The sequence below is a fragment of the Vibrio paucivorans genome (genome assembly GCF_054053395.1).
Genome location: NZ_CM133231.1, coordinates 806,948 through 921,236, shown reverse-complemented (window position 1 = coordinate 921,236; position 114,289 = coordinate 806,948). Strand labels below are relative to the sequence as shown.

Sequence of the window (114,289 nt, the reverse complement as noted above, 5' to 3'; positions counted from 1 at the left end):
AAAAATGAACGTCTTCCACTGGCACTTCTGGGACGATCAAGGCATTCGCATTCAAACAGACAGCTGGACACGTCTATGGTCAGAAACGTCTGATGGCAACTACTACACCAAAGACCAAGTCCGCTATTTAGTTGAATACGCGCGTAACTTAGGTATTCGAGTGATCCCAGAAGTATCGCTACCGGGTCACTCATCAGCTGTGGCTTACGCGTACCCACACCTGATGTCTGGTGGAGAAGGCCAAAGCTACGAGCAAGAGCGTGGCTGGGGCGTGTTCAAACCGCTTATGGATCCATTAAACCCAGAGTTATACGTCATGCTGGGCGATATCTTTGATGAAATGGTCGAGCTATTCCCTGATGAGTACTTCCATATCGGTGGCGATGAGCCAGACTACGAACAGTGGATAAACAGCGAGAAGCATCAGAAGTTTATCAAAGACAACAATATTGATGGCGAGCGAGGCCTACAGTCTTACCTCAACACAAAAGTAGAACAGATGCTTTCTGAGCGCGGTAAGAAGATGACGGGCTGGGATGAGATTTGGCATAAAGATCTTCCTACTTCTATCGTTATTCAAAGCTGGCGTGGGCATGACAGTATTGGCCGAGCAGCAAAAGAGGGCTACCAAGGGATTCTTTCAACGGGTTACTACCTCGACCAGCCGCAGCCAACCAGTTACCATTACCGTAACGACCCAATGCCAACTGGTATCACTGTTGACGACAAGCTGCATGCAGGCGAGAAGTTCGTTACCTACGATTGGGTGAAACCACGTACTAAAGGTGGCCCGCGTACTGGTACGTTAACCATTATTGAAGCAACAGACGGTACATTCCGTGCGTTTAGCGACTACAACGGTAAATCACGTGAAGAAATCTTCATTCTAGATTACGTACCAGGCAAGAAGTTTGTTGGCCACTTCGACAACTTCATGTCGTACACTGAGTTCAACCTAAAGCTTGATCAAAACGGTTTGGCAGATGGCAGCTACCAGTTGATTGGTAACGTACGCTGGCCTACAACGGGTGAAATCGTTGCCAGCAGCGACATTGAAGGCAGTGTCATTCCTGAGCCAAATGGTGGCTACCCAGCAGAGCTGACCGAGAAAGAAAAAGAGCTAATTTTAGGTGGTGAAATCACCATTTGGCTTGAAATGAAAGACAGCCATACTGTTGAGCAGTACTTGTGGCCTCGCAGTTATGCAATTGCTGAGCGCTTCTGGTCGGATGCTGAGCTTACCGACGAGCGCAGCATGTATAAGCGTATGAAAGTAATGGACACTTGGTCTGAAGTATCGGTCGGCTTACGTCACCATGCAAACGCAGATATGTTGCTGAAGCGCTTAGCGAAAGGGCAAGACATCAACGACCTACGCTTGCTAGCGAAGTACACTGAGCCAGCGCAGTACTATGCGCGTAACTGGGAGAAGTATATTTCTACTGAACCAAAAGGCACGCTATATAGCCAGTACGAACGTCTAAACCGTTTTGTGGATGCACTGACGGTAGAAAGCTACGCAGTGTATGAAATGGAAGATTTGGTACGTGAAATCGGTACTGGTAACAAGCAAGCTCTTGAAAGCTTAGCAGAGCATTACCAGCAAGCTAAGGCCGGAGCAGTTGCGTCCAAGCCAATCTTTGCTAGTCACGTTGCGTCGGTAGACACTGTCGTAGTGGCAGAGAAAACCGAGCAAATCGCAAATCTAGGCTTGTCTCTGATAGCTAAAGCGCAAGCAGGTGAAACTATTCGTAAAGCCGATGTTACTGCGTATCAATCTATCTTAGATGATGCAGCAATTATCTACGACGAAGCGATCATCGCGATTGTTCGTCCTACCGAAATGCTGCTGAAGCATATGAGCCAATAAACGCCCCCAAACGTTGACTCTAAACAAACCGCCTGCTCCTGGCGGTTTTTTATTGGCCACAAAAAGCCGCTTAACTCAGAGCTAAGCGGCAAGCACGGGGGTGTAGATATTATGATTATAAGAGTCCGAAGACTCGGGTGTTGTGGAGTCTAATTTTGTTCTCTACATCAATAACGCTGTAGCGCCATTATGCAGGGTAAGTGGTGTAACGAACGCCCATCATTTGTTCCATACAGTGAACAACCTGACAGCTGTAGCCGAACTCGTTATCGTACCAAATGTACAATACACAGCGGCTGTCTTGAGCAATCGTTGCCGCACCATCAACTACGCCAGCATGGCGAGAGCCAACGAGATCGCTTGATACGATTTCAGTTGAGTCTGTGTAGTCAATTTGCGCAGCCATGTTTGACTTAAGTGCCATTTCACGAAGGTATTCGTTCAGCTCTTCTTTGTCGGTACCTTTCTCAAGGTTTAGGTTCGCTACCGCCATCGATACGTTTGGAGTTGGTACACGAATCGCGTTACCGGTTAGCTTGCCAGCTAGTTCTGGCAGTGCTTTTGCTACCGCTTTTGCTGCGCCAGTTTCAGTCAGAACCATGTTCAGTGATGCACTGCGCCCGCGACGTTCACCAGAGTGGAAGTTATCGATTAGGTTTTGATCGTTAGTGAACGAGTGAACCGTTTCAATGTGACCTGATGTTACGCCGTACTTATCGTTAATCGCTTTCAGTACTGGTGTGATCGCATTCGTTGTACAACTTGCAGCAGAAATGATGGTGTCTTCTGCTTGGATAACGTCTTCGTTAACACCAAATACCACGTTCTTAATGTCGCCCTTACCAGGTGCTGTCAACAGTACTTTCTGAGCGCCATTACATGCAACATGTTGGCTTAGACCTTCAGCGTCACGCCATACCCCAGTGTTGTCCACGACGAGTGCGTCGTTAATGCCGTAAGTGGTGTAGTCGATTTCTTCAGGTTTGTTTGCGTAGATAATTTGAATGTAGTTACCATTTGCAATCAGAGCTTTACGCTCTTCATCGACAATGATGCTGCCGTTGAATTGGCCGTGGACAGAATCGCGACGAAGCAAGCTTGCACGTTTCTCCAAATCACCTTTTTTACCACCACGTACGACAATCGCACGTAAGCGAAGTGGGTAACCAGGGCCGCTTTTCTCAATCATTAAGCGAGTAAGTAGTCGACCGATACGACCGAAACCGTATAAAACAACATCACGAGGCTTTTTAACAGTCTGACCGTTCATTGCACCCATGAGTTTTGTGTGTAAAAAGTCTTTTAAACCGTGCTCGTCATCGCGGTCTTTCCAGAATTTGTGAGCAAGCTGACCAACATCAACGCGACATGGAGACAGTTCCATTTCGGTTAAACATTTGATGATTGGTAGTGTTTGTTCTGGAGATAGTGCGTCACCTGTGTAGCGGCGAGCGATGCGGTGAGTCTTGATGATATCGATAGTTGCAGCGTTAACCAGTGTTTTTCCGAACAGGATAACTTCAACGCCTTTTTGACGATATAGCTGACCAAGAAGAGGGGAGATGGATTCGGCAATCGTTTGGCTAGTTTGCCAGTCTAGGAGATGTTTCTCTGGACTCATTGTTGCTTTGGACCTTTCACGTTTTGGGGGCTGAGCTGATATTTCTCTTGTAGGGGGAAGAAATACAGCAGTGTGTTTTTATTGTGTTTTTTATGTGGCGAGATTGTAATGGCTGAAGTGTTATTCTGCTAGAAAAAATAATGGCGAGATAAAAGCCTGCTATTTTTATATTTACAAGAGTTTATAGGAACTTTTCGTGTTACAAATGAGTATTGACTTTTGAAACGTAGCTAACTTAATTCGCGACGATATGTGTTCTTACGGCAAATAACCGATTATGTTGAATTCTTGTTGCATAAAAAATGAGATCTTTAGCTATTCTTCAACTTAAAAAGTAAACGATAAACCGAATGATACGACCTCAACACTGTTCTCTATTGGTAGTAGAGGATTCTGAGGCTGGGTAAAGTGACCATTGATCACACTTTCGCGTCCATCGATTCTCTGCCATTCCAAATTGAAGTTGAAATTGCTCATCAGATGATATTTTACGCCGAGTAAATAGCTCTCACTTTCGACATTTTTTCGGCTTTGTCCATATTGTAAATAAGGCTGCCAGTCACCTATTAAATAATCCAACCCAGCATACCAATTGGCATTGAATTCTTGTGAAAGAAGCGTTTCTCCTTGAAAGTGCAAATTGTCCCAGTAGTAGCTAAGGCCGATGGAGTACAGTTTGAGCCGGTAGCTAGATTGTGCGCCAACAAATCCAAGTTTTGATATATCTGAATAGAGGTAGGCAAATCTAAGCTCATTATCTTCAAACAAGACTTTACTGGTAAGTCCGATACTGAAATCAGCTTCGATATTAAATGCTTGGCCATAGACGGTTAGGTCGTTTTCGGTGGGCGTTGACACATAAGGGGATAGCACCAATACCGACTCATCCGCCAAATCAATTCGGTAGTCGATAATGGCTCCTTCATAGTGGGTGATACCAAGTAGCTGACTGTAAACATCGACCGGTAAGCGTAGCCAAGGGTACGCCGAGGACACGTAATAGTATTCTGACATAATGAATATCGGTATCCGCAGTCGACCGGTTTGCACTGAGATGTTGTCATTTGAGTATTCAACGAACGCTCGCTCTACTTTTGGGCTGGAGAAGTGGTCTTGCGGTCGTTTCACTAACTGCAATCCTGTGCGCCATTGCGGGGTCATTTCCCAGTCCGCTTGGAGCCCAAAGGTGCTATCACAATCAAAACACCAGTCATCGGTAATATCGCGCGTAGAAATAACTGGAATAGAGCTATTGCTCTTTGCTGCCGAGAACGTGCCAAACCCGCTAATACGAACTGAATCCGTAATATTGATTTGGCTGCTTACCAGTGGCGTATATAAGAGCACCACCAAACTTATCCATTTAGTCATACCTAGCCTTACTGTTTGTTTTATATAGGATATTCATTTCTTTCGTCACCTCCTCGGAAGGAAGGTATGCGATACCATTTTCGTTCTCTCTTAGCCAAATCAGCACGGCCTCGTTACTGCTGGAATCAAGCTCAAAAGGGGCTGCGGCTTTGCCTGAAAAGCTCAGGCGAGCCCAGATAGCATTCATTTGCGATGGAGACTTTCTTAGAATTTGGTAGTAAAACGCTTCGCGATCTGGGGAGTTAGAAGGTAAGTCGGCCAATTTAGGTGGAACCCCCTGAATGGAAGTTAGCCTCCCCCGGTACAACATTTTGATTTCACTAGATTTGAGCTCTGCAAGCGTGGGGTTTAAGGAGACGACAGAAAACTGAGCGGCTTGACATAAGGCGCTCTGGATTAACAGAACAAAGAAGAAAACGGCTCGATTCAAGTCATTCCTTTTCACTGATGCCTATGGCTTATGGATAGCAATAGAACAATTCTCGGCTACTATTAAACATAGGCTAGGAAGCGGTAGTTACAAGGAATGTAAAACAACATGCTACTGACTAAAATATCAATAAAATTCAGATTGATTGTCCTGTGTATTATCCCTATGGCGGTAATATGCGGGTTTGCTGTTCATGCCATTCTTTCCATCCAAGAGCGATTGCACACTTACACTGTAATTACTGAAAAAGTGCACTCGTTGAATACTTTCAATACCATTTCACAAAGTTTCTATGATCTGCTGGTGAAACGCCTAACTCGTGAACAATCTGCGGATCTCTCCCAACAAGTGGAGTTATTGCAGGCAGAATTGAATCGGTTAGCTCAACAAGCCCACACTGAACTTCATACTCACCATGGCGTAGTGGCCACCAACATTGTTCTACTGCAGATTGATGACCTTCGCTATTTAGTTGATGACATCCAAAATGCAGAAAGTAGCGAAATTGTTGACCTTGGAAATTTAGTTTTCGATGTATTGGTCGAGCTATCAGACGAAATACACAAAATTTCCAGCCACACTGTTGAGCCAACGATTCACCAGTTAGATTTGGTGTATTCCGATTTGAGCTGGTTTTTGTTCTGGATGAAGAAAGAAGCGTGGGTCGCACAGAGTGTGGCGCGCAAAAATATCGCCTTTCAGCGCTATGCTCCGGACTATTATCAGGCTACCGAACGCCAACAGTATTACCTCGACAAGTTCATTGTCGGAGCTGATAACGAGCAACTTAAAGCGCTAGTGTCTCTGTTCTCTCAAAAAGAGTTTAGGCAAGGCAGCGTCGTTAAGGAACGTATGCTGGTTAACAAAATCTCACCAGCGGAGATTGGCCAGTATATTGTCAATCTTGAGCAACGTTACGTGATGGTCAGCAATCAAATAGGCTTATTTACCCAGCATATGTCTGACCAACTAGCGACGACCATTTCCCAAAACCGGAAGGATGTATTCTATATATCTGGTGCAGCGATTGCGGTGACTTTGTTCTTGGTGATCTGGGGCGCGAGTACGCTGTATCGAATTAACTCTAAACTGCATAAAATCCTCGCTACCATGGGGCGAATTAGCAGCAACAACGCTAAGAAAATCGATATCGATGGCCGAGATGAGTTCAGTCGATTTGCCCGAGGGCTAAACAGAATCATCTCCGAGCAGAAACGCTATGAGCAAGACCTAATTGATGCCAAAGAGTCCGCCATTGCCGCTAATAAAGCCAAAAGTGCCTTTTTGGCGAATATGTCACACGAGATTCGAACTCCGTTAAACGGAATCATTGGTATGACAGAAATCCTGTCTGAGAGCCATTTAAACTCAAGTCAGAAAGATGTCCTGCAAGATATCGATACCTCTTCACAATCTCTGTTGGTTTTGCTCAATGACATTCTCGATTTGTCCAAAATCGAATCGGGCAATCTCGTGCTTGCTCCGAACGAAATCGACTTAAGAGAAGTTGTTTACGATTCGGTGAATATGGTGAGTGCTAGGGCCTTAACCAAACATATCGAGTTGACGGTCGATATCGATGAGTCGATGCCTGATCGCGTAAAAGCCGATGAATTTAGGGTCAAGCAAGTGCTGATGAACTTGCTGTCTAATGCGGTGAAATTTACAACAAATGGATTCATTACCACCAAGGTAGAGTATAAAGAATCGCCTCTGTCGCCTGCAATAACCTTTAGTGTTATTGACTCCGGGGTAGGGATAGACAGTGACAAATTGGCTACAATCTTTAAACCCTTTACTCAAGAAGATGGCAGTATCACTCGACGCTATGGTGGAACGGGGCTAGGGCTTACGATTTGTCGTCAGCTGATTGATTTAATGGAAGGGGAAATACAGGTTGAGTCGACCAAAGGGCTCGGAAGCTGTTTCTCTTTTACCGTGCCAGTTAAAATACCGTTGGAGCAATCGCCGCAAACAAGCCTCGACTTGTCTGCCTTGATTGTGACTCATGACTCGGTATACAGCGATTCGCTTGCTGCTGAGTGTCGACGTTTTGGCGTAGATGTCGCGCTCGTGTCCAGTGTCGATAAACCGTACGATGGAGCGTTTGATGTGGTGCTTTATTGCCAAGTCCACGATAAAAGCTCGCGCAGGGATATACACACCTTAAGAGGGCGTTATGGTAGCGCTGAAATCATAGCCTGCCAACACCACTTATTTATCTCTCCCGAGGTTGCATCGCTGGTTTCGGCCACCATCATTCTGCCGGTGCTAGGCCAACGGCTACTTAAAACCCTTACTAAGATTACTCGCCGAACAGAGTATGTAGATACCCCAATCGAGGCCAGTACTGAGCTACCAGCGCCACCGTGCAAACGAATATTGATTGTGGAAGACAACTTAATGAATCAAAAGATTGCGAGTTTCTTCCTTGATAAAATTGGTATTGAGTACAGCATTGCGAGTAACGGCCAAGAGGCGTTAGATGCAGTGACCAGTGGTGGAGAATACATTGCAGTGTTGATGGATTGCATGATGCCGATAATGGATGGCTTAACCGCAACCAAGAAGATCCGTGAGTGGGAAGCCTCGAACGGTAAAGAGAAACTGCCGATCATTGCGCTGACCGCCAGTGTATTAGATGAAGAGATAGAAAGCTGCTTCGCTGCCGGAATGGATGCTTACTTACCCAAACCCTATAAATCTCAGCAATTATTTGATGTGTTTAATGAACTCAAGCTGGCTTAAAAAATTGACCGCTTAATTAACGAAGCGGCCAACGATTAAACTTGTTTGATGTCTTCCAAAGGAAGCCAATTCACTTTGACGCCAGCTTGCAGGAACATATCTTGGCTTACTTTGATCTTTTCACCCCAGCGAGAGAGAAAGTCTGCGGTTTGTTCTGGACAGTGCACGGCAGAAATACCAGTTTGGATGATTTTCGCTGCGCAGTTCGGGCATGGGAAATGAGTTACCCAAATTTCACAACCATCGAGGTCTCGTTTGGCGAAAAGAATGGCATTCTCTTCTGCATGAAGTGTTTTCAAATACTTCATATCGCGATCATCTGTATCGGCGCTATCGGAAATACCATGTGGGTAGCCATTGAAGCCGACCGAAACAATTCGATTTTGTTTGGTAATCACCGCACCGACTTGAGTCGAAGGGTCTTTACTCCAAGAGCCAACAAGTTCAGCCATTTGGTAAAAGCGTTGCGCCCATTTTGAAATCATTTGAGGTTCCTCAGTTAATTGCCTAGGGTTTCTGACCCTATTCATAATCATGCTAATTTTTTCGGGCTGAGTCCAGTGAAATTAGGGCTTCGCAGGGTTTTACCAAGGTTATTTAGAGGTCATCATCGAGTGGTATGCGTTGTTAATCACGTTGAAGAGCGTGTAGGTGAGTAGCGGTAATTGCCGATTTGCTATTTGGCTTGTGCGAGATCTCGCACAAAGCCGTAAGACACTAGCAGTTTACTGTTGCGGTAATTGGAGAGGTTTGATTGTAAGGTGTTGAATAGTAAGTGTATGTCTACTTTGTGTTCGCTTGTGGGGCTGAGAAAAAGGGCAATTTCGCTATTGTGACAAGCCCATATTCGCGTAATCTTAATGGTGTCAGCAGGATGCAGACACGGAACAGGAAAGACCCAAGGATAGGTCATCTTCAGGACGAAGATTCGATTGTTAAGGATTAGCAGTCGGCATGGATAGCAAAGGACATTGGCTGGACGCTTGTAACTAGGATGGTTACGCTATGGAAAGTTAATGGACGCTTAAAGGACTAAGGCAAATTCTATCAGGATGATAGATTCAGGACACCGCTTAAGGAATAAGTGATGTGAGTTGGCGAGGATTGCTAACGGGCTGGATTGCCGAGGACACCGCTAGGAAGGCGATGATAAGGAAAGTGCTGAAGGAATCAGCGTACTATCATGGATTAGATGCAGGGAGCACCTATTAGTAGCCGGATTGCTGCGAGTAAGAACTGAAACCCCACTAGGCGAGAGCTTAGTGGGGTTTTCTCTTTTTCGGCTCTGCAGCCGCGAGCCTTCCTAGTCTATCCCACGTATCCGTATCTCTCGTTTCGCATTATTCAAAGCACTGAACTCCGCAGCTTGAAGTCATTTAGGTAAATCAGTTCACACTTTAGAGCAACATCACTGTTGGGCACTACTCAGGTGGTTAGATTTATTCGACAATAAGCGCTGTATTTCGTTGCCTAATGGTAGGCACTCAACAAGCCACAGTTTCACGGGTTAAGCCCGCTACAGGATCACAAATGCAGGATATGGATCTGCTGATCGGATGCTACACCGATAGCACCCAGCAACATGGAATATTTAAACTACGTCTGAACCTCTCTGATGGTCAGCTATCACAGCCAGAACCATTGCTTGCGCGACCAAATATGTCTTATGTCATTCGCACAGACATTGGTGCTTACGCAGTAAGTGAGCAGTCGCAAAGCGAACAGCCTCATGTGGTACGCATGGACCAGCACGGAGAAGTGACCTCTGAAGGGGCTATTAAAGGGGCGCATCCATGCCATCTTGCGATAGACCCACAAAACAAGTTTCTGGCGACGGCTCAGTACTCCTCTGGCAATGTTGAGGTGTTCCGGTTAACCGAGACGGGAGAGATTGAGTCCAAAATAGCAACCTTGGCCCTTTCAGGCAGTGGTCCTAACAAAGATAGGCAAACAGGTCCGCACGCGCACCAAGTCTGTTTTTTGGGAACAACTGAGTTGGCCGTTGTTGACTTAGGATCAGATTCTATCCACTTATTTAATGTCAACGTACAGGGTGAAGAGTGTCATGTGCAGCCTTCTCAGCGTATTGCTCTTCCAGCGGGAAGCGGGCCTAGGCATATGGTGTTGAGCCGAGATCGAAGCCGAATCTATGTGGTATGTGAGCTCTCTGAAACGGTTCACTTACTGAAAGCCAAAGGAAACGAGTGGCAAGTCTGTCAGTCGTTACAGCTATTACCTGAAGAAGAAAAAGGTGAAGCGGCGTCTGCCATTCGATTATCACCCAATGAGGACTTCTTATATGTTTCCTGCCGACACCAATCTAAATTGGCGTGCTTTTCTCTGAATGAAATCAGTGGAGAAATGACTGCAATAAATAGCACAGAGACACAAGGACTGTTCCCAAGAGACTTTGCCATTACACCGGATGGAGAGTGGGTTATCGTTGCTAATCAACATTCCAATAATGTGGTGACTTTTAAGCGTGATGCTATCAGTGGCAAGATAGTGGCAACAGGTTACAGCGTCGCACTGAATGCGCCGGTTTGCGTGAGCATTTAGCCAATATCAGAATGAATCCTTAAAGGGCCTACTAAAAAGGGATGACACTTTCACCGCCAACTGCGGGTGAATGTGTCATCCCTTTTATCTATCTTCTTTTAGGCTCTGTTCTATTGAGCCAAAGATTCAAAGCCATAAATGTATAGAGAACTAATCTTCTTGTTTACGTTTGTGTTTCGGTACGTAGTTAAGAATTGAAATCGGAACTTCTTTACGTGGTTTGAACCCTTCGATTTCTCTGCGCTCGATGAGGTGACCTAAACGGCTTTCGATCATGCACAGGTTCTTGAAGTTATCTTTCGACACAAACGAAATGGCTTCGCCTTGTGCGCCCGCTCGTCCTGTACGGCCAATACGGTGAACATATTCGTCGGCAGGGTAAGGAAGGTCGTAGTTCACCACTCGTGACAGTTCCTGAATGTCGATACCACGTGCCGCGACACCGGTCGCAACCAAATACTTAATATCACCCGATTTAAATCGTTCTAGCAGCTTAGCGCGAATATCTTTGGCTTCGGCCACTATGGAACGCTTCTGCAGCAATTCCACGTTTCTCTAGCTGGCTAACAAGCTTGGCTGCACCGTGTTTAGTTTCGATGAAAATCAGCGCTTGATCCCACTGGTTTTCATTGATCATATGGCTCAGCAGCGCAGACTTTTTGTCTTTGTCGACAGTGACTAGCCATTGCTCGATATTGGATTTCGATGCGCTGTGCTTAGCAATGCTAATCTCGACTGGGTTGTCGATAGCGCTTTTCGCTAGATCTCTTACTGGGTTTGACAGTGTCGCTGAGAACAATAGGTTCTGAATGTCTTGTGGTAAGCGGGCGATGATTTTGTTGATGTCTTCGATAAAGCCCATGTCGAGCATTCTATCGGCTTCATCCAACACCAATACTTCGACTTCTTCGAAATACACAGCACGCTGGCCATATAAGTCGATGAGTCGACCCGGAGTGGCAACAAGAATGTCTACACCTTCGATTAGCTTTTGCTTTTGCGCTTTATCGTCGACGCCACCAAACATCGCCATCGACGTCAGGTTCAGGTGCTCGCTGTAGCGTTCAATATTCTGGTTAACCTGAATGGCTAGCTCTCGAGTAGGAGCCAAGATTAGGGCGCGAATACGCTTCTTACGTTGAGTTTCACTATGGCGTAGTTTTTCCAATATCGGTAATACAAAACTCGCGGTTTTACCTGTACCCGTTTGGGCTGCAGCGATTAGGTTTTTACCAGAAAGTACAATTGGAATAGCTTTTTCTTGGATAGTGGTAGGCTTCTCGTAGCCTTGCTGTGTAACGGCTTTGACGATCGAATCGCTTAATCCAAGTGTAGAAAATGACATGTTTTATCTCGGGTGGAATCATTAGAAAAGCCGACAATCGTCGGCTTCATTTCATTAGCGATATTCTAGCACGCCTTGGTATGAAAGGTGAGAATAATGCGCGGCCTTGTACAAACGGCTAACGCTATGTCGCTGAACTTTGTAAAAGTTTACCAATAGCTGATTTACTGGTTTTACTTATTTTCTGCATTAACGCAAAACTTGGATCAATGATTTGCTGCGCGCGCAGATCGTCGAGCATCACCATCCATAACTTGGCCGTCATTTCTGCATCCGCTAACGCACGGTGGAATACACCATCGTTTGGAATACCTTTGAATCGAACCAAGTCGCCCAATTTGTGGGTCGGTGAATCTTGAATAAGGCGGCGAGCAATCAGCATTGAACAAGCGAATTGTCCGGAATAACGAGCATTAACTTGTTCTAATTCAGCGTCCAAGAATCGCTTATCGAATGAGGCATTATGCGCAACTAGATGGCTGTCACCGATGAAGTGGGCAAAATCGGCCATTACTTCTTCGCAGCTTGGCGCACCACGCAACATATTGTTGGTGATGCCCGTGTAACCTTCGATAAAGCCAGAGACTCGAAAGCCAGGGTTCATGAGTTGCTGATAAGTATCGACGACGACGCCGTCTTCAAGTTTTACAGCACCTATTTCAATTGCACGATCGCCCATGTTTGGAGATAGGCCTGTGGTCTCGAAGTCGAGCACAATAACGGAATGAGCAGGGCTGGTTGGCATAATCTTGTCTTAGGTTGGAAAGCAATTCGGGCTGAAGTATATCAGTGGCTCAAGCGCAACACTATGAATGCAGCATTTTATTACCAAGGTGCTTGATTAAGGTTTCTCGCATCGACTCGAGCTGGAATGGCTTGGGGATGACATCGTGAAACCCAAGCTGCAGGTAATGATTCACATCGCTTTGGAACACATTGGCGGTGAGGGCAATAATTACCGAGCGCTCCGCTAAGCTGCCTTGCTGAATGTGTTTTAGTGCTTCAACGCCATCCATCACTGGCATTTGGATATCCATTAGGATTAAGTCGTAGTGATTAAGCTTTAGTTCATCGAGGCATTCTTGTCCGTTTTCAACAGTTGTTGCCGTCAGTTGCATCTGTTCGAGTGTTTTTTCGGCCACGATTTGATTGAGTTTAATGTCTTCAACCAGAAGAACTTTGAGCTCTCGAATAGTATTCAAATCTGAGTCGGAATGAGTAGATTCAGAAGAGGAATCTACCTGTAAGCCATCTAGTAAAGAGTAGAGGTCGTAAGGTTTAGGCAGTGTTGCAACATCGGGGATCAACGCTTGTTGTTTAATGTTGCAAAGCGCGATAAATGCATCACCATATTTGTGTTTCAGCTGTTCGGTTTTACGTTCAATATCACTGCTGTAGTCGTGGTAGTAGATGGCTGAAAAGGCCTCTTGGTCGTAGAGGTCGAGACGGACTAAATCATCGATAATTGCTTGGCGCATCGAGGCATTATCCGAAATGACATTAACCGGTTTAATCGTGTGGTTAGTTGCAATCAGAGGGTGTCTGTCGAGAATACGAATCGGGACTGTTATTGAGATTTGTGTGCCAACACCATGCTCGCTCGAGATAGAGATTTCACCCGAAAGCAAGTCGACTAAAGATTGCGTAATCGATAAACCTAACCCTGTACCGCCAAATTTACGCGTGGTGGAGTTATCGGCTTGGGTAAATTCGTTGAACACGATCTCTAGTTGTTCTTTGGTCATGCCAATTCCGGTATCTGCGACCGTAATCGTTAATGACTCGTTTGGTGTTTCTTGGATCTCGATGGTGACTTCGACTTTACCGTGAGAAGTAAACTTGAAGGCGTTATAGCCAATGTTGTTGATGATTTGGCTAAGCTTAGTGAGGTCCGACTCGATTGTGAAATAGTGAGTTTTAGGCACCGTAATTAGGATATCGACATTTTCTTTTTCATCAATATTTAGAAATACACTTCGCGTCGATTCGACCAACTGCTTCAACTCAAATTCGTGGTTATCGATTTGCAAAGCGTTACGCTCGATTTTGCTCAGATCCAGTACGTTGTTGATCAGGTTCAACAGATGATTGCCGGCGTCATGAATCATCGAAATATAGTTTTTAGTTTGCTGGTTAGCTCCGTCATGTAGATTGGTGTGGCTAAGGCCAATGATGGCATTGAGTGGTGTTCTCATTTCATGAGAAATATTAGCTAAGAACTGGGATTTTGCTTTGGCACTTTCGTTCGCTTTGTTCCGCGATTCTTCGATTTGGACTTTTTGCATCTCTAGGTTTCGAGTCAGCTTTATCTGAGTTAAATAGAGATACGACACAACCAAGGTTATCGCGAACGTAATCGCAATGATGATGCCTAAATAGAGGTACTGAGTGGTGTAAAACTCGTCTTTTTGATTCGAATAGACCATCTGTTGTTGCTGTACTCGAGAGATGAACAGCGATAAGTAGTTGTTCATCTCTCGATAGGATTTATCGAGTTGCTTGATGGCGGCTTGAATTTGCTGATGATCGGGTTCATTAGGTTTGATCGATTTAATGCCATCGTAAGCGATCGACAATTGATTAATGAGGCCATCAAGCTGCTTTAAATCGCCAAATTGCTCATGAACGGTTTTAGTACGTGGGCTACGTAAGTCCTGTAATATACTCGATTTCTGTACCCTAGCTTTAAACTTGAGTTTGGTTAATGCCTTGGGGGTTGGAGCGGTAAGGTAGGTTTGGAGCTCATTGAGCGTAAGTAGAATTTTTGTTTTCGCGCCAATATTGTTATTCACAATTGCTACATAGGGTTGCGGTGGTATATCGCGAAACACGGTAAGCGTATAGAACACGTACGCGACCATACAAATCAGGCTGAGACACAGCGCCGACACCAGCCATCGAAAATATTTGCTGCCAGAGTTTGCCTTAATCATCACGTGAACTTACTCGACTACAATTTCCATCACCTGCCAGACTGACCAATTGTAATAAAGGTCGTTTTGAAGTTCGGGGTAGTCAGTAAATGGGAAGACCACAAACAGAGGGCCTTTGCCGTCTATAGTCATGCGTTTGTCGTTTTCATGGGTTGCCAGCAATACACCGTATTTGTCGATATCCGCAATCGGTATGGTAACGACATAGTCATCCCAAGCGATCACTTTAATGTGTTCACCTTTAGCGCCTACTGCCTCCAAAATCGAAGAAATTTTTGGCCCGCGATAGCTAGTCACTTCTTCGACGACGTGGTTGTTGGTTTTGACTTCGTTTTGCTCGAGGTCATCAATCATCGCCAGATCAAATTCGGCACTGCTGTCTATGTTGGTGACGCCAATATTGCCATTCACCCACAACACAGTGTCGCCTTCAGGAGCAGGCAGAGCGAGCGCAAGGGTAGAGAAAACCAGTGTTGCTAGGGCGAAGAATCGAGTCGGCATAGGAGCCCCCATGTAAGTAATGAAACAGACAACAGAACGTATTGATAAGAATAGTATAGTCACAAGTTTCAGAACTTTACGTGTCATTGTGGAAGCTTTGGAGGCATCTTATTGGTGTCAGGTTTTTAGAAGATGCAATGCGCTACTTGTGCGGCGAACACAGCGAGAAACACCTTGTTACACCCATAATTAAAACTGTCATAGAAGTGCAACTGAGCCGTCATGTGCCAGATCGTATATTGCCGTTCTGACTTTAACTCACGATATCACTTAAGTTCTAAGCAAATAACGTTATGAAAAAACTCCTCTTATTATCTCTATCGATTGCAGCGTCGATGCCGTTGCACGCGCAGGACAGCGCTATCACCGTCGGTGATGTTCTCAAGGTTCCGCTGGCGGATTTAAAACCAACTCAGCCTTCGATTGGCTATGACCAAGTATTCTACAAACTGGGTCGTTACCAATTCGATGTCGAAAAACAGTTTGATGAAATCTGTGAAGCTCAAGGCCAAAAAGGTGTTAAACATTTTTCCGAGCATTCTGTACCGAGCTTGGCCGCTTCTTTCAGCTGTGAAGAACCTGTCGCTTCACGCACCAAAGACCTAAAAACGGTAGTGATTGGGCCTGATGATGCGTTGTACCTAACCGATGGGCACCATACTTTTAACACCTTCTATCATATGAACGGTGGTGGCGCTGGATTCAATGTTCAGGTTCGCGTAGATGGTGATTATCGCCAACTAGAGTCTATGGACGAATTTTGGCAAGCGATGGCAAAAGATGGCAATACCTGGTTGTACGACCATAACAATGTCGCGATTCGCTACACCGATTTACCTAGCCATTTAGGCATGTACAACTTCAATAACGATGTATACCGTTCACTCATGTACTTTTCGAGAGATATTGCATGGAACAAGCCGAAACAGCCGGTACCGTTTTTGGAGTTCTATTGGTCTAAGGAATTACGCCAGCTCACAGATGCTCAACAATACGATTTGAACTCGATGCAGGGATACAAACAAGCCCTAGAGGATGTAAGTAAACATCTGCTATCTATCGATTCAGATAACGTGGGCGGTTCAAAGCTCAGCGCCGAGCAAATGGGCATTTATGCGTCATTCAAACAAAAAGGCTTAGACAAAGTCAGCCGCGAGAATGGCAAGCTAGATTATATGCTGCGTTACAAAACCTCTTCGACAGGCAACGGCATTGCTTACGATTCTGCGGTGATCTCGCCAACATATCTAAAGAAAGTGGATGATTTCACTCTCGAGATGAAACGCAGTTTTACCGATTTCCCACCTTCAACCGATGGCAATACCGTTAACGCGATTGTTGAAATACCTACTGGCACATCTGCGAAATGGGAACTGAGCAAAGAGAACGACAATCAGCTGATTTGGGAGTACAAAAACGGTGCGCCTAGGGTTGTTGAATACTTAGGTTACCCGGGTAACTATGGCACCATTCCACAAACCGCATTACCTAAAGAGCTTGGTGGAGACGGCGACCCATTGGATGTTCTTGTTCTAGGGCAAGCAGTCCCAAGAGGAGAGGTCGTCTCTGCTCGTTTAATCGGTGTGCTTAAGATGCTCGATGGTGGCGAACAAGACGATAAATTGATTGCAGTGCTCACTAATGATTCTCCTTTCTCTGGGGTTGAATCATTGACTGAACTGGATGAGCGCTTTATCGGTGTGAAAGATATTGTGAAAATCTGGTTCGAGAGCTACAAAGGTAAAGACGGCGGCATGGAAGTGATTGGCTGGGGCGATGAAAAAGAAGCGCGCGCTATCTTGAATCAGTCAGAATCGGCTTACCTCACGAGCAATCCATCATAGGGCTCGACCTCAAGGTTCGATATGCAGTCAAACAAAATGGACAGCCAATGGCTGTCCTTTTTTGTATTCACACTTACTTGGCTCCGCGCGTAAAAAACGTATTTTAATTTGAGCAAAACCATCAAATAGTATTTGACCTGTCTACGGCTTTATAGTTTAAATTTCTTCACCATCAGAGCACACAGGTTACTCATCATGTATCGAATATCTGAACTCGCGGCGAAAGTCGGGTTGTCACGAACCGCACTGCTCTATTATGAGAAACAAGGGCTTATCTCTGGCAAGCGGTTAGATAACGGCTATCGGGTTTACAATGATGATGACGTGCAACATGTGTATCTGATCCAGCAGCTTTTGGCTGGGGGGCTGACACTGAAAGAGTGTAAACAGTGCCTAGAAGCCAAAATCGATAAGCAGATTCTACAGAATCGTTTAACTGCGCTGGATGAAGAGATTGAGCAGAAACAAAAGTCGCGTCACGTGCTAGCCGCTTTACTCGGTCAGGGCGATCTCACCGCTTGGCATGAAGGGTTAGACAAAGTCGCGCCAGGGGCTCATCTCGATTGGTTAATGAAGCAAGGCTTTAGCGAGAAAGAAGCTTTGCGAGTGAAATGGTTATCAAAAGACATGAACGAACACGAACTATACATGGCCGACTTTATGAAAGTCTTCGAAACCTTAGAACGCTGGGGGCCAGGCAGCGAAACTGACACACTCAATGCACTAGAAGCATTGGGTATCAAATCCGATTTACACCTGTTAGAAATTGGCTGCGGTAAAGGCTTAGCCACTCAAGTATTAGCCGACAACCTATTGGTACCAAATAAGGGAGCCAAAATCACCGCTATTGATAACGAGCAGTCGGCATTGGATCGTCTAACTGAACGTTTTGAACAACAGGGGATCCAAGCACAACTTAGCACCGAGTGTGCAAGCATGACGGATCTACCGTTTGCTAAATCTAGCTTTAATGTCATCTGGGCTGAGGGTAGTGCGTACATTATGGGCGTGCAGAAAGCATTGCAGCAATGGAAGCCACTACTTAAGGAACAAGGCTATATCGTGCTTAGTGATATGGTATGGAAAGTCGACTCGCCAAGTGCTGACTCAGTTGAATTCTGGAACAAAGAGTACCCAGATATTCAAACGGTACCTGCGAGATTGAAGCAGATGGAAAAAGCGGGTTATCGAGTGGTAGAGCACTTTGCTCAAAGCGAACAAGCGTGGCTGAACTACTATGCACCGCTTAAGCAGCGCATTACCGAGCTTGAGCAAGAAATGTCGGGCTCAGTGGCGTTCAAAGATATTAAGCATGAAGTGGAACTGTGTACTCAGCACGCTAACGAGTTTGGCTACCACATGTTTGTACTCGAAAAAGTATCAGCGAGTTAACTTGCTATTGGCAAACAAACTTAACATTTAAGTCTTCGACCAAAAAACAAAGCCCAATTGTAGCGCCATCTGGCAATCGCAATTGGGCTTTTAAATGTCTTCTATCCGCCATTAATGTCACTGGTGACAGGCGTTTCGAGCTTGGGTTGGCGAGCTACCTGTCCAACTGTTGTAAGCGCGAATAAAGGAATTAGATTCTTGAAATCCCAGCAAGAAAGAGACTTCCAGAATAGGTAGTTGGGTTTGCTTTAGGTAGTGCTCGGCCAAGTTATAACGTACTTGCTGCAACACGGTTTGAAAACTTTGTTCCTCTGCGGCGAGCTTGCGCTGCAGCGTTCGTTTGCTAACCGCCATTTGCGCCGCTACGCCTTCAATGCTGCTTTCGCCTTGTGGCAGTGAGCTGGTTAGGATTCGCGATACTCGATTGGTCACAGAGTCATCTTGTTGTAGTGCTTCCAACTTTTGATTCAGCTCTTTATCGAACAGTGCCAGCATTGCTTGATTGTCGGTTAGAAATGGCGCGTTGGCATCTGAAGTGCGAAATTCTATCGTCGCTAGGTCGCCTTGCGTGATTTTGCATCCCAAATATTCTTCATAACCTTTGAGGTTATTTGGTGGTTCGGGAAGCGTAACGCGAAGTGGCTCAATGCGTTGACGAGTCGCGATTCTAGCCAGTTGAGTAAAGAACACAATTTCAACTAAGCTCAGAATTTTCGGTAGCTTACCGTTGTAGCCATAGCACCCCAAAGTAAGATGCGTGGTCGATTGGTTCGCATCTATATCCAGTATCATAGGGCCAATTAAGGGTTTGTACTCTCTTAGTCGCTCCAAAGCTGCGTTTAAATTTGGGCTGCAAACCGCAGCGTAAATAGGCACGTCGCACGATTCCAAACTAAAAGCATCGGCGAACTTAAGCGGCATTTGATCACCATAGGCGGATTCAATGCCAAGCCAAAACTGAAAGTACTGCTCTGTTGTGAGCTGCACCTTGTCGTTATCGAATAGTCCGCTAGGCAGCCCCGCATGAGCGAGAACCTGGAGAATCTCGATACCGAGGTCGTTGAAAAAGACCTTCCAGTTTGGGGGAATCGTAAATCGGCTTGCTCTTCTCATAATTCGTACGTGACTCCGTGTTCTCTCGACTACTTTTCCATAAATCGACGAGAAATTTTAAGAACTGTTTTACGTGGCAATACTGGAATGATCCAATTTAATAAGAATTTTAGTGGAGCTTCGTTAAATGCGACCAGTTGTCCGTTCTGCATAGCTTGATAACCGCATTCGGCAACCGAGCGCGCAGACTTGGCGTTCTTCCATACGTCTACCCCTTCTAAATTGCCAGCGGCAACAAACCCCGTATCGACAGCACCAGGGCAAAGAGCAGTTACAGTGACGTTGTGCCGCTGGACTTCTTCGGCCACCGCCTGACTAAACGAAGTCACGTATGCTTTGGTTGCGTAATACACTGCTTGCAGTGGGCCTGGCATAAAGGAAGCCGTTGATGAAACATTAAGGATCTGTCCCTCTCTCCGCTCAATCATGCCTTTAACATACAAGTGGGTAAGATCGGTGAGCGCCGTAATGTTCACTTGAATCATCGCTTGCTCATCGTGCAGTTCGCGTTTGGCGAATTCGCCGTGGCCACCAAAGCCAGCATTGTTAATCAGCGTGTGTACCTTTATGCCCATCGCTTCTGTTTGCTCAAAAATGGCTTTTGCGGCATTAGGTTTTGCCAAGTCTGCGGCAATGACTTCTACGCTCACCGAGTGTTTTGCTTCTAGCTCTTTTTTAAGTGCAACCAACTTGTCTTCAGAGCGAGCAACAATCACAAGGTCTTTACCTTGCTCTGCATGGATTTTTGCGAGTTCCAATCCAATACCGTTAGAAGCGCCAGTCACTAATGCTACGTTTTTCATCTTGTTTTCCTTTTGGTTTGCTGCGGTCTCAGTTGTATATTACGAAGTCAGCAGCAATTCGTGACATCCAAACACGACAGCATGTCATCCGATTGTGCCAATTGTTATTTTTGTTGTCAGCTATACCTCGTGAAGGATGTGAATTAACCAAACAGAGATGCTATCTCAATGTCGAATTGTTTGGTTCAGATTACATTCAGGTTCTGAATTTATAATGAACTCAGTTCGATTTGTTAGATGGTTAACCATGATAAAAAAATTCGCCCTGCTTCTGCCGTTACTGCTTACTGCGTGTGCCTCAAGTGATACTCACCCTTTGTATACTCCCTCTTCTGTCAAGGTGCTCACTGACTACGACTCTTTTGAACAATATGTGCAGGAGACTGAGCAACAGCTAAAAGAAAACCGCTATTTCCTTACCAGTGATCATGCTGCGGAACTTGCGGCCAATATGCCGTCAGAAATCAAGCCTAAAAGCAATACTGAACCGACCAAAGGAGTGTTATTGATTCATGGGCTAGGGGACTCGCCATACTCGTTTGTCGATATTGCTCAATCACTCAGTGCACAAGGTTTGTTGGTGCGTACGATATTGCTACCCGGTCACGGCACCCGCCCAGCAGACATGTTAGATGTGGATTATGAACAGTGGAATGCTCTCGTAGAGAAGCAAGTAGAATTGCTTAAACAAGATGTGGATGAGGTTTACCTTGGTGGTTTCTCTACTGGTGGTAACCTCGCTTATTCCTATGCGGCGCAAGATGAGGCCATCGATGGCTTAATGCTGTTTTCGCCGGGGTTTATTTCTAATGAGCCACTTGCCTTCATGACGCCATGGATTTCAGGTATCAAGCCTTGGTTAAGAGATATGAATCCTGACAATTTCACCAATTACACTCGCTATCTCATGGTGCCAACCAACGGTTTTGCTCAATACTACAACTCAAGTAAACAGGCGACGAACTTGTTGCACGACCAAACTTTCGACCGACCAGTGTTTATGGTGCTGACTGAGCACGATAGTGTGCTCGATACCGTGGCGATTAAACAAGTATTTGATACTCAGTTTACCAACCCAAACAATAAGTTAGTTTGGTTTGGTTCTAAGCCAAGCGAAGTGGACGGGGACACCCGCTACATCTACAGCCGCAACGAAGAGCTGCGGATCAGTAATATGTCTCATATGGGCATACTCTATTCACCGAGCAACCCTTATTACGGTGTGAATGGGAGTGAACGTATTTGCCGAAATGGCTCCGACATGACGGCAGATGAAATTAGCCGTTGTAATGCGGGGGAAGAAGTTTGGTATAGCGCTTGGGACGGCCGAACTAATGAACATATTCACGCAAGGCTTACGTTCAATCCATGGTACGACACCATGGTGTCTGATCTTACTCAAGCATTGGATTTGTAAAACACAAAGCAGCGAGATCTGAACATTATATTCTTGCTCTGAAATCTAAGCCCTTCGATGTTTTCGAAGGGCTTTAAATTTAGTCTCGATTTAACAAATGGTTAGCTCAGTTTCTATCATCGTAAGCTTTGCGAGCCCGCTCAATATCTTCCTTATGATCGCCCGCCCAAGACACCAACTGATACAACGGCTTAACCAGATCTCGCCCCATTTCTGTTAAACAGTACTCCACACGAACGGGAACTTCAGGATAGACAGTTCGATTGACGTAACCTTCTCGCTCTAAATCCCTCAGTGTTTGGGTCAGCATTCGCTGTGAAATCCCTTCTACTCTTGATTTTAGTGAGTTAAAACGGTCGGTTCCATCGACCAGTGCGAACAGTATGAGTAGTGACCATTTATTGCCGATTTGTGCAACGACATTACGAACAGGGCATTCTTCGTTGTTGTAGAAAACCCTTCTTTCTGGCTGAGATTGTGCTGCCATTCGCGGCTCCTTTTTAAACTCAATAGGCTTCATAGGTTACCAAAATGTGACTAGCGAACGTTTCGGTGCCTTCTTGTTATGTAGGTTACTATTAAATACTATAGTGATCAATGTATACCTAAGGAAGAGTAGAACACTAGGAGCCAATTATGTTTAAAGCGATCATTTCATTCATTTTATTACTAATGACTACAACCGTTTATGCGCAAGCTGCAGATAAGCTCGTCGTTGATTTAGATGGACTGAAAAAGCCAAGTTGGTCTGAGCAAGAATTAAAAAATGCAGAGCTCATTACTGACTTTGTTCAACATTTGATGAACGACCACGATTTTGACTATGTACTGAAACACTACAACGACAGTGCTTATGTTCAACACAACCGAAACTTACCCGACAAGGTGACTGGGCTAGTGGGCTTTTTGCAAGAGTTTGTAGAGGAATACCCAGACTACACCTACGATGTGAAGCACATCTTCGTTGATGGTGATTACGTTATTTTCCATTCTCACGCGACGCTGAATAAAGAAGATAGAGGTAATGATCAGAAAGGCATGAACATTATTGATACTTGGCGAATTGAAGGCGGACGAATTGTTGAGCATTGGGACTCAATTCAAGCGCTGGACTTCTCCATGCGTGGCTCCTCTTTTTTTGTATAAGGCTCTGGCAAAAACGCTTCGGTTAACCGTTGGCTTAACCTGAAAACGCAGCATGGAAAGTGATGTCACCCTCTGGCGCCGCTTCATTTTCTTCAAGAAGTAGTGCAAGCACATATTCCGCTGGGACTCCCGGTAGGGTTAGGTTAGTGCGCTGTTTGAAACCAAAGCGGCCGTAATATTCTGGCTCACCAAGTAGAACGATGCCTTTCGCGCCTTGTGATTTCAGTTGTGCTACACCTTCGCGCACAAGCAAACTACCGATCCCTTTGCCTTGTTGGTTAGGTGCCACAGACAACGGCGCTAGGCCGTACCAACCTGATGTTTCCTCACCAATTTGTACTGGCGAAAATGCAACGTTCCCTAGAATCTGTTCGTTCTCTTCTGCAACGAGCGATAAGGACAATGCGTTGCCTTGGCGTAACCTATTGATGATTAGGTGTTCTGTCGGTTTTGCTCCCACTTCATGATGAGGGTGATTTTCGAATGCAGCATAAGTGAGGCTTTCGATGGTTTTAATGTCGGATTCGATTTCAGTTCTGATTTTCATAAATTGTCTTCTTAAGTTTCTAACCTAAGTGATGAACTCTAAACTATAAAGTTGTAGACAGGTCAACAGATAAATTGACCTTTTAGAGTAGGGAATGACGGATGTGTCGACGATAGTGTTGGGCGCTAAGAGGCGGGATAAATATTACGGGATTTGTCAGTTTGAGACGCACATAAAACCGTTAATTTTCAACTTGGGTATACTCAGGTTGATAGCCACTAAGGAGGATGCCGAAATATGTCTAAAACCGCGAAACTCAATAACGAAGACAAACTAGTAAAAAAGGCGTTAGAAATTGGCGGTAAGATGGCCAAAATGCAGGGCTTCGACTTACCTCAGTCACCTCAGCCAGTTAGAGTTAAAGCGGTGTATCTGTTTTTAGTTGATGCAAAGCAAATCTCCCCGTTACCGGAAAGTAAGCTCGATGGCGCGAACATCAAACACCGATTGGCGCTGTGGATTCATAAAGCATTACCAGATGATGATCCTCTAAAATAGAACAAAAAAGCGAACCGATCGGTTCGCTTTTTTTGTTTTATTAGATGCCAGATTTCACTAGATACGACGCCATTTCTTCTTCTGGCACCATGCCTCCGCCTGTCGCCCAAACTAAGTGGGTAGCATTGTTCATCTTGCCTGGGCTGAACTGCATACGCTCCATGTAGTCACTCTCGCTTGCCAGTATTACAGGGCCAATCATACCTGCTAACGCCGAGGGTTCTAATTGAATGCCCTCCGATTGATTGAGTTGCCCTAACAAGCGATACATTCTCTGGTCGGAAATGGTTAAGTAGCCATCCAATAACCTCTCCATAGCGCGGCCTACAAAACCAGAAGCGCGGCCCACAGCTAGGCCATCTGCGGCAGTTATGTTATCAATACCGATATCTTGAACGCTGATTTCATCGTGAAGCTGAGTGTGCACGCCAAGAAGCATGCATGGTGAGTGGGTTGGTTCGGCGAAGATACAATGCACATGATCGCCAAACGCTAATTTGAGCCCGAATGCCACCCCACCAGGGCCACCGCCAACACCACAGGGTAGATAAACGAATAATGGATGTTCGGCGTCGACTTGGACTCCACTGTCTTCAAACTGTTTCTTAAGCCGTTCGCCCGCGACGGAGTAGCCCAAAAACAGCGAGCGAGAGTTTTCGTCATCAATGAAAAAACAGTTGGGATCTTTCCCGGCTTCTTTTCGCCCTTGTGCGACTGCGACGCCATAGTCTTGCTCGTACTCGACAACGTTAACACCATTGGTGCGAAGTTTGTTTTTCTTCCATTCCTTGGCGTCGGCAGACATATGAACACTGACTGAAAAGCCCAACTTTGCACTGATGATGCCAATCGACATACCAAGGTTGCCAGTAGAGCCTACTGCAACACTGTATTGTGAGAAGAAATCACGAAATGCATCGCTGTCCAATTTACTGTAGTCGTCACTCTTACTCAGTAACCCAGCCTCGATCGCAAGTGTTTCTGCTAGCACCAAAATTTCATAGATCCCACCACGCGCTTTGATCGAGCCGGAAATCGGCAGGTGGCTGTCTTTTTTCAGCAGCAAACGCCCGCAGATTGGCTTTTGGTATTCTTGCTCCAGCAAGCGTTTCATCGCAGAGATTTCAACGACTTCAGACTCGATAATGCCGTTGGTTTTAGCGGTTTCTGGAAACACTTGTTCGAGATAAGGCGCGAATCGCTTTAGTCGATCACTGGCGTCATTAACATCATTGGCATCGAGTCCCACGTAGGGCAAACCTTGTTCTAGGCTCGTGATAGATGGATTAAACCAAGCAGTTTCCTCAAGCGCGATAAGCTGATTTAACAAAGGGTATTGCTTGTTCAGTGTGTGGACATCAATCGTCATCGTAAATCCCTGTTGGTGAGCTCAGTGAATTGCTAAAGCCGCCCATAAATCGCTGGCGGCTTAGTCCTATTAGACCTATGCGAGTAAACGATGACAACTGATGATTTTTCACTTTAGTGTGAATTATATTGAATCAAAATATACCGATAATTCTTCTTGTGTGAATTTGTGTCCAGTATAACGCCTTTGAGCCGTTCATTGATTTACAATCACACGCTACTTATTGATCAAAGCTGAATCCAAATCATGTACAACAAAGAGAACCTATTTTCTGGGCAAAGCCGTGTTAACAGCTTTCAACTTTCCAAACTTCATACCTTTGAAGTGGCGGCGAGACACGGCTCGTTTTCGTTGGCGGCACAAGAGTTATCGCTTACACCCAGTGCGATTTCGCATCGAATCAATAAGTTGGAAGAAGAGATAGGCATTCAACTGTTTAAACGCACTCACAGGAAGATAACCCTGACAGAAGAGGGCGTTCGCATTTATCAATCGCTGCAAAAAGCGCTCAATGAACTGAACCAAGAAATCTTTGATGTTAAGAGTGGCGATGTATCTGGCCCACTAACGGTTTATTCACGCCCGTCCTTTGCTCAGTGTTGGTTAGTACCGCGGATACACGACTTTAACCAACGTTACCCAGATATAGAGCTCAGGCTATTAACCGGGAACGAGAACGTTGATTTTCAAGGTTATGGCATCGATGTGGCGATTTACTTCGACGACCACAGACCAAAGAAACTGCATTGCGAAACACTATTTCAGGAAACGATAATTCCAGTTTGTTCCAGTGAGTATGCGGCAAGGTTTGATTTGCATGGCTCAATTCAGAACCTAGCGAACACCACGTTATTGCACGACAATCAGGCGTGGGATTACGACTCGAACGACGATGAATGGCAAGGGTGGGCAAAGGCTAACGGGGTTAAAAGCTTGTTGAGCCAATCGAGTATTGGTTTCGACCGTTCAGACTTAGCCGTGGTGGCTGCGACTAACCATGCTGGTATTGCCATGGGGCGTTACAGCTTGGTGCAAAACCAGCTTTTGTCGGGTGAACTCATTACGCCATTTACCGGTACGGAAGTACCATGTAAACAAAGCTATTATGCTGCAACGCTACCGACAAGGCGCTGTGAAAAAGTGACGCTGTTTATTGAATGGCTGAAGTCTCAAACGCAGCAATAAAAAAGCGCGTTGAAAGGGTGACCTTACAGCGATATTCGCCATCGTACGATCTCGATCTCGATCTCAACCATTCAGTTAACTACTTTTTCTTGTGCTAAGTATTTTTTTGTATTGCTTTCAATGACCTGATCACGTACTTCACCGATGGTTTGCCATATCTGCTCGACCAATTCTGGGTTCTGCTGCGTAAATCGATGACTAAAGATCAAGTAATAATCTTTGGTTGAGATCGGCGGTTCTATGCGTTCGATGTCAGTGAGCTGATTCTCTTCAATAAAGCTGGCGGCAATATTACTTTGGATCGCGACGGCGGCGATTCGGTGTTTTCTTAACATCTCAAATAGCTTTGCAGTCGTCTCTATTTCAAGCGTATCGATCTTGTTCGCTTGAAGTATCTTCACAATAGAGAAACCTCGATGTGCGCCAACTAATAACTGGTTGACCGTTTGCAGCCTGGTCCCATCCCAATCTGCTGGCTGCTGTTTAAGTTTATAGAGGAAGTAATCTAGGGTTGCGATGCGTAACGAGCTATCGGCTTGCTGATCCTTTAACGGATAGTCTGCGTATTGTGCTCGTTCTTGGTTATAAGAAAAAATGAATCCGCCATCAACATCATTGGCTCGGATATGATGAAGGACGCGTTTACCCGGAAGCCGGACGTATTCGATCTTGATATTGAGCTGACTAGCTGCTTGCTCGATAACATCAATAGAAAGGCCCGGAGGTGTGGCGACCGACGTGCCGTTACCCATTTGAAAAGGAAACGATTCAATGTCTGAGTAGGCAAGTTTAATGGTCTTAATGGGTGATGAGAGCGAGCTGTTTGAAAAGAGCAATATCATCAATAACAAGAGTATATTGCGCATTCGACCTTTCCCAGTTTCGACTCACCCATGTACGACAGTATAGAGTCTTTTTGCCCCATAACTGCAACATGATAGCGTTAAAAATTACATCAAACGGTGGGCTAGACGACTTCTTGAGCACAGGCTTAACGCAAAGCTAAGCCTATGCCAAGATGCAAAAACACGAAGCAGGATTAATCGGTGACCAAGATATCTTCAGTGAGCACTTCACTATCGGTACTCAGGTCGTGAATACGTCGAACTCGATCACTTTAAACAAGTCAGAGATGAGCTGCTCATAGTGAGCTATATTTCGGGTTTGGCTGTTGAAGTATTATTTTGCTTTTTCTCGTTTCGAGCTAACCAGATAAGCGGCACCACGATCATTGCTGTGCCAATCACCATGGCTAAATCGGGCATTTCACCAAACCAGATCAAACCTACGCCAACTGCTCCAAGCAAACCGCTGTATTCGGCACTGGCGATTTTATTGCTTTCTGCCGAGCGGTACGTCACCACGCATATTGCCGCGTAAATAAGAATAAAACTGCTTGAACCCGCGGCGGTGATCAGCGGTGACCAATCCCATTCACGGCCCTCCCAAATAGCAAGCCCAAGTGAGGCCGGAATTCCTGCTAAATTGGTGAGCAATAATGTTTGCGCCACGGTTTGGTGCTTAGGCAGTTTACGGATCAATAAGTTATTGCTGGCAATGGTTAACGCCACGATAAGCGCTGCAATGGCAGCCCAATCGAACTCGGTTGGACGAATGATGACAAGAACGCCCAGAAAGCCAAATATACCCGCCGCGATGGAGTAACGGTTAAGCTGTTCTTTGAAAAATACCAATGCTAACGGCAGCATCATCAAAGGTGCCGCATAGAAAATGGCGTTGGCCGTCGCCAATGGCATTGCATTGATGGCAAACACCATAAAGATCGCGCCCAGTAACCATATGTGGGCGCGCAGAGCGTGCCATTTCAGTCCATCAGTGAAACTCTTTTTACTCACGCCATAACAAAAAGGCAGCAGAATCAGCACAGCCGTTAACTGCCTGAAAAAGACAAATTGAAACACAGCGGTGTCTTCGCCCAAGGTTTTAATTAAGGCATCAGAGAAAACCGCAATAAGGTTACCGACAATGAGTAAACCCATTGCCATTCCAACAGACATTGAAGGCATGACGAAGCTCCTATCATTGACTGACGCGTGTTCAGTGTGAGTGAAAAAGAAAGTAAAAAACTGTGATGGCGTAAGCTTAATGCATAAAATCGCTTCATATATAATGATAAAAATTCACTTAGTATGAGTTCAACTAATAATGAAATTACCTCCTCTGAGAGCAATACAATGTTTTGAATCGGTTGCTCGTTTAAACAGTTTTTCTCAGGCCGCGATAGCGCTTCATGTAACCCAAAGTGCGGTGAGTCATCAGGTTCGTTTGTTGGAAGAATACCTAGGTGAAACCTTGTTTGTTCGTCAAGGAAGAAACCTGTCGCTAACCCCAATAGGCGAGCGTTACTACGAAGAGGTATCCCATTCTTTGCAGAACATCGCGCAAGCGAGCCACCAGATTCGCGAAGGGGAGAGCGGAAAAATTCGTTTGGCTATGTACAGCTCTTTGGCGGTGAAATGGTTGGTACCAAGGTTGGAAAACTTGCGCCAGCAGCATCCAGAAATCGACTTAACTCTCACCATGGTGGCTGATGAACCTGAGTTTTCGGATCAAGTGGCCGACTGCTTTATCACAGCCTATCCGCCAAAGAAAAACTATGTGAGTGATTTTCTCTATAAAGAGCAGCTGTACCCGTTCTGTAGCCAAAAGGTGTGGCAGAGAATTGAAGATAAACCCTTGCCAGAGGCGTTGTGGGATCAGCCGCTACTTTCAGTAAGCTCGATATTCAAGGAAAGAGGTGAAGCGAAAGACTGGCTTCAATGGTGTGAACGAGGCGGTTTCAGCCTGCCAAGAGACGTGAAAATCAGCCAGTTCAGCCATATGGTGTTGGCCGCCGAAGCAGTCAAATATCACCAAGGCATTGCGTTTTTGAACGACTACTTCCTTAACGATCAAGATCTCCAACAAAACCTAGTTCGCATCCCAATGCACGATTTACCAACCGGCGACAATATGTACTTTGTTTACAAGAAATCGAGAGCCAAACAGTTCGAAATTAAAACGTTAGGTCACTGGCTAAAGCAACAATGTTTTGATTATGAGTAAACAGTAATATTGACGAAAATCGACTTTCGTAACCTTCCCTCAAGTAGAAACGAGTGTTAGGTAGAGAATTTCTACATTTGGCATTTTGGGGCAGTGCGAATAAACCTAAGTTGCTGTTAATATTAGGGTGGTACGAAGTATGGTTTAAGTGATACGGCAGAAAACAGAGTAATTCGGTGATCCAATACAGTATTTTGTTGTCTGACAACTGCTAGTTAAATATAAAAATAATGAGGTAAGTATGGGTTGGAAAGGTACCGTTAGGTCAATTAATGCTGCTGCAAAACGCGCAGATCGAAACGCCAAAAAACGTCAGCATGAAATTGAAAAAAAGCAAAAGAAATATGAAAAAATGCAGGCGCTAGAGCAGGCTGCGTATGAAGTTGAGATTTTTGAAAACTATATAGAAGTTGTGCAATCAATGCACAAGGATTGCGGTGATGAAATTGACTGGCATCAAGTTGCTTTATCTGATGAACCTACAAAGCCAGAGTTTTCCAATATGTTGGAGAATGAAGCCTCGAAACTGAAAGATGCATACAAACCTAGCTTGATTGACAAACTGTTTAAGCGAGTCGATACAAAACTATCAGCTCTGAATCTTGCTATAGAAGCAGCTAAGCAAACAGATAATGATAACCATGATGCTTCATTGCAAGTTTGGAATCAGGAATGCGAGGACTGGAAGGATAGTGTCGAACAGGCGAAAAAAGTTCTAGAGGGCTCTCCTGAAGCTAAAATCGAAGTGATCAAAGAATTAAGCCCTTTCAGTGAGCTCGATGCTCTGGGCTCAAGCCTACTCTTTTCCATATCTGATACGTCGCTAATAACCGTGAATATAAAAATTCATGGCGAAGAGATAATTCCAAGCGAACAAAAGAGCCTTCTAAAGAGCGGTAAATTATCAGTTAAAAAGATGCCTGTAGGTAGGTTTAATGAAATTTATCAGGATTATGTTTGTAGCTCAGTTCTGCGCGTTGCACGAGAGATATTTGCTATTTTACCCGATGAATTTGTACTCGTTAATGCGACCGATAAATTGCTTAACAAAGCAACTGGGCACCTAGAAGAATCGAATGTCCTTTCGGTGTATATCTCTAGAGAAACTCTAGAAGGGATTAACATGGATGCAATAGACCCTTCTGACTGTATGCAAAACTTTGTTCATAATATGTATTTCAAAAAGACGAAAGGTTTTGAGGCGGTCGAAACCGTGAACGTTGACGCTTTAGCGTAACTTTTTTAACCTAGGCGCTGTCTAAGTATGACTCGCAACGTGTGGCATTTTTACTATGCGTAGCGTTTATCTTATGCGGAAGTATCGATATTGCGTTGCTCACCTTAATAGGGTGTTATGCGTATTGTTGAGTGTTGGGCTAAGATCTTAAGGCTCACAATTCTCAAACTGAGGTAATTTAGAGTGACTCTCAATGAACTTGGTGAAACTTTATCCGGCATGTATCACAATGCTCCCAATGGTGACTCAGTTGCAATGATTCACTTATTCGGAATCAAATATGCAGCTCAAATTAAAGATCTTGGTGCGTCTAGTAAATCTATTGCCAAAGCTGCCCACATAAATGAGTCATATGGAACAGAAATTAGCAAGGGTATAAAACTCTCTAAGTATGTGTCTCCTAAAGCATACACATAACAAACGACTACAGTAACCAGCCACTTTCGAGCAATAAATAAAAAGGCGAACCACTTGGTTCGCCTTTTTGCTGTTTCCCACTCTGCTGTATGTTGATGTTATTACTCGCTCAGTAATGCCAATAGTTCATCAACAGAGGGTAATGCTGTCATGGCACCTTTTTGAGTGGTAGCGAGCGCGCCGCAACCATTGCCCCAACATATCGCAGCTTCAATATCATCCCACGAGCGCCATTGCTGAGTTTGAGATAGCTTTGCCAGTAAGCCACCGACAAATGCATCGCCGGCACCAGTAGTATCAATCACCTTGTCGATTTTCGAACCTGAAATCAGCCTACGTTCGCCACCAAACAAGGCTAATGCACCTTCAGGGCCTAAAGTGATCAGCACTAATTTGTTGGTTTGCTTTTCAAACATGGCTAATGCCTGTTCAAGCTCGTTGGTATCTGTAAGAAACAAGAGCTCTTCTTCAGAGAATTTCACCACGTCGGCAAGCTCTACGGCTTTCATTACTGTTGGCTTAATTTCAGCTTGGTTAGGCCATACTTCGTCACGTAAGTTCGGGTCGAAGCTGACGTAACCGCCCGCCGCCTTGATACGTTTCATGGCTTCAAAGGTTGAACCGCGAGAAGGCTCGTTAGCCAATGCAATGGAGCAGCTGTGCATCCATTGATTTTCGGAAAACTCAGGGATATCTTGCTCGGCAAAGAACTGGTCGGCACTGGGTTTAACCATAAAGGTAAAACTACGCTCGCCAGTGTCGTCCAAATCCACGATGACTGTCGAGGTGCGTTGTTCGCCGTCGAGTTGCATCTTGTCTGTGCAGACTCCCTCGGTTTGCAGGGTTTCTTTCATGAAGCGTCCAAGCGGATCTTGTCCAACACGGCCGAAGAAGGCTGCATCACCTTTTAAGCGAGCGATCGCGACAGCGACATTGGCTGGCGCGCCGCCAGGGCACTTTAAGTAGCTGCTGTCGTCTAATGGGATAAGATCGACGACTGCATCGCCCGTAACCCAAACCTTGTTCATTTTCATAGTGTGACCCTTAACCTTGAGTGTCTTGAAGTTAGAATGCTTATCGATGAGCGAGGTGAAGACTTAGAATTCGTAGAATAGGCGAATTCGAGCACCAAAGTCATCTTCTTCAGCGAAGTTGTCTACACTGCTTGTTGCGTGAGTTTATTGTCGACCATAGTGTAGTAAGTGCCCAATAAGATTGAGAAATCTTGAATCTCTAGCACGTCATTGAACGCATACGACGCATACCAAGTAGAAACGTTCACATCACCTTCAGCCCAACCTGCGAACTCTTTGTTTTCGTATTCGTTCATTGAGTGAATGTAGCCAAGGCCAATATTGTTCCAAAGAGCATTCGCGCCGATCGACAGGTTATTCTCGTCTACCGCATCTAAGTAAGCCACGTTCGCGTTAACTACCCAGTCACCGCTGGTCCAGTTACCCGTTAGGCCATAACCTGTACGGTCTGAAATATCCACGCCATTGGCAACAATAGCGTCTGACACTAGGTTAGTTTCAACAGATGCTGCAATACGGAAATCGTTCATCTGGTATGCAACCACTGGGCGGACTAGGAATGAATCTTTCGCTGAATCGATGGTTTGGCCGTGGTAAGAGCCGCCAACACCGCCATCGAAAAGGTTAGAACGGTCGCCCAGCATAGCACCCACTTCTACATACAAGTTACCGAAATCTTGGTAGTACATGATTTGGCCATCAGAGCCGCGGCCACGTGCTTCTTTCGCTTGATAAGTATATGCAGACCCATCGCTGTACAAGTCGTTTGCAGTGTCGCCAGAGTACTCTAGGAATACATCCAAGCCGACAGGGAACATGTCGTAAGCTTCAAAGCGACCTGCTTTGATTGCCCAAGACTCTTTCTTACCAAATTCAAAGTACGCGTCATCGAGTGCGATATTGCCTGTACTTTCAAATAGCGGCTGGGCTTTAACCCCAACGAAGTGACCGTTGCTCGAGTACTTCTCTCCGGCAAATTCAATCAGTACACGGCCGTCTTGGTTAAATTCACTGTTGTCTGCGGCGTTTGATTCGCGGTCTTGGTAGTTGAAGTTTAGCTCTACGTTACCGCCGACTGAAAAATTCCCTTCTTCGTTATCTACGATGCTGATCCCTGCATTTGCCGTCATAGCGGTTGAAACGAAAATAGCTGCTGCTGAAAGCTTAAAGGTGTTTTTCATGAGGATACCTATGTTTAATCGTTGGCCCTTATTCAGGGCCTTGGTTTGGCTGTTGAAGTGGTTCTAATGCCACTTATTGTTGTGGTATTCGGCTAAGCGACCGAATTAGAAGCATTGAATTGGAGACAAGTAGTGCAAGGTTGCGCTGGAGTCTTCAATTTCTAGCGTGTTTAAATCGTCAATAAAGATGCGAGAGGTGAACACGGTTTTGCCGCAGTCTGCGAAGATCTCAATCGCAGAGTTATCTACGAAGATACGAATGCGTTGCGCCTGTTCTACGCGCTGGGCGTAACGAACGGTGCCATAAGCTTCTGCGTGAACGTGAGAGACATGGGTTCTGTCTAAAGTAAACTCTTCACTGTTACCGCTAAACACCATGCGCTCGCCCGCTGCGTTAGCAAACGCGACAGAGAATGTTTCGTTAACATCCAGCTCCAGTTCAAATGCGCGTGAGGTTAGCTCTACAGATTCGTTTACCGTTTCCGTGCCGCTGCGCAGAGCTTCTAGCTCTTTTAGCGGAGCTTGGATCAGGTAGTCGCCTTCGATGGTCAGCTCACGAGGTAGGGTGAACATGTGCGCCCAGTTGTTTTTGTCGGTTGGGTAGTCACTCTTAGAGTTACCTAGCCAGCCAATTAGGATTCTGCGCTGTTGGTTGTCTAGATAGGTTTGCGGCGCGTAGAAGTCGAAGCCTTTATCTAGCTCGCGATAACCTTGGTTGTTGAACTCTTGAGTATCGAAGTTGATGCGATCGCCCACCATGTACACCACAGAGAAAACGTTCTTGAGATCGTATTTGTTATCTGAGCTCACGCCTTGTGGTGAGAAGATGTAAACGCCTTTGTCATCTTGCTCGTAGTAGTTCGGACACTCCCACATGAAGCCAAAGTCATTCAAACCTACATCAATGTTGCCTACGTATTCGTAGTCATCAATCGCGTTGCCACGGTAGTAAGCCAATTTGCCTTTTTCGTCATGGCCTTGAGCGCCAATCAGCATGTGATATTCGCCATCGCGGTCAACCAAGATAGGGTCGCGGAACTCAGACGTGTAAGACTCGAAATTCACATCAACCACAATGCCGTTTTTGTCTATCTTGCCGTCTTTGTCCATCACCGCCATCACTTGTGTTGGGAAGCGGTTCTGCTCATCGTCCAGTAGATTCGCGGTGTAGAACAAGTAAAGCTCGTCACCTTGTGGCACCCCAACACCTGTGTAGCAGCCATGGTGGTCGTATGTTTTATCTGGATACATTGCGATGCCGCGATCGGTAAAGTTCACAAAGTCTTTAGTGGATACGTGGTACCAGTGTTTTAAACCATGTACTGGGCCCAAGGGGAACCATTGATAAAACAGGTGGTGTTCACCGTTGAAATAGCTCAGGCCATTTGGGTCGTTCAACAAACCGTGTTTAGGGGCAACGTGGTATGTTGGATAAAATGGGTCGGTTTGTGTCGTGCGTTCGATTTCCGCTAGGTACTCAGAACTGACTTCATCGATTCGTACAAAACGATTCTGACGGTTAGAAAAATCCATAGAGACTCCTAGGAGAGCAGGGCTCTCCCATCAAAAAACAGTATAAAAAGGAATGAGTTAGGTTCTGATTACTTGCTAGCTAGCGTTTCTGGTTCTTTGTAGAACAGCTTGGTAAGAGCAAACGCGGTAATTGCGCCAATCAGCATGACAACAATGTACATACCTAAGCCACCACCAAGATAAAGTAGGATGCCCGGCAGCATAGTTGCGCCTGTACCTGCTGAGCCAATGCCCGCAATAGCGCCGATACAGCCACCAATCGCACCGCCCACGCAGCCGTATAGGAATGGTTTAACGCGTGGTAGCGTCACCGCAAACATGGCTGGCTCTGTGATACCAAATAGCGCGGGAAGCGTGGCTCCAAACATGCCTGAACGTTTGACTTTATTGGTTTGCATAGTCACTACAGCCATCGCTGCACCAAACTGACCAGCGATTGCTGCCGTGCCTAGTGGGTTGATGAAGTCGAAACCTGTGTCTGTCACCATCGCTATAGTTATTGGCACGATGGTGTGGTGCATACCGGTTACGGCCATAAACTGGATTGCGCCGCCGTAGATTAGACCGCCAATGCCGTATGGAATTTGTAGGAAGTACAGCACCGCTTCTGTGATGAGTTTCTCTGCGCCAAGTAGGATAGGACCGACAAAGACTAAGCCCGCAATCAGCGACACAAGTAGCGTGATGAAAGGCGTAATAATCAGGTCTAACACTTCCGGGATATACCTACGAGAGGTGCGCTCTACCATTGCGGCAAACCAACCCATGAAGACAGCTGGAAGAATCGAGCTTTGTAGGCCTGTTACTGCAATATCAAAGCCCATCACTGGGATCATCAAGGCTTCAGCATTACCGAATGCTACGTCCCATTTGTTGGCAAGTTGAGGGGCCACAAGCATCAGGCCAAGCACAATACCGAGTACGGGATTACCACCAAACACTCGCATAGCAGACCATGTTACAAGTACTGGAATGAAGATGAATGCGGTATCGGTGAGAACTTGTGAGAGTGTATTGAGTTGTGGTGACAGCTCGACACCAAACCCATTAACTAGCAGACCACGTAAGCCCATTAGCAAACCAGTTGCGACTAACGCAGGGATGATCGCGACGAAAATATCAGAGAATGTGCGAGTGACTGCTTGGAACGTGCTGACTTTGTCTTTTTTCTCTTCAGGCTGAGCCGTTTCTTCGGTTGGGTTATTGCCTTTCATGATAGCGAACACTTTGCCGACGAAGCCTGTGCCCAAGATCACTTGGTGCTGGCCGTTTTGAAAGAAGTAACCGTGCACTCCTTCTGTTGCACTGAGTCCTTCAGCGTCTACTTTCGTATCGTCCTTGGCGACAACACGCAGCCGTGTTGCACAATGATTAAGCTGAGCGATGTTCGCCTCTCCACCGAGTAAGGCCATAACGGTATTCGCTACAACGTTCGCATCTCGCGCCATAAATTTCGTCTCCTAAGAGTGCAAAGAAATATCAACCTGTATTTAACTTGTATTTACGATAATACAAGTTTGATACAGGTTGTATTTTTCCTTTCCATTTTTTGTCATTCGTCACACTTGTTATTGTTCAAAAATGCATAAGGTTGCTTACTTTTTTGGAAAGAGCTGGTTGTTCCGTTGCGTCATTCACCCCGAACACCCATCACTATGCTATGAATCCTGCTTTTTGAAATCGCTGGATATATCACTGCCGATAAATAAAAAAATAGCCCACATTTGTGGGCTATTAAGTGTTCAATTAGATTCGAGCGGTGATTTCAAAGTCATACAAGCTCGATTTGTAATACACGATGGAGTATTCGTAGACCTGCCGTTCTTCACAGAAGTTTTGCGATTGGTTTATCAATATGGGCTCTAGCTTATCGGCCGCTAACAGGCGTTGAGCATCGGTATCGGGCAGGGAAGGAATGAGCTTTTGTTGGGTTTTAACCATTTCAATTCCATGGCGGTTTAAGTACTCAAATTTAGAGCCTTCTAGGTCTTCTTTAGTCAGATTCGGTAGTAGAACACGCGGAATGTAAAATTCTTCATAGGACACCACCTGATCTTCGATTAAGCGCAATCGGCGCGCGAAATTCACAGGTTCACCTTGTTGAATGTTCAGCTTTTCCGCCACAAGATCCGACGCTGGCATAACCTGAAAGTCATCCACAATGTTTTGCGCCTCTAAGCCAGACCCTGCCGCTTCTTTGGCAAAGCCAGACATAGATAGAAAGTCGTGCCTCAGTTTGTTGGGTTTTACAAAGCTGCCTTTGCCTTTTTCGGAGAAGATGTAGCCAAGTTCAGTCAGTTGCTGCAGCGCTTTGCGCACCGTGACACGGCTAACTTCAAGCACTTCCACCAATTGATTTTCAGAAGGCAGCTTACTCCCTGCAGGGTAGGTGCCTTTGTCTATCTCTTGCTTAATTTTTTCGGCAACTTGTACATACAAGGGCTGGAGATTTTTTTGGTCGAATAGCTCAGTCATAATGGTGTGTAAGCAATCGCTCCCTAGCGAAAAGTGCTCTACAAACAGAGCGCTGAAGATCTTATTGTAATGAAATCAAGTGCGATAAGCCACGGGAGATATATCGGTATGGAGGCTAGTTGGCGCAATTACAAACGGCCCGTATCCCGAGCTATATGGATGGCTACACCAAAGAGAAGACATAAAACAAAAGGCGAACCCCATGGTTCGCCTTTTCCAATAACGCAGTACTAATCTCTTAGATGTTTAAACTGAAGCTCAACCAAGCGTTGGTAGAGTTCACAGCTATTGATTAGCGATTGGTGGTCGCCGACGTCGACCAATTGGCCTTGGTCGAGCACGGCGATTTGGTCGGCGTGCTTGATGGTTGATAATCGGTGGGCAATGATTATCGTCGTTCTGCCGCGCATGAGTTCTTCCAGTGCTTGCTGCACGTGGTGTTCGCTTTCACTGTCTAACGCGCTGGTGGCTTCGTCTAAGAGCAGGATGTTAGGGTCTTTTAATATTGCGCGTGCAATGGCGATGCGTTGGCGCTGGCCACCAGAAAGTCTTACGCCGCGTTCACCAAGAAAACTGTTATACCCATCTGGTAGGTTCTGAATGAACTCATGAGCGTGCGCCTTTTTTGCGGCCTCGATAACTTGTTCATCCGTTGCATCTGGGTTCCCGTAGCGGATGTTATGAAACACATCGTTACTGAACAGCGCTGGTTGCTGGGGCACTAGGGCCATCTGTTTTCTTAGTTCATTCGGATCGAACTGATTAAGCTCGACACCACCTAACGTTACTTTCCCTTCTTGTGGGTCATAGAAACGTTGCAGCAGTTCGAATAGGGTGGTTTTACCTGCGCCAGAAGGGCCGACTAGCGCGAGTACCTTTCCTTCATGTGCGGTGAGTGTCAGGTTGCGCGTTGCTGGTTGATCTGGTCGCGATGGGTAGCAGAAAGTCACTTCATTGAACGCGACTTCTGGTGTTAGGTTTTCTAAAGACGTTGGGTTTTCTACTGGGGCAATGATATGGCTTTCCACTTGGAGGATTTCGACCAAGCGCTCGGTTGCGCCTGCTGCACGTTGTAGCTCGCCCATGACTTCAGAAATCGTACCGAGTGAGGAAGCAACCATAATCGCGTAGAAAACAAACGCCCCCAAGTCACCAGCAGACATAGTGCCGTTGATCACATCGCTGCCACCCACCCAGAGCATGCCAGCAATGGCACTGAATACGATGATAATTACTCCAGAGATAAGAATCGCACGTTGTTTTACTCGCTGGCGGCCAATTTCATACGCCTTTTCTACTTCAAGGGCGAATGATGCTTTTTCTTGGGGTTCTCGGCTATAACTTTGTACCGTTTTGATGTGCTCAATGGCTTCGCCAGCATAAGAACCGACGTCCGACATGGAATCTTGGCTTTGGCGAGATAATGCTCTTACGCGGCGTCCAAACACCAAGATTGGAATTAAGATGAACGGCACGGAGGCGAGCACAATTAAAGTGAGCTTAATGTTGGTCGCAAACAGCATAATGATCGCACCCGCACACATGAGTGCGCTGCGCATCGCCATAGAAAATGATGAACCAATAATACTTTGAAGCAAGGTGGTATCGGTGGTGATGCGAGACATGATGTCGCCACTGCCATTGGTTTCAAAGTAGCTTGGGTGCAGCGTGACGATGTGATTGAACACCGATAAGCGAATATCGGCGCTGACGCGTTCGCCAACAGAAGAAACCAAGTAGAAGCGAAAGAAAGTACCTATTGAAATCAGCACTGTGACCAGCATGATAAATTGAATCGCGCTGCCTAGATCTGATAGGGATTGCTGGCTAAAGCCTTCGTCGATAAGCAGGCGGATACCATGGCCAACCGACAAGGTTAGGCTGGCGGTAAAGACCAAAGCAAACAGAGCAGCCACTACGCGGCCTTTATATGGCTTAATGAATTTGAAAAGCTCTAACAGAATGCCGAGGCTTTTTTTCTCGGGCTTGGCGTTTGGGTCGCCGGAACCTTGCTGTTGAGCGCTGAGCGTAGAAGAGACATCGTTTTGCATATGACGGCCTTAGATTGCTTGTCACCTTATAATTGAAGTTATTAAAGCATTTATTGCCCACTAGTGCAGCATAGGAAACAGAGTTTCCAATATTTCCTTATGCTAAAGCGCGTTAGGGACACGACAAATGAAGATGAACAGAAGTCAGTCGTTTTGAAATCAATCACTATGACAAGGAAGTGAGTAGTAGCCGCTGGATGGAATGTAGTATAAAATCGAACGGTGTTTTATATTTTCTGGTTTCTAATGATGTACAGATATTCTTTTGCTTTATTTGGTCTAGCGGCTTCTTTAATTGGTTGTTCTTCAACGAGCGCAGTGTCTGAGCCCGAAGAAGTGATTAGCCAAGCACCGCAAACGCTTGAAGAAGAAGTTGTTGAAGAAAAAGTGACTGAGCAAGAAATGACAGAGCAAGACGCGGCTCAACAAGAAGTCGTTGAGCAGAAGCTGGTTGAGCAAGAACCAAAACCAAAAAGTATCGATGGCCGTGTACTTCTAGAAAACGAGCCGACTAGGCAAGTCTTGGGAGCGATAGAAAGCGTGACCGACACACTCAATGTACTCAGTTTCGGTATTTTTGCGGGTTCGAGAACATAGCTCTTACTCTTCGCACCAAGGTCACCAATTAGCGGTAATATCACGGTTTACGCATCTTTTCTAACACGCTACATTGTGGAGACTTTGAATCTAAGGACGGAATTATGAGCGCTCATCTAAAACAGCTATGTCACACACATCTACCTGGCAACAAAGAAGATTCTCCAGCGGAGCACTTCAAAAAAATGGCGCAGTGGTGTGAAGACAATGACGTTAGTCATGATGTTTATGGTGAGGGCGAAACCATCCAAGCTTTCGAACAAAAAGTGGCCGACTTACTGGGATATGAAGCCGGCCTTTTTGTTGTCTCCGGTACGATGACGCAACCTACGGTGCTGGAGTTAGTGACTAAACAAAAGCGTAATCCCGTTGTTGCCATGCACCCATCGAGCCACATTTATGTTCACGAAAGACAAGGCTACCAACTTCAAAACCGCTTCAATATTTTGCCAATAGGGAACGCATTTCAAACATGGAAACTCAATGATCTAAAAGCCTGGCCTGATGAAATCGCAGCCGTTCTGTACGAGTTGCCGATGCGTGAAATCGGCGGGCAGCTGCCTTCATGGGATGAACTGGAACAAATAAAGAATTACTGCTCTGAAAAGGGTATCCATCTTCACATGGATGGCGCACGTTTATGGGAAGCTGCAGCTTATTATCAGAAAGAATACAGCCAAATCGCAAAGGGTTTTGATACCACTTACGTTTCGCTTTATAAGGGGATTAATGGCCTGGGTGGTTCCATGCTGTTGGGTTCGAAAGCGTTTATTGAGCTCGCCTCGGTTTGGATGAAACGCCAAGGCGGAAACCTTTATCATCGTACGCCTTACATTGTATCTGCTGCGATGCAGTTTGATGAAAAGCTCGCGAGGCTGCCTAAGCTCTTTGAGCGCACAAATCAGATTTACGACTTAATTAGCGAGTTTCCAGAACTGGCGGTTAATCCAACCAAGCCCCAATCCAATATGTTGCACCTGATTCTTCCGTTTAGCCATGAAGAAGCGTTGGAACTGCAGCGCACCTTTGCGACGGAAAAAGGTATTTGGCTGGGCAACCCACAAGTAACTGCGCATCCGAATCAATCAGTGATTGAGTGGTATGTGGGAGACAATTTGTTGGACATTGAGGACGATGAGCTAAGGTCGTTTTTCACTGAGCTGCTTCACGGTTTTAAGTAGGGGTGGAAGCGCTTCGCAATACTCCCCCTTAGCTTGTGTTTCTCAATAATTCGTTAGGGTGTAACCGTGCATCTATTTGATCGGTTTAAAGTCTATCTATACCACCGTAACCGCATTAAAACGTGGTCTGGTAACTTAACTAAGATTCAAGGCTGGTCTAGTGAACACGCCCAGCAGGTACGATTTGATGTCATTCGAGGTGCCGCTGATTTTAATGGCAAGCATGTTGTTGATCTCGGGTGCGGCTACGGTGAGCTTTTCGATTTCCTATCCGAGCGGGATCAGTTAGCCAAATATACCGGTGTGGAGCAGCAAAGGCAGTTCTTAAAATCAGCAAAACAAAGGTTAAGCGACAAGCTGGATATTTGTCGTTTTGTTTGCGCCGATCTTAGTAAGTTTTCTCATGACAACGTGGATGTTGTGGTTGCCTGTGGATCATTAAACTACAAAAGCCGCGACTCTGAATACCTCACAAGCATGGTAGCCCACATGTATAACATGGCAGGTGAGGCTGTTATCTTCAATCTACTTGATTCCGCCACTTTCCCTAAACAAAACCTTGTCACTGGCTACAATAAGCAGGGTGTCTATTTGTACTGTAAAACACTGTGTGAAAGCGTGGAATTGATTGATGGCTACGCCGACGACGATTTTACGATTGTAATGAGAAAGTGAGCTAAAAGAAAAGAAGAGATAAGTAAGATACAAAGGACACGCAATACTCTTGCTGTGCCCTTTGTGTTAAAAACGTAGACATTGTACAGGATAGTGTGAAGCGTGATTACTTCGTGTACTTTATTTCGTGTACTTAGGCTCTTCGCCAACTTCGATTGTAAGAGTATCGGGATTCACGGCAAATGAGCCATCAAATACGCCTTTCTTTTCCATGTCCAATACAATTGTGTTAGCAATGTATTCTGCCAGACTCATCGTATATGTTCTGTGCTCTTGTTTATCAAAAAATGAGAACTTACCCATATAGGTCATTTCATCTTTACTCCCCACTTTTACATTAATGTGGGCAGTCGAGCTATTGTCCGTTACGTCATAGCATGAAACACCACCCATGCCATCGCCATAGCAATCTGTTCCTAGGTTTTTACTTTCATTGGCAGCGCCCGCAACAATGAGGATCAAATTGTCGTTACGGCTTTTAATGTTTGCAACCAACTCTTTATCAAACCCTGTGAGGTAGGCTTTATCGGTAAAGCTATTGACACTAAACGGAAGCAAAGCGGAAACTTCATTTTCTAGTTTTCTGGCGGCTTCGATACCATTTGGGCTCACGACTAAGATGGCATTTTGTTTCCCAGAAATATTGGCTTGTGGGGCAAGAAGTGCGCTATTGGTGCTGGTTAGGCTAACGGACTGATCTGGTGTTAACGTACAACCCGAAAGCATACTGAAAACAAAGGAAAGAAGGATAAGTTTGCGTTTGAGCATGAAAACCTCGAAGTGAAAAGTTAAGTGCAAACAACGTCCTTGTATAAGAGTGTGTACTCTAGCCGTTTAATACGAAAGTGAGAAATTGAATATTGGCATGTCTACTATGCAAGTGGGTAATATCTGTTATGTGCAGAGGACGGGTTGTCCCGTGAGTTGGAGGTGGTTTGAGCAAGTTTTCTCCTCGCCTACATCCATTACTACCTCTATGACGTGTTGCTCTCTTTGTGCACAAGCGTGAGCGCTAGCGAATAACAAGGGTAATGAGAAAATAATGAATAAGCGCGGCTTAGCCTGCGTTAACTCCGAGAATATTGAAAGCAATAATCAAGGCCTGACCTTACTATTTGTTCATACTTTTAAGCAGGGAAATGAGTGGTACAAGTGGAAAAATAGCTAAAAGATCCTAACCTGATGGAGGTGAGTTTAAAGGTTCCATCCGATTGGGTGATGTTTGATGCGTTGGTTATATTGACCCGTTTTAGAACAGTGTGCTTCGAACTCTAATGATGAATGAGATAGAGTAAAATTATGTATAAAGTTGCTTTCGCTTCTTGCTGCCGTTTAGAAGCGTTTCCTGATGTGCCATTAGCAGATAAACAACCCGAGTGGAAAGAGATACATGCTCAGGACCCCGATTATTTATTGTTGTTAGGTGACAATATATACATGGATTACGGTCTTTTGGGTGATGAGCCGGTCGGATCGCCAGAACACCTTTCTTGTAGTGAGTTTGAGCAGAAAATGGAGAGTAAATATCACGCCCAGTTTTCAGTTCCGCACTTTAAGAATTTGATTGATGAAATGAAAGCAAAAGGCGGTATGTTGGCGACTTGGGACGACCATGATTTTGCGTGGAATGACGCTAAAGGGAGTGAAGTTCCAGATGATAAAAAAAATGCATCGACAAGACTTTTTAAAAAATGGGTGCTAGACGAACCAGATGACGGTACCCCGATATATCGTTATGTTGATTTGCCACATGAGGCACCAGTTGCAAGATTTATCATCCTTGATGTACGTAGTTATTCTCAAAGAATCTCTCCTCAATATCATGGGCCAAATACAGTGCACAGCCCTTCACATGGAAAATCACTGCTAGGCGAGGAACAGAAGCAGTTCTTGTTTGATGTTCTTGAACATGACCTTCCTCATACTTTTATCTGTGCTGGTCTAACAATGACGGCTGGATCAGAAAATTTTTCAGAATATGAAGAAGAGTTCGAAGAGTTTTTCGATGCAGTAGAAAGCTGTAGTAGCAACGTATTTTGGGTTGCAGGAGATATACACAAAAATCGCTATTACCCCCCTAAAAAAAGAAAGCGCCCGTGTCATGAGCTTATTTCATCGGGTATTTCTATCAATTATCTTGGATTGCCTTGGGCATTAGACGATCGCCATAACTGGGGGGTTATAAAGTTTGATGAAAGTAACGTTGAGTTGGTTCTGTGCAAAGCGAAATACAGTAATGATGAACTCGTTGGGACGAAAACTAAAAGCTTTAAGTTGGTTTAAGCACCTAGTAAGAAGCGAACACATTCAGGGGCTTTGAGTATGGAATATTTTGATAGGTTTGAAAATGTTACAAGCACGACAGAGTATGACGAAGGAAACTCACTTTCTTTGGCTCTCGTTTGTCATTTAGCCTACGAAAAAGAAGAAAAAATTTCGCAAGTAGTGAGGAGTTGGAATTATAGGTTGGATGGCTATATAAATCTCGTCAAAAAGCCAGATATAGATACACAGTGCTTTGTCATGTCGGACGATGATAATGTAATCATAGTGTTTAGAGGCAGTGAGTCACTGGAAGATTGGTTCACCAACTTTCAGGCAGTTTATGATGCAGGCCCAATGGATGATACAAAAGTTCATGAGGGCTTTCAGGACGCTTTATTTCCAGCTGTTATTGGCTTAACAAAGTTGATAGATAAGCCCGAATTGTCACATAAAAAGATATGGATAACAGGGCATAGCTTAGGAGGCGCACTGTGTTCTTTATTTGCAGGTATGCTGATTGAAAACGATTATAGCGTGTATGGTATATATACCTATGCAAGCCCGAGACCGGGCAACGGCGCTTTTGCTGACAAGTTAAACTCAAGAGTGGCTGGACCGCACTACCGAGTGGTTAATGTTGGTGATGTTGTACTCCATGTCCCCCCAGAACCATTTTATAGCCATTCGGGGCAAAGGATTATTTTGTCAGAAATGGCGAAAGAAACGTCATCTGAGTCTTGGTTTACCCAACGCATTGAAGCACTGAAAGTCTTTATAGCTAACACCTCGAATAGACTTGATGTGGCTGATAACCATAGATTGAATGCCGATTCAGAGAGTTACATCCCTCGCCTAATCAAAGACCTGTCTAGCGTAAGAGGTTAGAGATGGAAGCTAAATTTGACGATAGTGATAGGTTGAAAATCTTAATCGCTGCACTTGAACGGTATCAAGCCAATTACAACACGAGTGCATACTCGACGATGGGGTTTTGGTTAGTTGGAGTAGGGTGGTTGCTGACATCGGAGTCGGCGAGAGAGTTCATTTTCCTTCATGAAAATATAAAATTTGCGTCTATCGCGTTTATTTGGATAAATTGGATTTTGTTCACGTACGCCAGCTACCGAGTTTATAAGGTATCTGATCAACTCTACACAAGGTTAGAGAATTGGACGTTTGCGCGAGGTACGTTTGAACATGCCAAAATGCCTATAGCGGCTATTGCAATCTACTCGACAATTATTTGCTCGGTTGTAGTGCTGATAACTGTAATTTTAATGAACTAACTCGTTAAACTTGATTAGAGAATCGCACACCGAAAAAAGGCGAACCTGATGGTTCGCCTTGTTATTGGAGCATACTATGTACTAAAGCATTCAAAAACTAGACAAACTTGACATCTAGCCCAAGTTTTAATAGAAAAACTTGAGCTTAAAACGCATTTAAATTTACTACAAAATAGTATGGCAGGCATTGATACCTCTTATCCTGAGGTAGATATGGTTGTCGATCTCTAGCGCCATTCTCGATTATTCTATCACTTGGAGCCTATAAGCCCTGTTTCGATACTTAGATTGTGGGTCCCAATTTTTTTGTTTCCAGTTTTTGTTTAGATCACCTTGTATAGATTATCGGGTGATCTGCTTGCATGAAAATGCGCATCAATCGTCTTCTTTGAAGAGATCCTCAATGTCATCCCAATCCGGTAAGGAATGAGTCTTGGGTGTTACTGAAAACTGTAGATCAACTGAATCGAGTAGTCGCTCAAAAATGTCGAATGATCCTGTAAATCGACCATTTTCAATCTCTGAAATGGTGGTTTTGTTAATGCGCGTAATTTTTGCAAGTTGAAGTTGGGTTAATCTCTTGGCTTTTCTGCTCTGTTTTACTTGCTTGCCAATCTCGTAACGTGTACTCATATTCCACTCCAACTGTTAGCTATATAGCTAACTTATCTTCTTTAACGTAAATGTTAGCCATATAAGGTAAAAGATACTTGATTAACTAATGATTATGGTTGTATCGCTGCTTTCTTGGTATCTCAGAAGGTAGGGTTTCGTATAGCCAATCTTGTTCATGACGATAAAGCCACATGTACGCGCCATTAAGAGCGAGTTTAATTTCATTTCGTGTAGTGTTCGGATGATGAGCTAAGTAATCGAGTATCTCTGTACAACGTAAATTTCTTGTTTCGGCAAACCAGATCTTCTTGCGAATATCTTTTAACTCTGGATGCTTGGAAAGCACTTTTTCTATTGCTCCCACTGAAAGGCCAAAATCCGCCGCGATGCTTTGCGTTTTATTGCCCTTGCGGAGCCGATCAAGTATTTGTTCTTCTGCATCCTTAAAGAGCTTCGATGGCCTGGTGTCCACTTTGATATTTTGCTGCGCAGCTTTTATTTTCAATGTGCTTACAGTTGTTCCAAATGACGCAGCTACTGCTCGCATACTCGAGCCGGACTTAAGTTCTGCAAGCGCCAACTTCCAATTAATCGTCGCTGGAACGCGCGGGTCTGGAATCTCAATGTTTTTAGGGGGAAGCACTTCATTATTTGCTTCAAGACAGTCTAAGAAGTTTGACCAGCTGTCGAAAAGAGCATAAATGAGCAATAAGTGTTTGAGCGGTTGATGAACCCCATCAATGTTGTAGAACAAGCACTCAGGGTACTGATGCTTTTCAATTTGTGATTTAAAGTAAGCTTCTATCTTTTCGTTTATGTGAATAGCTTTCAAGTTGTTGATAAGTAGACAGCGTAACAATCTTTGTTTTATGCGGCTGTGCGCCGTTAATAGACCATGGGCGTCGAGTTGCTTTTGGTAGCAGTTATGAATTGTAGATAAGTCGATATTTGTTGGGCAGTAATTGAGCTCATTCTGAATTAGTTTGCTAAATCCGATTTCGTCGGTGCTATTTACTAATTCGACCGGCTTGTGAATGGCAGGCAGCACAATTCGCTTAGAGCTATGCGGCTGTTTGTGAAGATAGCATTTATGAATTGGGCACACACTTAGACCGGCAAGCTGATGAGTTACATGCCAGTATGGAGTGCCGTATTTTTCGGTGTCGTACGCAACACAAAGCGGGCAGCTGATGAGCGGTTGTTTAGAAGGTAATCGGCTTGCAACTTTACCAATCCGCGATTGCAATGAAGCGGTGTGTCCAGTGATGAGAGAGTTTAGCAATACGCATCTGGCGTTTTCAGAGCAAAATGGTTTGTAATATTGAAATGTCGTCATTTGATTCACGATGACGAGCTCTGGTAGCCCAATTAATCGAGACAAGCCTGGAACGTACGATGGGAACTCATTTGCTGGACGTGACGCATTCACATTAACTAATGACATTGTATCTTTTGTGAAGCTGTTATGAGCGGCTCTCAGATGAAGTCGACACAAGAAACTATAAGCAGTTTCATCGGGTAAACGATTAGGTATTAGGTTGGCTTCCATACGTTAACTATTTATATATCTAGCTCTGCTCGCATCCAATACGCTACTGAGAGCCAGTACACAGGATTCCTCTGACCGCTTGGTGGATTTGGGTTCGAGAACATTGAACGCAGAATATTAGTGTTTCCTCGCTTGGTTGGTCGTGTGTAATCTCTGTACAAGTGACGCAGTAGTACTGGACCGAGGTCTGATTCAAACTCAGGATTTAGATTGTTGCAAATCACCGCTTTTGCAGCGCGATTCTCGATACCCAATCCAAGTAATGTAGTAATTCTCAATTTGAGTGAGGATACAAAGTCCGGTTGGTCTATGCTCATCGCGTGTACTTTTTGAAAAAATTGCTGCCATTGCTCAATATCATGCTCTACTTTGGTCACTAAGCTCTTCCAGGTGCCTACATCGTGAGGGAGTGTACCGTTATATAAGTTCTTGACCGGGTCTTCTGCTCGTTGAAGCAACGAATCGTGCTTGTAACAGCGCACTATGCTTGGCAATTGATGAGGTGCATGCCAGTATGTGGTGCCATGAGCTTCTAGATCTTCTGTTCTGCAAATTGGACAGCTGTGCCAACTAGTGTCAAACCCGAATAGTAGTTGTTCGTTCATGTGCGCCAGTTTGCTCCATTCTCGAAATAGGTCATCAAATCGTTCTCCCACAGAAAGTTGCCAAATGTTCGCATTTGTGTGTTTGTGGAAATCTGTAACGCCGGTAACAGCGAGCAACTGAGTCAATGGTTGCATGCTTGCACGAAAGACAGTGTTCGCATGTAAAAAACGTTCATCAATACCGAGATTGTATTGATAGTACTTGAGGCTGCTGCAACCAGAGCGTTGATACATACGCAAATGCCAACTGTAGATATGCTCGGTTTCTAGAGGCTTGGTGAGCAGGCTCATCATTGTGGCACCACCTCATAACCGTGCTCGTCTATGCCAAACTCGCTCGGAGCAATCTCAGATTCTTTTTCTAAACGCTTTACAGTGCGCTCTTCTTTTTGCGTTAGCTTATAATCTGGTAGATATTGCTCAATTTGATCTAGTACTGCTTTAGCTGCTGATCCTTTTAGCTTTTGTTGATCAGCTATTTTGAGAACATTTTTGACGAGCTTCTGAATATCTTTAGCAAGAGTGAAGCCTCCGACAAACAGATCGTCAAATGCATCTAACTTTCCATGACGCAGCGCAACAAGAGCCGGCTTCATAATAGAGAACTTACTATCAAACACACGGGTTAACACTTGTTGGGAAAAGCAAGGGATGCCTTGGCGAAGGCAGTATTTATTTGCTTGTTCAATCAAGAAAAACAGACAGTGTGGAATGCCTTGGGTTAGTTGGTATATCTGTTTTTCTAGAACTGGGGTGAGTTCACAAAATTCTGGAGTTAACTGATAACTCCATGCATATTGCAATAGCATCTTCCAGTCTTTATCGGTCGCTTTGAAGTTATTCCAATCGTGCGGGATCCCCAGTCGACGCCCGTTAGTAAATTCCTTTTCGGCTAGACGATTCGCTTTGCTTGTCCCAATTTTAACTGTCGGTACACGGGCATCTTGAGTCAACCCGTCAAAAAGTGTGAAAATTAATTTTCGCTCATTGGGAGCTGAAAAACAGATGTTATGTATTTCATCGAAGATGATGACGCCAATCAGAAGAGTTGTGCAAAGCGTAATAATCTTCTGAATAGTATCTTTTCGATTCAGCGGTTTATACTGATCTTCGTAGTTGGTACTTAAAACCTTGTCGATGTTTCTCGCGATAAGCGAACAGATGGTTTTTGCATCTGCTTCACCGGGAATATTGATCTTTATGTAAACGATTTGAAGTGTTTTTTGATCCATTGGACCGGTTTCAAGGTGAACGAGTACTGGAGGAATAGTCGTCAGGATTGATTCAAGTGCGGTTGTCTTACCAACGCCGCTATAGCCAGTGAGTTTTATTGACGGCGCAGTAGTTCTTGTTCTTATAAAAGTTTCGGTAGCAACTTGGTTTTGCCACTTGATGGTATCAGGATCTAACGGGTTTCTTTCTTTGTATCCTTCCTTCAAGATATTTAAAAAGTCGCAATAAAGATCATAATATAGAGAGGTCGGCATGACAGAGCTCATGATATTCGCAGCTTTGTTCTCCAATGTTTCCACGTCGAGATTTTTGAAATTGTCTGGTACAACAGCCGGTAGAACAAGTGAATCCCAAAAATCGTTGATGTTCATTCTAGCAGGTAAACACTCAATAAAAGGATTACCCTCAAAATCTGAATTTAATGAAGTAGTGTACACAGCAATTTTAAACTCACTCACTATTGATTCCTTCTGTTTAGTTGTGAAGCCATTTTTTCTGCAAAAATATCTGAAATATCCGGTTCATTACTTTCCTGTGATGAACACTCTTTCTTTGATGAAGGTGTATCACTAACCTTCGGCTCGAATACCTCTTCCGTCGACGGTGATATTTCTTTCGTCATGTTTTCAAATAGAGCTTTGGAAACAGCAATTTCTGCGTTTAATCCAGCTTCTTTGTTTAAGCTAAGGTCTTGAGTGTTAGCTTCGTTGATTGTTATCTCAGTTTGCTGATGTTTCGCTGTAGAGACTGCATTCTTTGCACTAACGCGAGTCGCGCTTTGTTTTTCTGCATATTGCTCCGCCAGGGCTTGCATCTCTATAGCTTCCTCTTTTTTTGCACTAGATATCTGTTCGTCGCTCATATGTTCGTAGAGTCTGTCGCTCTCGTCTAAATAAGCTGGCTGAAGCCCATCAGAAGTTTCGATGTATATTTTGCTCATTGAGTAGCGCATAAAGCGACAAGAAAGGCGGGGTCTCTTACCAATATTTTTTTCTTGCAGCCCATTATTTAAAGTCCAACCGCAGGTATATCGTAGTCCACGACCCGAGCTGCCGCTGTCGCTCTTTTTAATGTACTTACCTGGCAAAAAGACATGACTCGGATGAACTGTTACTTCTCCAACTTCTAATAGTTCTAGAAAGAGTTGTCGCTCATCAACTTCTCTTAGGAACCCCCCGCGATTACGAAGCCCCCAATCAAATTTTTCCATAGGGATTTTTCGTACACCATCACGTCTCATTTCTTTGCTAATCGGCAGAGTTTCTAATGGATAGTGATTGTTATATCGAGTGATAAAATCAATCAATATCTGATACAACTCGCGTATATTTAATAGTGCATCTTTTCGAACTTTTCTTTTCAAGTGTTCTGCAATTTTCGTTTTTGAAACGCCGGGAACCACCCCAAACAGAAAGTCTTCGAGTGTCTTGTGTTTGCGCTCTACAAGTCCTTTTTGTTGTGAGTTACCTTCTGTGTTATATATCTGCTCAATATGAGCATCTTTGCTAAATGAGCGCTCCAGCTCTGCTCTAAATTCTGCATTGTCGACCATGATCATTCGGCATTTTCCTTCGATATCCCACGGTTCATTAAGCTTTACGCCAATTTCTTCACAAAACTTTTGCTTATTTCGGAATGCAGTAAAAAGTACCTCTCGGGCAGTGTGTGCTGAAGCCTTCTGAAAGGTTATCAATAAGCCCACCCAAGCTCTGGAAAATGTGTCAACGACAGTGTAACAAGTTGGGCGTCCTACACGACGTTGTCGCAGAGGATCAAACTCATCGACCAATTCGATTGATAGCGGCGTTTCATCAATTTGGTAAACGTGGCCAGGACCTTGAGCATAAAAATTGTCGAAAGTACCTTTTAACCCTTTTTTGTCTTTGTTAAAGCTGTCGGTTTTGCCTTGTTTTGCAATCACCGTTTCGCGATTTTCGCGAAGAAAATCGGCGAGATAAGCTTTAAATTGAAATTCAGAAAGTCGAAGCTCGGGGGAATAGTGCTTATAACTAACAATCTCCCCAGTCTCATGGTCAACAACCGGATCGCTTGCATACTTGTCTTTGTATTCACTATATGCTTCTTCATACGTTTTTGGGTTTGCACACATAATGTGTGTGCGAGCAATAGCTTGAATATGTTTTTCATCACGTTCTGTTCGCATTCGACCCACTGACCCATCGTTTCGACGTGGCCCTGTCTTTTTTGTATAGACCTTATTTTGTGATTGTCCTGAGCCGGGCTTTCTCAGAAAAGCGTTAGGAATTGAGCCTACGCTTAAATAGGTGTACACCCATTTGTATAGTTGCGTTCGGTGCAATTTAATTCCGGCTTCTTGCGCCGCCTCAAAGCACTTTTGAATCAATCGCTTCCCATAACTTCTTGAAACTAAGAACGTTTCTAACTGTTGAATGATCGGACGGATCACAGCAAGTTTTTGATCTCGCTTGATGCGTTGATTTTCTGGAATGTATTGATCGGGCAAGAGCATGTAATCAGGGAGCTTTAACTCCCCGCAAGCAATACGTTGGTCCTTCAATGCTTCGGTGATTTCAGAGAATGAAAACCAGTCTGGCTTGTTCTTTGTTTTTAGGTTCATTGCAAACAATCGGTTAGTTGTTGCATCAATAAACACAACGATGTGAGCCGCAGAAATAGGCGAATTCTCACCGTGTACTGGTGTGATGATATCGTTAAGCTGAATAAAATCCCTAGTCATGCAAAGCGACCTTGATTTTTAAGTCTTCAACAGATTTTTCGTATTGGATCAGTTGGTTACTTAGGTCCATTAGGATTTTTCGATGCCAAACACAGTGCTGAAAAATTTGAATTGAATCACAAAAAGTCACACCAATGCGCTCAGCAACGCGCTCTAGGAATTCATGGAGTCGATCGGTTTGTTGCTGTTCGAGCTCCTTTGCAAAGTGTTTTAACCAGATTGGGATAAGGCATTGGTAATGAGCCTCTAGTGTGTACGCAGAAAACAACTGCTCGAGGTTTTGCGTAAAGATATTTTTGAGTTCACTACTTCTGATCAAATGCCATGAGACACCTTGTGATTCCCAAAACGCTTTTTCAATTTTTAGTTTGTTGTCTTCGTTTTGGCGTTGTGTTTCTGTTTTTGCTAAGTAGGCATCCTCATCTTTGATGGCATACACGATTTTTCTTCCATCGATTGCGACGTGTGGCGCGCGAGATAAAATAAAAGAAAATTAATCAAAAATAAAAAACAAGCCTGCGGTAGGCTTGTTTTTTATTTGATGTTGCGTTTATGAGGGTCTTTGTGGTCGCTCGGTACGCGCTACTGTAATATCATTATCATTGCTCGTTGTATACGCTCGTAATTCATTTCTATAGTTTCGCCAGTTAGCTTCTGTAGAGGTCGTGGATGAACAACCATCTAGATGTTTATTTATTTCAATATCAGCCACAGCAAGTTCCGTCTTTACCCAGCTAGCTTCCTCTAAAGCAATTTCCGTTTGTATGTCTTTGGGAGGGAGAAACTCATCGTTAAGATATCGCCATTCTTTTGAGACACCTTCTGGGCAGGCTTTCCAGTTAGCTGGGAAATCTGTTTCTGCGCTGAATTTTGCAGTATTTATGACTGCACCATCTCGAATTAATGCTGCTTTGATCATTTTAAATACTCCTTAATGATAACAATTCCGTCATGGCCATCTCCGCCAGACCGAGAGGTTGTAGATAACGATGAAGCTCCAGAGCCTCCAGCTCCAGGACCTTGTCCACTGTGACCATTTTCATTTCTTGCTACTGGAGCCCCGCCGGATAGGTAAGAGCTTCCTCCAGCGCCTGACGCTCTATCGCTTCCATGGGTAGCGCCTTGACCTGGGATATTAATATCACCGTTTCCTGAGCCGCCATTAATAGCACCATTTGCTGAAGCTGAACTTGGTGGCCCGCCGCGTCCACCAGTTGCAGTTACATCACCAAATGAGGTATCACCAGCAGTTCCTCCCCAGCTAGTTGAACCTCCTGCGCCTCCTGCGCCAATAATGATAGAAGTAGGCTTTAAATCACTTTCTGATAGATAAACGATGGCACAGCCGCCGCCAGCTCCACCGCCGTCGTTAGAATTACCTGAGGAGCCAGCTCCTCCGCCACCTCCACCAACAATGATAACTTCGGCAGCTAACACATTAGGTGACGGAGTGTAAGTTGCGGAAGCTGTAAAAGTTACAATGTTAAAACTCAAGTCAAATGAGACTGATTCAAGTAGCTTCTCAAAATGATCGAATTGACCAGAGACAAATTTGATTCCTTTTGCTGAAAGGGCATTTTGAAATTCTTTAATACAAGCATTGAACCAATCGGCTCCAGGAATACTTGGTTGACCTGTCTCTGCAAAGTAACCAGGATCACCTTCTGTTGGTTTAAGCTCTGGTGGTACTTCAACTTGAGTACCATTTTGCAAGGGATGCATAATTATTCCTCTTCAAAAACGTAAATGACCTGCCAACCACCGATGATGTATTTATCCAGCAAGCAAGTAACAGCAAGCTCATCAAACTGCAATAAGGGGGTTGTACAATCATCGAGTACAGTCATGGGAATGGCTGACGATGATTTGACTCGTGCGAGAATATCGAATTGACTGTCGTAAGGATTAATCGGGTGTGTACAAGGACGCAGACAGTGATGCCGACGTACAGGAAGTATCTCGACATCAAACCCATAAGAAGCGCACAAAGCCTCAAGCGCCCAAGGAGACAAACCACCTTGATGTGTATCTTTGGCGTACACCGCTTGTCTGCGTCTATCAAAAGTTTGCTCTTGCAGGTCCTGACACTCAGGCAAACCAAACGCATGCTCATAATCAGGCAACAGTGCATAGCAGGTTTCTGGAAAGATTTCCTGCTCTAGCTGGCCATTGGAAGCGTCAACGCGCTCGTACGCTTTGGTGAGAGCAAGCGATAGATCAAATAAAGCGCCGCTGTCTTTTGACCAGGCTGCGCCCTCGGGTAAAAGCATCAAATAGCTGCGGTGATAGTCATCGTGCGTCATACCCACGTAATGTCTCCAAATGTTAATAGTTCATCTTTTGTGCTGGTTTGGTCACTATTGAGTGAGCACGTATAATCGCGAACGCCAGCCGCTGTTTTGATGGCTTGGCGAATATCACTAATTAACAGCTTACCGCCTGGCGAGGCACTACGTACTTCCAGTGTTTTTAATGAGGTCGTCACCGCAGAGCGCGTATCGGCTGAGTCTGGCACAAGATGAATATTAGGCGTCAAAGGTTTAAGGGTTAACGTGTACATCACAAGCTCAGGGCCCGCTGGAGCCCCAACGCGATCGCCTGTGGCTGGGTCTTCATGCTCAATACAGTAAGCCTCAACCGCATCCAGTTGAGGCTGTGAAGGGATGATGTCGTCTTCGTTGTCATTGACGAAGGTGAGACCAACCGTTCCTCGACCTTGCCAGCCATTTTCAGCCCAGGCACGTGTCACGCCAGGCACTTCTAATGCCCATGATTCATAATCAAAGGTTGCCCCACCTTGAGGCGGGTTGCGCATCTTAAGTTGTAATCGATAGAGCAAATCTAAGATAGGCTCGATATCTGCGCCGCCTCGAAGCCCTTCGTCTTCCACTACAGCATTTCCAGTGGCACCAATAATGGTGGAGGCAGGGGTAAGCTCTACTTTCGCTTCCGTATTAGTTACCTGTCCGGTACTGTCGGCTTTGACTTCAAACGATATACTGTCGCTTTCTGCGGTGTGTTCTTCTTTGGTCTTAAAGATAACACCATCGCCACGCTGAAACCTTTGCCCAGCCTTAATCGTCGTACCACTACTGACCGCCATCGTGACCAAACCAAATGCCGCGCTCGCAGGCTTACGTATCACACCTCGGCGCTGTGCATGCTTGACAATATACTCATCATCCGACTCTTGATTTGGAACAATCTGACGTGCAATCCATTCTTGATGGTCATAGAGATCTTTGACTTGAGCAGAATTAGCAAAGTTGAGCCCACGCTCAACTGAAAACGGCAGTCTTGGCTCACTGTCATCAAGGTAGAACGCGATATCGCCTTCACCCTGCGCAATGAGCTGCTTAAGCCTTGGCGTACTATAAGGCATGGGCTTGGGCGTCCCAGCGTTTACTTATGGAATAACTCATCATACTGTCATCCGGTTTTACTATTTGAATATCAAAGCGCATCCAATTGGTGTTCCATACGCTGACTTCAACCGATACGTCTTTGGCGTAGCCTTCTTGAATTAATGGATCCAGTGCTTCTAGCGCATAATCCTTTGCGTCATATAACACGCGAGGGACGATTTTTTCACGGCTCAAAAGCCATAGGCGGCTACCTATTGGATAGGGAAAGTAGGTGTCACCAGGCCATCCTCGACGATTGGTGCGGTCTGGTAGTGTGTCGTCATCCAACGCTCGTCTATCGGTGAACAGCATAATGATCACCAAAGTCATTAAGCTGTCATCGATTTGAATACCAGCACTGCTCAGTTCGATATTGGCTTGGTTAATGTGCCAGATTAGTGCTGCGCTCATGGCTGTCCTCTAAGGGGAGGAAGGCGGGTCTGTCGGTCTATCTTCTGCATCGAGGTGAATGTGCCCACCGACATCCAAATCATCAACAGTAAGAGATTGCGTCGCACTCATTTGACCAGCTTTCATGGTATCTGCCTCAGCATCACCGTTTACCTTCACATTCCCGTTAAATACGGTGTCATCCGCGTTAATGGTTAACTTAGGAGTAGTTATAACGACTTCGGTATCGAGGGTGAGATTAAAGCGTTTTCCTAACTGGTTGAATGTGCCTTCTTTAGTCAAGATAAACAGGTGACCTTCTAGATGATAAAGGCCTGAATCGCCTTGTTCGCCTCCAGTAGGTCGGCTGTCTTTGTCATCTACGCTAAGCGCCACCATGGCATTACGGTTGCCACCTGGGCTTGCGACAAGTGCTTCTGAGCCATCGGGCGGGTAAGAAATCAGCCCGTAATCGATAAAACGTTCCACGTCATTGACGTTTTCGTCTTGCAATGCCGTCAGTTGAAGGTTTTGTCTTTTCAGTGAGTTATTGACCGTTGTCACAATCGCTCGGTCAAACACAAGCTGGATGCGGCGCTTAATGGGAGCCAGTATTTTTTGTAGGGCTTGCAGCGTCACCATAGCATTGTACTCGCAGGGGGCTCAATACTGAGCGCATCAGCTGGCATTATCGTGAGCTGAGTTAATCGGCCACCATCACCTTCAATGAAATTCACGGCCACAATCAACCAGGTGACATCGAGCCCTTGATAGTCGTCTTGGATTTTCACCAGTTTATTGACAGGCCATAAATGGCGTTCATCGTAATGCCAACCAGTGACGGTAATTTGTGTCTGTGTTGAGCTGCCGACATCGCGCGTCTTTTGCCATTGCCCCCGCTGCGTCGCACCTTCAGCAGTGAACGCATCTTCAGATAGGACGATTTTAGGGCGGTGACGTTTCACTTGTGGATCGCGTATCAACATCGCTCTACCCACGTTCTTATCCGTGCTGATATTGTCTAAGTCTCCTCCAGAGTATCCCGCCCCTTTGATTAAGTAGACATTATGACGGTTACGCCATGAAAAGCGGCCAGCTGCAGCTTTGATGTTGTCGCCCAGTTTCAATGTCACGGGTAAGACGTGACTGGACGGCGCAGTGATGAGTAAATCACCGGAAGACGTGGAAGTGATCAACGCGCTGTTTTGTCTCGCCGCGCGGCGAAGGTTATCTTCGACCGTTTCCCCTTGCTCTATTCGCCAGGAGGTAAAAATGATGCGTTCTTCCTCAGCCGCTTTGCGAGTGTAAGGAAAAATGGATTGCTGCGTCACATTGTCGACTACATTGATACCAAACGGCTCACACAGGTCTTTTGCAATGCGGGTAAGGTTGACCTTTTGCCACTGACTGCCCTGAAATACCGCCGCGCAGTCCACCAAGTCACCGGTTTTATCGCGTCCCATGACCTGCAGACGAATGTTGTTTTCATCATAGCTAGGGATGAAGTCATCGATGTAACCGGAGATGACCACTTCATTGCCTATCATCACCTGACACGGCATGCCTGGCTCAATGGGGATAGGCGCTGCTTCAGCCCAGGAGCGTGTCAAACTCAAATCAAACTCACCTGCAAGGTTGATAAGAGAGCGGCTGACGCTCACCTCAGTCCAGCCTACGTATCGAGCACCATCAATCAGCAATAAGACGTCAGACATCGCTTAGCTCCGCAATTTCAATTCGTTGATTTGGGATAATAAATGAAGGGTGACGAAGCTTATTACGCTTGACGATGTTATCGCGACTTTCGGTTGACCCTGTTTCTTGGTACGCCAGCAGCGCCACAGGAATCGTGGTCGTGGGCGTTACATCACGAACTTGAGGAAGAAGAAGTACTCGCTCATCCACATCGCGCTTAAGTTTTACGCGTGTATCACGAAGGGCTCGCCAGCTTTGAGTCATATCAACGTCAAGCGCCTGTATCGCTGCATCATCAATGCGAGTCTGAACCATTGAAGCCTGTTCGCTTGCGCCTTTTGAATCGGACCAGGAAGCGCTGTAATCTTGCTGCGTCACCATCGCTGACAGAGAATCACTGAGCGCAATAGATTGCTCTATCACCAGTTCATTGGTATAGAGCTGGTTAATCAAACGGTTGTTACGCTGGGTTTGTTCATCAATTGGGTTTTGCCCTGATTCATCAAATTCGTAATACGCCTGCATGCCATCAATACGGCTTTGGACGGTGGTGTACACATCCAAAGCATCAGGTGGTGTGGTGACCAAATCGTGCACATCATACATTAAATCGGTCACCTGGCGAGCCAGCTCTCCAGGGTCAGCGATTAACGAGCCTAAGTTTTGCTTAAATGCATCCAATGCGTCTACCCAATCACTCAGAGCATCAGGGAGGTCGGGGAGTTGCATGACGGCCTGCAGCAAGGCATCGTTATAACTGTTTAAGGTATCGAGTAAACTGTCTTGCGCGTAGCTGGGTAAGCCTTCACTGTCGAACTGCTCATCAAACTCTTCAATGTTACTGTCTCGGCTTTGAGTCGCGCTGGTTTTGAGTTCATCAGACGTATTCACCAAAGCGCTAGGAAACAGCTTTTGTCCTGCTTCAAACACATCAAAGCTGATGGTGGCATAACCGCCATATTGTGTGCTCAGCTGATGGGAAACCTCTCCCACCTGAATGCGTTGACGCCCCCAAAAAGGGTGCACCAATTCACACGGCCCTGGTTGATTGAGTGCATCAAGCACATCCGCTAACTGAGACAGGTAATTATCCCCTAAGCAAAAGCCTTCGACCTTTTGCTTACCGAGCACGGCGCCATTGTCTTCTGTCCATCCAGTCTCACGCTTTGGATAAGCATGAGGCACGGCGCGCCGCCCACTGGTGCCTCCAATCTCTTTGACATAAAACATCACACCGCGAATGGAGGCGTCTCGATATTGGGTAGTATCTTGAGTTGTCAGTGTCGTCATTGTTATCCACCATAGTAACCAAGATCAGGGCCCGCAGAGGCGCTAAAGATGACGCCTGCTTGATTGGTTTTTACTTCTTTTGTGCGAGTACGGTTATCTTCAATGGACACTTTGACTTCACCTTGCAATTCGTTTCGAGCCGGTGCACTTTCAAATAGCCCTCCCGCTGCATTACCTGCGTAACCACCCGCGACCGAGCCCACCAAACCGCCGAGCGCAGTACCTATCGCCGTACCTAAACCTGGTAATATAGCTGTACCAATGGCAGCGCCTAGACTCGCACCGCCCCAACCGCCAAGTCCGGTGCCTGCCGCCTCACCCACATCAGAGGCATCTCCACCATTGATGGCGATGTCCGCCAACATAAGGCCAGAACTAGCCACTCCGAGTAAGCGGCTTCCGCCTGTACCAGCAAAGCGACGACCCATGCGTCCGAAGCGGCTATTGCGAATTTTTGACCAACGACTGGATTTATTGGAAGGCTCAAAGTCAGCATCAATTGCACCTGGTCCGCCAAGAGCAAGAGGCCCACCTGGCCCCCCTAATCGTGGTGTGCCTCGACCACCTCGACCATTCATACCGCCGAGTCCTGCGCCAGGCATGTTCACTACATAAACAGGCTGGACGGCCATACCACCCATCCCTTGCGCGCCAGCTAATCCGCTGTTTTTCCCTCGTCCTCGATACGCTTTCCAAAGCCAAGATGCCGCTTTAAATCCCCCAAGCTTTCTAAGCAGCAGCGTTGCACCACCGATTGCAGCCACCCATTTCCCTATGTGGTATATACTCTGCACCGTTTCGGCGCTGACGTTATGCATGACATCCGCCAGTTCGGTGAGAGGCTCACTGAGCTGGTTGTTGATGAAGTGATTCCATGAAGTAGATAGGCGCTGCAGTCCACCTGTCGCATCTGAAGCGATCCGCTTTGAATCTTCGGCAATTTGACTGAAGTTGACATCGAGGTTTTTGAACTTATCAAAGCTCTCGACTTTTTCGTTTCGGATCAATTCAGCGGTGATATTGTTAAAGCCACGTCTCGCTTCGTCGCCAAATATCATGCCGATACGCGCCATGTTGCCATCAAGTTTGGTGACGATATCTGTCATGATGGAAGGGAGATCGCGCATGACGGTGCGGCCTTTATCATCGGTTTCGTTAAGCTCAATGCCCATCATCGCCAGCTTGCGCATTTTGTCTGGGCTTTGTAAGTCTCGAAGCAGCGCTTCTAACGTGGTGGCCGCAACATCCGGTGAGCCAGTAGCCATCTGTAGCACCTGCATCGATGCGCCAAGCTCAGCAAGTGCACTTTCACCGGTTCGTTTGGTCGAACCTGCGTAAGCCGACAAAATACGCGGACCGAGTTTCGCCAAATCTTTGGCCTCGACGGCACCGGCTTTGCCTTGCGCCACAAGAATGTTCATGCCACGGGAGACATCATCGACTTCAAGTTTTTGCAGCTCAGCCACCAAACCACCAATATCTGCGCCCATCGCCCCTGTGGCTTGGATGGTTTGACCCAGCGCCTCGATGTTTTTACGCGCGTACTCCAAATCACCGGTGCGCGTGACGATCTCCTCAATAGCACTGATAAGCTCTGAAGGGTCAATGGCAATGTTGTTATCCATTGCGGTCTCAAAGATTTCATCCTGGAGCTTTTTGACTTGCTCGGCACTGATTTCAGCCTGAACACCAATACGATTCATGCGGCGCTCTAGTGAGATGGCGTTTTTGAAACTGACGCCACCTGCTAAAGAAGCAGCAAATAGGCCATATCGAGAGGTCATGCTATCTAAGCCAGCATTAATGCCTGTCATGGCTTGCTTGGAAGCTTGATTCATGATTTGAAAGGACAGGCGCGTTTGGCGCGCCATACCTTTCATTTCTCGCTGGTAGGCTCTGGATTTTTCGGTGAGGTTACCCGTCAGGTTCAGACGAATACTGGCGTTAAGTTCGCTGCTCATGAAGCTTTTTTAACCTCTCGCATTCTTTTAAAAATCGCCCGATGGGTTTATCGAGGAAGTGTTGGATGTTGCCGTGGTAAAACCGCGCCAGTATCAGCGCGGCCTCATTAATGAGCGAGGCATGCTCTATGAGCTCTTTCCCCGCGCCGCGACCGACTGACCGACATCCTGAGTGCTGACCTGAGCCGCCGCTTTATCCATGGCATCCGCGTGTTTTTGGATGATGAACAAGTCTTCTGGGTGCAGCTTTTTGAGCTCGTACTCAGAGATAGGGCCCTGGATGTCACCAATGCGCGCAATTTGTCTGCGTAAAATCGCCATGCTTGCTTTTATGTCACTGCGCACAAGTACATATTGAGGCTGGGTCTTTGAGCCTGCATTGACCAGCTTTTCGGCCTCTTCTTCCGCTTCAATAATGTCACCAGCCGTGAGCTCACGCAGCTCTACCTCAAAGTGCGTGGCTTTATCGGTCTTGATACCATGGTCGAGTTTAAATTGAGTTTTAGACATTACACTTGCTCCGCTGTGAAGGCCGAAATATTGAGAGAAAATGAGCCATCGCTTTCCGTGACATTAATGGTTTCGGTTCGAAAAGCGCGGTTAAGCAAAAAACGCAGACCTGGGCCACCATCGAAATCGACGGTAGCATCTTTCAGGTTTTGTAACTCATTCCAGTCTGTATCTGCGTGCGCCGCAATTTTCAATGAGAGTGTCGGCTCGGTGTACACCTCACGAAAACCATGAACGCGACCACTGCCTTTCACGACTTCTCGGGTCATGCCGCCTAAACTGAGCTCCGCCCCGCCCATACTGCGAAGCTCTTTGCCGTTCGTGCGAATTTTCGCTTCTCCTAAAATGGACATAATCGCTCCTTACAAAATAAATTGGTTGGTCATCGCAAAGACTCGGAACTGATTCACTAAGTCTGGAGAGGCGAAGACATTGACGCGGTTCTTATCGTTTTTATCACGCTCGCAATACAAGGCTTCTTTGTAGTTGTCGACGTTTTCAACGATGGCTTGCTCTAGCATCTCCTGATAAAGCGAAACCAGTTCTATATTCAGGATACTAGGAGTGACCACTGGCTGAGTTGGATCGAATGACTGCCCATCATCAGCCAGTTTATGACGAGGGAACTTCTGAGTGATTCGATTCACAGTGGCATAACGAATGTATCCGAGCGTATGCGGCGTGGTTAAATCCAAGTAACTTGGGTCAGGTCGACCAAAGTCATTCAATCGGTACATCGTGATTTCACGTTCAATCTGAACATTGCCGCCTGCATCGACTTTGTGTGTGGCCACGCCATCATACAAATGCAAGTTACGCTCATTTTGGTCCCAACGCTTGCTGACCTCCACAGGCAGTAAGCGAGGCATGACCAACGTTTGCAATGGTCGGGCGGGGTCAATCGCCAGCTCATACGACGCCTGCGCGGCATAATCGGTTGCCCACAAGTAAGCCGGTGTCGGTGAGTCATTCGCGCCCATACAGCTGTATAGGAAATCATTGCGACTTTCCCCAAAGGTACTCGTCTCGGCATGCGTCCCCGAAAACGCAAGATAGGCAGTGCCTTCTTCCATTTTCATTGGGCCCCAACGCTCAAGAAGCTCATCACGCAGCGCATCGAGATTTGTCTTATCTTTGTAAGGCATCACAATGTGGTTAAACCATTCATCGGCCATCGCACTGATGGCGAAAGTGACATCAGGGTTGCCTGCACCACCGGAAAGCTGAATGTTTTGGGTAGTAACGCCCAAAGGAAAGGACTGCCCAGCGTAGTAATTACACACGACCTTGATTTCGTTACCCGTTTCGCCTGTATTTTTAGCCGTGTAGGTAATAACCGCACTGGCAGCTGTAGCGGTGACGGGTAAGTCATCATTACCATTGATGACGTCTACAATGGCCGAGGCAATTGCTGCCGCATCATCCCCTTTAGAGACCAATACGGATACATCAACACCTGCAACAATCAGGTTCATTAATGCATCTTCTTGAGCTGTGCCGATAATGGTTTGAGGACCTGACGCCGCGACACCTGCAGGCACGGACTCTTTTCCGCCAATGGTCATAGCGGTGTCTGCCACAAGATCAGAAATGGCTAAGTCCCCATCTCCAACAATCACCATGAAGCCGGTATCGACATCAAAGCTCACCAAATTACTGGTTTTGCCGCCAGCCGTTACGGTCCAACCCTCAATGGCTGCCGTATTTTCATCGACATTGAAATCAAGGTCGGCATCTTTGTATTCCACAGTGATGGTCGGTGACGTATCGACCGCATCAGTCTTAACCGCCGCGTTGTAATCTTTGTCCACCTGGTTAAATGCTTCAGGCAGCGCCACCCCCATGACTTCGGTATGTGCATTCGACTCTTTAAACCACGCAGCAATCGCATGCATGAGAGAGCCGCGCCCCCAAAGTGCGCCCGCCTCATCACCCGAATTAAACGGGTAGAGCTTGGCGGTCTCTGCCGTGCCAGAGCTCAGCATTTGCCCCATCAGTAGCACTTTATGGGTCATGGCGGTCGTGCCCGTCACCGCTTTTGAGTTGTCAAACTCAATAAAGCACAGGGGCGTTCGGATATCGTTTGGAATGCTCATCGGCGTGTTCCTTTTGATTTCGTCTTATCGTTTTTTTGATTTGAATCTGCTTTTGCCTTATCAGCGTCAGATTGGGTTGTCTGGTCTCGTACGACGACCACATCCCCATCACGCAGTCTTCGCTGCCAGTAGGCACTCATCTCAACGCGAGTGCCTTCTTTATTCAGAGGCTTCAACGTTTTGGGGTGACGCACTGTCAATCCCGCTTTCGGTTTCAGTATCACTGTCGCCATCAGAGGCTCCTTCTAATTCAACATGAGCATCGAGCGTGGGCGCGCCTTCTGCAATGTGGTTCGTTTGAGTAAAGAGTTTGAAGTCATCGAGCTCGGCAAAGGCTTCTTCTTCCATACTCATGTTTTGCGTCCAGCTGACTGCCCAAATGCTGACGCCGAGGCCATCCAGTGTTGCACTGTAGAGATTATTGGATTTGATATTGGTCGATTGCTTCGCCTCATTAATACCCCAGCGCTCTTGCCTGACCAACTTGGTGACTTTGGTGCTGAGCAGCTCGCACACCATACCCGCGTCGGTGTCTCTCGATTGAGCTCGGCAGACTAAGAACGCCACCATCGAGACATCTGCAGTATGTCCAACGCGCGTCTCATGGTTAGACGTTTGCAGCGCAGCCACCAACACCGAGTTGTTTTTCTTAGCAAAGCGCTCTATCTCTTCCTTGGTGTCAAAGCGGCCAGAGTGGCGGCTCACATGCTGCGCATCGAGAAATTCACCCGTAATGAGCTTTTCTTGCAGCGTCTTGACGACGGCTTGTGTCGCGCGCAGCGAGCCTGTTACTACGACTTTAGCCATGCAACTCTCCCGAAATAAATTGCTTCATGGTCTGAATGATTTCCTGCTGATTGTCTTCACTGAGCCCCAAGTATTGACGCTGGGGCATGGTCATTTGTCGAGCGTGCGCGGCGACATTCACTTGCACTGGCGTGTCCAAAACTTTGCCAAACGCTTGACGGATGGTACGAGTGTGCGTATCCACATTGACCACGCCAGTAAAGCCATCCTGATGTACGGAGGCATACGCAAGGTTCGACCCCGTCACAGCTTCTGTCTTGGTTGCGTAGTGAGACAAAGAGTCAATCAATGCACCGGTGTCATCGAGCAGAGACTGACCACCTTGTCGGGTTTTCGCATATTTACTTGACCAGGCAGGCCATGCGCTGCCGTCAGGGGCGCGTTTCTCATTGGCTAAGCGATGGCGCGTCTGGCTCTCCATCAATCCTGCAACCTTGAGCATCATCTGCTCAGTATTGATATTGGTGAGGTTATCCATCGTCTGATTGAGATTGGAGAGGACCTGCTCCAAACCTTCCACTTGCAGTGCGCCGCTCATAGACATGTGCCCAATTTGGATCGAGTAAGCTTTCGCTTCTCGCTGTGCCAGGTCACTTCACCGAGTGCATTCTCATTAGGCTTTTCTTTTTCGGGTAAACCTAAGTCCGCCTTACCCGATGAAATGTCTTTCAGCCTAGCGATGGCGTTTTTATAGCGCTCTTCCACCAATTTCGTGACCTGGCTGTTGCTGTCACCCAGCCAATAAAAGGTCACTGGAATGGTCAAGCTGGTTAAAATGTTGGGGATCGATTCAAGAGGCAGCGTATAGCGCACCGATAAATACGTATTAATTTCGTCGGTTGCATCAATCAGCGCTTGATCAATACCGTCATCATCCCAGGTATCGTCCATGGCACTGTAAGCGCATGTACGAAGGTAGGCTTCATCACGTCTTAGCAAGTCTTCTTTGGTTGCATACGCTGCCGTCATCGCTTTACCCTTCTTTAACGATCAACATGCGCTCAGCTTTGAGCTTGTTGCCCACGGCAATGGACACTTGGTTGCGCGTCACTGGATGAGCGGTAACGACCAATACTGTGTCTTCATCGTATTTGAAATGCAGCCCGCAACGGTAAAAGCCAGACTTCATCGCAGAGCGAATGATCAGCTTTTTAGTTGCGTTTTTACGCGCCGGCTTTTCCGGTTGATTGTTTTGTTTCGCCTTAGTCACTTTGCTCTCCTGGCTTTGATAGGGAAGTAAAGGTTGATCGTGAGTGTGAGCCATACCTACGCACCTGGTTTGACGATGTACTCGCTGACGATGATTTCGACCGCTTTGTACAGCGTGTTGCTTGAACCGTTCGGTCCCGTCATTGCATCAAACAGCTCTTCTGCCGCCGACTGGTTTTCAGAGCCCACCACAATCGTGGTTGGACGAACGCCAAGGGGCGTGCCATTGGATTTGGTCACTTTGCGCATCTGAGCACGCGCCGCTTTGAAGTTGTCAGCGGTAAGCGGTAGTTGAGAGGCAAAAGCAAACTGCCATAGCCCATAACCAGAGTTCGAGCGGCCATCCACACCCATGGCATATTCATTGTTCATAAACACAAACGTCTGGTTTGGATCGTTGAGCTGCGTGAACTTAAATGGGCGGCGAGGTTGGAAGATAAGACCGCGTAGCGGCTTGGAGTTATCGAGAACAAACCAAGGCTCACGAACAACGGAAGGCGCAGTTTCAAACCCTTTGATAGTGATACTAGTGTCAGTGGTGACATCCGAAGCCACTAAGTCGCCTCCAGTAACAATCAGCGTGTCGGTGGCATTGGTATAAGACACCACATCCGCCGTCTTACCACCCACATCAATCGTCCAACCTTCGTCTGTCGCAGTCTCTTCTGTCACATCACGGTCAAGCTCTGTACTTGATAGCGTGATGGTCAGCTCGCCAGAGTTATCGACCGGATCGCCTGCAGAGACACTGGCGTAGTCGGTCGGCACAGGAGACGCCGGCGTTTCCAGTTGAACATTCGAGTGCGTAGTGTCGCCCATTGGGTGGTCTTCATCAAAGAAGTACTGACCGTCGTAACACAGTTCAGTAAAGCCTTTCATGAGCAGTGGGAACACCAAGCTATCAGGGTGCATCGCGGCGTCATAACCGATTTGCTGCGCCTGAATCGAGTACATACCCAGTTGGTCATCTTCCACTTTTTCACGGCGAACCTTGATGGACGATTCCCAGGTTTTGTTGGTGATGCTGTAGCCATGCTCTTTGAGCTCAGCCAATTGACGCTCACCAACCCACTCTTCAATGGATGGCCAATCGCCTAGCCAACCGTAATCGGTTGCGGAGGCGCTGGATGGCACTTCAGTTGCAATCTTTTGCCATTGAGGCTGCGCAGCACCAAAGGCTTTATTAAACGCCGCATTCAAAGCGGTGTAGAGATTGCGGATAATCGTTGTTTCGTTCATAAGACGTCTTACCTACAGTAGGATGAGTGAGTCCAAGCGCTTACTTGAGCGCTAAGCTCTCTTTGGATTTTTTAAATTCGTCTTCACTCAGATTGAGCTGGCGACACATCGCCAATTCATCGTCGGTTAACGCCCCTTGTTCACCACCAGAGTGGTTAGTTGGCGCTTGCTGCTCAGAAATGGATTGAGCTGAGCCAACAAACTGCTTAAATTGCTCTCGGCCTTCCTGCGTTCGGCAGGTGGCGAGGTACATATCACGGCTTGATGGCGCGACCTTGCCATCTTCAATGGCTTTATCAACGAGCGACTCTGCTTCTAAGCCTTCACGTTGCGATAGGCTTTGTTCAGCGGTTTCGGCGCGGTTGAGTGCTAACTGGTAATCAGCACGAGGCACATATTTGGAGAGGTCAACCGTGTCTCGGCTGTTCATCGCCAATCGCATCGTATTGATGGCTGCGACTGCACTGGTTTCATCAGCGTTTTCAGTAACACCCAGCGCGACAGCAATGGCTTTAGGAATAGGCATAGCGCCTCCTTTATGGTTCAGGGCAGGTAAATCTGCAAGGTTAGGATCGTTTGTGAAACCGCAAGAGCGGACTTTGGTGATGACGCCTGTGTCGTCATACAAAAACGCAGGGGAGTAATACTTGTAATCTTTGTCTTCAATGATCCAACGGCCACGGTCATTCCAATCCAGGTGTCCCCAGATTTCGCCGTCTCGCACTTCCAGTGCATCAATCCAGCCCGCCGCACCAGCGTATTCACCTTGAGGACCTTTAATGTGTGTGGCGTGCTCCACGTCCCAGGGCAAATCTAAACCATCATCATTAAAAGCATCCACGACAGCTTGAGGTTGAGTGTTTTGCCAGGTGCGGCCATCCAATCCCTGAACGACGCCAGCAGGAATGAGCATCAGCCATTCAGGAATGGGTTTGACATTGGCGTTGTCATCAGGCGTATCACTGGCACTTTGAGCCGCTGGCATAGAGCGCTCGGTCAGGCCGTAATAAAAGTTCATCGCCAGATTGCTGTTTTGCTCGTTATCGAGCATGGCTGGATGTTGCCTTGGTCGGCGCTCGGTCAGTGGCTTGGGCACGTCATTTCTCCTTCGTTTCTTGTCGCCAGTGTAAGAGCGTGAAGGAGTGAGTGTGATTAATGGGTTTTCCTATAATTGGACAGAAAAATAGGAGGGGAGCGGAAAGGAAAACTAAAACCGCACTAAGGATGCGTTGCAAAGCCGTTGCAAAATTCCGTAGCGAGGTTTTAGTGTATGTTTTATGTCATTGTAGCCATCAAGAGAAAGAATACGCTTAGGAGTCGTTTGAGCGCTTTTTTCTCTCGACAGCAAAAAAGAGCCACAACATGACTCCAGTGTCATAGATGAACCACAAAAAGCGCTCAGCGTCGGTTGGAGTGTCAGAGTAGCCCATCAGTCGCAAGAAAATGGACAGACCCAAGAGCGTAATGAGACTCCATTTTTTGATGACGACGGGGGTAAGGATAAGTTGCACAATGAGCGCTAACGTTATTGCAATCATAATAACGGTCATGACTAGATTCATTGTTTCCACCATTTTTTCAGTTTAGACAGCGTACCTAATGGGTCGTGTTTTAGTTCGGTCGCCATCACCACAATTACGCTGAGCAGCTCAGGGCCTGCGACCGCAAGGGCACCGGCAATAAAAAATTTGGTATCGTCAGACCAAGCCAACGCATTGCCGCCATATTGCACGAGCAGCGCAATCAACCCTCCGGCAAACACGCGCGCCAGCCAAATGGACAAACGCTGCCAGACGGTTAAGTTTTTATCGCTGATGGTTCGCCAGGTTGAGCCCAGCAAAATTAAGATGAAATACACACTCCATTCACTGAGCTCCTTATCAAAGTCGGTAAAGCGCATTATTGGTTTCCTCTGGCGGCGTTCTCATAGGCCGCTTCTTTTTCTGCCATCTCATTATCGAGTGCTTGGCGACGGTATTTAGGGTGATACGCCCAGCCTGGGTCGATACCATTTGGCACATAGGACACTTCCCCTGTGCGCTTATTCACGTATTGATACTCGTCAATGACAGGCGCGGTTGTTTTGACCGCAACGGTTTCAGTAGTGAAGCGCCCTGTTGGCATACCGTGCTCATCGAGCTCTTGCACTCGTTCGGTCAAACCATCACGCTGCAAACGTTCATATTCATACCGAGAGACTTGACGAAGGCGGCACTTACATCCCCAGCCGTTAGGTGGGTAGTGCGTTTCCCAAAAAGGATCGTCAACAGGTAACATCAATCCCGCCCAAGCTAAATGCTCTTTACGATGGACACGTGAAGGGCCCAGCTCGTAGACGTAGTAAGGCAACACGTCACTGGTTTGGAGTGTGCGCTGGTATTGACCATAAGCGCGAGCGGTTCGCATGTTGGTCTCATAGATGGTGCGCATACGCTTGTCGCTGCCGAGCTGGACTTCACGCTCCTCACCAGACCAAGGGTCACGCATGACTTGTTTCCCCCACCATCCTTTCTCAACCAGCATAGGTTTGAGCAACTGGCTAAACTCACGATAAGGCATGCCTTCATCGAGTGCTCGCGCAATAAGGAGCTGGGTGTCGGTGAGCATGTCAGTCTCGGTCATCTTGGCGACGGTGAAGTTAAAGTCATGCTCTTCTTGCAGCATCTCTTCCCAATCAAACGTAGGGCTTAGCCCTTTACTTAAAAGGTACTGGCGAAGCGTTTTAACGAGTTCATCCATTGCCCAGCTCCGTACTCATCCGCGCCGAAGTGGTCGCCTTGGTCAAGCTCTCAATCAGCGCCTGCAGATGCTCATCCTCTGTCGTGGCTTTGAGTTCGCTCAGCATCGCCACAAGCTCCGCGTAGCTATTGGCTTTGTCTGCCGCCTCTAGAATGGGCGCAGCCACTGGATCGATAATGCGGGTCCACTCCTCGTCATCAGGTACCACACTGACGACTTCTTTGCGGTTCATGGCTAATCGGTGATTGGTCGCCAGCTCGCCAGAGCTCACTGGCAGAGCGCCCACACCACTGACGACATCTTTTGGAAGCAGTACTGATTGCGTTTTGTCATCGGGCACTTTGAGCTTAAGGCGGTCATACACATCCGACGTACACACCTTCAGGCCACGGTCGACCATTTCACCGACGTTTTGCACCCACTTTTCCGTGTCCATGGCGTCTTCTTCCTCAAAGGACACCATGGGATACGCATCTTGAATGCCGTAGTTCAGCTCAATGTAAGGCTTAATCAATTGCTCATTGAAGGTTGATGCGAGCTGCATCCCGTCCCAGTTGGCGATGTCCAGACGCACTTCATTATGGACGCTAGCCTGAGAGTAAGAGCTGCCGTTTTCGGTGGTCATCGTCTGCCCAAGCACGGCTTTTGAGGTTTGTTCATCACACCAACGGGCCATGGACTCAAACATGACGGTGCCTGATTCTCCTCGTTTGGCTTCTTTGATATCGATGTCCATGCCTTCCGGAACCACGGCCCCCGCATCTGAGGCGAGGTTGCGCACCGCATCCACAAGGGTATCGATTTGCTTTTGGGTGGCATTGGGGTGGTACTTACCCAAACGAACCGGCATGCCGTAGATTTCTGAAAAGGCCCACCAATCACGAATCGAAAAGGACTTGAGCATAAACATCACCACCTGCAGACGTGCTAGACCATTACGAATGGGCAGTCCTGATTTAATGCGGGGCTTGTGCACCATGTACTTGCCTGGTGATAACTTGGTGCCCCCGTTTGGGTGTTGTTTGTCTTTGAGTAGCAGCTCTTGACGCGTCTCTTGGTCAAATTCAAAAAAGCGTTGGTCTACCCAGGGCGCAGAGATAATATCCCACTTGGTTTTACTGGTGTGATACATCAGCTCACACACGGAAAAGCCTTTACCTAAACCATCGAGTAAATCCATTTTGAGCATCTTGACGAAAGGACGATTCATGAGTTTTCGTACTTCATCAGCCAGCATCAGATCTTTATCACTTTCCCCACCCGGGGTAATGGTCATAGGAAGGCTGGCAGCTTTGAGCTTACGAGTACGCAGCACACTAGAATAGTGCATGTCTCGCTCTTCAATTTCTTCGGCGAGAACCATAAAAGGTTCGATAAAAAAGGTCTCCGCTTCACGCAGAGCACGGGCGCAGCGCTCTGGCGTGATATTGGTAGCCATCGAGTAGCCCGGCGTCGGTGGTCTAACGGAATACACCGACGCTTCGGTTTGCCGCTTGGTGGCTTCGCTTTGCTTCAGTGCAAAAGGCTGTCCGGTTTTGGGATCGATAATTTTATTCACAATAATCCTCCTCGGTTACGCAAACCGAGCGTGCATTTGACGTTACGCCTTGGCTTTTGACCGGCTTTCTTTTTGATAGAGTGCGAACCATAGACTGACTTCATGTTGTCAAGGCTCGCCAGATAGGCAAACCAAATCGCAATGGCCGCATCCCCGTGGCGCTTTTTCTTATCGCCTTTGACTTTCCTTTCGCGATCGACTTTCGGTACGCCATTGATGACTTTAATGGCGGTTAAATCGGTGATAACGTCTTCATCTGCTGGGATAGTTAATTGTTGATCTTCAAAGGCCGCTTTAAACTTGGGCATCTGCTCTCGATAAAATGACTCACCCAGCATGATGATGTCGGCTAAGCTGCCATATTCGTCTTGCGCCGCTTCCGCCACATAGTGACCATTGCCGCCGCCATCAAGCTTGAGTTTGCACAGCTTCGGCAATCGGTCACAAATGAACTTAATGGCTTGCTCTTGCTGTTTGTGTGGGACATTGTGCATCTCCACTAAGAACGGCACATGCCTGGTTGAGTCCTGGTTTATCGTCATAGGACAGAACACGGACAAGTGACCACTGCGTGCAAAATCCTCCCCAAACGCATGAGGTCTTGGAGGTAAGCGCTCCAGCAGTGGCTCAACGTGCTCTTCTAGCCACTGTTTCATTTCCTTGCGCCTGTGTGGCTCTTTGGCTTTATTGAACGCAGAGGAGCCGTTAAATCGCACCACTCGCACTTTGCGCTTGGCAAGTTCAAGCAGCGTACGAGGAATGTATGTGCCGCCGCCAAGTTTCGGGATACAGCCATACTCTTCTTCGGCGTCTTCCTTGCTGGGCGCATTGCGATAGAGCTGTTCAATCCAGGCTTCTTCCGCTTCGATGCTCCATTCTTGATGCGTGACCGCGCAAATGCGGCGATAGAGCCCTTGACGGCACGCTTCCTTAAGTGGGGTACGATGAATGACCCAGTCATTGCGCCCAGCCAATGCATCGATGATGGTTTTATTAAAGAGGCTGTCTGCGCCATTGTGCGTCGAGATCATTCGTACGCGGCCACCCCACATCAGCACCGCCTGCACGGCCTTGAGCATTTCATCGAGCTCTGGCTGGTGCGCGGCTTCATCGATGGTGACGTCCCCTTGTAAACCACGAATGTTGGCTGGATTCGAAGAAAGGGCCTGCACTTTAAAGCCAGAGTTTGGGAAACGTATCATGTACGCAAGGATTTCACGTTCATTGTCGTCATCCCAAAACGGCACTTCATACACATTCGCTTTCGCCCCAGCGTTGTAGGCTTTCGCAAACAGCGCAACGGCGGCTATGTATTCCAGTGCCATCTCTTTCTTAGTGCCGATGTAAAACGTATTGCGACCGCCACGAACGCGAGGCTTTGAAGCGGTCAGTGCATCTTTGCCTGCTTGCGCAAAGGTGATACCGGTTCGGCGGCTTTTTTCATGCAGGGCTAATGGCGCTTCTTCGTTAAACCAGGCCGATTGATAGGGAAGAAAAAACGCTTCTTTGAGAATAGACGCGGTGCCAAGCTCAATGCGCTCTAAGTCAACGCCTGCCGCATCACACTCGGCTTGTAGGTCGATTTCACGTTCGCTGTACTGGGGTGCACTTTTCTTAGCCATCCGCTATCCCCGTTAATGCTCGGCGAATGATTTCTTCCATTTCTTCACTGGTGCCATCCATACCTTTGGCTTTCGCAATCTCTCTAGGTAACTTCTTCGCCGCCTCTTCAGCAAAAGCGCGGCGCACTTCTTTTTCCATGCGTCTTTGTGTGCGCTGCGACTCGGTAATACGGCGAATGGCTAACATGATTTTGTTTAAATCTTCCACCGCAATGGTGGCTTCGCTGCCGTCCTCGTTTTTACGAGATGTTGCCAGAAGCTTAAACACTTCCGCTTTCACCAGCTCAATCAACGCCGTGTTGATGTCGGTGTCGGGCTCATCCCCCAACTTTTGCGCCAGCTGCTCAGATAACTCTCTGGCTTCTCGCATGACCTGCATCGAGTCGTGAAAGCGGTTGGCGTAGCGATTAAAGGTTTGATAAGAGAAGTCATGCTCATCGAGCAAACCGCGCTCCGATAAGAGCGCTTTGATTTGATTGACGATATCGACTTGCTGCAACTTGCCATCGAGTAGCAACTTATCGACTTGCTTTTTGATGTCAGGGGGCAGCATTTGGATCTTGCTAGGCTTAGGCAGGCGCTGCTTACCCCGTTTATGGTTTTTCTTGTGCACTCTGTTCCCCTTTGGCGGTGAAGGCTTTGATGGCTGGCAATGCGTTTTTAATCGCACGCTCACCAAACAAGAACGCCAAGACTAAAAAGTTCACCATCATTAAGGCGCGCTCTTGTGTTGCAGTCAGGGTTCCCCAAGAGCCACTGAACCACATCATGTCCATATAGAGCGTTAGAAAGCCCCAAACTGGACGCTGACAGCCCCGTAAAAACAACATGATGGGGCCCAAAATTGGGATGGACTTGAGCTCGCTTGCGGTGCCTTCTAGCTCAGCTATACGTTTCGTCACTTGCTCTTCAGCTTTACGCTCAATCTCAGCGGCTTGCGCTTTCTTTTTCAGTTCGAGGTTTTCAAGGGCGAGCTGCATCTGTGATTGTTGCTCTGGAGTCATGTCAGGGGGAAAGTAAGCTTTGATGGTGTTCATCACTGTGCTTGCCAATCCACCCGTTAAGGTATCGGCTACCTTGGAAAAGAAACTCATGATTGTCTCCGAAATAGGGCTTTCGCCCGCTCTAGACCATGCTGACGACTTTGATGCGTCGCATGGTAAATATCCCAGTCACTCACGCTCTGCCACCCTCGCTCAAATGCAGCTTGCCAAGTGGCGTCGTGAGAATAAAGAGGTGCAGGCATAGGCGTTTGGTGACCTTCGAAACAGGCCACTTCATGAGCGAGTCGCTGTTTACGACCCGATTGATACGCCAAACGTTGCCCGCGCATAGCGTCATACTTAACTAGTGTGTGCGTAATGCATTGCTGCATCCGCTAACGCATGGCAGTACGCATCCAGCTTGTTATCCAGCACATAAAAATCGCCGTCATTACTGAAAAAGCCAGGTTCAACAATCACACAAGGCGCATTAGTGTAGCGCAGCAGATAACCGCCTCGGTCTTCCGATTGCTTGGGCTTGATGCCACGGTCAGCCAGGCCTAATGCAGTGACGATGTTTGATTGCACACGCTCGGCCAGCGCACGGCTTCGTGAGCTGGTGTGGTAATACAAGGTTTCGCTTCCTGTTGCTGAAGGCACTGAAAAGCTGTTGCAGTGCAAAGAGAGGATAAAATCGGGGCTTAACGCGTTAATGTCTTCAGGTAGTGCGGAATAAGTAGTGCGATACACAATGACTGGCTCCAGGCCGCGCTCGATAAGCAGGTCAGCGACACGCTTTGCGACGTCTTCATTGTATTCAAATTCAGTGACGCCAGAGGCCACATGAACCGCGCCAGGTGAGCCTGCGCGATGACCAATGACAAGGGCAACTTTAGACATAAAAAAACTCCGTTAGTGAAGCAGAAAGGTTGCTGTCAGACTAACGGAGCGTATGAGGAGGGTGAGATTAAAGTCCTTTCCTAAAATAGCTGGAACTGATTTCGCTGCAGTTCAATTTTGCGTTGGTGAGCAATAATAGAATAGACACGAGCCGGAGTGAGATCAAAGTGCTTAGCCAGCTCACGTACATTACGTCCATTAAACAGGCTCCAAATTTGGATATCTCGCAGCGGCGCAAAGAAGGCTTCTTTCTTCGGCAGATAAAACTGCATCCCACCGCCGTATTTGGACATCTCCAGCAGTGAGCGCATAGCAAGCTCTGAAGCCTTCACCTCATCAAAGTCTTTCTCAAACTCAGCTTTCATGTGCGCAAAGAGTGCCTGCGCGTCTTGTGGCCAGTGCTGGGCGATGTCTTCAAGTTTATCGGCGTTCTCGATGATGGTTGCATCCACACCTTCCTCATCGATGAGTTCAAATTGCTGTGACATGGTGACCTCCCGTGTGTTGGTGGTATGCATCCAGCACTTCTTGGTAAGAGCAGGATTTGAAGTGCGGCTTTTCAAGTTTCACTATCATCATGCGTTTGTGCCACTGCTTGAGCGACTCTAACGCTTTGGCAGCGTCTTTATCATCAAGCCATTGTGGCGAGCCAACTTTTTGCATGCGCATGACCCAAAGGCGCAGCGCATGCTCACTGCCATCCTGGATAAAGCCTTGCTTGTACATGGTTATCCAAAGCGCTCGCAGCGCATCGGTAATCGAACTTCGCGCTTTTCCGCTTTTCGGGGAGCGCTTACGCACGGGCTTAAAGCCAAGCTGATTCATGTGTTTGAGGACGGTTTCAAGCTGCAGCCATGAGGCCTCTTTTGCGCTGGATACACCGACCACATGACTGAGCATGGCGCGGTAGCAGTCCTCATCCATGCCAAGCTGAGTCTTTCCCACATGAATGAGCGCAATCAACTGGTTACGTGTTTTTCTCAAATACGACATAGTGACACTCTCACAAAACCTCTTCATAGATAAAGTAGATCACTAGCCCTAAGAAAAAGCAATGAAATGGACAAAAAATAATTTATAGTGGTGGAATGTCCACTTAAAAATAGAAAGTTATGAAAGATGTATTTATCGAACTGCAGCGCGCAGCGGGGTTCTCAAACTTTGAATGTGGGCGCTACTTGGGAATCAGCGAAGGTGCGGTGAAAGATAGACGAGACGGTCGGTGTAAACCAAGACAGGGCGAGCTGATAGCGCTGCCGGTGTGTGGCAGTGATACTCAACTGAAAGCGATGGATTATATCGAGCAGCTTTCGAAAGCAAAGTAATCAACTCTGCTTTACAATATTGATTTTTGCAGCCATAAAGAGAAAGCAATGACTTACAGAGGCAAACCGCTTCAAGAGCTTACTAAAGAAGAGCTTGATGAATACCGAGCATTAATTACGAATACGATTTCTCAATTAACACGAGAGGCCCGTTCAAGTTCTCCTACTCGATCGAGAGATGCGCACATGAGACTTCCACATTGGGAAGAAATGGAATACGAACTTGATAAGTTTCTTAAAAGTCGTCGTTAACAGACGGGTTTCAAATCAATAAAAAAGGGCTTAAAAGCCCTTTTTAACTAAACCACCAAGCTTTCATGCTTTGGTGCCAACGCATTTTATGCAAATCTTCATTCATGCCGTACACCGCAACTAGCTCATTATGACATTTATCCGTGAGTGCTCGAATGACGGGGGGCTCATCGACCTCAATGGCGATGCGCTGCTGTTTAAACGCCTGTTCATCTTCTTCTAAAATGTATGCCTTACCTGAGAGCGCAAGCTCTAGCTGCAGATAGCGCTGACGAAGCGAGGCATGAAGTGTGGCGTTAGACTTGGTGTCAATCACCAGCTCCGCCACTTGAAGCATGGCGGCAATGCACATGAGCCACTTAGAAAGTTCTGCATTGGGTTGATAAATCACAGCAAAGGCCGCAGAGCTCATCAATAGAGTAAAAGCCGTGATGAACTTACCCAGGCGCGTATAGTGGTTCTGAAGATGCATGTGGTAACGAATGCCCAATTGAGCATTCCACAGCACATCCCAGTGTCTATCATAATCGGCTTCAGTCGGGTTACTCATCTTGTCTCCGTTACTCTTTGGTTGGTGTACCACCGTTTCCAGTTGGACGCTTAGGCGTTCTCAATGACTGAGTGATGCTCTGCGGCGCTTCATCATTAAATGTTTCAGTCTTACCTTTGCGATTTAAGGCAGTGTCATCACTGTCAGTTGTGATCACTCGGCCACCGCCTGGACGTTGTGGGATACGGCTATTGTCTTTTGTCACGCTCTACTCCTTACGTTAATACAGATTTTTACTAAACTGGTTCAAAGTACTTTATTGTAAGTGCTGTTATTCTATGGTTTCCCGTTCAAAACGACCATATATATGAGTTAAACGTTCTTGAACAAGGGTCAATCGGTTTACACCATCAATGAGAAAACGCAGTTTAGCGTCGGACAGCGTGCTGTCAGTATCAGTTGATTCTGAAACGTCCACTTCTACGATGTACATATGATTGATGCTTTTGGCTTCTGCGAGTTTTTCACTATCGAACGCTCCATTTTTATATAGGTCTGCGTGCAATTGAAAAAATTCTTTAGTCTTGCTGGGAATTGGGCAGTTGTAGCGATTCAAAGATTTCAAAACCGACAGTGCTGTGTAAATACGATAAGGTCCGTATTTTGAAACTAAGTGTGCATCGCCAGTAACTTTGAGCCCTTTTAATTCCTCAAGGCAATCTCTGATAAGATGAGGGTCAGTCAGAATAGTTTGCTCTGGGCAATGTATACTCATTGCCCGTTCTTTTACTTTACAAAAATTACCTGCATTATCAATAAAACCATTACATATGAACGTTAGCCATTCTCGTAATGTTATGTCCCAAATAGTGCTCATTACGGCCTCTTGTTAGGTGATTAATTGCGCATGCATTGTTATTTTTAATTTGTTCTTGCGCAATGAAAATCCCGCCATAAGGCGGGATAAGATCACATTAATTTAGAGGGTTATCGATAAAGCCAGGGGAAAAGCCACCACACACCTAGACAGAAGCCAATACCATAACAAAAGCCTTTCATTATGCGCTGGCTAACTTCTTCTCTAAAGCTTTCTAGATCAATTTTAGCGCCAATGAATAAATTATACAGACGATCCTCTTTATGTCGCCAATCCTGAATAGAGCCCATTAAAAAATGGTTAACGGCAGAGATAACTTTCTGGATAGACTTCCAACACAAAATAACAACCAATACCGTAATTACATACATCATTATATTCATCAGTTTTTCTCCATAATCGCCTCATAGTCCTCACGAACATTTGAGCCTTGTTGGTTAAGCATAAATTTAAGGGCAGCAATGTACCCATCTTCGAAGGTGTCATCTGGGAACGCAGTGCCTTCGCTCTCGATGATGGCTTCGGCCATATCAATCTCATGCTCAATGACTGAGCGTGAATGAACGGCAATAAATGGACGTTGCTGTTCAAAATGTGTCACGGGCCACCTCCAAGTCATAGTTGATGAGCTCCAGCGCTTCTTGTACAGCATTGAGGCGTCCTGCACGACGAAAGTCTCGATGATTGATGGCGGCTTTGATGCGGCGCTCGATACTTTTAATGCTTTGCTTCGCATCCCAAACTTTACGGCCTTTATAAGCTTGGTTGACCATTACATGACTGAGGCGTTGGTAGTGGTCGTCAACTTCTCCTTGCGCTGGAGATGGTACCAACCTCTGCGCCTTTGTTTGTTGTAGGTTCGAATGATCCGCTTGTATCGTGTCATGCTTCAGTCCTTCTATTGACTTGCATTCAAAGTGATTTCGAATCGCTCGTATTGCTGCGCTTTGGTTCTCGATAACACTTGAGTTAACAGCCCCCATACGAACAGCCTTGTTAGAGCTTTCCAGAATATGCAGCGTTTCAACCAGCAGTTGCTCGCGGGTCTCCAGTGTTGCTTCAATCTCGTTGATTAATGCCAATGCAGTGGACTTATCCAAGAGCGTACCGCAACAGGACTGCTCAACTAGTTGTCTGAGTTGCTGAGTTTTCATAGGAAATTACCCCAGCAACAGTCTTTGAATTGTTTATCACTCCCACAAACACAAGGCTTATTGCGCATACGACCTTTGCGCTTATAACCTTCTAAAGGTGTCAGCTCTTCTAATTGCTCTTGGGTGAGCTCAAGTAAGGGATGACGGTTGTGCTTTTCAAAAGCACACATCAAGGCTTCACGCTCTGCTTGTGTGCCTACAATTTCAACTAAACGGCCTGTTCTACAATCCAACATAATCAGTCCTTATTTCTTCAGTTTGCTTAAATTCAGGCAGAGCGAAGCCAAAGCAGTGGGCGCTCTGTCTCTGCTTGCCTGTATTTAATGCGTTAAGGGTGGTGAGTTATCGGTTTGGAATAACCGTTATAGCGCAGCAATATCGAGAGAGATATTGACCATCTTCTTGTCTGCGTCGCGCTCTTTAAAGCGGATGTAAGGCTTAGTTGATGAAATAAGAATAGAGTCACCAATTGCTTTCATCGCTTTTTGCCAGCGCTCGTCTTCAATAGCGATGCGGCGTAGTGACAGGATACGGCCAGTGTTAAGGTTACCTTCCTTATCCACATCGAATGCATCTGTGATAACAACCTTCAAGTTATCATCTGCACCTTCAGACCAATCATTCAGGCACTCATCAATGAGTTCTTTAGCGACCTGAAGCTCTGGACCAAAAGCCAGTGAACTTTGCACGCTAATTTGGACCTGTTTTGAGCCATCATAGCTTGAGAACGTTACATTGCCCTTTTCGCCACCAAGCTTGCGGCCATACTTTTCAGCAAGTAGATCGAGAAAAGCATGGCATTCACCAAACGATTCAACTTTGAATGCACGAAGCAATTCTTGCTGCTCCTTTGCTTTGCCAACCATACGTTGCACAAAGTCATTCATTTCTAAATCGTGCTTGTCGACTAAGTTCTCAGGAACAAGGCGACCTTTGCGATCCATCATGTATCCTTCAGGAACGAGTACGGTTTGTGTTTCAGTTTGCTTAGTCATCTCTGACTCCTTATTGTTGTGTGAGTTTTTCAGTTTCACGACCATTGACGCCGTGGTTTAAGTTAACGTCTTGCCCCGCTTTATAGCCTGCGTTGATAGCGGCCATGTCACCACCACGCGCTTTAGCGAGTGAGACATCTCGCGCTTTAGTGGTTTGTAGGTCAGGATGCATTGAGTGCATATACTCTGTAATTTGCGTGCTTTCTTCATCTGTCAGGGCGAGGGCTTGAATTTTTTCATGTACCGCCATGACCCATGCTCCACAAAACAAATCCGCACGAGCCACCTTTGTTGATTTCTTTAGGCGCTTGCTTTGTGTTTTCAGATATTCCTTTCGGGCTTTAGCAAGCTGGCGCTCTAACACTTCATAAGCGTATTTAGCAATGTCTGGACGCTCATCATGACCAATAAAGGTGAGACCTAACTGGTATTGTGCGTCCTGGGTACGAACAGGTTTGCACCCAAACGCACTTGAAATCATTCCTATCAGCCTGTGAAGGTACACAGGAAGAGTCACGGCCTGGCTTTTTGACTTCACAAAGGCTTCAGATACATCGCTTAATTCTGGTGCACTATCCTTGAGTCCGTGTTGAGCCATAAGTTTTTGCGCTTGTGATAGCGCATTGGCCGCTTCACCTTCACTGGTTGAGCGCGCCGCTAAACGTAAGAGCTTTTTGATGCGCTCGATAATTTTTTGGTTGCTCATTTGGCTTCCTTGTCGTCTTCAATCGCATCCATCTCTTTCTCGATGTAGTGGTAAATATCTTCACCCACTTCACCGTACAAGTGCGCAATCTTGCTAGTGACATCATTGACCGTTGGAATCACTGCACCAGAGACGGCACTGGCCGCTAAGTTAGAAAGCTTTGATGCGCCATCTCCGTTTACCGTGCCTTTGACACAAAACTCATCCGCTTGCTCGTCAAACGCAATCTCAATGGTGACCTTGGCGTACTTCAGTTCTTGTGACATATTTTTTCCTCTTCATGTTGTTTATTACAAAAGTCTGCACGGGCATGAGCCCATAATTGATTGGCTCGCACTAAGGCATAAAGTCTCGCCTTGTGCCATTGGTGCATCGCTGCGTGGTATTGCTTTTTTTTCTCCAGCAATACCGCAATGCGCGCCTCGGTTAAGTATTCCTGTGTTTCCATAGCGACCTCTCTAAGCGCCTGTTTTCCAGCACATGACATCACGGCCAATGCGGATGGATTCGACCACACCCAAACTGGTGCGCATCACGGTTGGGTTTACCTCCCCAATAAACTGCTTGACTCGCTCGCTAGTGAGGAGGGGGGCGTATTCACACTCAAATACACGGGAGCGGCCGACTTGACGTGATGCCGTCACGCGAGTGCCTGCAAGCCAGGCTATCTGTTCAACTAATGACATGACGATTCTCCTTCGCATTTGTTTGGGCATGTCTTGCAAGCATGGTGAAGCTGTACTCGCATTGGGTTCGTTGCCGCAAATGGGCGGTTTTGATGATGCAGGCATTGTTCACGCTCGATATCACCCAATAGTGGACATTCCACCAAATTAGATTGATATTTTTGTTGCACTGCGTGCTTAACCGCTTCGATATCCCCACCGTATGAGCCATTCAATACACGGCTTACTGTGCTTTTGGAGTAACCTATTTCCTTTGCAATGACACCCAAAGGCACACGAGAGGCACGTACTTGCAACACTTCAAGCCAGCTCATAGGTTGCTCCTGTGTTTTGGTCAATGAGTTGGTCACCTTTAACCGCAGGCGGTTTAGGGCCTGTATTACGTAGCAATTGATATTTCGCTTCATGGCCTTTTCCTTGCTGTCTTACGTAACCGGCTTTCGTTAGTGCGCTTAAATAGCGACGCACGGTGCGATAACTGGTTTCGGTTGTGATGAGCAAATCCGCTTGCGAGAAGGTGCGAAGAATGCGCATCGATGTCCATACCTTGCGGCGTGGGGCGGTGTTCTTAAAAGCCATCTCACACCCCCACGTGACCTAAGTGGAACTGACCTTTAAACTCTTTTAGCGTCATTTCCGACTTGCCCTGGTTCAGTGCAAACTGCTCAATCTGATACAAGCCTACGACCACACGACGCACTTCTCCTTTACTCTCTTTTACAAGCAGCTCCAACAAGTCATCTGAGATTTTCACCTTGTCGGACATTTCATTCACGATGTTGCGTGCGTCATCGAGGTCACAGTGCGCGAACTCTACCCATTGCATGATGCGGTTATCGAACTGAGGGAAACGCTTAATCTTCTTCGCAAAGTTCTTCATGCCAATCAGAATCACAGGAACGGTCGACATATCGTGAATATCACGAATCGCTTCTACCATGGCCGCTGACTCCACCACATAATCCGCTTCATCGATAAACAGCGGGCGATTCTCAAGCACGAGCGCTTCAATAATGGCGTCTTGACAGGCCACGGCACTACGGTGGCGGTCAATACCCAGCTCGTCACAGATAGACTGCATCATCGAGAGTGGTGTCCATAACTTCTTAGCGCGAACATACACACCATTACATTTGTTGATGAACCACGTGGCTGCGGTAGTCTTCCCCAGACCTGCCTGACCGTAAATCAAACCGATGCCAGGCGTGCCCATTGGGCGCTCTAAAAGAGCTTGGCCCGCACCGACTAATCTCAATACATTCTTGACGGGTACGATGGTTTGTTTCATATTTACTCCTGATAACTTTTGTAATTGATTGCCCTGACGCCCTAATTGCTCAGGGCTTTATTTTGGTTCATTGAAAAAGAACTTCTTACCCCAGTCGTCATAAATCAACTTGCGACTTCTGAATGCAGGCTTAGTCTCGTAGTTGGCTTTCCAGCGGAGACTCATCTCATCTAACTCTTCACCCGCTTGCTCTGCCTCATCAAGCGTGATCCAGCGTCTGAACTCACCTTCTTCTGTTTCTTCTTCAAGCTGCGCTGTACGGGACTCGTTTTGGAATTCCAAGATCTGTCTCTCCAGAAGCTCTTTTTCTTCCTGACTCATCTCTGAGCCCTTCACAGGTTTATCAAACGCCGCCAAAGCATCATGGGCTTGGCTTCCGGCTTCGAGCGTTGGACTGGTGAACACCTCTTCACGCTGAGGGAAAGCGGTAATGTTTTGTCCCGTCTTGCTTTCATACTCCATGATTTCTTCAGCTAGGTTTGCAAGGTTAAATTTCTTCGCCGCCTTACGATGCTCTTTTTCTGCTCTAGCGGCTTGGCGTATCTGTTTACGCTTCGCCAGCTCGGCGATTTGTTGGCGAGAGACACCCGTAAACTCTGGTGCTTCAGCAATGCATAAAAATTCATGGTCATCGTTGTACACAACCAAGCGGCCAATATCGGTTTCATCGCAGTAGACGTACACCCAGCTGCCCACCACCAGTTCAGGTGCGATATACCAAATGTTCTCCACCTTAAGACCTTTTTTCGCCACCTTACGCTTGCCGTTACCACCCGCAGGCTCAGACAGCAGCATATCGAGTGCTCGCTCATCAGTAATACGCTCAACCACACCATTCCAATGGGTCGCTTTCTCGAAAGGGCTACACCCTAATGCGCTATGTTCACGGTGGTGGTATATCTCCACCCACTTATCACAAAACTCTTGCAGCTCTTGTGGCGAAATTCTGGCTTCAATGATGTCACCCCTTGTCATCAAACGCTTAGCGAATGAACGACGGGACTCAATGGCCTTGCGCTCTGTGACGTTGTGGCCCACATAACCAGGCATCATTTCTAGCCAGTCATGGCTAAATGTGCGAAACGCTCGTTCAATATGCGGCTTTTCTTGTGGGTGAAACGGTGTACACAGTTCTTGTTGAATCGAGAGTGAGATAAATGTCTGCTTCATACGAAGTGACACGTAATCTGAGCCGTTATCCGTTTTGCACACCACAGGCTTACCCCAATCCAGTAGCGCTTTACGCATTAAGTGCGCGTTCGCTTCGGTGCGTGGAGTTTCTGTTACCAGCAAGTGCAGACGGCGAGAGTACACATCAATCACACCTGACAAGTGAACGCGCTTACGATTGCCTTCCCATACACACTCGATATCGGCTGGGGTTGCATCCAGCTCCCATAAGTCATTCAGGTCATTGACGCGCTCACTTGCGCTACCAAAGGCCGACATAAACTCATTGCGCCACTTGTCAGGGTTGGTCATGTAGGTGTAGTGATGAGCGTTGTGCTCTTTCCAATCCGTCATAAAGTTACGAATGGTGGTGCGCTCTGGTAGTTTGAATTTATCCCCAAAGTACGTTTCCATTGCCGTACGCATTTTACGTGGTGTGGTCGTTGGGTATTTCGTCATCACCGCGACAATGAACTCTTCCAGTTCAGGTTGATCACGTATCAAGGATTTACCCAGCTTAGGCTTGGATTTATTGTGCTCTAACGCCAAGGCGATGATGCCGGTTTTGTTAAGCTCACGCGTCCAACGGTAAAGAACTTGCGTACTCACTTTCTGCATATTGATCATCTCTTGGTGCTCAATCGCATAAGGGTGTTTCAGGTTACGGATAGACTCGACAAACATTTCCATAGCACTAGAGCCACGGCCAAGCTTGCTGCTTTCTCTGAATACTTCGTACTCTCGTACTAGGCCAGCACGAATCAACGCTTTTTCACGGTGCTCAGAACAAAGCTCAGATAACGCTTTATGATCGTCTTGCTTCTTTTGTTCGGCTTGGGCGGCGCGTTGCTCTAATACCTCTTCAAGGTTGAAGTTGCTTACAACCTTTTCCAGCGACTTTTTGGCTTCTACCTTGCGTAGATGCGCTTGGGTTTCTGCTGGAAGGCATGAGATGTGATATTCGAAAGCTTTAGATTTTTCACGCTTTCTTCTACTATCAGCCCCTATCTTTGCCATAAGAATTCGAGTGTTACGTTCTAGCTCTCGCATCCCTGGCAATCCAGTTAACTCTTTGACCGTATAAAACATCAAGCCACCTCACCATTCACTTTATCTTGGTAACGGCTAGGCCATATTTGGTTAGGCTCCATATCTAGAGCTTTAGCAATGATTCGCTCTGCTCGTGGATATGGGCGCATGAATACGTTACTTAGAGTAGTTCGAGCCATTCCCGAAGCTTTAGATAAGCCAGTCACAGTCCAACCTCGCTTTATCAATGCCGCCTTTATATCGGCTGGGTGCCAATCACAGCTTTGATTCGACATAGTGATCTCCTTTGTGATTTTGAGTACACTGACTAGTTCAATGACTAATCAGTGAATTAATACTTGTCTTAACATGGGTATTAGTATTGATCTAAATATATGACACTTCAAGTTATATTTTTCGATCCTTTTCTGTTTTTTGCTGATTTCATGGGTAAATAACGATATGGCGATATAAAACAATGACTTACAAAGAATCGGATCGAGAAGAAATTAATGACACATCCGATCCTTTTCCAGCCGAGAGAAAAGGATCAATAACAGAGCGTCTGAATTTTCTATCAAAAGATAAAACTATCAGAGAGACAGCTAAGTTGTGGGGGATATCCACCGCAACAGTGAGTCATTATTTGAATAAAGGTGGAATGCCATCTTTAGATCGTGCGATTGAAATATCTAACAAGGAAGGTGTTTCTCTTCAATGGCTTGCTACAGGGGAGGATACAAGTAATGAAACTAATAAAGAGAAGGCTCCAACCCCTCAAATTCAAGATATAGTCTATGTAGACAAACATAACGTTACAGCATCAGCTGGAGGCGGAATGCAGGTTGATACAGAAAGTATTATTGACCGTTACCCCTTCTCTAAAGAGTTTTTGAAGAAGAACCGTATATCGCATTGCGATCTATCCATTATTGAAGCGAGGGGTGACAGCATGGAACCTACACTCGAAAGTGGAGACGACATTGTGATTGCAAGCTGTGATAACAATACACACAAGGCGTTACAAGGGATTCATGTAATCAACTTAGGTGGGGAACTTCGCGTGAAACGCCTGGAATACGACATAATGAATGATGGCTATCGCATTATTAGCGATAATCCCTCATATAAAGAGGAGTTTGTTCCACGCACCAATCTAGATCGTATGCGCGTTATAGGCGAGGTGGTTATGGTAATAGGTAAGCCAGCCAGCCAGCCAGCCAGCCAGCCAGCCAGCCAGCCAGCCAGCCAGCCAGCCAAGAAAGCGTAAGGCTCCTGCACCACCTGTCAAGAGATGTGAATACATGCAACCAGACGGAGTCTGCCTAATGAGTGGCACAGAGGGCTTCTCTTGTGAGATCTACAATAATGGCGAGTGTGGTTTATACGAAACGAAAAGGAAGACAGAAAGAGAAGTGGAACTAGAGTAAATCAGACAAGCTCTATTTTTATTTTATCTTTGCACCTCAACACTAATTTTTACTAACAAATGATTCTCTGGTTTTCGCGGTAAAATACGATCAAGCCGCGAAAGCCCATCCCATCTCACTTTCAAGCGTTCTCTTCAAATCTTCGGGAATCCTCGATAATCTCATTCTTTTTTATTTCTTGTTACTAATTACACGACGCAGTAAAAATCGCTCGTCATTACAATAGGCACATTGTTTGAGAATGGATATGTGGGGTAACGAACACCTAACTTTTTGGCAATCGCCATTGCACGCTCAACAGATAAGAGTGGGTACTGCTCAAAAATTAGAGCGTACTTCATACTAAAACGCAGCCGATAGAAAAAGTGGCGCTCGTTTGTCGACAGCAAATCTCGGTCTTGCCTTGACTCAGCAAAATCAGGAGTTCGTGACTTACTACCATAAGACTTAATATCTTGAGTTTTGATAAATGAAACGTAGTGCGGGCTTAGTTGGTTTTCGCGTTTCCAATCTTCTATCCATTTGTCGCGTACTGTGTGTGTGATTTTTTTTCTAGGTTTCATTCTATCTCCGTATCCAGCTTATTCTCTTACTGGCTAAATTAGTATGGTTATTATCTATGAATAATACAAGTGTAAGGTTGCTTTAAGTTGTTGTATTTATTGACATTATTTGATTGTTATTGAAATAATATCTCCTTGCGAAATTGATAATGTCTTGATTTGAATTCACTTCTTGTGAAATATAAGGGGGATTTTTTGAGGTTAACCGGACAATATTTGAAATTTTTTTTGGAGAAGATATGACTGATGGCAGAAAAAGCGATCTGGTAGCAGAGTTCTTTGAAGAATTTAATCGAGTTACGCTCACAAAACGCAACAAAATTCATGGTCGTGTGTATCGCAAACTAAGCAAGTTTGAAGAGGCAAGCGATATCGATTACATAACGTCAAGTTGTATTGCTGACATTGAGCGCATATTGCAGCAGCAACTCTTGAGCCCTAGCGGTCACTTTAACCTTGTAGAGGGCGCACGAAAGCTTTCCGAGTTTGAGAAAGATAAGAGTTATGTGGAAAGATACGTGCTTGAAGCGACCAAATCATTTTGTCGCAAAAAGCAAAATTATTGGACCCACGGCCGCAGAAAAGGCGACCCCAACAGAGGGGAAACCCATAAAGCGAAAAAAGCCGGAGCAGCAGCCAGAATATTTGAACCAAATAGTGATCAGACTTTAGATCAATGGTTAGACTCTCTAATGACGTCTAGTTTGAGTTTGGACAGCTTACAACCAGAGACGCTAGCGGATTTAGATGCATTCTTTAAGCACATCGTAGGGTTGAATCAAGATAAAATTGACTGCTTTTGGTTAAGGTTGACTGGGTTCACGTTTGTTGAGATGTCTGAGCTTGATGAATCAATCACTGAGTCGCCGGATAAATATCGGAAGAGATACAAACGGATGCTAGCTCAGCTTAAACCATACAATGCAGAGTTCAGGGCGATTTTACTCCAAGATTTTCGATGATAGGTTCGGGTGATATCAGTAGTCAGATGCAGAGGAGGTTTGTATAGCTCTTGTCCTTCTAGTGGCTCAACTCTTAATATGAAAGCATACTTTACGCGCTGCTGAGAGTTAACTCCTCGAAAACCAGCAAAAATAAGTGTCTAACCCGCTGTAATTCGATAAAATAACCGCAATTTTGGCTAGGTCTTTAGTCACAGTTTAATCAAAGAGAATCACCATGCTAACGGGCAAAGTTCGTAATCAGATCAACCAAGCTTGGGAATGTTCTGGACTGGTGGTGTCGTTAACCCAATTTCAGTTATCGATCAAATCTCTTACCTACTGTTTATTCGTCGTTTAGATGAACTGCAAAAGACCGCTGCACTGCTAGATAGTTGTGTGGTTGTCAGTAAAACGAACCGTTAAGCATCAAAATGAAGGAAAAGCGAAAGTGGCAGATTTTAAAAAGATAGAAGAACTAGAGAAACGTCTATGGTCAGCCGCTGACTCATTGCGTGCGAACACAGGCTTAACGGCACAAGAATACTCTCGCCCAATTCTGGGTTTGATATTCCTAAAGTACGCTGAATATCGTTTCACGTTGGCAAAGAGTAAAATTGAAGAACAAACCAGTTCGCGTCGTCGTGGAAGCGGTGACATTAAATCCAAGATCCAAGCAGAGGGCGCAATGTATGTACCAGATGAGGCGCTTTACACCAAGCTATTAGCGCTTCCAGAAGGTGCAAACATCGGCGTTAAAGTTAATGATGCTATGAAAGCTCTAGAGGCCGAAAATGAAGCGATCAAAGATGCACTGCCTAAGACCTTTACTCGCTTTGAAAATGACATACTAAAAAGCCTGCTGAAAAACTTTAACGACATCGATTTTAGCCTTGGCTCAGATATCTTTGGTCGAATCTATGAGTACTTCCTCAATGAGTTCGCCAAAACCGAGGGGCAAGGCGGTGGCGAGTTCTTCACACCTTCAGCACTGGTCAAGCTCATCACGGAAATTATCGAGCCTTATCACGGCAAAGTGTTCGATCCAGCCTGTGGCAGCGGTGGTATGTTTGTCAGCTCAGCTGATTTTGTATCTAGCCACAACAAATCAGCTTCAGATGAACTTTCTGTGTTTGGGCAAGAAAAAACTGGTGATACGGTTCGTCTATCAAAAATGAACTTGGCGGTTCACGGATTGCAAGGCGACATCCGCGAAGGCAACTCCTACTATGAAGACCCATTTGAACTTGCTAAAGGCGGCGTTGTCGATGGTAAACAACACGGCCAGTTTGACTATGTCATGGCTAACCCTCCATTCAATGTGAATGAAATTCAAAAAGACCGTTTAGAAGGTGATAAACATCGTTTCCCATATGGTATGCCGCGTAACGACAACGGCAACTATATCTGGGTGCAAATGTTTTACTCAGCACTTAACCAAACAGGTCGTGCTGGCTTTGTGATGGCAAACTCAGCAAGTGATGCCCGAGGTTCAGAGCAAGACATCCGTCAACAACTGATTGAAGATGATGCAGTTGATGTCATGGTGGCCGTATCGACCAACTTCTTCTACACCGTAACGTTGCCATGTGCGCTGTGGTTTTTAGATAAAAACAAACCTGCGCATAACAAAGACAAAGTATTGTTTATCGATGCTCGCCATATCTTCCGCCAAGTTACCCGTTCAGTGCGTGATTACACTAGCGAGCAACTTAATTTTATCGCCAATATTGTGCGTTTATACCGTGGGCAAGATATTGATAATACTTACCTTGAAACCCATCCAGATGATGGCAACGTTGGTAAGTTTAAACTAGAAGACTTCTTTACCAATGATCGTGGTGAACTGGCTTATCAAGATATCGCTGGCTTATGTAAAGTGGCATCTAAAGCAGACATTATTGAGCAAGGTTATAGCTTAAATCCTGGTCGCTATGTGGGGGTTGCTGATGGAGAGGTACTAGATGATGTGGAGTTTAAATCGAAGTTTGAATTATTGATAGAAGAGTTGGAGTCATTGAATTCCGAAGCTCATCAACTTGAAGCTGATATATCAAAAAATGCAGCTCAAATATTAGGGCTTTAATACTATGAACACTCTACGCAAAGTTAAAATTAAGGATCTGGGAAAGATTTATACAGGAAGCACACCTTCAACTAAAGACGAAAAAATGTGGGGAGGGATATACCCATTTGTAAAACCGTCAGATTTAGTAGGTGGCTCGCGACGAGTACCTAAAACCGAGATGATGCTTTCAGAGGCAGCAACAAAAACTGCTAAAGGTAGACTATTACCGAAAGGCACAACTTGTGTTGTAACTATTGGGACTATTGGCAAGTTGTGCCAATTAAGTGAGGCTGCCGCAACAAATCAACAAATAAACTCAATAGTGGTTGATAAGGAAAACTTTGACGAAGACTACGTTTATTACTTAATGACACAGAGTATTGATAGAGTCAAAGTTGTAGAAGGAGGATCAGCTTCAGGCCGAGAGCACGTTAAAAAGAGCACGTTTGAACAAATTGAATTAAACGTATTGCCATTACAACAGCAACAAAAACTTTCGCGTTTAGTTCGCAAATATGATGACTTAATCGAAAACAACAACCGTCGTATCGTTATCTTAGAAGACATGGCGCAATCACTTTATCGAGAGTGGTTTGTTAAGTTCCGCTATCCAGGTCATGAAGATAGCTTTGATGCTTCTGGCAATCCAAAACTCGTCGAATCTCCGATAGGTCAAATCCCTGAGGGGTGGGAAGTTAAACTGTTGGGTGAGCTAGTAGAGTTTAAAAGGAAAACTATAAAAAAAGGTATAGTGTCTGAAAATACACCATACATGGGTTTAGAGCACTTCCCTAGAAAGTCGATAGCGCTATCTAATTGGGAGGAAGTATCTGAAATAGGTAGTAACAAGCTGGCTTTCTGTCGTGGCGATATATTGTTTGGCAAGATACGACCAAACTTTCATAAAGTTGGTGTTGCGCAAGTTGATGGTCTTTGCTCTTCTGATACATTCGTTCTTTCTCCAAAGGAACGCACACACCATTCATTAATCGCCATGGTTACTTTTTCTACTGAGTTTGTTGCTCAAGCGGTGCAAACAGCACAAGGCAGTAAAATGCCGAGAGCTAGCTGGGACGTTTTGCAAGAGTTTGCTGTATGCGTACCAGAATCGAAAGCACTTGAAAGTTTTAACCGTGTTGTTACTCCAGCTATCGAACAAATAAGAGCCCTTAGCCTTAAAAATAGGAACTTAAAGCTGCAACGCGATATGTTATTGCCAAAGCTGATCTCTGGTCAAATTGAGTTATAAGGATGATTATGCAGCCGATTGAAAAGCTCGTTGACTGGGTGAAAGATAAGCCCGTCTTTTGGCGTCATGCTGTTAGGCTGGCGCTTACCAAAGGGGAATTGACAGAGAAACAGCACCGTTTGATTTGGTCAATAGCACAGATGGAATATGGCGTTATTGAGAAAAATGAGCTTTACACTCTCTATGAAACGCCAGTTACCGCAGCAGGGTTAGTTTCAGAGGTGTCTGAGGTAAAGCTATCTTCGATTACTGATGTCGTTAATGTAGGTTCTTTGGCACCAAATCAAACTCTAGCTTTAAATTCTAACGGTTTAAACATTGTTTATGGCGACAACGGTACGGGAAAGTCAACTTACGCGCGTATTTTAAAACACGCTTGTTTAACTCGGGGGGATGTTGCCCCAATTCTCGGTAATGTGTTTGATAAATCGGATGAAGCCTCTTCTGCTAAATTAACCGTTTGCGATGACAGTGATACCTTAACGGTTGATTGGACAAAAAAGGCTGAAGCTGATGAAAAGCTGAAGTCCATCAGAGTGTTCGATACAGATACCGCCTCACACTATGTGAGTAAAAAAGAAGGAACGCTGGGCTACAAACCATTCGCTCTGAAAGTATTAGAGTGTTTAGCGGTTGCACTGGACTATGTAAAAAGACAAATCGCTGAAGAGTTGATGCCAGGTAATGGTATGCAAACTCTTCCAACGTTTTCTGATGAGACGTTAAGTGGAAAGTTTGTTAACGGATTAAGCCACCTTTCTTCGGTGCAAGATGTCGAGAAGCATTGTGGAAGTGATGATGAAATTGGTCAAATAGAACCACTCGAGCAACGTATTTTTGAGCTCAAGTCTCAATCGGTCGCTAGTCTAAAGAGAGGGATGAGTACAAAGGTCGCACGTATTAAGCCGTTTTTACGCAAACTTAACGAGTTAGATGGTTCTTTAACAACGAAAGCCTATACAGAGTTGATAGCTCTTAAGCATGATACTGATGAAAAGGCAGAGCTTGCAAAAGAACTCAGAGAGCGTGTTCTATCCGGTTTGCCATTTGAAGGTATTGGTGACGCTAAGTGGTTAACCCTATGGAAGGCAGCCGAATCATTTATTAAATCTCAAACGAATGAAGTTTCTTTTCCGCCAGCAGAGTCAGATACATGCCCGTTGTGTTTACAACCTGTCAGTAGTGATAGCGCAGACAAATTGACGTCATTCAAAGAATTCGTTGCAGACCAAGCTGTTCAAGAAGCAGAAACAGCCAGTAAAAAACACAAAGATGCCATTAAGAAAATTGACGAACTTGTAATAGATATCAGTGATTACGATGCCGTTATTGATGAGCTGACACCTGAAGGTAGTTCATTTAAGGCTGATGTAGCTACGTTTGTTAAGTCGCTAAAGTTGCGTCAATCGGAGTTTTTAACTCAAGATTCAGAAATAGGTTTGTCCGATATCGATAAACGGCCAATTACTTATTGTGAGGAAACTTTAGCAGCGCTGAATGCGGAAATTCAGGAGCTAGAAAAAAATGATGATGAGTCTCATAGCGCATTAGTTTCTGAAAAGGAAGAAGTTCTGGCAGAGCTAAAATCGCGGCAGTTAGTGGCAGAAAATAAGGACAGTATCATCAAAAACATATCTCGGTATGTTCTTGAAAATAAGCTAAAAGCGATTGAGGAAGTTACTACAACTAGACAAGTAACGCTTCTCTCTAATGAACTGAGCAAATCGACGATAATTGAGCCATTAGTGAAGTGCTTTGGCGAAGAATTGAAAAAGTTTGGGTTTGATAGGTTCAATGTAGAAGTAAAAACAAGAGGATCTGCAAGTCAGCAACTTTCAAAATTGGAAATTACCGACGGTAGCAAGAATGTCGTTGCTGAAATTGCTAGTGAAGGTGAGCAACGGTGTATAGCGATTGCTTGTTTCATGGCGGAAATCATCTCAGATGGTAGACGTTCCGCTGTTATTTTTGATGATCCTGTTAACTCACTTGACCATCGATGGCGTGAAGACATCGGTAAACGTCTTGTAGACGAGTCACTTGAAAGGCAAGTGGTTGTGTTTACACATGATATTGTATTCTATAAGTATTTGCTTGAATGTGTGGATAAAGTAGATGGAGTTTCCGTTACACAGGTTCGTTTAGACCGTAGTCGTAAACATACCGGCCTTGTTGACCATACACCGCCTTGGGATGCCTTACCGATAAAAGCAAGAATTGGACAACTAAATGCGGCATATCAAGCATTAGAAAAAGTAGACCGGACAGGAACCGAGCTCGAATACTCACAACATTGCTACGGCTTTTATAATCTACTTCGTGAAGCCTGGGAAAGGTTGGTTGAAGAGAAGTTGTTCAATAATGTTGTAACTAGATTCGGACGCTCGATCCAAACGCAACGCATCACTAAATTAATAGAAGACATAACCCAAGCAGATTACGATGCGATTAACTTAGGAATGTCGAATTGCAGTACGTTCTTTCAGGGGCATGATACGGCGACAGGGCTACAGCAGCGACCTAGAAGCATAACTGAAATCAAAGCTGATTTGGACTTAATTATCGGCTTAGTAACTGATTTAAATAAAAGAAGATAAGTTTTCACCTACGTTGCTCATTAGGACTTCTTGAGCAATTCCTATTTACAAATTGTTTTAGGTCATTTAACGATTTCTAGAGCAACATTAAACTAAAACTTTAGCGTTATATGGATGTTGGCGAAAATCATTTAAGAACGAGGTAAACCTTGGAAATAGAACTGTGGGAAGGAGGGCTTCAAGCCCAAGAAATTAAAGCCATTGATAAAATTAAAGCTGCATTTTCTCAACCTAAATTGAAGAAAAACAAACCATCACGTGGTGGTTCTTTTCAAGATCAACTGCGCAGTATCGGTGGTTCATCAATGTTCCCATGGAAAGGTTATGCTGGGTTTAGGTTCGTGGATTCCGATCGCGGCTACGAAGGCGAGTTTGACCTTGTCATCGTGACTCACTGTAATGTTTTCATTGTTGAGTTGAAAGATTGGAATCATGGTGAGATTACCTGTAATCAGGATAAGTGGTACAAGAATAATCAGCTGATGGGACGCTCTCCTGTGAGTGTCACGCGAAACAAAAAGTTCTTGTTGGACAACAAGCTTAAACGTGAGAAACACCGATTTAGCAATAAAGGTTTCGCACCGTTTGTACATTTTTTCGTTGTGATGTCAGGCAACGCTGATTTTAGCAAACTCCCAGATACAGAATTACATCACACGATCAGCCTAGATGAGTTCTTAACTTACGCCGATCAAAAAACATTCAATGATAAATTCCGTCCTCACCCAAATGCGCAAGTTCTGAACCAAGATTTCGCTATTTTCGATGAACTGTTCTTAGGCAACTCAACCGCACCTAAACAGATAAGTGTAAATGGCTACAAAGCTGAATCACTGATATTTGATGAACACCCAACCAAGTTGTACAAGGAATTTCTAGCGAAATCAGAATCATCCAAACAGGATGAAGCGTTACTGCGTGTATGGAATTTTAAAAATTTTGATGGGGTGAAAGGCGGGACACCTGAAGGTCGATATAGCATCGTTTCTCGGGAGCGTGAGGTGCTCAGCTATATCAAGCACCAGAACTTAGACTTATATAAACACTGTTTACGTTCTTTAACCAATGTACAGCCTGATGACGTAACGACCGAATTTAACGAAGTATTCGAATTACCACCAAACCATAGTCGATTTAACGAGTTCATCGGTAAGTTTGGTAAAAACTTCTCTGATGTTGACCGCTCAAACTTAGTTAAGTTGCTAGTAGCCAAGTTTGCTGACTTGCATAGGATGAAAGTTGCTCATCGTGATTTAGGAGACCATAGCCTTTGGATTTCTCCTGGTAAAGAGATTGCATTATCTAACTTTATCTCTGCCTACCACCAACCCATTGGCACTGTTGGTGATTATCGCTCGCAGTTATCTATATCAGGTAAAAACGCAGATGATGAGCTGTCTCCATTTCAAAGTGATGTAAAAACACTTGGCATTTTGTGTTGGCATATTTTGAATGATGAGCGAATTTCGCCGGTTAGTTTAGAAAAACTAGCTGGGAAGCTAGCTTCTTGTTCAGAGTGGTACGGCTTGGTCCTAGAATACGCAATTGCTGGAGGGCGTTATCGTGATGCTGAAGAATTGTTTGATGCGTTAAAAGAAGCTGAGCCGAGCGATGCATGCACATTTGAATTTGATGATAGTGAACTTGAGCCATTCAGAAGAAACATTAGCCACTCCCGTCAATATCGTGAAGATGATGATCTCATTGTAGAAACTGACGAGAAGGAAGTTTATGTATCAGATGGGTTAATGGTAAAAGCATGGCTTAATGTTAATCCATCAGTTGATGACCCAGCACTAAGCTATAAAGTACTGCACTTTTTACAACGCCTTGAGAAAATTAGATCGATAAATCCACCATACCTGCCATGTGTTAGAGAGTTTGGGATTGCCACTAAGTCTTCAAGCCTATTTATGGTAACAGATAAGGTTGAAGGGTTAACTTGGAATAGGGCATCAATTGGCAGCAAGCAACGCTTGGCGGTGATTGATAAGTTGGTTGAGTCTGTAGAGCATTTACACGGGCTAGGCATCTACCATGGCGATTTACACCCAGAGAACATTATTCTAACTAAGACAGTTGACGGTTTTGACATAACGTTTATCGATGTACCTGATTTCTCCACTGATGGGGATGAACCGAAAAATCATCGTTATAGCCCCGAAAATATAGATAACTGTACACCTTTTGAGCGAGATAATTTTGCAGTCATGAGATTGTCGTTCGAGCTATTAGGTGGTGAGTGGGGAGTCGATTTAAGTGAATTCCCAGAGCTAAGTGAGGCCTTAAAGGTTGAGGTGAGCGACCCTAGCGCAGGATTCAAAGATCTTGTTCGATTTAAAGCAGCTTTAAAACCTAAAAAAGCTGTAAACATTGCCCCAGTTACTATTAGTAGCAACAAAGATTTTGAAACGATTACAATTTATCCCGATAACGGAAAATTGTATGTCCATGTCGAGAAAAGTAATCAAAACAGTACTGATGTAATGGTTACATTTTATGGGCTTGGCGGTAGTGCTCGTGTCATTTACACAACGAATGAAAAAGGCTTTATTGTTTCTTTCCCACCTCGTGCAAGAGACTCTATTCACCCGAAAGATATTGAAAGGTGCCAACTGGTTTTAGACTTTGCCATCACGATTAAGTCTGGTTCTGTTATGGAGTTCAGCCAATTAACTAAAAAGTTGATGGGCAATGAGTCATTTAATAGAACGGTGGAAACGGTACTTAAACCAGTTGAAGATGAGGAGAAAGTTGATGGGCTTACTAATCAACTAGCTCAAGTATTTAAAAACATTGAAGCTAAAAATACGTCTCCAGATCATCTTGTAATATCAACTGATAAATTATGGAAAGCAGTTCTGGAGACTGAAACCCAAGCCTATCCATATATTGAGGTAATTGGGGGGGCAAACGAAGTAAAAGATTCCGATGACGAACTTATTCTTCCATACGCTTCTGACGTTGATGTACTAGGGCAATTTAATAAAAATGATGTTATTGAAGCTTTAAGAATTGTAGGCGAGGATGAAGTTCGCCTTGGTGAAGTTAAGCTTAAACAAAGTGCTCTCAATGAGATGAGATTAGATTACATCGCGTCGGTTTCAAAGCAAGGAATCTAGAGGATGGAGACCAAGTTTTCTTCCGTACAAAGCAAGATAAAGCTTCTTACGTTAAACGTAAGGCAGCTTTAGAGCGCATTTTGGAACATGAAAGTGTTGTTAGTAACCTGGCTCAGTATTTTGATCCAGATTGCAGCTCTCCGACGGTACAATATGATAAGCCAGTGACATCTGACGACTTTGCTCGTTACGATCGTACCGATGAGCACAGCAATAAAATTAGCCTGAATCAGCAACAGAGAAAAGCATTCCAGCAACTATTAAGTAACGGGCCTCTTTCAATGTTACAAGGCCCCCCTGGGACAGGTAAGACGGAATTCATTGCGGCCTTTGTACACCACTTGATAGAAAAGCAGAATGTAAAAAATATTCTTCTAGTTAGTCAATCGCATGAAGCCGTTAATACGGCAGCAGAAAGGATTCGCAAGCACTGTTCTCGTCTTGACACGGAACTGGATGTTGTTCGATTTAGTAACCGAGAAGGTGCAGTTTCAACGGGACTTAAAGATGTTTACTCAAATGCGATAGTTGCAGAAAAAAGAGAGTTGTTTAGAGCTGAAGCGAAGTATCGAGTTGCATCATTGTCTCAAGCTCTTGGCTTACAGGCTGATTTTTTGACTGATTTGGTGGAAGCTGAGTTCACTTTGTTTAAGCAGATTGATACTTTGCATAAATCATTGGAGTCGATCAAGGATGGGGGGCTTGAAAAAGATGAGCTGCACATCATTAAGAAAAATGTAGTTGAATTAGATGCGACTATCCGCGAGGCATTAAGTAACAAATATGGCATTAGTTACGATGAAAATTTAGATGTTCGGAATGCAAAAACCAAGGTGATTCAGTACTTATGTTCGAGATATTCAGTTCGGCCTGACGAAGCAAAAAAAGCTATCGCATTAGCCAATATCTCAGGCGATATGTTAGACGTACTTGAAACTGAGCGTGTCAATTATGATGAGTTTTTTGCTCGTTCTAGACAATTAGTGACTGGTACTTGTGTCGGTATAGGACAACGTCATTTAGGTATCGCTGATAATCAATACGACTGGGTTATTATCGATGAAGCAGCTCGTTCTATAGCGAGTGAGCTAGCTATAGCGATGCAATCGGGCAAAAGAATTTTACTCGTCGGTGACCATCAACAATTACCGCCTTTGTATTCTGATGCGCATAAAAAAGCATTGGCTCTTAAACTTGGCTTGGCCGACAAAGAGATTGACCTCGATGCAGTCTTGCAAAGTGATTTCGCGAGAGCGTTCGAATCACCCTACGGTAAGCAAGCTGGCGCATCCTTGTTGACTCAGTACCGTATGGCACCACCTATTGGAAACATCGTTTCGGATACCTTTTATAAAGGTGAACTACAAAATGGTGAGCGTAAAGTTCCTGACATCTATGGTACTGCGCCAGAAATGCTTCAAAGTGTGGTTTCTTGGGTCGATACATCGCATTTGGGTGACAAGGCATACCATCGAGGGGATCGTGGTGTCAGTATATATAACCGAACAGAAGCAGATATTATTATTAACCTATTAAAAGATATCGCTAATAAACCTGAGTTTGTCTCGGAGCTAAAGGGTGTGGTGAAAAAAGGTGAAGCGGCCATTGGTGTTATTTGTATGTATGGCGAACAAAAAAGGCTAATTCGCCAAAAGTTCAAAGAAATAGAGTGGAGCGATGATTTCAAGGATCTTATTAAGATTGATACTGTTGATAGTTATCAAGGTAAAGAAAATAGGGTCATTATCCTCTCTGTGACTCGCTCAAGTCGCGATAAGAAACCAAAATTTTTGAGAACTCCGAATCGTATTAATGTTGCAATTTCTAGGGCAATGGATCGGTTGATGATTGTTGGTTCAACCCATATGTGGCAGGGAAACAATAGTAAGCTGCCGTTAGGTAAAGTACTAAGTTACATATCTGGGCAAGCTAAGGACTCGTCTGACTATCGTATCCACAAAATCAATTGCGATCTCAATGGAGTTAAATAATGACTGAAGAAATTAGATTAAATTATCATGAAGTTGATTTTATAGTGCCTGCTCAGCGTTTTAACTTCCGCTTTTCTTACGTGACTAAGCAGGGACTTTCGTTCATAAGGGAGTTTGTGCTGAGATTGGTGCAACTAGCACCTATGAAACCATCTCAAATTGCAACATATTTGGGTTTAAATAAGCTTGAAGTTAATGAAGCTATTGGTGATTTGATGGATAAAGGAGACCTTGTTTTCAACGAGCAAGGCCTAGTTCAACTCACCCAGCAATCAGCGGGCTATTTCGAGGGTATTGGTAAACCGCCTAAAACCAACTCGATCCAAGAAACCGGTGCTGCGCTTTCATTTGAGCTTTGCGGCTTTAACTGCATAGGGAATAAACGCAGTTCGGGTGGGTGGCATGCTGGCATCAAGTTATCCGTTGATAATAAGAAACTATCCGAAACAGAAGGGTTAGCAAAGTCAAACTTTCAAAAGAGTTTCTATCAATTATTAGATAATGAATACTTAAAAGGTGTTCGTGCAGAAGGAAATGAACGGCCTAGCATTTATACGATTGATTCTGTTAGTAAACTAACACAAGATCCAATGCGTTTAACGACTTACTTTGCAATTGATCAAGAAGGTAAAGCTATTGAACGAGATGACTTTGACAGTTTAGATGACTCCTCTGAAGTGCATGAAGCAATAACTATTGCCTTAAATCAATCTCAGAAGGGCCAGAACATCCAAGAGATCGGTTTAGCTATGAAATCTTTTGGTGATACTTGGACAAAAGATATATTCAATAGCAACTCGATAGATATTGCGGCATTGGGACATCGTTATGCAGAAGCTTTGCTTGATGATAAAAAAGAAATCCCATTTGTGGGCCCTATTTATGCTGGCAATAACTGGGAACATATTCGAAAGATCTTGAAGAACCTTCCAACATCTTTCATGAAGTCAAAGGAAAAAGCTGTAAAGCAACTAACGTGGATTGCTCCTTCTGATGTTTTTTGGGGAAAAAGTAAAAAGCTAGAGTATTGTTTCAATGAAATAGAACACGCGCAGCTTACACAAGAAAAGAATCCTCAACGTATATATACCCCCTCCATTTTTCTTCCGTTGTCAGATATATCGGATAGACGAGCGATTGGTACCTGGAAAAATGAATTTAGGAAGGGCTCAAATAACCTCTATGGACTAATTGAGGGCTTTCTTGGGGGAAGTGTAGAGGTCATTGTGCTAGAGGGAACTTTCGCCGTTGTATGCTACCACGTGTCAAGGCCAGAAACGCACCCGGTCAGTATTCCAGTTGGTTTCATAACAACGAATTTAAAATTGATAGATACTATTTCTAATATTGCGCAAGACTACATTAGTGGCTCTTCTTCATTCAATAAGAAGCATAATTTAGGGTTGTTAGATAAACTATGACATACACGGAAGACGCTTTAGTAGAGCAACCAGCGATTAACCTTTTTTCTGAGCTAGCTTGGAATACGGTGACTTGTTGGGATGAGGTTTTTGGGTCGCTAGGAGACGATAGCCTTGCCAAGAATCCGCAATTTTTGGGCAGAGAAACTCGTAATGATGTCGTTTTATTTTCAAGGTTAAAAATTGCACTTCTAAAGCTGAATCCAGATGTGAATACGCTTGTAATTCAAGAGGCGATTGACCAAATATCACGAGATAGAAGTGCAATGACGGCTATTTCAGCGAATGAAGAGGTTTATGAGCTGTTAACTAATGGCTATGTATACACCACAAACGCTGAAGATGAAGAAGACTGCGTTGTACAGTATATCGATTGGTCCAATGCAAGTAACAATGACTTTCTGCTTTGTAGCCAAATGAGCATTACCGGCGAAATTGAAACTCGTCGTCCTGACTTGATCGGTTTTGTTAATGGAATACCTCTTGTTTTTATCGAGCTTAAAGCAAGTCATAAAAATCTGTTAACGGCATATAAAAACAACCTTTCTGACTATAAAAATACGATTCCTCAGCTGTTTACTTACAACCAGATCATTATTCTATCTAATGGTGTGCAGTCTAAGGTTGGTTCAATATCTAGCCAATGGGAGCACTTTGCTGAATGGAAGAAGATTGAGAATGAAAATGAACAGCGTAGGGTCAGCCTAGAAGTAGTGATCCGTGGTGTATGTGAACAAAATCGTCTTTTAGACCTTATTGAAAACTACACCCTATTTGTCAAAACTAAACATACTGTAAAAATTATTGCGAAATATCATCAGTATTTAGGTGTTAATCAAGCTTTGTCCGGCCTAACTAACGTTAAGGAACGAGCTGGTCAGTTGGGTGTTTTTTGGCACACCCAAGGCAGTGGCAAAAGCTTTTCAATGGTATTTTTCTGTAAAAAAGCATTTCGCAAATACACTGGTAACTGGACGTTCGTATTAGTCACAGATAGAACGGATTTAGACGACCAAATATACAAAACTTTCAACTCAGCTGGCATTGTGACTGAAAACTGCCAGGCAGACTCCGGTGCAGAGTTAAAAGCCCTACTCGGTGAAGATCATCGATTTGTGTTTACCTTGATCCAAAAGTTTAAAGGCGATGAGAAAGGCAATTTTCCTGTACTTTCAGAGCGTGATGACATCATCGTGATTACCGACGAAGCACACCGTAGCCAATATGACTCATTGGCGATGAACATGCGCAATGCTATGCCAAATGCCTCATTCATGGCATTTACGGGTACGCCGTTGTTAGCTGGTGAAGCAAAAACACAAGAAGTGTTTGGTGACTACATCAGTATTTATAACTTTGCCGATGCTGTGGATGATGGCGCAACATTACCACTCTATTATGAAAACCGTGTACCTGAAGTATCAGTATCGAGTGATACTATCGGTGAGGATATTGCAGAGATTCTTGAGCAAGCTGATCTTACCGATGAACAGGAAACTCGTTTAGAAAATGAATTTTCCAAGGCTTATCATATTATTACACGCGATGACCGATTGGAAACCATTGCTTCTGACTTGGTCGATCATTACATAAACCGAGATGTGTTTAGTGATGGCATGTTAGGTAAAGCTATGGTGGTTTCGATTGATAAAGCAACCACCATCAAGATGTATGACAAAGTTCAATCAGCGTGGAAGACAAAACTCAATAGCCTTAAGACACAGGCAAAATATGCCTCAGGTAGTAGGCTAAACAAACTTAAGTTCCAAATTGAGCACATGGAAACGACCGATATGGCAGTGGTCGTTTCTGGTGGTCAAAATGACGATGAACGTCTTGCTAAGAAAGGTCTAGATTACAAACCTCACAGAGAACGCTTCCTAAAGGAAAAAATTGACGAAAAATTCAAAGACCCTGAAGATAACTTAAGAATCGTCTTTGTATGTGCAATGTGGTTAACCGGGTTTGATGCACCATCAGTTTCAACGCTTTACTTAGATAAGCCCTTAAAAAGCCATACGCTGATGCAAACTATCGCACGAGCAAACCGTGTATATGAAGGAAAATCGGCAGGGCAGATAGTCGATTACATAAACATATTCAGTGCGTTGCAACAAGCCTTAGGATTATATGGCGGTGGGGTAGCAGAAGGTGGGGCTACTTATAAAGTCGATAGTCCAGCAAAAGATAAGTCTGAACTGGTAGCAGCTTTAGGCGTAGCTATCAATGAGCTAATCGTATTCTTAAAGGGCGTTGATATTGACCTAAACCAGATCGTATCAGCTCCAGCCGATGGATTTACCAAATTATCACTACTGGATAATGCTAGTGAAATTCTTCTAGAGCCTAAGAATAAAGAAGAGTTTACATCCTTCTTGAGACAGATAAATCGTATTTTTAAAGCGATCATGCCTGATGATAGTGCTAACCAGTATGTGCCATACCGAATTGCTATCAATATCATCTATTCTCAAATGCGTTTGAAGTCTGGCTTGTCCATTGATGATGAGGATGTCTTAGATGTTGTTCGTAATCAGGTCAACGAGTTGCTAGATGAATCGATATCTACAATCAAGATTCAAAGCAACTTACCTGAGCCGGTGAACATAGCGAATATCGACTTTGATGCGTTAGCGACAATGGTAGCCAAGGTTGAAAAGCCGAAGCAATCTGATGCAGAAAAACTAAAGAACCTCATTGAGCGTAAGTTGCAGCCTATGGTGCTTAAAAATAAAACGCGTCAAGATTTACAGCAGAAGTTTCAAGAGCTAATCGAAGCGTATAACCTAGGAGCCTACACCGCAGAAGAGTTTTTCAATCGTTTAAGAGAGTTCATAACTGAATTGGAACATGAAGAAAAACGTACTGTACGCGAAGGCTTAACGGAAGAAGAATTGGCAGTATACGACTTGATGGTTCAAGAGGCTCCTTTGACCGACAAGGAACGTAATCAAGTCAAAGAGATAGCCAAAGTTCTTACCGAAAAAATGAAAGAACTTTTGGTGATTGACTGGCGCAAAAAACAACGTACCAAAGCTAGAGTTAAAAATATGATTGAGGAAGTATTGGATAGCTTACCTGAGTCTTATGACGATGACCTATGGCCCAAAACTTGTAGTGAGGTGTATATGCATATCTTTGAAAAATATCCTGGACAGGGGCAGAGTCCCTATACACACTAGCAACATTGCATGCGTATATTTTCACACGCAATCCGCTAGGCAAAGGGAATGAGCTTAACTATTACGGGATTTGATAAATACTCCATCGTTTCAGTATGGGACTTGCCTTGTATGGTTCGTAAATTATAGAGCGGTGAGCCACAAGCCTCATTAAATCGACGACTCGACACCAGCGCACCACCTAAAAAAATAGACAAACCGAAGTTTGTCTATTTTTTAAATCCACCACTCTCAGATTTCGTCTAAAAAGCGAGGTTTGTCTACTTTTTAATTACTTTGTCTAAATTTTTAATACTCAGACACATACTACAAATTAATCTTCGTAGTTATCGATGCTTGGGCACGAGCAGATTAGGTTACGGTCACCGTATACGTTGTCTACACGGTTAACTGTTGGCCAGTACTTAGAAAGCTTAGTTGCTGCTGTTGGGAAACAACCTAGCTCACGTGGGTACGGGCGGTCCCATTCTTCGCTAGACAGGTCTACTTGCGTGTGTGGAGCGTTCACAAGAGGGTTGTTGTCTAGTGGCCAAGCGCCTTCTTTCACTGCTGTCATTTCGTGGCGGATCGCGATCATTGCTTCACAGAAACGGTCTAGCTCTTCTAAGTCTTCTGACTCAGTTGGCTCTACCATTAGTGTGCCAGCAACAGGGAACGACATAGTTGGCGCGTGGAAACCATAGTCCATTAGACGCTTCGCAATGTCTTCTTCGCTGATGCCTGTTTCTTCTTTCAGTGGGCGAATGTCGATAATACATTCGTGTGCCACACGACCGTTGTTACCACGGTATAGAACAGGGTAGTGAGGGCGAAGCATTTCCATTACGTAGTTCGCGTTTAGGATTGCTACTTTCGTTGCTTCAGTTAGGCCAGGTTCGCCCATCATTGCAATGTAAGCCCAAGAAATTGGTAGGATTGATGCGCTACCAAGATCTGCCGCAGATACTGCGTAATCGCTACCTTGAACACCGTTTTCGATGTGGCCAGGTAGGAATGGTGCTAGGTGTGATTTCACACCAATAGGTCCCATACCAGGACCGCCACCACCGTGTGGAATACAGAATGTTTTGTGTAGGTTTAGGTGAGAAACGTCTGAACCGATGAAGCCTGGAGACGTTAGACCAACCTGTGCGTTCATGTTTGCACCGTCTAGGTAAACCTGACCGCCAGCCGCATGAACCATTTCACATACTTCTTTCACTTGCTCTTCGTATACGCCGTGCGTCGATGGGTAAGTGATCATGATGCTTGATAGGTTGTCTTTGTGCTTCTCGATCTTCGCTTCTAGATCCGCCATGTCGATATTGCCATCGTCATCACATTTCACCACAACAACTTTCATTGAAACCATTGATGCTGTAGCAGGGTTAGTACCGTGCGCAGAGCTCGGGATCAAACATACGTTACGGTGACCTTCGCCGCGGCTTGCGTGGTAACGCTGAATTGCGATTAGACCAGCATACTCACCAGATGCGCCAGAGTTTGGCTGTAGTGAGAAGTCGTCGTAGCCTGTGATTTCACATAGCTTCTCTTTTAGATCTTTTGCAAGTGCTGTATAGCCGGCTGCTTGCTTTAATGGCGCGAATGGGTGAATTGAACCGAATTCTGGCCATGTTACTGGGATCATTTCTGCTGCAGCGTTTAGCTTCATTGTACAGCTGCCCAGCGGGATCATGCCGTGCGTTAGAGAGAAGTCTTTGTTTTCTAGCTGCTTCAGGTAACGCATCATTTGCGTTTCGCTGTGGTGCGTATTGAAAACAGGGTGAGTTAGGTACTTAGACTCACGACGACAGTTTTCTGGAATCGCTGCAAACTCGTTGCCTGCAATTTCGGTTGAAAGCTGTGCAACGCTCTCTTCTACGTTGAAGATGGCAAATAGCGCTTCTACATCACCTGTTGTCGTTGTTTCATCGAAACTGATACCAATTTGGCTTGGTAGTTTACGTAGGTTGATATCAGCAGCTTGTGCTTTTGCGTAAAGCGCTTCTGTTTTGTCACCAGTATTGATGGTGATGGTGTCGAAGAAGCTGTTGTGCGCTAGTTCGTAACCAGATTTAGTTAGGCCAGCGGCTAGAATTGCTGTCATGTGGTGCGTGCGACGTGCAATAGTACGTAGACCTTCAGCACCGTGGTAAACAGCGAAGAAAGAAGCCATGTTGGCTAGTAGAGCCTGAGCTGTACAGATGTTTGATGTCGCTTTCTCGCGGCGGATGTGCTGCTCACGAGTTTGCATTGCCATGCGAAGTGCTTGGTTACCGTGAGTATCGATAGATACGCCGATGACACGACCTGGCATAGTACGCTTGTGTTTATCGCTTGTTGCCATGAATGCTGCGTGCGGACCGCCGTAACCCATAGGTACGCCGAAACGTTGCGCACTACCGATTACTACGTCTGCGCCCATTTCGCCAGCTGGCTTAAGCAGTGCGCAAGAAAGTAGGTCTGCCGCTACAGCAACAAGAGTTTTGTTTGCTTGAGCTTTTGCGATGATGTCGGTTAGATCGCGAACTTCACCGGTTGTGCCTGGGTACTGAACCAGTGCGCCGAACACGTCTTGCTCTGGTAGCGTTTCTAAAGCACCAACCATCACTTCAAAGCCGATGTACTCAGCGCGAGTTTTTACAACTTCCAGCGTCTGTGGGTGTACATCGTCGGCAACGAAGAAGACTTTGCTCTTGCTCTTACCTGCACGCTTACATAGCGTCATCGCTTCAGCGGCTGCTGTTGCTTCGTCAAGTAGAGAAGCATTCGCGATTTCCATACCAGTTAGGTCCATAACCATTTGCTGGTAGTTCAGTAGCGCTTCTAGGCGGCCTTGTGAAATCTCAGGCTGGTATGGCGTGTATGCTGTGTACCAACCTGGGTTTTCTAATACGTTACGCAGGATCACGTGTGGCGTGTAGGTGTTGTAGTAACCTTGGCCGATGAATGTGCGTTTTACTTGGTTTTGATCGGCAAACTCGCGCATTGCTGCAAGCATGTCGACTTCGCTTTTTGGCTCGGCCAATGTCATTGGCTGCTCTAGGCGAATTTGTGATGGAACGGTTTCGTCGATCAGTGCTTCTAAGCTTGTGGCGTTGATCGCTTCAAGCATTTTCTGTTGATCGGCTTTGTTTGGACCGTTGTGGCGTGCAACGAATTCGTTTTTGGTGCCCAGCTCAGCTAGTAGAGGGCTGTGAAGTAATTCAGTCATTTCTTTTACCTTCTCGCTAAGATTCTCGTATCAGTCATAGTGTGGTTATGGTTTGAAACGGTTTCAGGTAGTGCGTTGAGGACATCCTGAAGTGAACCTTAAAAAAAAGCTGCTCACTATTAAGAATAGCTGAGCAGCTTAATTTACGTCCTAATTACTCGTCTTCGATTGAGTTTAGGTATTCTTCTGCGTCTTTTAAGTTGTTTAGCTCATCAGCGTCAGAAAGTTTCACTTTAACGATCCAACCACCTTCGTATGGCTCTTCGTTGATTAGCTCTGGGCTGTCTTCTAGTTCTTCGTTGATTTCAACGATTTCACCAGTTACAGGAGCGTAGATGTCAGACGCTGCTTTTACAGACTCTACTAAAGAAAAGCTTTCGCCTGCTTCAACTTCGTCTTCAACTTCTGGTAGGTCAACGAACACTACGTCGCCTAGCATTTCTTGCGCATGCTCAGAAATACCGATAGTTACAGTACCGTCACCGTTGTCTTTTACCCACTCGTGGCTGTCTGCAAACTTCAGTGTGTTATCCATTGCTTAATCTCCAAAAATAACTTTAAGGTTTTAACTTTCAATAAATTGTTTATTGGTAAAGTGGGAAGCGGTTGCAAAGCTCTTTCACTTGTTTGCGAACGCGTTGCTCTACTTCTGGATTACCTTCTGGGCTTTCAACTAGCCCGTCTAGTACATCGCCAATCCACTCACCGATGAGTTTGAATTCTTCACTGCCGAAACCACGGCTGGTTCCTGCTGGCGTACCCAAACGGATACCCGATGTAATCATAGGTTTCTCTGTGTCAAATGGGATGCCATTTTTGTTACATGTGATCCCTGCACGCTCTAGCGCTTCTTCTGCCTTGTTACCTTTCAGGCCTTTAGGGCGAAGGTCAACCAGCATTAGGTGCGTGTCAGTTCCGCCAGTCACAATGTCACAACCGCGAGTTTGCAACACTTCAGCCAGAACTTTTGCGTTATTGATCACTGAATCAATATAAGTCTTAAACTCAGGTCCCAATGCTTCACCAAAAGCCACGGCTTTTGCTGCGATAACGTGCATCAGTGGGCCACCTTGTAGGCCTGGGAATACTGCTGAGTTGATCTTTTTGATGATGTCTTCGTGGTTAGTCAGAATCATACCGCCGCGAGGGCCACGAAGTGTTTTATGTGTTGTTGTCGTAACAACGTGTGCGTGTGGAAGTGGGCTAGGGTGAGCACCTGTCGCGATAAGGCCAGCAATGTGCGCCATATCAACCATTAGGATTGCGCCAACTTCATCAGCAATTGCACGGAACTTAGCAAAATCGATAGTACGAGGAATTGCACTACCACCTGCAATGATCATTTTAGGTTGGTGTTCTTTAGCAAGCTCTAAAACCGCATCGTAGTCGATTTCTAGAGTATCGCGGTCTACACCATATTGAACGGCATTAAACCATTTGCCAGAAAGCGCTGGGCGCGCACCGTGTGTTAGGTGGCCACCTGCATCCAAAGACATACCAAGAATTGTGTCACCTGGCTGAAGAAGTGCCAGTTTTACTGCGCCGTTTGCCTGAGCGCCAGAGTGAGGCTGTACGTTAGCAAATTCGCAGTCAAATAGCTTTTTAGCACGCTCGATAGCAATGGCTTCAACGGTATCTACGTGTTCACAACCACCGTAGTAGCGACGGCCTGGGTAGCCTTCTGCGTATTTGTTCGTTAGGCAAGTGCCTTGGGCTTGCATAACCGCTTTAGAAACGATGTTCTCAGAAGCGATTAATTCGATTTGTTCGTTTTGACGTGCGTTTTCCGCTTGGATTCCAGCGAATACAGCGTCATCTGTAGCAGCAAGGTTGGTGGTGAAAAAACTATCTAAGCTATGGTTTTGATATGCTTTGTTCATGGTAGATGACCTTCCAATTTCGTAGCAAGCTGGCTTTCTTGTTGTTGCTCGCTAGGTCTTTCGTTTATTACTGCCTCAAAAACTCTCTTTCAAAGCAGGGCGAATATGTCCCTAAATATGGGTAAAAACAGGCCTGACCAAAGGTTAAATTAAGCAGTTAGTCAAACCAGCAATAGCATCTCTTCATCTAACAAGTCGATAACATACCCCCTGAGTAACGAACAATCAATCAAAAATTTCCTATAGGAAACCTAGTTTCCATTTCTGTTACCGAGAGCACGCTTTATTTTGTTGTGTGGTCTTTAATCAACAAGTCGCTTCATGCAACAATGAAATTCATAAACAGGAAGTAGAAAAATAAAAGAGGGACATGTATGTCTGAAGACATCTACGACGAGTACCCATCCTTAACGTTGGCGAAAGAGTCAACGGATCAGAACATCGAACCGCTTAAGCTTGGCCAACGAATTAAAGACCTGCGAGCCAAGATGGGGCTCACTCTAGAAGAGGCGAGCCAACGCACAGGATTAGCGCGTTCTACTCTAAGTAAAATAGAGAACGAACAGATCTCTCCAACTTTCCAAGCGATGCAGAAATTGGCGGTTGGTTTGCAGATAGATATGCCGCAACTCTTTGAGCCACCTAGAAAAAAAGTAGCGACAGGCCGCCGTGATATTTCTAGGGCAGGGCAAGGAAAACCACATCCTACGCCAACTTACGAGCACGAATTACTGGCGACTCAACTTTCCAATAAGAAAATGATGCCGTTCAAAAGTCGTGTTCACGCGCGCAATTTTGAAGAGTACAACGACTGGGTTCGCCATGATGGTGAAGAGTTTTTACTGATTCTTTCCGGTGATGTTTTGTTCTACTCAGAATTCTATGAACCGGTTGCGATGAGCGAAGGCGATAGCGTGTATTACGATGCCAATATGGGGCATATGTTGGTGTCGACCAGCGAAGAAGATGCGCACATTTTATGGGTCACAGCGAAATAGAAACAATTTTTTGAAATTTCCTATAGTGAAAGCAAACGTTTGCTTTTGTTGCTAACATGAATAAACGAGCGCCGATTTGATGCTAAATACATCAAATCGGCGCTTTTCTTTTAGCTTCTAGATTGTAATCGGCTTGTTAAATGTCACATTTTGAGCTGTTTGAATCTTGTTAATAGTGAAAAAGAAGCGCAAGCTTGTTTATTATAGGAAACACAGTTTCCAGTATGGAAAATTCACAGGTAGGTCTTTAGTACGGTTGTGTATTGAATGAACAATATTCACGTGCGCTTTAAAACGACTTACCCATAAGTAAGCTGCCAGCCGAATCTATGAGTCGGCCCAATGGAGAAGAAAATGACTCAAGAAAACGTGAGCCAAGAACTACTGAAAACCCCATTACACGCACTACACGTAGAAGTAGGCGCAAAAATGGTACCGTTCGCAGGTTATGATATGCCAGTGCAATACCCTCTGGGTGTTAAGAAAGAGCATCTACACACTCGTGATGCTGCTGGTCTTTTTGATGTGTCACACATGGGCCAACTTCGTTTACACGGTGAAGGCGCAGCTGCATTCCTAGAAACGCTTGTTCCTGTCGATATTATCGATCTTCCATCAGGTAACCAACGTTATGCTTTCTTTACTAATGAGCAAGGCGGCATTATGGATGACCTAATGGTGGCGAACTTAGGTGACCACCTATTTGTTGTTGTAAACGCAGCTTGTAAAGATCAGGACATTACTCACCTTCAAGCACATCTTCCAGAAGGCGTAGAGTTAGAAATCATTGAAGATCGTGCGTTGCTAGCGCTTCAAGGCCCTAAAGCATCACAAGTATTTGCACGCCTTCAGCCAGCAGTTGCTGATATGATCTTCATGGATGTGAAAACACTAGAAGTTGACGGTGTAGAGTGCATCGTAAGCCGTAGTGGTTACACTGGTGAAGATGGCTACGAAATCTCAGTACCAGCAACTCACGCAGAAGCGTTAGCGCGTAAACTAACCGCTGAAGAAGAAGTAGAGTGGATTGGTTTGGGTGCTCGTGATTCACTGCGCTTAGAGTGTGGCCTGTGTCTATATGGTCACGATCTGGACACAACAACAACGCCAGTAGAAGCAAGCTTACTATGGGGCATTCAAAAAATTCGTCGTAATGGTGGTGAGCGTGCGGGAGGTTTCCCTGGTGCAGATATCATCCTTACTCAGATTGAAACAAAAGATGTGTCTCGTAAGCGTGTTGGTTTAGTTGGTCAAACTAAAGCGCCAGTACGTGAAGGTGCAGAGCTATTCGATGCGGAAGGTAACAAAGTAGGTGTTGTTACGAGTGGTACTGCTGGCCCGAACGCAGGTAAGCCAGTTTCGATGGCGTATGTACGTGCTGACTTGGCTGCTATCGGCACAGAGCTATTCGCTGAAGTACGTGGTAAACAGCTACCAATGACAGTAGAAAAAATGCCGTTTGTTCCTCAGCGTTACTACCGCGGTTAAGTTATAATTACATAATGTGATCAATGATAGGAGACAATGTATTATTGTTTCCTATCATTCTTTCAAACGGTACGATAGGCGTTCTAGAGAAAGGAATCCATTATGAACAAAAAAGCCTTACTTATTGCGGCCTGCTCAGTCAGCGCTACCTCTTTTGCCGCAGATATTAGCCCTTATATCGTCAATGGCTCAAGTGCCTCTGTATCGACTTACCCTTCTTTTGCTAGCTTGGTTTATGATCGCATCGACTACGATGGTGTGTATTCTGTTGCTCCCTATTGTGGCGCGACGATTCTCGATGCTCAGCATGTATTAACCGCCGCTCACTGTATTTTTGATGGTGAGGGTAATTTGAGTGAAGAAACGGTGCTGTTTACTGCCATAGTCCCTCAGCTTCAAGATGAATCTGATTATCCAGATGGCAATATTCAACGCATTATGGCGAGTGAGTTTTACTACCACCCGAGTTATTCAGACTCTAGTAATGATCTATGGGCAAACGATATTGCGATCATTAAGCTGTCATCGGCAATGAACATCGATACAGTGAATGACGTCGTGAACCGTCCAACCAACGAGACGTACCAAAATGCGGCTAATACCTTTCACGCGGTAGGTCATGGTAATACTCGAACTAATGTTGATACCAGCACTGAACTTCTATATACCACGCTGACTTATGTCTCCACAGCGAGCTGCCAAAGTGATTACAATGTGACAGATACCCAGCTTGTTTTTCTGGTGACTTTAGTATCTTTAGTGGCCTAGACAACAGTACCTGCCAAGGGGATTCAGGCGGCCCTGTCTACTGGAACAACAGCGGCGAATGGGTACAAGTTGGTATTACCAGTTTTGGCCCAACAACGTGTGGCAACGGTACGACGAACGCAGACGTGACTTCAGTTTTCACTGAGATTTATGACTACCAAAGTTGGATTGATAGTGTGTTGGCTGGCAATGAAACCGCCAATTACGTTGCAACAGATGCGAAGCGCAACAGTTATTTAGGGACAAGTGGAACAAGTAGTTCTTCTGGCGGCGGTTCGATAGGTTGGCTAACGTTAATCCTATTGCCATTGCTAAGGCGCTTTGCTCAATAAGTAATATCGAGAAGGTGAGTGCAAGCTCGCCTTTTTTGATCAAAATGGTAGAGGTGGAAGTGTTTCGATAAATGCGACTAGCCACGCTTCGCCTCTGGGAGTAAGGGTCCAGCCAACGATGATGATTTGAATTGAAACAACGATAAAAAACAACAATTTGTAGACGACACTTTTCTTCTTCAGGCGCCATATGTGATGGAACAAGATCGCACTCACCCAACCACCAAGAAAGGAAAGAAATAGGTAGCTGCTGTCGCTGGTGGTAGGTTTTTCTTTCTGAATTGCCCGTTTATCTAGCCAGCATACTAACAATACTAGGCTGTTGAGCACTGAGTAATAAACGAGTACCTGAGAGGGGTAGTTGAAATACCATACGCAGCCGGCCAACGCGAAAGCGAACCAAATAGCGACAATCAACGAAATATGAAAATGCCTTAGGCGTTCTATCTCAATCGCTTGACTATGGCCTTTGTCATCCTTGGCGATAACGAAAATCACTTCTTCATTGAGTTCGAGTTGTTCTTTACTGCCTTTTATGTCTGAAAACTCAAATCGAATCCGCAGAGAGCCTTTGGCTGGGGTAATGTACCCGTAGCCTTTATCTAAGTATTTTTCGGTGATCGTTCCTTTTATGCTCATTAAGCGTTGCTCTAGCGAGATAGAGATGTGAGTGTTATGAATTGATTATAGATAAACTATCGAAACTCGTTTTATATTGAGGATTTTTGTAGTAAAGATATCGGTACACCAATAAGAACAATTTAGAAGGTCAGCGTGGTCAATAAAAATACACTCTGCGGTATCGCCGCGATTTTCCTTTGGAGCTGTCTTATTGGTTTAGCTCGTAGTGTCGCTGAAAGCTTTGGAGCGATTGGAGGTGCTGCGCTGGTGTACACCGTCGCGTCACTATTCCTTGTGCTTGTTATGGGCAAGCCGAAGTTAAGCGAGTTTACTCCACGCTATTTGCTTGTCGGCGGGGCTTTGTTTGTGAGCTACGAGATCTGCTTGGCGCTGGCGCTTGGAATGGCTAATGATCGACATCAAGCCTTAGAAATGGCCGTGATCAATTACCTCTGGCCGGCGCTTACCGTACTGATTGCAGTTATCGCTAGCAAAAAACCAACACATTGGTTGGTGTACCCGAGCATATTGTTAGCGCTGGTGGGCGTTGCTTGGACCATTACAGGCGATTCGGGCTTATCGCTTGAGCAACTGATGAATAATGTTGCGACCAATCCAGCGGTCTACAGCATGGCGTTTATCGGTGCGTTCATTTGGGCGATATATTGCAATGTCACTAAGGTTTTAGCCAAAGGCCAGAATGCCATTGTGCTGTTTTTTATTGCCACGGCTTCCACGCTTTGGATTCAGTATGCGCTAAGCAGCGAACGAGAGATGACGTTTACCCTAGAAAGCACATTGACGCTGTTATTAACAGGCATCGTAATGGGCAGTGGTTACGCCTTGTGGAACGTGGCTATTTTGCGCGGCAATATGGTTCTTCTAGCAACACTTTCATATTTTACCCCCGTGTTTTCTACCGTTTTCTCTTCCATCATTTTAGGGATTTCGTTGAGCCTACCGTTTTGGCAAGGGGTCGCTATGGTGACAATTGGCTCTCTAATTTGTTGGTGGTGTACGCGAGAAAAATCAAACAATAGCAAAGTGTTAGAACAAGTCACCGCCGAAAAATAGCGGTGGGCTTTTGCGCTTTATAAAACTATTTACATAACAAGGTTTTTGCGTACAATCGCGAAAAATCCCACATTTGAGAATCTAAGATGTCAGTCAGCCCGATTGCTTTCGGCAATATTATGGCAGCCATTGCGTTTGCGCTATGGGGCATTATGCCGCTGTATTACCAATTTCTTCCTAACGCTGCAATGGATGAGCTGCTAGCGCTGCGCATTATCGCTTCGGTGCCTGTATGCCTGCTGATTATTTTTTGTATACGTAGAAAATGGCCAGACTGGCAAGCGATATGGGCAGATAAAGCTTCGCTCGGTTATGCCTTTGTGGGTTCTTGCTTAATGAGTATTTCTTGGTATGCATTTACTTGGGCACTCACCAACGGGCGAGTAATGGAAGCGAGCTTAGGGTTCTTCATTGGGCCGCTAGTGATGATCGCACTGGGTGTGGTGTTCATGAAGGAGACACTCAGTATTGGCAAGCGAATAGGTGTAGCGCTTGCTGTGGTTGGACTTAGTTATCAGGTCTGGCAATATGGGGAGCTGCCTATTGTGGCTCTGGTTATGGCGACCTTTTTCGCCCTGTACGGCC

112 protein-coding genes and 4 pseudogenes (2 of these 116 cut by a window edge) are annotated in these 114,289 nt (G+C 45.4%); 36 read left to right on the top strand and 80 right to left on the bottom strand.

Features of this window, described 5'->3' with window-relative positions:
* Positions 1-1,870, top strand: partial view of a family 20 glycosylhydrolase gene (locus ACXABW_RS19520; protein WP_457525073.1) — the 3' portion only. 581 nt of this gene lie to the left of the window's left edge; 1,870 of the gene's 2,451 nt are visible here — the last part of the coding sequence; its start codon lies off the left edge, out of view; the stop codon is at positions 1,868-1,870.
* A 187-nt stretch (positions 1,871-2,057) separates the two neighbouring features.
* Here ACXABW_RS19520 and ACXABW_RS19515 read toward each other — a convergent pair whose 3' ends face one another.
* From ACXABW_RS19515 to ACXABW_RS19505, 3 genes are all read right to left on the bottom strand, one after another.
* Positions 2,058-3,491 (bottom strand): glyceraldehyde-3-phosphate dehydrogenase, encoded by a 1,434-nt coding sequence (locus ACXABW_RS19515; RefSeq protein WP_457525071.1) that lies wholly within the window; start codon positions 3,489-3,491, stop codon positions 2,058-2,060.
* 327 nt (positions 3,492-3,818) lie between these two features.
* Positions 3,819-4,862: a sulfate ABC transporter permease gene (locus ACXABW_RS19510; RefSeq protein WP_457525070.1), complete on the bottom strand. Its 1,044-nt coding sequence runs from the start codon at positions 4,860-4,862 to the stop codon at positions 3,819-3,821.
* Positions 4,855-5,292, bottom strand: coding sequence for a hypothetical protein (locus ACXABW_RS19505; RefSeq protein WP_265688929.1), 438 nt, complete (start codon positions 5,290-5,292; stop codon positions 4,855-4,857). The genes ACXABW_RS19510 and ACXABW_RS19505 overlap by 8 nt, the downstream gene beginning before the upstream one ends.
* A gap of 165 nt (positions 5,293-5,457) precedes the next feature.
* On the opposite strand from ACXABW_RS19505, the gene ACXABW_RS19500 reads away from it, so the two are divergent.
* On the top strand, positions 5,458-8,040 hold the full coding sequence (locus ACXABW_RS19500) for an ATP-binding protein (RefSeq protein ID WP_457525068.1): 2,583 nt from the start codon (positions 5,458-5,460) through the stop codon (positions 8,038-8,040).
* A gap of 35 nt (positions 8,041-8,075) precedes the next feature.
* Here the strand turns inward: ACXABW_RS19500 and ACXABW_RS19495 are convergent, their stop codons facing one another.
* Positions 8,076-8,525 (bottom strand): dCMP deaminase family protein, encoded by a 450-nt coding sequence (locus ACXABW_RS19495; protein WP_252031840.1) that lies wholly within the window; start codon positions 8,523-8,525, stop codon positions 8,076-8,078.
* Positions 8,526-9,570: 1,045 nt separating this feature from the next.
* Between ACXABW_RS19495 and ACXABW_RS19490 the strand changes: the two genes are divergently transcribed.
* Positions 9,571-10,599, top strand: coding sequence for a lactonase family protein (locus ACXABW_RS19490; protein ID WP_457525065.1), 1,029 nt, complete (start codon positions 9,571-9,573; stop codon positions 10,597-10,599).
* Between the two features lie 150 nt (positions 10,600-10,749).
* Here ACXABW_RS19490 and ACXABW_RS19485 read toward each other — a convergent pair.
* The 4 genes and pseudogenes from ACXABW_RS19485 to ACXABW_RS19470 all read right to left on the bottom strand — a co-directional run bounded on the left by ACXABW_RS19485 (position 10,750) and on the right by ACXABW_RS19470 (position 15,378).
* A pseudogene (locus ACXABW_RS19485) lies at positions 10,750-11,944 on the bottom strand (DEAD/DEAH box helicase).
* A 124-nt stretch (positions 11,945-12,068) separates the two neighbouring features.
* Positions 12,069-12,689 carry a 3'-5' exonuclease gene (locus ACXABW_RS19480; protein ID WP_265688307.1) on the bottom strand — a complete coding sequence of 207 codons (621 nt, stop codon included), beginning with the start codon at positions 12,687-12,689 and terminating at the stop codon, positions 12,069-12,071.
* Positions 12,690-12,750: 61 nt separating this feature from the next.
* Positions 12,751-14,877, bottom strand: coding sequence for an ATP-binding protein (locus ACXABW_RS19475; RefSeq protein ID WP_457525064.1), 2,127 nt, complete (start codon positions 14,875-14,877; stop codon positions 12,751-12,753).
* Between the two features lie 9 nt (positions 14,878-14,886).
* Complete coding sequence (locus tag ACXABW_RS19470) at positions 14,887-15,378, bottom strand: hypothetical protein (RefSeq protein WP_252031826.1); 492 nt, start codon at positions 15,376-15,378, stop codon at positions 14,887-14,889.
* A 293-nt stretch (positions 15,379-15,671) separates the two neighbouring features.
* Between ACXABW_RS19470 and ACXABW_RS19465 the strand changes: the two genes are divergently transcribed.
* Both ACXABW_RS19465 and ACXABW_RS19460 read left to right on the top strand, forming a co-directional pair.
* Positions 15,672-17,222, top strand: coding sequence for a ParB-like protein (locus ACXABW_RS19465; RefSeq protein ID WP_457525062.1), 1,551 nt, complete (start codon positions 15,672-15,674; stop codon positions 17,220-17,222).
* A gap of 195 nt (positions 17,223-17,417) precedes the next feature.
* Positions 17,418-18,614, top strand: a complete 1,197-nt coding sequence (locus tag ACXABW_RS19460; RefSeq protein ID WP_457525061.1) for a MerR family transcriptional regulator — start codon at positions 17,418-17,420, stop codon at positions 18,612-18,614.
* 117 nt (positions 18,615-18,731) lie between these two features.
* Here the strand turns inward: ACXABW_RS19460 and ACXABW_RS19455 are convergent, their stop codons facing one another.
* Positions 18,732-19,727: an AraC family transcriptional regulator ligand-binding domain-containing protein gene (locus tag ACXABW_RS19455; protein WP_457525059.1), complete on the bottom strand. Its 996-nt coding sequence runs from the start codon at positions 19,725-19,727 to the stop codon at positions 18,732-18,734.
* 29 nt (positions 19,728-19,756) lie between these two features.
* Complete coding sequence (locus ACXABW_RS19450; protein ID WP_457525057.1) at positions 19,757-20,530, bottom strand: SDR family NAD(P)-dependent oxidoreductase; 774 nt, start codon at positions 20,528-20,530, stop codon at positions 19,757-19,759.
* A gap of 247 nt (positions 20,531-20,777) precedes the next feature.
* Between ACXABW_RS19450 and ACXABW_RS19445 the strand changes: the two genes are divergently transcribed.
* Positions 20,778-21,947, top strand: coding sequence for an alpha/beta hydrolase (locus tag ACXABW_RS19445; protein WP_457525054.1), 1,170 nt, complete (start codon positions 20,778-20,780; stop codon positions 21,945-21,947).
* A 106-nt stretch (positions 21,948-22,053) separates the two neighbouring features.
* Here the strand turns inward: ACXABW_RS19445 and ACXABW_RS19440 are convergent, their stop codons facing one another.
* A complete protein-coding gene (locus ACXABW_RS19440) occupies positions 22,054-22,434 on the bottom strand; it encodes a winged helix-turn-helix transcriptional regulator (protein WP_457525052.1) in 381 nt (126 codons plus the stop codon).
* Positions 22,435-22,583: 149 nt separating this feature from the next.
* Here ACXABW_RS19440 and ACXABW_RS19435 point away from each other — a divergent pair, with 149 nt between their 5' ends.
* Positions 22,584-23,093, top strand: a complete 510-nt coding sequence (locus ACXABW_RS19435) for a nuclear transport factor 2 family protein (protein ID WP_457525051.1) — start codon at positions 22,584-22,586, stop codon at positions 23,091-23,093.
* Positions 23,094-23,127: 34 nt separating this feature from the next.
* On the opposite strand, the gene ACXABW_RS19430 is transcribed toward ACXABW_RS19435, so the two are convergent.
* Complete coding sequence (locus ACXABW_RS19430) at positions 23,128-23,640, bottom strand: GNAT family N-acetyltransferase (RefSeq protein ID WP_457525049.1); 513 nt, start codon at positions 23,638-23,640, stop codon at positions 23,128-23,130.
* A gap of 237 nt (positions 23,641-23,877) precedes the next feature.
* Here ACXABW_RS19430 and ACXABW_RS19425 point away from each other — a divergent pair, with 237 nt between their 5' ends.
* Positions 23,878-24,138, top strand: coding sequence for a DUF5062 family protein (locus ACXABW_RS19425; protein ID WP_252031799.1), 261 nt, complete (start codon positions 23,878-23,880; stop codon positions 24,136-24,138).
* 40 nt (positions 24,139-24,178) lie between these two features.
* Here ACXABW_RS19425 and ACXABW_RS19420 read toward each other — a convergent pair whose 3' ends face one another.
* Entirely contained in the window at positions 24,179-25,507 is a 1,329-nt protein-coding gene (locus ACXABW_RS19420) for a D-serine ammonia-lyase (RefSeq protein WP_457525047.1), read from the bottom strand.
* A 246-nt stretch (positions 25,508-25,753) separates the two neighbouring features.
* Between ACXABW_RS19420 and dsdC the strand changes: the two genes are divergently transcribed.
* Positions 25,754-26,692, top strand: coding sequence for a DNA-binding transcriptional regulator DsdC (gene dsdC, locus ACXABW_RS19415; RefSeq protein ID WP_457525046.1), 939 nt, complete (start codon positions 25,754-25,756; stop codon positions 26,690-26,692).
* Positions 26,693-26,763: 71 nt separating this feature from the next.
* Here the strand turns inward: dsdC and ACXABW_RS19410 are convergent, their stop codons facing one another.
* Entirely contained in the window at positions 26,764-27,558 is a 795-nt protein-coding gene (locus ACXABW_RS19410) for a substrate-binding periplasmic protein (protein WP_457525044.1), read from the bottom strand.
* A gap of 152 nt (positions 27,559-27,710) precedes the next feature.
* Between ACXABW_RS19410 and ACXABW_RS19405 the strand changes: the two genes are divergently transcribed.
* Positions 27,711-27,839 (top strand): hypothetical protein, encoded by a 129-nt coding sequence (locus ACXABW_RS19405; protein WP_457525043.1) that lies wholly within the window; start codon positions 27,711-27,713, stop codon positions 27,837-27,839.
* Positions 27,840-27,843: 4 nt separating this feature from the next.
* Here the strand turns inward: ACXABW_RS19405 and ACXABW_RS19400 are convergent, their stop codons facing one another.
* Entirely contained in the window at positions 27,844-28,719 is an 876-nt protein-coding gene (locus ACXABW_RS19400) for a DMT family transporter (protein WP_457525041.1), read from the bottom strand.
* Positions 28,720-28,858: 139 nt separating this feature from the next.
* On the opposite strand from ACXABW_RS19400, the gene ACXABW_RS19395 reads away from it, so the two are divergent.
* The 3 genes from ACXABW_RS19395 to ACXABW_RS19385 all read left to right on the top strand — a co-directional run bounded on the left by ACXABW_RS19395 (position 28,859) and on the right by ACXABW_RS19385 (position 31,412).
* Positions 28,859-29,758: a LysR substrate-binding domain-containing protein gene (locus ACXABW_RS19395; RefSeq protein ID WP_457527133.1), complete on the top strand. Its 900-nt coding sequence runs from the start codon at positions 28,859-28,861 to the stop codon at positions 29,756-29,758.
* A gap of 241 nt (positions 29,759-29,999) precedes the next feature.
* Positions 30,000-30,995 carry a hypothetical protein gene (locus tag ACXABW_RS19390; protein ID WP_457527131.1) on the top strand — a complete coding sequence of 332 codons (996 nt, stop codon included), beginning with the start codon at positions 30,000-30,002 and terminating at the stop codon, positions 30,993-30,995.
* A 183-nt stretch (positions 30,996-31,178) separates the two neighbouring features.
* Entirely contained in the window at positions 31,179-31,412 is a 234-nt protein-coding gene (locus ACXABW_RS19385) for an HTH-like domain-containing protein (protein ID WP_457527129.1), read from the top strand.
* A gap of 101 nt (positions 31,413-31,513) precedes the next feature.
* Here the strand turns inward: ACXABW_RS19385 and ACXABW_RS19380 are convergent, their stop codons facing one another.
* The 6 genes and pseudogenes from ACXABW_RS19380 to ACXABW_RS19355 all read right to left on the bottom strand — a co-directional run bounded on the left by ACXABW_RS19380 (position 31,514) and on the right by ACXABW_RS19355 (position 39,686).
* Positions 31,514-32,440, bottom strand: coding sequence for an aminoimidazole riboside kinase (locus ACXABW_RS19380; RefSeq protein ID WP_457527149.1), 927 nt, complete (start codon positions 32,438-32,440; stop codon positions 31,514-31,516).
* Positions 32,441-32,509: 69 nt separating this feature from the next.
* Positions 32,510-33,627, bottom strand: a pseudogene (locus ACXABW_RS19375) (carbohydrate porin).
* 105 nt (positions 33,628-33,732) lie between these two features.
* Entirely contained in the window at positions 33,733-35,160 is a 1,428-nt protein-coding gene (locus ACXABW_RS19370) for a sucrose-6-phosphate hydrolase (protein ID WP_457527127.1), read from the bottom strand.
* 68 nt (positions 35,161-35,228) lie between these two features.
* Positions 35,229-36,608, bottom strand: a complete 1,380-nt coding sequence (locus ACXABW_RS19365; protein ID WP_457527126.1) for a PTS transporter subunit EIIC — start codon at positions 36,606-36,608, stop codon at positions 35,229-35,231.
* Between the two features lie 298 nt (positions 36,609-36,906).
* Positions 36,907-37,635, bottom strand: a complete 729-nt coding sequence (locus ACXABW_RS19360) for a GntR family transcriptional regulator (RefSeq protein ID WP_252031776.1) — start codon at positions 37,633-37,635, stop codon at positions 36,907-36,909.
* A 230-nt stretch (positions 37,636-37,865) separates the two neighbouring features.
* Positions 37,866-39,686 carry an ABC transporter ATP-binding protein/permease gene (locus ACXABW_RS19355; RefSeq protein ID WP_457527123.1) on the bottom strand — a complete coding sequence of 607 codons (1,821 nt, stop codon included), beginning with the start codon at positions 39,684-39,686 and terminating at the stop codon, positions 37,866-37,868.
* A 246-nt stretch (positions 39,687-39,932) separates the two neighbouring features.
* Between ACXABW_RS19355 and ACXABW_RS19350 the strand changes: the two genes are divergently transcribed.
* The 3 genes from ACXABW_RS19350 (at position 39,933) to ACXABW_RS19340 (ending at position 42,139) form a co-directional block, all read left to right on the top strand.
* Positions 39,933-40,283, top strand: coding sequence for a hypothetical protein (locus ACXABW_RS19350; RefSeq protein ID WP_457527121.1), 351 nt, complete (start codon positions 39,933-39,935; stop codon positions 40,281-40,283).
* Positions 40,284-40,387: 104 nt separating this feature from the next.
* A complete protein-coding gene (locus ACXABW_RS19345) occupies positions 40,388-41,464 on the top strand; it encodes a threonine aldolase family protein (RefSeq protein WP_457527120.1) in 1,077 nt (358 codons plus the stop codon).
* 66 nt (positions 41,465-41,530) lie between these two features.
* Positions 41,531-42,139, top strand: a complete 609-nt coding sequence (locus ACXABW_RS19340; protein ID WP_457527118.1) for a class I SAM-dependent methyltransferase — start codon at positions 41,531-41,533, stop codon at positions 42,137-42,139.
* 120 nt (positions 42,140-42,259) lie between these two features.
* Here the strand turns inward: ACXABW_RS19340 and ACXABW_RS19335 are convergent, their stop codons facing one another.
* Positions 42,260-42,907 carry a hypothetical protein gene (locus ACXABW_RS19335; RefSeq protein ID WP_457527116.1) on the bottom strand — a complete coding sequence of 216 codons (648 nt, stop codon included), beginning with the start codon at positions 42,905-42,907 and terminating at the stop codon, positions 42,260-42,262.
* 531 nt (positions 42,908-43,438) lie between these two features.
* Here ACXABW_RS19335 and ACXABW_RS19330 point away from each other — a divergent pair.
* The 3 genes from ACXABW_RS19330 to ACXABW_RS19320 are packed head-to-tail and all read left to right on the top strand — an operon-like array spanning position 43,439 to position 45,690.
* Positions 43,439-44,422: an alkaline phosphatase D family protein gene (locus ACXABW_RS19330; protein WP_457527114.1), complete on the top strand. Its 984-nt coding sequence runs from the start codon at positions 43,439-43,441 to the stop codon at positions 44,420-44,422.
* Between the two features lie 39 nt (positions 44,423-44,461).
* Complete coding sequence (locus ACXABW_RS19325) at positions 44,462-45,289, top strand: lipase family protein (RefSeq protein ID WP_457527112.1); 828 nt, start codon at positions 44,462-44,464, stop codon at positions 45,287-45,289.
* Between the two features lie 2 nt (positions 45,290-45,291).
* Positions 45,292-45,690 carry a hypothetical protein gene (locus tag ACXABW_RS19320; RefSeq protein WP_457527110.1) on the top strand — a complete coding sequence of 133 codons (399 nt, stop codon included), beginning with the start codon at positions 45,292-45,294 and terminating at the stop codon, positions 45,688-45,690.
* 375 nt (positions 45,691-46,065) lie between these two features.
* Here ACXABW_RS19320 and ACXABW_RS19315 read toward each other — a convergent pair whose 3' ends face one another.
* The 36 genes from ACXABW_RS19315 to ACXABW_RS19140 form a co-directional block, all read right to left on the bottom strand.
* On the bottom strand, positions 46,066-46,323 hold the full coding sequence (locus ACXABW_RS19315) for a helix-turn-helix transcriptional regulator (RefSeq protein WP_182039138.1): 258 nt from the start codon (positions 46,321-46,323) through the stop codon (positions 46,066-46,068).
* Positions 46,324-46,408: 85 nt separating this feature from the next.
* Positions 46,409-47,854 carry a TnsD family Tn7-like transposition protein gene (locus tag ACXABW_RS19310; RefSeq protein ID WP_457527107.1) on the bottom strand — a complete coding sequence of 482 codons (1,446 nt, stop codon included), beginning with the start codon at positions 47,852-47,854 and terminating at the stop codon, positions 46,409-46,411.
* 11 nt (positions 47,855-47,865) lie between these two features.
* Positions 47,866-48,753, bottom strand: coding sequence for a TniQ family protein (locus ACXABW_RS19305; protein WP_394140365.1), 888 nt, complete (start codon positions 48,751-48,753; stop codon positions 47,866-47,868).
* Complete coding sequence (locus ACXABW_RS19300; protein WP_221073026.1) at positions 48,750-50,150, bottom strand: ATP-binding protein; 1,401 nt, start codon at positions 50,148-50,150, stop codon at positions 48,750-48,752. The genes ACXABW_RS19305 and ACXABW_RS19300 overlap by 4 nt, the downstream gene beginning before the upstream one ends.
* A complete protein-coding gene (locus ACXABW_RS19295) occupies positions 50,150-52,411 on the bottom strand; it encodes a transposase (RefSeq protein ID WP_457527105.1) in 2,262 nt (753 codons plus the stop codon). The genes ACXABW_RS19300 and ACXABW_RS19295 overlap by 1 nt, the downstream gene beginning before the upstream one ends.
* Positions 52,404-52,850 carry a hypothetical protein gene (locus ACXABW_RS19290; protein ID WP_457527103.1) on the bottom strand — a complete coding sequence of 149 codons (447 nt, stop codon included), beginning with the start codon at positions 52,848-52,850 and terminating at the stop codon, positions 52,404-52,406. Before ACXABW_RS19290 ends, ACXABW_RS19295 begins: the two co-directional genes overlap by 8 nt.
* A gap of 111 nt (positions 52,851-52,961) precedes the next feature.
* Positions 52,962-53,330: a hypothetical protein gene (locus ACXABW_RS19285; RefSeq protein ID WP_457527101.1), complete on the bottom strand. Its 369-nt coding sequence runs from the start codon at positions 53,328-53,330 to the stop codon at positions 52,962-52,964.
* Entirely contained in the window at positions 53,327-54,133 is an 807-nt protein-coding gene (locus tag ACXABW_RS19280; protein WP_457527099.1) for a glycine-rich domain-containing protein, read from the bottom strand. Before ACXABW_RS19280 ends, ACXABW_RS19285 begins: the two co-directional genes overlap by 4 nt.
* Before the next feature lie 2 nt (positions 54,134-54,135).
* On the bottom strand, positions 54,136-54,714 hold the full coding sequence (locus ACXABW_RS19275) for a putative phage tail protein (protein ID WP_457527147.1): 579 nt from the start codon (positions 54,712-54,714) through the stop codon (positions 54,136-54,138).
* Positions 54,711-55,793, bottom strand: a complete 1,083-nt coding sequence (locus ACXABW_RS19270; protein ID WP_457527097.1) for a baseplate J/gp47 family protein — start codon at positions 55,791-55,793, stop codon at positions 54,711-54,713. The genes ACXABW_RS19275 and ACXABW_RS19270 overlap by 4 nt, the downstream gene beginning before the upstream one ends.
* A complete protein-coding gene (locus ACXABW_RS19265) occupies positions 55,783-56,226 on the bottom strand; it encodes a phage GP46 family protein (RefSeq protein WP_457527095.1) in 444 nt (147 codons plus the stop codon). Before ACXABW_RS19265 ends, ACXABW_RS19270 begins: the two co-directional genes overlap by 11 nt.
* 9 nt (positions 56,227-56,235) lie before the next feature.
* A complete protein-coding gene (locus ACXABW_RS19260) occupies positions 56,236-56,847 on the bottom strand; it encodes a phage baseplate assembly protein V (protein WP_457527093.1) in 612 nt (203 codons plus the stop codon).
* Complete coding sequence (locus ACXABW_RS19255) at positions 56,841-57,920, bottom strand: phage baseplate assembly protein (RefSeq protein WP_457527091.1); 1,080 nt, start codon at positions 57,918-57,920, stop codon at positions 56,841-56,843. The genes ACXABW_RS19260 and ACXABW_RS19255 overlap by 7 nt, the downstream gene beginning before the upstream one ends.
* Positions 57,913-59,190 carry a DNA circularization protein gene (locus tag ACXABW_RS19250; protein WP_457527089.1) on the bottom strand — a complete coding sequence of 426 codons (1,278 nt, stop codon included), beginning with the start codon at positions 59,188-59,190 and terminating at the stop codon, positions 57,913-57,915. The genes ACXABW_RS19255 and ACXABW_RS19250 overlap by 8 nt, the downstream gene beginning before the upstream one ends.
* Positions 59,191-59,192: 2 nt before the next feature.
* Positions 59,193-61,151 carry a phage tail tape measure protein gene (locus ACXABW_RS19245; RefSeq protein ID WP_457527087.1) on the bottom strand — a complete coding sequence of 653 codons (1,959 nt, stop codon included), beginning with the start codon at positions 61,149-61,151 and terminating at the stop codon, positions 59,193-59,195.
* A 126-nt stretch (positions 61,152-61,277) separates the two neighbouring features.
* Positions 61,278-61,661 (bottom strand): phage tail assembly protein, encoded by a 384-nt coding sequence (locus ACXABW_RS19240; RefSeq protein ID WP_457527085.1) that lies wholly within the window; start codon positions 61,659-61,661, stop codon positions 61,278-61,280.
* Complete coding sequence (locus ACXABW_RS19235; protein WP_457527083.1) at positions 61,661-62,014, bottom strand: phage tail tube protein; 354 nt, start codon at positions 62,012-62,014, stop codon at positions 61,661-61,663. Before ACXABW_RS19235 ends, ACXABW_RS19240 begins: the two co-directional genes overlap by 1 nt.
* A 9-nt stretch (positions 62,015-62,023) precedes the next feature.
* Positions 62,024-63,757, bottom strand: a complete 1,734-nt coding sequence (locus ACXABW_RS19230; protein ID WP_457527081.1) for a phage tail sheath subtilisin-like domain-containing protein — start codon at positions 63,755-63,757, stop codon at positions 62,024-62,026.
* Positions 63,754-63,990 carry a DUF2635 domain-containing protein gene (locus ACXABW_RS19225; RefSeq protein ID WP_457527079.1) on the bottom strand — a complete coding sequence of 79 codons (237 nt, stop codon included), beginning with the start codon at positions 63,988-63,990 and terminating at the stop codon, positions 63,754-63,756. The genes ACXABW_RS19230 and ACXABW_RS19225 overlap by 4 nt, the downstream gene beginning before the upstream one ends.
* Positions 63,917-64,564 carry a hypothetical protein gene (locus tag ACXABW_RS19220; RefSeq protein ID WP_457527077.1) on the bottom strand — a complete coding sequence of 216 codons (648 nt, stop codon included), beginning with the start codon at positions 64,562-64,564 and terminating at the stop codon, positions 63,917-63,919. The genes ACXABW_RS19225 and ACXABW_RS19220 overlap by 74 nt, the downstream gene beginning before the upstream one ends.
* The gene (locus tag ACXABW_RS19215; protein WP_457527075.1) at positions 64,557-65,102 is read right to left on the bottom strand and encodes a phage virion morphogenesis protein; all 546 of its coding nucleotides are present in this window, start codon (positions 65,100-65,102) and stop codon (positions 64,557-64,559) included. Before ACXABW_RS19215 ends, ACXABW_RS19220 begins: the two co-directional genes overlap by 8 nt.
* The gene (locus ACXABW_RS19210; RefSeq protein WP_457527073.1) at positions 65,099-65,533 is read right to left on the bottom strand and encodes a gp436 family protein; all 435 of its coding nucleotides are present in this window, start codon (positions 65,531-65,533) and stop codon (positions 65,099-65,101) included. Before ACXABW_RS19210 ends, ACXABW_RS19215 begins: the two co-directional genes overlap by 4 nt.
* Before the next feature lie 4 nt (positions 65,534-65,537).
* Positions 65,538-65,828, bottom strand: coding sequence for a hypothetical protein (locus ACXABW_RS19205; protein WP_457527071.1), 291 nt, complete (start codon positions 65,826-65,828; stop codon positions 65,538-65,540).
* Between the two features lie 2 nt (positions 65,829-65,830).
* Positions 65,831-67,012 carry a Mu-like prophage major head subunit gpT family protein gene (locus tag ACXABW_RS19200; RefSeq protein WP_457527069.1) on the bottom strand — a complete coding sequence of 394 codons (1,182 nt, stop codon included), beginning with the start codon at positions 67,010-67,012 and terminating at the stop codon, positions 65,831-65,833.
* A gap of 40 nt (positions 67,013-67,052) precedes the next feature.
* Positions 67,053-68,108: a phage protease gene (locus ACXABW_RS19195; RefSeq protein WP_457527068.1), complete on the bottom strand. Its 1,056-nt coding sequence runs from the start codon at positions 68,106-68,108 to the stop codon at positions 67,053-67,055.
* A 214-nt stretch (positions 68,109-68,322) separates the two neighbouring features.
* Positions 68,323-68,574 (bottom strand): hypothetical protein, encoded by a 252-nt coding sequence (locus ACXABW_RS19190; protein ID WP_457527066.1) that lies wholly within the window; start codon positions 68,572-68,574, stop codon positions 68,323-68,325.
* Positions 68,571-68,912, bottom strand: coding sequence for a hypothetical protein (locus tag ACXABW_RS19185; protein ID WP_457527064.1), 342 nt, complete (start codon positions 68,910-68,912; stop codon positions 68,571-68,573). The genes ACXABW_RS19190 and ACXABW_RS19185 overlap by 4 nt, the downstream gene beginning before the upstream one ends.
* The gene (locus tag ACXABW_RS19180; protein WP_457527062.1) at positions 68,912-69,751 is read right to left on the bottom strand and encodes a phage head morphogenesis protein; all 840 of its coding nucleotides are present in this window, start codon (positions 69,749-69,751) and stop codon (positions 68,912-68,914) included. The genes ACXABW_RS19185 and ACXABW_RS19180 overlap by 1 nt, the downstream gene beginning before the upstream one ends.
* Positions 69,744-71,309 (bottom strand): DUF935 domain-containing protein, encoded by a 1,566-nt coding sequence (locus tag ACXABW_RS19175; protein WP_457527060.1) that lies wholly within the window; start codon positions 71,307-71,309, stop codon positions 69,744-69,746. The genes ACXABW_RS19180 and ACXABW_RS19175 overlap by 8 nt, the downstream gene beginning before the upstream one ends.
* Positions 71,306-72,931 (bottom strand): terminase large subunit domain-containing protein, encoded by a 1,626-nt coding sequence (locus tag ACXABW_RS19170; protein ID WP_457527058.1) that lies wholly within the window; start codon positions 72,929-72,931, stop codon positions 71,306-71,308. Before ACXABW_RS19170 ends, ACXABW_RS19175 begins: the two co-directional genes overlap by 4 nt.
* A complete protein-coding gene (locus ACXABW_RS19165; RefSeq protein WP_457527056.1) occupies positions 72,924-73,544 on the bottom strand; it encodes a DUF3486 family protein in 621 nt (206 codons plus the stop codon). Before ACXABW_RS19165 ends, ACXABW_RS19170 begins: the two co-directional genes overlap by 8 nt.
* On the bottom strand, positions 73,525-74,025 hold the full coding sequence (locus ACXABW_RS19160) for a hypothetical protein (protein ID WP_457527054.1): 501 nt from the start codon (positions 74,023-74,025) through the stop codon (positions 73,525-73,527). The genes ACXABW_RS19165 and ACXABW_RS19160 overlap by 20 nt, the downstream gene beginning before the upstream one ends.
* A complete protein-coding gene (locus ACXABW_RS19155) occupies positions 74,022-74,264 on the bottom strand; it encodes a hypothetical protein (RefSeq protein ID WP_457527053.1) in 243 nt (80 codons plus the stop codon). The genes ACXABW_RS19160 and ACXABW_RS19155 overlap by 4 nt, the downstream gene beginning before the upstream one ends.
* A gap of 10 nt (positions 74,265-74,274) precedes the next feature.
* The gene (locus ACXABW_RS19150) at positions 74,275-74,814 is read right to left on the bottom strand and encodes an N-acetylmuramoyl-L-alanine amidase (protein ID WP_457527051.1); all 540 of its coding nucleotides are present in this window, start codon (positions 74,812-74,814) and stop codon (positions 74,275-74,277) included.
* An 80-nt stretch (positions 74,815-74,894) separates the two neighbouring features.
* Complete coding sequence (locus ACXABW_RS19145) at positions 74,895-75,302, bottom strand: Mor transcription activator family protein (protein WP_457527049.1); 408 nt, start codon at positions 75,300-75,302, stop codon at positions 74,895-74,897.
* Complete coding sequence (locus tag ACXABW_RS19140; RefSeq protein ID WP_457527048.1) at positions 75,286-75,807, bottom strand: gp16 family protein; 522 nt, start codon at positions 75,805-75,807, stop codon at positions 75,286-75,288. Before ACXABW_RS19140 ends, ACXABW_RS19145 begins: the two co-directional genes overlap by 17 nt.
* Positions 75,808-75,926: 119 nt before the next feature.
* Here ACXABW_RS19140 and ACXABW_RS19135 point away from each other — a divergent pair, with 119 nt between their 5' ends.
* Positions 75,927-76,139 carry a hypothetical protein gene (locus ACXABW_RS19135; protein ID WP_457527046.1) on the top strand — a complete coding sequence of 71 codons (213 nt, stop codon included), beginning with the start codon at positions 75,927-75,929 and terminating at the stop codon, positions 76,137-76,139.
* Between the two features lie 48 nt (positions 76,140-76,187).
* Positions 76,188-76,391 carry a hypothetical protein gene (locus ACXABW_RS19130; RefSeq protein ID WP_457527045.1) on the top strand — a complete coding sequence of 68 codons (204 nt, stop codon included), beginning with the start codon at positions 76,188-76,190 and terminating at the stop codon, positions 76,389-76,391.
* A gap of 43 nt (positions 76,392-76,434) precedes the next feature.
* Here the strand turns inward: ACXABW_RS19130 and ACXABW_RS19125 are convergent, their stop codons facing one another.
* The 17 genes from ACXABW_RS19125 to ACXABW_RS19045 all read right to left on the bottom strand — a co-directional run bounded on the left by ACXABW_RS19125 (position 76,435) and on the right by ACXABW_RS19045 (position 85,082).
* Entirely contained in the window at positions 76,435-76,941 is a 507-nt protein-coding gene (locus ACXABW_RS19125; protein ID WP_457527043.1) for a hypothetical protein, read from the bottom strand.
* A gap of 10 nt (positions 76,942-76,951) precedes the next feature.
* A complete protein-coding gene (locus ACXABW_RS19120) occupies positions 76,952-77,146 on the bottom strand; it encodes a hypothetical protein (RefSeq protein WP_457527041.1) in 195 nt (64 codons plus the stop codon).
* 66 nt (positions 77,147-77,212) lie between these two features.
* A complete protein-coding gene (locus ACXABW_RS19115; RefSeq protein WP_457527039.1) occupies positions 77,213-77,758 on the bottom strand; it encodes a hypothetical protein in 546 nt (181 codons plus the stop codon).
* Positions 77,759-77,868: 110 nt separating this feature from the next.
* Positions 77,869-78,141 carry a hypothetical protein gene (locus ACXABW_RS19110; RefSeq protein ID WP_457527038.1) on the bottom strand — a complete coding sequence of 91 codons (273 nt, stop codon included), beginning with the start codon at positions 78,139-78,141 and terminating at the stop codon, positions 77,869-77,871.
* The gene (locus ACXABW_RS19105; protein ID WP_457527036.1) at positions 78,141-78,359 is read right to left on the bottom strand and encodes a hypothetical protein; all 219 of its coding nucleotides are present in this window, start codon (positions 78,357-78,359) and stop codon (positions 78,141-78,143) included. Before ACXABW_RS19105 ends, ACXABW_RS19110 begins: the two co-directional genes overlap by 1 nt.
* A complete protein-coding gene (locus ACXABW_RS19100; RefSeq protein ID WP_457527034.1) occupies positions 78,346-78,912 on the bottom strand; it encodes a hypothetical protein in 567 nt (188 codons plus the stop codon). Before ACXABW_RS19100 ends, ACXABW_RS19105 begins: the two co-directional genes overlap by 14 nt.
* Positions 78,909-79,148: an SEC-C metal-binding domain-containing protein gene (locus ACXABW_RS19095; RefSeq protein WP_457527032.1), complete on the bottom strand. Its 240-nt coding sequence runs from the start codon at positions 79,146-79,148 to the stop codon at positions 78,909-78,911. The genes ACXABW_RS19100 and ACXABW_RS19095 overlap by 4 nt, the downstream gene beginning before the upstream one ends.
* Before the next feature lie 126 nt (positions 79,149-79,274).
* Positions 79,275-79,907 (bottom strand): DUF3164 family protein, encoded by a 633-nt coding sequence (locus ACXABW_RS19090; RefSeq protein WP_457527030.1) that lies wholly within the window; start codon positions 79,905-79,907, stop codon positions 79,275-79,277.
* Positions 79,908-79,917: 10 nt separating this feature from the next.
* A complete protein-coding gene (locus ACXABW_RS19085; RefSeq protein ID WP_457527028.1) occupies positions 79,918-80,613 on the bottom strand; it encodes a DUF2786 domain-containing protein in 696 nt (231 codons plus the stop codon).
* Positions 80,610-80,879 carry a hypothetical protein gene (locus tag ACXABW_RS19080; protein WP_457527026.1) on the bottom strand — a complete coding sequence of 90 codons (270 nt, stop codon included), beginning with the start codon at positions 80,877-80,879 and terminating at the stop codon, positions 80,610-80,612. The genes ACXABW_RS19085 and ACXABW_RS19080 overlap by 4 nt, the downstream gene beginning before the upstream one ends.
* A complete protein-coding gene (locus ACXABW_RS19075; RefSeq protein WP_457527024.1) occupies positions 80,864-81,061 on the bottom strand; it encodes an ANR family transcriptional regulator in 198 nt (65 codons plus the stop codon). Before ACXABW_RS19075 ends, ACXABW_RS19080 begins: the two co-directional genes overlap by 16 nt.
* Positions 81,062-81,071: 10 nt before the next feature.
* On the bottom strand, positions 81,072-81,299 hold the full coding sequence (locus ACXABW_RS19070; protein WP_457527022.1) for a hypothetical protein: 228 nt from the start codon (positions 81,297-81,299) through the stop codon (positions 81,072-81,074).
* A complete protein-coding gene (locus tag ACXABW_RS19065) occupies positions 81,290-81,613 on the bottom strand; it encodes a transcriptional regulator (RefSeq protein WP_457527020.1) in 324 nt (107 codons plus the stop codon). The genes ACXABW_RS19070 and ACXABW_RS19065 overlap by 10 nt, the downstream gene beginning before the upstream one ends.
* Positions 81,600-81,878, bottom strand: coding sequence for a hypothetical protein (locus ACXABW_RS19060; RefSeq protein ID WP_457527018.1), 279 nt, complete (start codon positions 81,876-81,878; stop codon positions 81,600-81,602). The genes ACXABW_RS19065 and ACXABW_RS19060 overlap by 14 nt, the downstream gene beginning before the upstream one ends.
* 1 nt (position 81,879) lies before the next feature.
* A complete protein-coding gene (locus ACXABW_RS19055; RefSeq protein WP_457527017.1) occupies positions 81,880-82,587 on the bottom strand; it encodes an AAA family ATPase in 708 nt (235 codons plus the stop codon).
* Between the two features lie 57 nt (positions 82,588-82,644).
* Positions 82,645-84,846, bottom strand: a complete 2,202-nt coding sequence (locus tag ACXABW_RS19050; RefSeq protein WP_457527015.1) for a DDE-type integrase/transposase/recombinase — start codon at positions 84,844-84,846, stop codon at positions 82,645-82,647.
* Positions 84,846-85,082, bottom strand: a complete 237-nt coding sequence (locus tag ACXABW_RS19045) for a helix-turn-helix domain-containing protein (RefSeq protein WP_457527013.1) — start codon at positions 85,080-85,082, stop codon at positions 84,846-84,848. The genes ACXABW_RS19050 and ACXABW_RS19045 overlap by 1 nt, the downstream gene beginning before the upstream one ends.
* A 182-nt stretch (positions 85,083-85,264) precedes the next feature.
* Here ACXABW_RS19045 and ACXABW_RS19040 point away from each other — a divergent pair, with 182 nt between their 5' ends.
* Positions 85,265-86,056, top strand: a complete 792-nt coding sequence (locus tag ACXABW_RS19040; RefSeq protein ID WP_457527011.1) for a S24 family peptidase — start codon at positions 85,265-85,267, stop codon at positions 86,054-86,056.
* Positions 86,057-86,404: 348 nt separating this feature from the next.
* On the opposite strand, the gene ACXABW_RS19035 is transcribed toward ACXABW_RS19040, so the two are convergent.
* Positions 86,405-86,779, bottom strand: a complete 375-nt coding sequence (locus tag ACXABW_RS19035) for a hypothetical protein (protein ID WP_457527009.1) — start codon at positions 86,777-86,779, stop codon at positions 86,405-86,407.
* A 239-nt stretch (positions 86,780-87,018) separates the two neighbouring features.
* Here ACXABW_RS19035 and ACXABW_RS19030 point away from each other — a divergent pair, with 239 nt between their 5' ends.
* The 9 genes and pseudogenes from ACXABW_RS19030 to ACXABW_RS18990 all read left to right on the top strand — a co-directional run bounded on the left by ACXABW_RS19030 (position 87,019) and on the right by ACXABW_RS18990 (position 103,350).
* Positions 87,019-87,741 (top strand): hypothetical protein, encoded by a 723-nt coding sequence (locus tag ACXABW_RS19030; RefSeq protein WP_457527007.1) that lies wholly within the window; start codon positions 87,019-87,021, stop codon positions 87,739-87,741.
* A gap of 217 nt (positions 87,742-87,958) precedes the next feature.
* Positions 87,959-88,101, top strand: a pseudogene (locus tag ACXABW_RS19025) (type I restriction-modification system subunit M N-terminal domain-containing protein); the annotation flags it as partial.
* 70 nt (positions 88,102-88,171) lie between these two features.
* A complete protein-coding gene (locus ACXABW_RS19020) occupies positions 88,172-89,806 on the top strand; it encodes a type I restriction-modification system subunit M (protein ID WP_457527005.1) in 1,635 nt (544 codons plus the stop codon).
* A gap of 4 nt (positions 89,807-89,810) precedes the next feature.
* Positions 89,811-91,037: a restriction endonuclease subunit S gene (locus ACXABW_RS19015; protein WP_457527003.1), complete on the top strand. Its 1,227-nt coding sequence runs from the start codon at positions 89,811-89,813 to the stop codon at positions 91,035-91,037.
* Positions 91,038-91,045: 8 nt separating this feature from the next.
* Positions 91,046-93,634, top strand: a complete 2,589-nt coding sequence (locus ACXABW_RS19010) for an AAA family ATPase (RefSeq protein ID WP_457527001.1) — start codon at positions 91,046-91,048, stop codon at positions 93,632-93,634.
* A gap of 149 nt (positions 93,635-93,783) precedes the next feature.
* Positions 93,784-96,756 (top strand): NERD domain-containing protein, encoded by a 2,973-nt coding sequence (locus tag ACXABW_RS19005; protein ID WP_457526999.1) that lies wholly within the window; start codon positions 93,784-93,786, stop codon positions 96,754-96,756.
* 80 nt (positions 96,757-96,836) lie between these two features.
* Entirely contained in the window at positions 96,837-98,747 is a 1,911-nt protein-coding gene (locus ACXABW_RS19000) for an AAA domain-containing protein (RefSeq protein ID WP_457526997.1), read from the top strand.
* Positions 98,747-100,168, top strand: coding sequence for a hypothetical protein (locus ACXABW_RS18995; RefSeq protein WP_457526995.1), 1,422 nt, complete (start codon positions 98,747-98,749; stop codon positions 100,166-100,168). Before ACXABW_RS19000 ends, ACXABW_RS18995 begins: the two co-directional genes overlap by 1 nt.
* Entirely contained in the window at positions 100,165-103,350 is a 3,186-nt protein-coding gene (locus tag ACXABW_RS18990) for a type I restriction endonuclease subunit R (protein WP_457526993.1), read from the top strand. The genes ACXABW_RS18995 and ACXABW_RS18990 overlap by 4 nt, the downstream gene beginning before the upstream one ends.
* 313 nt (positions 103,351-103,663) lie before the next feature.
* On the opposite strand, the gene gcvP is transcribed toward ACXABW_RS18990, so the two are convergent.
* The 3 genes from gcvP to ACXABW_RS18975 form a co-directional block, all read right to left on the bottom strand.
* Positions 103,664-106,543: an aminomethyl-transferring glycine dehydrogenase gene (gene gcvP, locus ACXABW_RS18985; protein ID WP_457526991.1), complete on the bottom strand. Its 2,880-nt coding sequence runs from the start codon at positions 106,541-106,543 to the stop codon at positions 103,664-103,666.
* Between the two features lie 154 nt (positions 106,544-106,697).
* Positions 106,698-107,078 carry a glycine cleavage system protein GcvH gene (gene gcvH, locus ACXABW_RS18980; RefSeq protein WP_252031766.1) on the bottom strand — a complete coding sequence of 127 codons (381 nt, stop codon included), beginning with the start codon at positions 107,076-107,078 and terminating at the stop codon, positions 106,698-106,700.
* 49 nt (positions 107,079-107,127) lie between these two features.
* The gene (locus ACXABW_RS18975; RefSeq protein WP_252031765.1) at positions 107,128-108,423 is read right to left on the bottom strand and encodes a serine hydroxymethyltransferase; all 1,296 of its coding nucleotides are present in this window, start codon (positions 108,421-108,423) and stop codon (positions 107,128-107,130) included.
* A gap of 374 nt (positions 108,424-108,797) precedes the next feature.
* Between ACXABW_RS18975 and ACXABW_RS18970 the strand changes: the two genes are divergently transcribed.
* The 3 genes and pseudogenes from ACXABW_RS18970 to ACXABW_RS18960 all read left to right on the top strand — a co-directional run bounded on the left by ACXABW_RS18970 (position 108,798) and on the right by ACXABW_RS18960 (position 112,009).
* Positions 108,798-109,421: a helix-turn-helix domain-containing protein gene (locus ACXABW_RS18970; RefSeq protein ID WP_265686975.1), complete on the top strand. Its 624-nt coding sequence runs from the start codon at positions 108,798-108,800 to the stop codon at positions 109,419-109,421.
* Between the two features lie 354 nt (positions 109,422-109,775).
* Positions 109,776-110,909, top strand: coding sequence for a glycine cleavage system aminomethyltransferase GcvT (gene gcvT / locus ACXABW_RS18965; RefSeq protein WP_457526988.1), 1,134 nt, complete (start codon positions 109,776-109,778; stop codon positions 110,907-110,909).
* A gap of 102 nt (positions 110,910-111,011) precedes the next feature.
* Positions 111,012-112,009, top strand: a pseudogene (locus ACXABW_RS18960) (S1 family peptidase).
* Between the two features lie 39 nt (positions 112,010-112,048).
* On the opposite strand, the gene ACXABW_RS18955 reads toward ACXABW_RS18960, so the two are convergent.
* The gene (locus tag ACXABW_RS18955; RefSeq protein WP_265686977.1) at positions 112,049-112,648 is read right to left on the bottom strand and encodes a cold shock domain-containing protein; all 600 of its coding nucleotides are present in this window, start codon (positions 112,646-112,648) and stop codon (positions 112,049-112,051) included.
* A 135-nt stretch (positions 112,649-112,783) separates the two neighbouring features.
* Between ACXABW_RS18955 and yddG the strand changes: the two genes are divergently transcribed.
* Positions 112,784-113,704, top strand: a complete 921-nt coding sequence (gene yddG / locus ACXABW_RS18950; RefSeq protein ID WP_457526986.1) for an aromatic amino acid DMT transporter YddG — start codon at positions 112,784-112,786, stop codon at positions 113,702-113,704.
* A gap of 86 nt (positions 113,705-113,790) precedes the next feature.
* A protein-coding gene (rarD, locus tag ACXABW_RS18945; RefSeq protein WP_457526985.1) for an EamA family transporter RarD crosses the window boundary here: on the top strand, positions 113,791-114,289 show its 5' portion. 410 nt of this gene lie beyond the right edge of the window; the window shows 499 of its 909 coding nt (coding positions 1-499); it begins with the start codon at positions 113,791-113,793; the stop codon falls past the right edge of the window.

Excerpts from the sequence above, each read along its gene's own strand:
- ACXABW_RS19515 (WP_457525071.1), bottom strand. The coding sequence starts at position 3,491 with ATGAGTCCAGAGAAACATCTCCTAGACTGGCAAACTAGCCAAACGATT.
- ACXABW_RS19510 (WP_457525070.1), bottom strand. The coding sequence starts at position 4,862 with ATGACTAAATGGATAAGTTTGGTGGTGCTCTTATATACGCCACTGGTA.
- ACXABW_RS19500 (WP_457525068.1), top strand. The coding sequence starts at position 5,458 with ATGGCGGTAATATGCGGGTTTGCTGTTCATGCCATTCTTTCCATCCAA.
- ACXABW_RS19495 (WP_252031840.1), bottom strand. The coding sequence starts at position 8,525 with ATGATTTCAAAATGGGCGCAACGCTTTTACCAAATGGCTGAACTTGTT.
- ACXABW_RS19490 (WP_457525065.1), top strand. The coding sequence starts at position 9,571 with ATGCAGGATATGGATCTGCTGATCGGATGCTACACCGATAGCACCCAG.
- ACXABW_RS19480 (WP_265688307.1), bottom strand. The coding sequence starts at position 12,689 with ATGCCAACCAGCCCTGCTCATTCCGTTATTGTGCTCGACTTCGAGACC.
- ACXABW_RS19475 (WP_457525064.1), bottom strand. The coding sequence starts at position 14,877 with ATGATTAAGGCAAACTCTGGCAGCAAATATTTTCGATGGCTGGTGTCG.
- ACXABW_RS19470 (WP_252031826.1), bottom strand. The coding sequence starts at position 15,378 with ATGCCGACTCGATTCTTCGCCCTAGCAACACTGGTTTTCTCTACCCTT.
- ACXABW_RS19465 (WP_457525062.1), top strand. The coding sequence starts at position 15,672 with ATGAAAAAACTCCTCTTATTATCTCTATCGATTGCAGCGTCGATGCCG.
- ACXABW_RS19460 (WP_457525061.1), top strand. The coding sequence starts at position 17,418 with ATGTATCGAATATCTGAACTCGCGGCGAAAGTCGGGTTGTCACGAACC.
- ACXABW_RS19455 (WP_457525059.1), bottom strand. The coding sequence starts at position 19,727 with ATGAGAAGAGCAAGCCGATTTACGATTCCCCCAAACTGGAAGGTCTTT.
- ACXABW_RS19450 (WP_457525057.1), bottom strand. The coding sequence starts at position 20,530 with ATGAAAAACGTAGCATTAGTGACTGGCGCTTCTAACGGTATTGGATTG.
- ACXABW_RS19445 (WP_457525054.1), top strand. The coding sequence starts at position 20,778 with ATGATAAAAAAATTCGCCCTGCTTCTGCCGTTACTGCTTACTGCGTGT.
- ACXABW_RS19440 (WP_457525052.1), bottom strand. The coding sequence starts at position 22,434 with ATGGCAGCACAATCTCAGCCAGAAAGAAGGGTTTTCTACAACAACGAA.
- ACXABW_RS19435 (WP_457525051.1), top strand. The coding sequence starts at position 22,584 with ATGTTTAAAGCGATCATTTCATTCATTTTATTACTAATGACTACAACC.
- ACXABW_RS19430 (WP_457525049.1), bottom strand. The coding sequence starts at position 23,640 with ATGAAAATCAGAACTGAAATCGAATCCGACATTAAAACCATCGAAAGC.
- ACXABW_RS19425 (WP_252031799.1), top strand. The coding sequence starts at position 23,878 with ATGTCTAAAACCGCGAAACTCAATAACGAAGACAAACTAGTAAAAAAG.
- ACXABW_RS19420 (WP_457525047.1), bottom strand. The coding sequence starts at position 25,507 with ATGACGATTGATGTCCACACACTGAACAAGCAATACCCTTTGTTAAAT.
- dsdC (WP_457525046.1), top strand. The coding sequence starts at position 25,754 with ATGTACAACAAAGAGAACCTATTTTCTGGGCAAAGCCGTGTTAACAGC.
- ACXABW_RS19410 (WP_457525044.1), bottom strand. The coding sequence starts at position 27,558 with ATGCGCAATATACTCTTGTTATTGATGATATTGCTCTTTTCAAACAGC.
- ACXABW_RS19405 (WP_457525043.1), top strand. The coding sequence starts at position 27,711 with ATGCAAAAACACGAAGCAGGATTAATCGGTGACCAAGATATCTTCAGT.
- ACXABW_RS19400 (WP_457525041.1), bottom strand. The coding sequence starts at position 28,719 with ATGCCTTCAATGTCTGTTGGAATGGCAATGGGTTTACTCATTGTCGGT.
- ACXABW_RS19395 (WP_457527133.1), top strand. The coding sequence starts at position 28,859 with ATGAAATTACCTCCTCTGAGAGCAATACAATGTTTTGAATCGGTTGCT.
- ACXABW_RS19390 (WP_457527131.1), top strand. The coding sequence starts at position 30,000 with ATGGGTTGGAAAGGTACCGTTAGGTCAATTAATGCTGCTGCAAAACGC.
- ACXABW_RS19380 (WP_457527149.1), bottom strand. The coding sequence starts at position 32,440 with ATGAACAAGGTTTGGGTTACGGGCGATGCAGTCGTCGATCTTATCCCA.
- ACXABW_RS19370 (WP_457527127.1), bottom strand. The coding sequence starts at position 35,160 with ATGGATTTTTCTAACCGTCAGAATCGTTTTGTACGAATCGATGAAGTC.
- ACXABW_RS19365 (WP_457527126.1), bottom strand. The coding sequence starts at position 36,608 with ATGGCGCGAGATGCGAACGTTGTAGCGAATACCGTTATGGCCTTACTC.
- ACXABW_RS19360 (WP_252031776.1), bottom strand. The coding sequence starts at position 37,635 with ATGACTGAGCTATTCGACCAAAAAAATCTCCAGCCCTTGTATGTACAA.
- ACXABW_RS19355 (WP_457527123.1), bottom strand. The coding sequence starts at position 39,686 with ATGCAAAACGATGTCTCTTCTACGCTCAGCGCTCAACAGCAAGGTTCC.
- ACXABW_RS19350 (WP_457527121.1), top strand. The coding sequence starts at position 39,933 with ATGATGTACAGATATTCTTTTGCTTTATTTGGTCTAGCGGCTTCTTTA.
- ACXABW_RS19345 (WP_457527120.1), top strand. The coding sequence starts at position 40,388 with ATGAGCGCTCATCTAAAACAGCTATGTCACACACATCTACCTGGCAAC.
- ACXABW_RS19335 (WP_457527116.1), bottom strand. The coding sequence starts at position 42,907 with ATGCTCAAACGCAAACTTATCCTTCTTTCCTTTGTTTTCAGTATGCTT.
- ACXABW_RS19330 (WP_457527114.1), top strand. The coding sequence starts at position 43,439 with ATGTATAAAGTTGCTTTCGCTTCTTGCTGCCGTTTAGAAGCGTTTCCT.
- ACXABW_RS19325 (WP_457527112.1), top strand. The coding sequence starts at position 44,462 with ATGGAATATTTTGATAGGTTTGAAAATGTTACAAGCACGACAGAGTAT.
- ACXABW_RS19320 (WP_457527110.1), top strand. The coding sequence starts at position 45,292 with ATGGAAGCTAAATTTGACGATAGTGATAGGTTGAAAATCTTAATCGCT.
- ACXABW_RS19315 (WP_182039138.1), bottom strand. The coding sequence starts at position 46,323 with ATGAGTACACGTTACGAGATTGGCAAGCAAGTAAAACAGAGCAGAAAA.
- ACXABW_RS19310 (WP_457527107.1), bottom strand. The coding sequence starts at position 47,854 with ATGGAAGCCAACCTAATACCTAATCGTTTACCCGATGAAACTGCTTAT.
- ACXABW_RS19305 (WP_394140365.1), bottom strand. The coding sequence starts at position 48,753 with ATGATGAGCCTGCTCACCAAGCCTCTAGAAACCGAGCATATCTACAGT.
- ACXABW_RS19295 (WP_457527105.1), bottom strand. The coding sequence starts at position 52,411 with ATGACTAGGGATTTTATTCAGCTTAACGATATCATCACACCAGTACAC.
- ACXABW_RS19285 (WP_457527101.1), bottom strand. The coding sequence starts at position 53,330 with ATGATCAAAGCAGCATTAATTCGAGATGGTGCAGTCATAAATACTGCA.
- ACXABW_RS19280 (WP_457527099.1), bottom strand. The coding sequence starts at position 54,133 with ATGCATCCCTTGCAAAATGGTACTCAAGTTGAAGTACCACCAGAGCTT.
- ACXABW_RS19275 (WP_457527147.1), bottom strand. The coding sequence starts at position 54,714 with ATGACGCACGATGACTATCACCGCAGCTATTTGATGCTTTTACCCGAG.
- ACXABW_RS19270 (WP_457527097.1), bottom strand. The coding sequence starts at position 55,793 with ATGCCTTATAGTACGCCAAGGCTTAAGCAGCTCATTGCGCAGGGTGAA.
- ACXABW_RS19265 (WP_457527095.1), bottom strand. The coding sequence starts at position 56,226 with ATGAGCGCAGCACTAATCTGGCACATTAACCAAGCCAATATCGAACTG.
- ACXABW_RS19260 (WP_457527093.1), bottom strand. The coding sequence starts at position 56,847 with ATGGTGACGCTGCAAGCCCTACAAAAAATACTGGCTCCCATTAAGCGC.
- ACXABW_RS19255 (WP_457527091.1), bottom strand. The coding sequence starts at position 57,920 with ATGTCTGACGTCTTATTGCTGATTGATGGTGCTCGATACGTAGGCTGG.
- ACXABW_RS19250 (WP_457527089.1), bottom strand. The coding sequence starts at position 59,190 with ATGACGACACTGACAACTCAAGATACTACCCAATATCGAGACGCCTCC.
- ACXABW_RS19245 (WP_457527087.1), bottom strand. The coding sequence starts at position 61,151 with ATGAGCAGCGAACTTAACGCCAGTATTCGTCTGAACCTGACGGGTAAC.
- ACXABW_RS19240 (WP_457527085.1), bottom strand. The coding sequence starts at position 61,661 with ATGTCTAAAACTCAATTTAAACTCGACCATGGTATCAAGACCGATAAA.
- ACXABW_RS19235 (WP_457527083.1), bottom strand. The coding sequence starts at position 62,014 with ATGTCCATTTTAGGAGAAGCGAAAATTCGCACGAACGGCAAAGAGCTT.
- ACXABW_RS19230 (WP_457527081.1), bottom strand. The coding sequence starts at position 63,757 with ATGAGCATTCCAAACGATATCCGAACGCCCCTGTGCTTTATTGAGTTT.
- ACXABW_RS19225 (WP_457527079.1), bottom strand. The coding sequence starts at position 63,990 with ATGGCGACAGTGATACTGAAACCGAAAGCGGGATTGACAGTGCGTCAC.
- ACXABW_RS19220 (WP_457527077.1), bottom strand. The coding sequence starts at position 64,564 with ATGGCTAAAGTCGTAGTAACAGGCTCGCTGCGCGCGACACAAGCCGTC.
- ACXABW_RS19215 (WP_457527075.1), bottom strand. The coding sequence starts at position 65,102 with ATGAGCGGCGCACTGCAAGTGGAAGGTTTGGAGCAGGTCCTCTCCAAT.
- ACXABW_RS19210 (WP_457527073.1), bottom strand. The coding sequence starts at position 65,533 with ATGACGGCAGCGTATGCAACCAAAGAAGACTTGCTAAGACGTGATGAA.
- ACXABW_RS19205 (WP_457527071.1), bottom strand. The coding sequence starts at position 65,828 with ATGGCTCACACTCACGATCAACCTTTACTTCCCTATCAAAGCCAGGAG.
- ACXABW_RS19200 (WP_457527069.1), bottom strand. The coding sequence starts at position 67,012 with ATGAACGAAACAACGATTATCCGCAATCTCTACACCGCTTTGAATGCG.
- ACXABW_RS19190 (WP_457527066.1), bottom strand. The coding sequence starts at position 68,574 with ATGAATCTAGTCATGACCGTTATTATGATTGCAATAACGTTAGCGCTC.
- ACXABW_RS19185 (WP_457527064.1), bottom strand. The coding sequence starts at position 68,912 with ATGCGCTTTACCGACTTTGATAAGGAGCTCAGTGAATGGAGTGTGTAT.
- ACXABW_RS19180 (WP_457527062.1), bottom strand. The coding sequence starts at position 69,751 with ATGGATGAACTCGTTAAAACGCTTCGCCAGTACCTTTTAAGTAAAGGG.
- ACXABW_RS19170 (WP_457527058.1), bottom strand. The coding sequence starts at position 72,931 with ATGGCTAAGAAAAGTGCACCCCAGTACAGCGAACGTGAAATCGACCTA.
- ACXABW_RS19160 (WP_457527054.1), bottom strand. The coding sequence starts at position 74,025 with ATGAGTTTCTTTTCCAAGGTAGCCGATACCTTAACGGGTGGATTGGCA.
- ACXABW_RS19155 (WP_457527053.1), bottom strand. The coding sequence starts at position 74,264 with ATGCGCGGGCAACGTTTGGCGTATCAATCGGGTCGTAAACAGCGACTC.
- ACXABW_RS19150 (WP_457527051.1), bottom strand. The coding sequence starts at position 74,814 with ATGTCTAAAGTTGCCCTTGTCATTGGTCATCGCGCAGGCTCACCTGGC.
- ACXABW_RS19145 (WP_457527049.1), bottom strand. The coding sequence starts at position 75,302 with ATGTCACAGCAATTTGAACTCATCGATGAGGAAGGTGTGGATGCAACC.
- ACXABW_RS19140 (WP_457527048.1), bottom strand. The coding sequence starts at position 75,807 with ATGTCGTATTTGAGAAAAACACGTAACCAGTTGATTGCGCTCATTCAT.
- ACXABW_RS19135 (WP_457527046.1), top strand. The coding sequence starts at position 75,927 with ATGAAAGATGTATTTATCGAACTGCAGCGCGCAGCGGGGTTCTCAAAC.
- ACXABW_RS19130 (WP_457527045.1), top strand. The coding sequence starts at position 76,188 with ATGACTTACAGAGGCAAACCGCTTCAAGAGCTTACTAAAGAAGAGCTT.
- ACXABW_RS19125 (WP_457527043.1), bottom strand. The coding sequence starts at position 76,941 with ATGAGTAACCCGACTGAAGCCGATTATGATAGACACTGGGATGTGCTG.
- ACXABW_RS19115 (WP_457527039.1), bottom strand. The coding sequence starts at position 77,758 with ATGAGCACTATTTGGGACATAACATTACGAGAATGGCTAACGTTCATA.
- ACXABW_RS19110 (WP_457527038.1), bottom strand. The coding sequence starts at position 78,141 with ATGAATATAATGATGTATGTAATTACGGTATTGGTTGTTATTTTGTGT.
- ACXABW_RS19100 (WP_457527034.1), bottom strand. The coding sequence starts at position 78,912 with ATGAAAACTCAGCAACTCAGACAACTAGTTGAGCAGTCCTGTTGCGGT.
- ACXABW_RS19095 (WP_457527032.1), bottom strand. The coding sequence starts at position 79,148 with ATGTTGGATTGTAGAACAGGCCGTTTAGTTGAAATTGTAGGCACACAA.
- ACXABW_RS19090 (WP_457527030.1), bottom strand. The coding sequence starts at position 79,907 with ATGACTAAGCAAACTGAAACACAAACCGTACTCGTTCCTGAAGGATAC.
- ACXABW_RS19085 (WP_457527028.1), bottom strand. The coding sequence starts at position 80,613 with ATGAGCAACCAAAAAATTATCGAGCGCATCAAAAAGCTCTTACGTTTA.
- ACXABW_RS19080 (WP_457527026.1), bottom strand. The coding sequence starts at position 80,879 with ATGTCACAAGAACTGAAGTACGCCAAGGTCACCATTGAGATTGCGTTT.
- ACXABW_RS19075 (WP_457527024.1), bottom strand. The coding sequence starts at position 81,061 with ATGGAAACACAGGAATACTTAACCGAGGCGCGCATTGCGGTATTGCTG.
- ACXABW_RS19070 (WP_457527022.1), bottom strand. The coding sequence starts at position 81,299 with ATGTCATTAGTTGAACAGATAGCCTGGCTTGCAGGCACTCGCGTGACG.
- ACXABW_RS19065 (WP_457527020.1), bottom strand. The coding sequence starts at position 81,613 with ATGAGCTGGCTTGAAGTGTTGCAAGTACGTGCCTCTCGTGTGCCTTTG.
- ACXABW_RS19060 (WP_457527018.1), bottom strand. The coding sequence starts at position 81,878 with ATGGCTTTTAAGAACACCGCCCCACGCCGCAAGGTATGGACATCGATG.
- ACXABW_RS19055 (WP_457527017.1), bottom strand. The coding sequence starts at position 82,587 with ATGAAACAAACCATCGTACCCGTCAAGAATGTATTGAGATTAGTCGGT.
- ACXABW_RS19050 (WP_457527015.1), bottom strand. The coding sequence starts at position 84,846 with ATGTTTTATACGGTCAAAGAGTTAACTGGATTGCCAGGGATGCGAGAG.
- ACXABW_RS19045 (WP_457527013.1), bottom strand. The coding sequence starts at position 85,082 with ATGTCGAATCAAAGCTGTGATTGGCACCCAGCCGATATAAAGGCGGCA.
- ACXABW_RS19040 (WP_457527011.1), top strand. The coding sequence starts at position 85,265 with ATGACTTACAAAGAATCGGATCGAGAAGAAATTAATGACACATCCGAT.
- ACXABW_RS19035 (WP_457527009.1), bottom strand. The coding sequence starts at position 86,779 with ATGAAACCTAGAAAAAAAATCACACACACAGTACGCGACAAATGGATA.
- ACXABW_RS19030 (WP_457527007.1), top strand. The coding sequence starts at position 87,019 with ATGACTGATGGCAGAAAAAGCGATCTGGTAGCAGAGTTCTTTGAAGAA.
- ACXABW_RS19015 (WP_457527003.1), top strand. The coding sequence starts at position 89,811 with ATGAACACTCTACGCAAAGTTAAAATTAAGGATCTGGGAAAGATTTAT.
- ACXABW_RS19010 (WP_457527001.1), top strand. The coding sequence starts at position 91,046 with ATGCAGCCGATTGAAAAGCTCGTTGACTGGGTGAAAGATAAGCCCGTC.
- ACXABW_RS18995 (WP_457526995.1), top strand. The coding sequence starts at position 98,747 with ATGACTGAAGAAATTAGATTAAATTATCATGAAGTTGATTTTATAGTG.
- ACXABW_RS18990 (WP_457526993.1), top strand. The coding sequence starts at position 100,165 with ATGACATACACGGAAGACGCTTTAGTAGAGCAACCAGCGATTAACCTT.
- gcvP (WP_457526991.1), bottom strand. The coding sequence starts at position 106,543 with ATGACTGAATTACTTCACAGCCCTCTACTAGCTGAGCTGGGCACCAAA.
- gcvH (WP_252031766.1), bottom strand. The coding sequence starts at position 107,078 with ATGGATAACACACTGAAGTTTGCAGACAGCCACGAGTGGGTAAAAGAC.
- ACXABW_RS18975 (WP_252031765.1), bottom strand. The coding sequence starts at position 108,423 with ATGAACAAAGCATATCAAAACCATAGCTTAGATAGTTTTTTCACCACC.
- ACXABW_RS18970 (WP_265686975.1), top strand. The coding sequence starts at position 108,798 with ATGTCTGAAGACATCTACGACGAGTACCCATCCTTAACGTTGGCGAAA.
- gcvT (WP_457526988.1), top strand. The coding sequence starts at position 109,776 with ATGACTCAAGAAAACGTGAGCCAAGAACTACTGAAAACCCCATTACAC.
- ACXABW_RS18955 (WP_265686977.1), bottom strand. The coding sequence starts at position 112,648 with ATGAGCATAAAAGGAACGATCACCGAAAAATACTTAGATAAAGGCTAC.